This is a genomic window from Burkholderia sp. AW49-1, assembly GCF_053427845.1.
The window spans coordinates 56,342-162,986 of the sequence record NZ_JBSAXF010000014.1; the positions used below are offsets into that span (position 1 = coordinate 56,342).

The window sequence follows — 106,645 nt, forward strand, 5'->3', positions numbered from 1 at the left end:
CGCCGATTGCGACACGCTGAGCGCCTCGGCGGCCCGCGTGAAATTGCGGTGCTCGTCGATGGCCAGCAGGTAGCTGATGTTGCGAAGCAGGGGGCTGCGTTGGGTGAACTTCATCTTCCGCGGAATGAGTCGCTGGTCGCGTGGGTCGGGTATCACGCCATTATGCGCCGGTTGCCGTGCGATGGACCGGGGCGATGCGCGACGCGGCGGTACGTCGCCGCGCACGCCGCCGCTGCCGGGCGTGTCCGCGGCGGCGGCGTGCAGCGGCCCGGCCGCAGCGCCTGCGACGCGAACCGGATCACGAGCCGCCGGTCGTTCGATCGTCAGGTCGTCGGGAGCGCTCATTGCCAGCCGCCTCCTAGTGCGAGGAACGTCGCGATCTGGCCGTTGTTCACGTCCTGCTGCGCGGCGGCGACGGCCGTTTCGGCGGCCAGCCACGTGCGCTGAGCGTCGAGTGCCGCGAGCCCGCCGACCCGGCCGCTCCGCCATAGTTCGTGGGTGCGCTCCATCACGTCTCGCGCGGCGTCGCGCGACGCCTCGAGGCGTTGCAGCCGGTCGAGCGCGCTCGCGTAAGTGTCGAGCGACGTCTCGGCCTCGCGCAGCGCGGTAAGCACCGTCGAATCGAAATGCGCGAGGCTCGCGCGGCTGTCGGCCTGTGCGGCATCGATACGATCGCGGATCGTGCTGCGATGCAGATCCCACGTGACCATCGGGCCGACCGCGAAACGGTTCGTCAGCGGTGTGAAGAACGCGGCGGCGCCGCCCGTCGAACCGATGCTCGCGCCGAGCTTGATGTCCGGATACAACGCGGCCGTTTCGACGCCGATGCGTGCGGTGGACGCGGCGAGTCGGCGCTCGGCCGCGCGCACGTCGGGGCGGCGCTCGAGCAACGCGCGTCCGTCGCCGGACGGAATCGGTTTCGACAGTTCGAGCGGCTTGCTGCACGACAGCAGCGCGCGATCGTAGTTTTCCGGCGGCCGCCCGGTCAGCGTTGCGAGACGGAACGCCGCATTCAATCGGCGTGACTGCAACGGCGCGAGCAGCGCGCGGCTGTTCTCGATGCCGCCCTGGTCGCGCTGCTGCTCGAAGGCCGGCGCGCGGCCGCTCGCGATCAGCTGGCGTGTCAGCGCGAGGCGCTGCTGCTGGACCGCAATCGAGCGTTGCAGCACGTCGATCTGATTGCCGGCATTGCACAGGTCCGAGTACGCGCGTGCCACTTCCGCGGCGACGTTCACGCGCACGAGGTCGCGCGCTGCGGCGACGGCCTCGTTGTCGGCCGAGGCCGCCTCGATTCCGCGCCGGATTCCGCCGAACAGGTCGAGGTCGTAGCTCATCGTGAGCCCGATGTTGTAGATCTCGTGGCGCGGCGGCTCGACATGCGACAGCACCGCCGCGGCCGACTGCTGCGTGTAGTTCGTCGATGCATCGGCGCCGACACTCGGCTCGCGCGCCGTGCGCGCCGCCGCGAGCAGTGCATTGCTGCGTTCGAGGTTCGCCTGCGCGGCGCGCAGGTCGACGTTGCTCGCCAGCGCGTTTTCGATGAGGCGGTCGAGCACCGGATCGTCGTAGAGGCGCCACCAGTGATCGGGGAGCGGATCGCTCGACGCGATCGACGCACCCGCAACGAATGCGCCGTTGGCGGCCGGCGTGTTCGCGAGCGCATCGGCCGGCACGCGATAGTCGGGGCCGACTTCGGCACAGGCGGCGAGCGCGATGCACAGCGCGGCGATGGCGGTCGTACGCAGGCTTACCATGGCAGGCTCCGGCGCACCGTGACGTCGCCCGCACGCGCATGAATCTCGACCGTCGCGGTTTGCCCCGGCACCAGGCGCACGCCGGGCGGCACCGAATCGATCACGACGCGCACCGGGATGCGTTGCGCGAGCCGCACCCATGTGAACGCCGGGTTAACGTTCGCGAGCTGCGCATCGCCACCCGCGCGCTCGCGATCCTCGACTCCGCCGGCGATGCTCTGCACGTGGCCGCGGATTTCACTTGCGACGCCCATCAGATAGATGCTCGCCGGATCGCCGACATGAATCGCCGGCAACTTGGTTTCCTCGAAGTAGCCTTCGACGCGCAGCGACATGTCGTTCACCAGCGCCATCGCACCCTTGCCGGCGTTCAGGTAAGCCCCGGGCAGCAGCCCGACGTTGGTCACCGTGCCGTCGATCGGCGCGCGCACGAGCGTGCGTTCGAGGTTCAGCGCCGCGAGGTTGCGCGCCGAGCGCGCCTGCGCGAGTGCTGCGCGCAGCTTCTCGACACGCGTCGTGCCCTGCTGCGTCGACTCTTCTGCAACCACGTCCGGCATCGCGCGATTGCGACGATCCTCGCGAATCGCCTCGTCGAGTTCGGCCTGGTCGCTCGCGACGATTGCGTCGGCCTGCTGAAGGGCGATCTGATAGCGCGACGGGTCGATCACGAGCAGCACCTGGCCCTTCTTCACTTTCTGGTTGTCGTGCACGCGAACGTCGGTGACGAGGCCGCTGACGTCGGGCGCGATCGGCACCACGTCCGCGCGCACCTTGCCGTCGCGCGTGAGTGGTTCGATCTGGTAGCGCACCCACAGCCCATAGATCGCGCCGAGGATGCCGAGTAAGACCGCGACCGTCAGCACGGTACGCAACAGGGGGATGATTCGCTTCATGTCAGGAAAGGAGGCGATACGGGAAACAAGTGTCTGCGAGGCGGGCGATGCCCCACCACAACAGGAAGAAGGTCGCGAGTTCGATCAGCGCGGGCTGCCACAGCAGAACGCGTAGCGGCAGCCGCTGCAGCACGCCGCGCAGCAGGAACGTGGCGGCCAGCGCAACGACGGCCCACGCGAGTGCGGACGGCATGTAGATGCCGAAAATGTGGATTTCTTCGATCATCGCGTCGTTCCTTCGACGAGTTGCACATGCGGGAACAGGTTGCAGCGCATGCCGACCAGCGCCAGCAGCGTCGCGTCATCGCGGCCGGTGGTATTGCGCGCGGCCGCGCCGATTGCACGGTTCAGCGCGCGCATCAGCGATGCGGTGGCCGGAATCGGATGGCGCGCGTCGGCGCGGGCGCGATACAGGTTCGACACTTCCGCGAGCGCCGCTTCGATCGCGACGCGCGTGCGCGCATCGCCCTTGTCGAGACCCTCGCGCACCTGGATGATGTTGCGGCCGATACGCAGGTCGCTCAGCCCGTCGACCGCATGCAGTCCATCGCCCTCGTTGGCGAACGCCATGCGTGCGGCAACCTGGCCGAGCCGGTCGACCGCGCGTGCGGTCCACGTCGGCGCGTCGAGCGGCCGGTGTGGATCGGCCATCTGCGCGAGGTCGGCCCAGTTCTGGCGCACGATTCGGTACGCGGTCCAGCGCGTGCTGGCCGAGCGGAAGAGTTTGGTCACGACCAGCGTCGTGACGATGCCGCCGACCTGTGCGAGCCCCGTATTGAGGAACAGCGCGAAGTCGGCCTGGAAGCGATCGAGAAAACCCATGGCGACGATGAAGCAGGAGAACATCGGAAGCGCGCGAGCAGTGCGCGCGGGATCGGCCTGGATGTAGCCCATCCAGATGAAGGCCGGTGCGAGCGTCAGGATCAGCATCCCGGCGCCGTCGACACGCGGCAGGATCACGAACAGGTACAGCGCGGCGAGCGGAAAGGTGACGAGTGTCGACACCAGATAGCGGCCGATCACGGGCGCGGGGTCGTCCTGCGCGGCGAACGAGCAGGTGACGAGCGCGGCGAATGCGGCGGTTGCGGAACCGTTCGGCCATGCAAGAAGGATCCACACCGCGCAATAGATGACGATCGCGGTGGTCGTTGCGGCGCCGGCGAGCAGCGCGAGCCCGTGGTCGCGCGCGAGCTTGAAGCGGCGCGTGCTGTCGACGGGCGGCAGGTTGCGCTCGAGTTCGGCGTCGCTTTCCGAAAAGGTGCGCACGAGTCCGCGCGCGGCGTGCAGCGTGTCGAGGAAATCGGCGGTGCGGTCGAACAGGCTCGCGGCGAGCAGCGACGTCCAGGTCGGATCGAACAGGCGTTCGGCTGCCAGTTTGCGGCAGCGCGCGGCGAGGCCGACGTCGAGCGTTTCGCCGACTTCCTGCGACGCTTTCAGGTCATCCATCACCGCCTCGACAAGCGCGGTGGTTTCCGCATCGACCGCATTCAGCGAGCGCAATTGATCGAGCCGGTTCGCTGCAGCCGACGCGATCGACAACAGCGCGGCGAGGCGGTGCTGAAGCGCCGTGACGGTGTCGCGCGTCGCAAGTGCGAAGCGCTGGTCGAACGGCAGCGTCGTCGCGATCATCCCGAGCTCGGTCACGTCGGCCGCGAGCTTGCGGCGATGCTCGTGCTCGAGCCGGGCGTGATGCGTGCCGAATGCATCGACGGTCCAACGGCAGGCATCGCCGAGGAAGGAGAGCGCGCGCTCGTGAATCACCGGCCGGTTGTTCGCGGGTTTCAGCAGCATGTGCGTGATCGTCACGCACAGGATCGCCACCGTCATCTCCTCGACGCGCGACACTGCGGTGATGAAGATATTGGTCGGATCGTCGAGGTACGGAAAGCAGATCACTGCCGAACTGAACGCGGCCATCTGGAACAGGAACGCACGCGGTGTGCGGTCCAGCACGGCGAGGTAAATGCACAAGCCGATCCACAGTGCGAGGCACAGCACCAGCAGCACGGGCGAGTTCTGGAGATTGGGTGCGACCACAACCGTCACGACCGCACCCGCGGCGATGCCCGCGAGACGGTAGATCGTCTTCGGCCGAAATGCGCCGGCCATCGGCTGCGCGGTCACGTACACCGTCAGCAGCGCCCACCACGGACGCGGGAAGCTGACGGCAAACGAGATCAGCAGCACGAGCGCGGCCGCGATAAAAGTGCTGATGGAGAAAAGGAATTTTCTCGGATCGATGGAGAATCGATCGCGCGGCCGTAGCGGCGCGACGGTGGCGTGCGACACGTCGTGTTCCTCGGGTAAGACAGGCGGAATGTGTTGCCGGGACTGCGTTATCGCGTCGGAGGCGGCGTGCTGCACGTCAGGTCGTGCAGCGCTGGTTTGCGGCATGCGCCGCGCGGCAGCGAGGTGGGGCGTGTGGCAACGGCAGAGCGTACGGAGCGGAGGGTTGTTGCAGGCATTTCGAGCACGGCTTGCGCGCCTTTTCCTTTTTATTCAAGCGCATGGCGACACACGTGGAGTAACCGCGGATGCCACGAAACTCGGTTGAGAAGGATCAGGGTTTCATTCGATTGCGATGGGCGAAATTGTGCGCTGCGGCGCGCGCGGCGTCCAAGTCGGATTTCCGACCGGGTCGATCGGTTTTACTTATCGCTCGACGCGCGGGCCGGCATGAATGCCGATCATGGAGCCCGTAACCCGAGGCGCAACAGGGATGCGAAGCGGTTGCGAATGCAACCGCATGACGCTATTGACGAGCGCGGTGCCGCGTGTCGTCAGTCGCCGAACAACTGCCCCTGCCCCGAGATCACGCGTTCGAAATCGTCGCGCAGGAACGGCAGGATCGCATCGGCAACCGGCTGCAACTGACGGCTCACGTAGAACGCGTAGTCGATCGGCGAGCGCATCGTTTCGAGCGGTTCCGGGCCGGCAGTCGTCATCACGTAGCTGATCCAGCCGCCGCGCTGGTACTGCAGCGGCCTGCCGCGCGCCTGGTTGAATTCGTCGGCGATCCGCGCGGCGCGCACGTGGGGCGGCACGTTGCGCTGGTATTCGCTCAACGGCCGGCGCACGCGCTTGCGATAGATGAGTTGCGCGTCGTATTCGCCGGCGAGCGTGCGGCGCACGTAGTCGCGAATGAAATCCTGGTACGGCTCGCGCTTGAACACGCGCCGGTACAGTTCGCGCTGGAACGCCTGCGCGAGCGGCGTCCAGTCGGTGCGCACCGTTTCGAGCCCCTTGAACACGAGGTCCTCACCGCCGTTCGCCGCGAGCGCGAGGCCCGCATAGCGCTTCTTGCTGCCTTCCTCCGCGCCGCGCACGGTCGGCATCAGGAAGCGCCGGTAATGCCGCTCGTATTGCAGTTCGAGCGCGCTTTCCAGCCCGAAGCGATCGCGCAGGTGTGCCTGCCACCAGCGGTTCACGTGGTCGACGAGCGCACGGCCCTTGACGGCGGCTGCGTCGTCGTCGTGCTCGCGCCCGAGCCAGACGAAGGTCGAATCGGTATCGCCATAGATGACGTCGTAGCCCTGCGCCTCGATCAGCTCGCGCGTGCGATGCATGATCTCGTGGCCGCGCATCGTGATCGACGACGCGAGGCGCGGATCGAAGAACCGGCAGCCGGTCGAGCCGAGCACGCCGTAGAACGAATTCATGATGATCTTGAGCGCTTGCGACAGCGGTGCGTTGCGCTGGCGTTTCGCTTCGTCGCGGCCTTCCGACACGCGCCGCACGATGTCGGGCAGGCAATGCGCGGTGCGCGAGAAGCGCGCGCCGAGAAAGCCCGGCACCGACGTGTCGTCGCCCGGATGCGCGAGCCCCTCGATCAACCCGGCCGGATCGATCAGGAACGTGCGGATGATCGACGGATAAAGGCTCTTGTAGTCGAACACGAGCACCGAGTCGTACAGGCCGGGCCGCGAATCCATCACGAAGCCGCCGGGGCTGTTCTGGCCCGTCACGTCGCCGAGGTTCGGCGCGACATAGCCGAGCCGGTGCATGCGCGGCAGGTACAGGTGCGTGAACGCGGCGACCGAGCCGCCGGTGCGATCGGCCGCGAGGCCCGTGACGGTCGCTCGTTCGAGCGCGAAGGACAGCAGGTCGGCCTTGTCGAAAATGTGCGTGACGAGTTCGCAGTCCTTCAGGTTGTAGCGCGCGAGCGCGGGCTTGTCGTGATCGAAGCGGCGCTGGATCTCGTCCATCCGCTGATACGGATTGTCGATCGACTTGCCTTCGCCGAGCAGCGACTGCGACACGTATTCGAGGCTGAACGACGGGAACGTCCACGTCGCCGATTTCAGCATGTCGATGCCGTCGAGGATCAGGCGGCCGGCCGCGCCCGCGAAGAAATGGTCGGGCTGCTGGCCGTGCGCACGCCATTCGAGCACGCTGCCGCCGCGGCCGAGCTTCAGCGGTACGCCGTATTGCTCCGAATGCGCATGCAGGATGCGCAGGTCGAACTGCACGAGATTCCAGCCGATCACCGCATCGGGATCGTGTTCATCGAACCAGTCGTTGAGGCGTGTGAGGATCTCGGCCCGGCTGTCGCAGTAGTCGAGGCGGAAGTCGACGGCCGGCGCGTCGCCGTTCGGCGGGCCGAGCATGTAGACCTGTCGCTGTCCGCAACCTTCGAGCGCGATCGAATACAGCTCGCCGTGGACGCTCGTCTCGATGTCGAGCGATACGCAGCGCAGTGTCGGCCGGTAGCCGGTCGCGGGTTTCAGTTCGGCGTCGGTCAGCGTGCCGTCGCGGCCGGCCGTGCCGCGAAACAGCACGGGCGCGGTGATGAAGCGCTCCATCGCGTAGCGGTCGGGCGGCTGCACGTCGGCTTCGTAGACGTCGACGCCCGCCGCGGCGAGGCGTTTCTGGAGTCCGGACAGGTGGCGGTAACGGCGGCAGTAGAGGCCGGCCACCGCGCGTTGGCGAAAGTCGCGCAACGCGAGCGGGCGCAGTTCGGCATCGCGTTCGCCGGCGAGCGCGCGTTCGGCGAGCGCCTGCTGCTCGGCCGGCACGAACGCGACGGCTTCCTGCGGGCGCAGCCGCACGCGGCGCGGGCCGTGTTCGGTCGCCAGCCAGAACTCGATCTCGATGCCGGATGCGGTGTCCCGCCAGTGGCGGGTGAGGATGAAACCCTGCTCGAACTCCGTCAAAACGCTTGCTCGTCGTGGATGTCCAGGCGGCGGATTTTAGCGCCTCCCGCGCGGTTCCCGCCGAAGGGCGCGTCGATGGCATCAGATGGCAGGAAGCCGCCGCGTGATCCGCCACGCAGCGCATCGACCACGTGCAGCGGACCGGACGACGCGTGTGCGTCACGTATTCGTCCACCGAGCGTTCGGCGCCGATGCGGCATTCAAGCCGGCATCGGCGCGAAATTCCGCTTCAGGTGTTCCGCTCGCCGTGGCCGCTGATACAGATAACCCTGCGCGTACTGAATCCCGACCGCATGCAGCGCGCGATGCTGCTCTTCCGTTTCCACGCCCTCGGCAATGATCTTCAGGCCGTAGTGGTGGGCGACTGACGCGATCCCTTCGATCAGTTTCGCATTGCCCGTCGTGAGCTGCGAGATGAACTGCCGGTCGATCTTCACGTAGTCGAACGGAAAGCGCGACAGCATGTCGAGGTTGCTGTGATGCGTGCCGAAGTCGTCGATCGCGAACTTCGCGCCCTTCGCGCGCAGTGTGGCGAACATCTCGGTCGTGCGCGGATTCTTCTCGAGCAGGATGCGTTCGGTCACTTCGAGCACCAGCGTGCAGCCCGGTGGAAGCCGGCCGATCGTGTCTTCGACGACGGATACGAAGCGAGCGCGTTCGAGATCCATCGGCGCGACGTTGATCGCGATGTGCAGCGGCATCGACGGCGCGAGTGCGGTCAGTTCCGATACGGCTGTCCGAAGCACGAACTCGGTCACCTTCGGCAGGACAGCACTGGACTCGACCTGCGGCACGAACACGGCCGGACTGATGGCCCCCCATTTCGGATGGTGCCAGCGCAGCAGCGCCTCGACGCCGACGGTCCTGCGCGTTTCGACGTCGACGATCGGCTGGTAGACGACATGAAATTCGTTGCGCTTCAGCGCATTGCGAACGGCCTTCAGCAACAGCCGGCGCGGCGCCATCGCGATCAGATACGCGGCCGCGACGAGGCCGTTGACCAGCAGCGCGATCGTCAGGCAGATGAGCCGGTAGTGCCGCTGCACCTGCGAAACGTAGGGTTCCGCCGAGGTGACGGAGACCGTGAACGGCCAGACGTTCGACGCGATCTTGCTGCCTGTGGCCGGCGCCGCGCCGAATGGCGACACGAACGCGCCATGCTGATCGATGCTTCCCGCGCCCTCGATCGACAGCGTGGCCGTTTCCGCCCCGAAGCGGGTCCCGTGCGCGAGCACGTCCGCCACATAGTCGCCCTCGACCAGATAAAGGACGCCGGAGTCGGGCGCGGTCGCGCGAAACGCCGCCAGCACTGGAACGTGCTGCTGAAACGGCGTTTGCCGGAGCAGCGTGATGGCCGTCATCCCCGGCGCTGGCGCGCGAATATACGCGTCGAGCGGGACGTCGATCTCTCCCAGCGCAGACGAGCATGTGACACGACCGCCATTCGCCAGCGCGACGGCCCGAAGATAGCGCAGGTGAGTGCCCACTTCGGCGAGCGTCCTGAAGATCGTCGTGCAGGGTCGCCCGACCAGCGCGTTCAACTCATTCGGGTGCCGCGAGCGAATCCCGTCGAAGATGCGATCGACCGATATCACGATGTCGTTCGCGACGTCGCTTTCGTGCCGTGCAATTGCGTCGCGCGCCAGGCGCCCTGCAACGACGAGCGCCAGCAGGAACACGAGGATGCAGACGATCAGGGCAACCGGGAAGACGACACGCGGCCACGCGCCGCTGCGCTGGAACGCGGGCTTCGGGCGCGATGCAAGCGCGGATGGTCCTCGGGTCGTACTTGTTGTTGTGCGCATGTGAATGCAGGTCGAACCGGTCGATGAATTGACGCGAGGCATTCGTCGTGCCTGGCCGGGGCACCGCGGCTCGCGCCCATATCGGGACGCAAATCGATTCTACGCTCGCGACACGCATGGAGCGGCATCGCGGCGGGGGCGCAGGATTCGAGGCGCTTCCTCGTAACATACATCGACAACGCATGTATATCGGTATCACACACGCAAAAAAAGCCCGGCTGCATCGGTGTGCAGCCGGGACAGAAGACACCGTCTCTTGGCACGAGGATGGTGCGCGGCAAGTATAAGGTGTGCCGTGCTTTATTACGAAATATTGCTATTCAAAAAATAGCGAAATATCGGGATTGATGCTTGACGGGAAACATTTGCGCAGCGCGTCACCTCCGGCGGCCGCGCTTCAGAAGTCGTTGCGCATCTTGTGGAGCAGGTCGCGGGGCGATTGATGCGTGTCCACGGCGGTAAGGACGTCGGTCAGGAACCATGGCAGGTTCAGTTGCGTATCGGAATCGCCGACGCAGATGCGGATCGGCGGCGCCTTTGATGCAGCGCGGGAGGCCGATGCCGTACCGGTGGACGTGAAGGACGGCACGCAGTTTCTGGCTTGCTGGCCGGCCGGTGCCGCGGCATTGTCCGCGGCGGTGCCGGCGACCGCCGGCAAGCTGGCTGCAGCAAGCAGGGTCAGGAGCGCGAAACGGATGGTGCGTTTCATGTCATTCTCCGGCGATGCACGTTCGACACCGTCGGCGGGCCCGAGTTCGGCAAGCCGCCGAGCCCCGCGTGGTCTCGCGCACCGGATCGATCGTTCAAACGTCAAGAATCGTTTGGATTACCCGTCAGACGCTTGCGATGCCGAATGCGCTCATTTATCGTGCCGCCACGACGGCGCCGAGACAGGGGACGTCGAGCCAGTTCGCAAGGAGCATTCGTCATTACCGCATTCAATCGTCGCACGCATATTCGTGCCTTTCTCGTCGCATCGGTCGCGTATCTCAATCTGTCGCAACCCGCGCCGGCGGCCTATACGGAATCGTGGATGACCGACCACGACGTCAAGGCGTACGCGCAGCAGGTCAAGCATCTGCACGTCGCGGCGAGCGGGGTGACGGCCGTGAAGCCGGGGCGGCAAACCGGATCTTCGCGGTCGAATGCGCCGGCCGTGGCGCATGCCGACGCGAAACCCGTGTCGAAGGCGCACGTGGCGCCCGCGAAGACCGGGAAGGTCCAGCATGCGGTCGGCATCGATCCGAAGGCGCCCGCCGTCGCGAAGCCGAAGGCCGTGCGGACGGCGCACAAAAGCGCGGCCGTCCAGCATTGACGCCGCGATAACCGACGCATTCGACTCTCACGGAGAATCTCATGTCGCTGATGGACCGCCTGCTGTCACGCGGCGTGCCGAATGGCACGTCGAGAAGGCGCGTGATCGTGCGTGTCTGGCTCGACGAGCACGGGCGTGTCCGCGATCTCAAGGTCAGGCGCAGTTGCGGCGACGCCGCGCTCGACGAGAAAGCGCTTCACGCGATTGCGGTGATGCGCTTCCCCGGCGGTCATCTCGGCTCGGGCGGGAAATCGGCGAAGCGCTGGCACGATCTCGATTACGCGGTGGACTGACGACGCGTCACGGATAGCCGTAGCAGCACTTCAATTTCCTGCAATCGTAGACGTGGCTTCGCGCGGCAATCGTCGCGCCGTCGCACGCTGCCTGGAAATCCGGCTCGCGTGCGTTGTGCAGCATCTTCACGATGAACCGCGAGCCGTTCCGATGCGCGTATGCAGGTGCTCAGGTCAGTGCAGGTCTGATGATGCGATCGAGCGCATCGTGTCGGTGATGCTCACGCAACGCGACAGGCCGAACGTCTCGGCTTCGCGGCGTTCCGGTTCGCTGCTCGCGACGGCCACTGCGCGCTCGGGCGGCACGCCCAGCGCCTGCAGTGCGACGTCGAACGGATGCTGATTTGCTACGGAGTCCTGCTGATGAGCGTCGGTCACGACGACCGAGAAGCGGTCGAGGTTCGCGCGGCCGAACTGGCCTTCGAACATGTCGCTGAGTCGGGCGGCAGGCAGCGTCGTGACGAGACCGAGTCGATATCCTTGCTCCGACGCGCTGTCGAGCCACTGGATGATCGCATCGCGCTGGTTGCGCGATTCGTGGGAATCCGGTGTCGCTTCGATCTGAGCGAATGCGGCGTCGAGACGGGTGACGATGGCTTCGATGACCACGGTGATTCCTCTCCTGAGACGTGACGATCCGTTCGCGGACGGGAATGCCGCACACCTTAGCGTCGATCCGGAATATGTGACCAATTAATATTTATATCCGACTCATACGATTCGACTAATGAATGGGGCGGTGAGCCAGCGCTGGCGCGGGATGCATGTGAGGCCGTGTTTTCCGGATGATCTGCATCGTATCGACGCGCTTCGACGTGATGCACCAAAGGCGCGCACGAAATGAATGCACCCGATGTGTGCAGATGAAGAAACGGCGCATCGGGCGAGATGCGTCCGATGCGCCGTCCTGCGATGCCGCGTGGCGGCCGTCGATCAATGCAGCTTGATCGACGGCTGGTTGCGGCTTTGCAGCCAGTGGCTCAGCGACTGGAACAGCGCGCGCTTCAGTCCGTACACGCTGAACAGATGCTTGCGGTACAGGAACTTGTACAGCCCGATCGCGGCGAGCCCGTCGACGATCAGCGAGCGCGAACGCACACCGAGGTCGGCCTGATACGCGGCGCCCGCTTGGCCGAGCGACACGACGGTGCCCGCGTCGCGGAACGTGAAGCCCGACACCGGCTTGCCGGCGAGGCGCCGTGCGAGCGCATCGCCGAGATACACGGCCTGCTGGTGCGCGACCTGCGCGCGCGGCGGCAGGAAACCGCTCGCGTCGGCAGACGGGCATGCAGCGCAGTCGCCGAACGCATACACGTGCGGATCGTCGGGCGTCTGCAGCGTGTCGGTCACGATCACCTGGTTCGACCGGTTGAGCGCGATGTCGCCGAGTTCCCGCAGGATCGCGGGGCCCGCGACGCCGGCCGCCCAGATCGTGATGTCGCTCGCAAGCAGCTCGCCGGTCGCGGTCATGACTGCGTCCGCGCCCACTTCCGCGACGCGTGTCTCCGTCAGCACGTCGACGTTCAGCGTGCGCAATTGCGCGTGCATCCTGGCCGACAGCCTTGCGTCGAGCGCCGGCAGGATGCGCGGGCCGCCTTCGATCAGCCGGATGTGCACGTCGCGCGCGGACACCAGCGCCTTGAAGCGATACGTCGTCAGCTGCTGGATCGCGTGGCGCAGCGCCGCGGCCAGTTCGACACCCGTCGCGCCCGCGCCGATCACGTTGATGCAGATCGGTGCCGCGCGGTGCGCCGGCTGCTGCTCGGCCAGGTGGTTCGCCTTCGTGCAGGCGGCCAGGAACTTGCGGCGGAAATCCTCGGCCTGGTCGAGATTTTCGAGCGGTAGCGCGTGCCGCGCGGCGCCCGGCACGTTGAAGAAGTTCGTCACGCTGCCGACGGCCAGCACCAGATCGTCGTAGCCGAGCTCGCGTTGCGGCAGGATCTCCGTGCCGTCCGCGTCGTGCACCGGCGCGATCGTCGCCGTGCGTGCCGCGCGGTCGACCTGCTGCAGCGCGCCCTGCACGAAGCGGAAGCCGTGGCGCTTCGCCTGCGCCGCGTATTCGATCGTGTGCGAGGCCGGATCGCGATGGCCGGATGCGGCTTCGTGCAGCAGCGGCTTCCAGAAGTGCATCGGGTAGCGGTCGACGAGCACGACGTCGGCTTGCCCGCGGCGGCCGACCGTGTCGCCGAGGCGCGTGGCGAGTTGCAGGCCGCCGGCGCCGCCGCCGACGATCACGATGCGCGGCACGCGCGGTGCGCGATCCGTTGCAAGGGTAGGCGTGATGTGGTCCATGTTGTGGCTCCCGCTGATGACGATTCGGATGACATTGCTCAAGAACCGACGATATAGTTTTGAACCTGCGCAAACAATTTAATGTTTATAAGCGACCCATATGTATTCACTTATAGGAAAGACCGCGACGTTCCGGCAGCTCAAGGCGCTGGACATGATCGCGCGACTCGGCAGCGTGTCGCGCGCGGCCGAGGAGCTGAACCTGACGCAGCCGGCCGTGTCGCTGCAGGTTCGCCTGCTCGAGGAGGCGGTGGGTGCCGCGCTGCTGCAGCGGGTGGGGCGCGGCGTACAGTTGACCGCCGCCGGTGAAATCGTGGCGCGTTATGCACGCGAGATCCTGCATCTATGGAGCGAGGCCGGCGACGAAGTGGCCGCGCTGACGGGCGACCTCGGCGGTACGCTGCGGATCGGCGCGATCACGACGGCCGAGTATCTGATTCCGCCGCTGCTGGTGAAATTCACCGCGACGCGACCGCACGTGAAGACCTATTTCAAGGTCGGCAATCGCGACGACATCATCCGCATGCTCGCGACGCATGAAATCGATCTCGCGGTGATGGGCAGCGCTCCGAAGGAGCTGCGCACGCACGCAGTCGAGTTCGCGAAGCATCCGATGGTGTTCGTCGCGGCGCCCGGCCATCCGCTGATGCAGCGCAAGCGCGTCGCGCTGAAGGATCTCGAATCCGCGCACCTGCTCGTGCGCGAACGCGGCGCGGGTACGCGCTCGACCGTCGAGAGCCTGTTCAAGACGGCCGGTTACCGTTTCCATGTGGGCTCCGAACTGTCGAGCAACGAGGCGATCAAGCAGATGGCCGAAGCGGGGCTCGGCGTCGCGTTCCTGTCGTTGCACGCGTGTGCACTCGAGTTGCGCACGGGGCTGCTCGGGCAACTGCCGTTTCCGGGCAACCCGATCGAGCGCGAATGGTATGTGGTCACGCTCGCCGACCGGCGGATCTCCCAGGTGACGGGGCTGTTTCGCGACTTCCTGATCAAGGAGGGCGCGCCGGTGATCGACGGCGCGACGGTCGCGCCGCACGAGCGGCGGCGCAAGTAGGCGTACGCCGGGGCGCGGGCGGCGTGTGCGAGCCGTGCTCGCCGTCGGTCACACGATCCCGAAGTCGTCGTTGCTGTCGGGAATCGACGCGAGCAGCCGTTCGAGGCGGTACCAGCCGATCAGGCGCAGGCATCGCGCGGCGAAGGCGATCCGGTCGTTGCGGGGAGCGGGGCCGTCAGGACGGCGGGCTGTCCGGGACGGCGGAGAGGGAATGAACGCCGCGCGCAGTGGGCACGAATGGGGCATCACGGCCTCCGTAGGTGTCGGATGAGTCCCATCGTAAGCGCCCCGGCGCCCGTCGGCGCGCAGGCAAGGATGCGGCGGAGCAGGAACGGATGATCTTTTTCCGCTCGGCGCGGGAATGGCCGTTCGCGCCCGGCAAGCGGCCGGAAAAAGCGTCACAATGCGCGTTCGACCCACGATCTGGTGGAGAAGAACCATGAGCGATCCGATTCTCGCCGCGCCGACCGACAACGGCGTGCCGGTCAGCCTGCGCTCCAGCCGCGGGCTCGGCTGGCGCGGCTTCGGCGCGTCGCTGCTGGAGATTCGCGCGGGTACGTACCGGATTCCAGCAACCGATCATCACCGCATCGGCGTGCATATCGGCTCGCCCGTGCGCGCGGATTGCGTGTGCGACGGCGAACGCGTGTCGCGCATCCAGGCGCACGGCGACATCGACGTGATTCCCGCCGGCCTGCCGGGCCAATGGACCGACAGCGCCGATTGCCGGATTCTGCACGTCACGCTCAGCGACACGTTCGTGCGACGCACGTTCGAGCAACTCGAGCTGAAGCCGTCGCAGGCGCAGATCCGCCGGCGACTGCAGGTGCGCGATCCGCGCCTGCAACACATCGCGTGGGCGATGGCCGCCGAACTCGAGGCGGAAGACGCGTCCGACCCGCTCTATGCGGAGAGCCTGTGCACGGCGCTCGTCGCGCGACTGGTCGATGGCCAGCCCGTGTTCCGCGAGCGCCGGCGGACGCTCGCGCCGAAAACGGCGGCGCGCGTAATCGACTATGTCGAGGCCAACCTCGAACGCCGCATGACGCTTGCCGAGCTTGCGGCGCTCGTGTCGATCAGCGTGCCGCATTTCAAGGTGCTGTTTCGCGAGACGCTCGGGATGCCGGTGCATCAGTACGTGGTGCGGCGCCGGGTCGAGCGTGCGAAGGCGTTGCTGCTCGAAGGCCGGCTCAGCATCAGCCAGATCGCGCTCGAAGCCGGGTTCGCCCATCAGAGCCATATGGCGAACTGGATGAATCGCGTGCTGGGCGCGACGCCGACGGAGGTCGCGCGGTCCGGGGCGCGGGGCGGGCTCCGGCTGGCTTATGACGGCGAGAACGATGCGTCGGCGTCGGATCGATAGCCGCTGACGAACCGGTGGGACGGGCGATCCGTGCGCGGCCCCGCATCCGGTCATCCTTTCCTGTTCACATCATCCGCACCCGCGCGCCTTCCCGTTCGCGCACGCCGACAATTACTGCACCTTCATCCTTCAGGAGCGGATCGTGTTCGTGATCTTCGGAGCATCAGGCGACGTCGGCTCGTCGACCGTGACGACCCTGCGCCACGCAGGCCATCCCGTGCGCGCCGTGCTGCGCGACGCACGCCATCGCGAACGTTTCGCGCAACTCGGCTGCGAAGTGGCGATCGCCGACCTGACGGATGCAGGTGCGATCGCCACGGCGATCGACGGCGCGCAAGCCGTGCAGATGCTGTGTCCGGTGCCCGTCGCCGACAGCGACCCGGCCGCGACGATGGCGCGCACGCTCGACGTCGTGACCGGCGCACTCGCCGCGAATCCGCCGCCGGCACTGCTTGCGCTGTCGGACTATGGCGCGGAACTTGACGGCGACACGGGCATCACGCGGTTGTTTCATCTGTTGGAAGAGAAGTTGAAGACGGTCCCGACCCGGCTGACGCTGTTGCGCTCGGCAGAACATCTGCAGAACTGGACTCGCGTGTTGCCGGTCGCGCTTGCAACCGGCGTGCTGCCGAGTTTTCACCATCCGGTCGACAAGGTGTTCCCGACGGTGTGGGCGCCCGACGTGGGCGTCGCGGCGGCGCGGCTGCTGCTCGATGCCGCAGAAACCGGCGACGGGCCGCGCATCGTCAGCATCGAGGGCCCGCGGCGCGTGAGCGTGCGGGACATCGCGGAGACGCTCGGCGAAGCCGCGGACCGCGAGATCGTCGCGCGCGAACTGCCGCGCGACGCATGGACCGCGACGCTGCTGCGCGCGGGCCTCAGTGAGCGACATGCGCAGCTGATCGTCGATCTGTACGACGTGCACAACGCGGCGCAGATCGACGTCGAGGCGGGTGTGTCGGAGCGCGTGTATGGCACGACGGCACCGGAGGAGGCGCTCGCTGCGCTGGTGCGCGTGCACGCAGCGCCGGCGTGACGCAGGTGGCCGGCACCTCCGACGCTATTCCAAGCTATCCATCTGGTCCCATTGTGCAAGAAGATCACCCGGAATCGCGTTGACCACCTCGACGTATCGTTTGCCAACGAACTGCTCGGCCCGCTTCAGCAATACCGGGATCGGGCTGCTTGGTTCGTTCGTTTCGAACCACCGGCGCGCCGTATTGATCAAAGTCAGCGCCTCGTGGCGGGTCATTGGCACCGGTTCGGTGCAGGGAGCCGCATGCGGTGCGTTTGCACCCGAGTTCAATTCGCTATCCGGAGGAATTGACGTGAATTCTCCGTCGGGCTGCACACCGTCTCGATTCTGGCCGTCAATGTCATCAACGAAAACATGTGCGACGTCCGAAGTTGCCTCGACGTGCGTGCCCGCGACATTCAACAGTTGAAGCAATCGAATCAATGGCGAAAGGTCGGGCAGATACGTGTCGAGATGAGTCGCTCCCCAGATGTTGATCGCGGCAAGATTCGAGATCGTTTCATCGAACGCGTTCATCATGTCCGGCTGTTGCGCCCGCAGATCCCGCAACTGCTGGATGACTGAATCCGGTGCGAGCGCATCCGCCGAACGTGGATGGGCGAACGCGCGTTCGACATCCCGCATCTGCAGGCGCGTGGCGGTCGACTTTATCAGTACGATCTCCCGGACGTCGGCAAGCAGTCCGTCGGGATCCGTCATCGCCTGCAGGGCATTCATTCGCATTTCCAGCGCGGCGCCGCGATCATCATCCGTGCTTGCCTGGGGGTGAACGCTGTCGGGAAATGCCTGCAGCCATGCAGCCAGCAGCCCCGTTCCCTCCGCCAATCCCGACGGACCGCCGAGGCGCGTGCGACAACGGGCGTAGAGCACCGCGACACGTATATCCTTCGTGCGCAGCATCAGCCGGCGGCAGTTGCGCTCGAGTTCGCTCCAGTTGAGCGGTTCAGGTGATCCGACAAACGCGCCGTACTGCACGTCCGGCCTGGATGCCGCGTCAGCGAAAAGCACCACGAAATCGTGGTCATACTCGAGATCCGAGCCGCACGGTGCGTCGTCGCTTACCGGTAACAGCCAGTCGAAGTGCGTGGCGTCGATCACGGAGGGGCGGCTCGGCTTCGCTGTGGTGGGCGATTGCTTCTTGCTCATGGTCGGTCGGTTCCAAGGCTTGTCGGGCGGCGATCGAAATGACGCGCGTAACGTTCGGGTTCGAACCGCATGCCGGTAATGGGTTTGCGCTGGTCCGGGCGGCCGAGCCATCCGGACCAGCCCATGCGTTGTTGGCCACCCATCACCGCTGGCGGCGCACTCTCCGGCTTGATACGCAACTCGAGTTCCCATTCCAGTTCGTAGCCGACGAACGCCCGCACCCATTCGACGAGCTGTGGCAGATCCTCGCCTTGAGGCGTGAAGCGCAGATAGGCGTCCAGATCGAGCGGGCCGATGATGATTCGAAAGCGGTGCTGACGGTCTGGCGCGACACGTCCGAGCATGGCGCCTTGTCCCATCGTCGCGGCAGCACCCGGGCGGCCCATTCGGCCGCAGTCGGCCGGGTCGATTTCGATCCAGTGGAACACGTTCTCTTCAAGCGCGACCGGCACGCCGAAGTAGTGTTCGAGCGTCGCGCGCAGGCCGTCCGGATTGCGCGATTCGCGTACGAGATGCGCCGCGGCGGCGAGGCGCGCGTGCGAGGGCAACGGGCGCCTGGAAATCTCGCCGATGTCCAGTCCCGCGAGGCACGCGATGTAGAACGAAAATCGCTCGTTTTGCGTTCGATCGAGTCCGGCGGCTGATTGAGCCGACGCCCACGCGCGATAGAACAGCGTGAAGTAGCGATGATGGAAGATGTCGAAAAAATCGACGGTCGTCGTGTCGCGCCGGCTCTCTTGGCGATCCTTCGCGATTTCGGTGAAGTGGATCGGGAGCGGACCATTGGGACCGAGCATCCCGAGACTGAAAAGTCGCACATTCAACCGCCCCGCGGATTGTTCCGCGCTTGCGATTTCTCGCGGGGCAAAGGCGAGGCTCGGCTGCTGGCCAAGCCGTAATGGTTCCGAGCCTGGCCGGCGTGCCGTGCCGATCGGATCGATGGCGGGGTTCGCGCCGATGCGGCGCAAGAGCGACAGAAACCCGAACCGCCAGGGCTCGGCCTGCAAGCGTTCGAGCTGCTCTGGCGACAGCATGCTGTGGCGAAGCTGCGCGGGCAGCGTAGTGCGCTTCATCACAGCACTCCGCGTGTGCCTGTGCGCACCGGCCAGCGTGCGATGCGACCTCGCTGCATCGAATGCAGTTCGGTTTGCGTAAAGCTGTTGATCGATACGTGCCGCGCGAGCCAATGTTCGAGGACCACACCGAACAGGTAAGGGCTCACGCCCGAGAAGTCCGTCTCGTCGACGGTCAGTGTGCACTCGATACCGCGCCCGAATGTCATCGGACCGATTCCCGGCAGCTTGCGGGTCACGGGGCGCGTCCTCACGCCGACGAGGCTTTCGACTTGCCGGCCTTTTCCGGAATCGCCGTCCGCGACGTACAGGCGCAGCAGATCGCGCAGCCCTTGCCCCCCTTCACGGTGATCGAAATCATCGAGCGGCAGGTAGTTGAAATTGAGCTGGCGGATCAGGCGCCATGCCATTTCCCTCTCCGCGTGGGGCGGTAGCGGAGGGCTGGGCGCGCGGATGAGGCCAATACTCGCGACCGGCGCGGATTCGGCCGTATCCAGGTCGTCGATGCCGTTGCGTGGCACAAGCGTAGCCAGATCGCGATTTGTCAGCAGTGCATCGACCGACAGGTAGCGGATGTTTTCGTTATAGGGGGCCTCGTGTTGATCGACGAGGGAGAGAAACACTTCCGTGCCGATGTAAGGCGTGCGTGTACCGTAACGACGAGCCGAATCCGACACGAGGCGTCGCTCGCGCCGCGCGGAGAAGTAGCGACCGTGATTGCCTTCGTCGTTGTTCAGCGTTTGGTAGAGCGGGCGGAAAGTGAGTTCGGCGGACGTCGAGGCCACGCGGCCGTACACGGCCTCCACCGAAAACACCTCGTAGTCGAGCGGTGCGAGCCGTGCCGGCACCAGGTGAAATTCGGTTTCTCGCGGCGTAATCTCGATCCGGTCGGTATGCTTGCTGAACAAGTTGATGACGGGTGTGCAGAACAGCGCGAAGCGTGAAGCGTCCACGAGGTTTGCCAGTTGAGCCGGCGAGCGGTCGAGCAACACGACGATCTCGACTTCGCGGCCGTGCACCGCCGAAAAGCCTTCGGCGAGCCCGTTCAGCGCAAAGAACCAGAATCGGGCCGGGCACGCGAAATACTCGTGCAACAGGTTATGCCCGTGGAACTTCGTCCAGGTGAGCGGCAGCAGGTTCTGGTCGGTGCGCAGCCCTTCATGCTCGACCGCGTTACGTGTCACCGCTGCGAGCGGACGCCCCGGGATGCCGAACTCGCCGGGCGCGCCGATCACGGACGCGACGGCACCGGCATGCAGCAATTCGAACAGGTGGGATGCAACCTGCTCGTCACCGGCAAGGTAGACGGGAAGTCGATCGAGCCCCTTCAGGTCGGAAATTCGCACGTCACCGGTCGTCGCCAGGCGTAGCCGCAATGCGCCGCGCACCTGCGTATCGGGCGGCACGTAGCGCTCGAGGCCGGCAATGTCCGGCGGAACACCCGTCAAGCGGGCCTCGGTGATCGTCAGCGGCCAGAGCGTCACGTCCTGCCCGCTCGTGAATCGGCAGGCCGTTCTTTCGCCGTCGGGAACGCGGGCCGTAAAGGCGGTACCGCGCGCAATCCGATATCCGTTGGCAAGGCTGCCCTCCGTGCCCCCGGGATGGAGGCGTGCAACGGCTATCGACGGCGTGGGTGCGACGTAATTCGGGTAAACGACTTCAAGCAACCGTTCGGTAAAGCGCGGGAATTCCGCATCGAGCTTGAGCTGCATGCGAGCGGCCATGAAGCTGAACGACTCGATCAGGCGCTCGACGTAGGGATCCGCCACTTCACCGGCCTGCATACCGAGACGGCGGGCGATCTTCGGATGTGCATGCGCGAATTCGGTCGCGAGTTCGCGCATGTAGATGAGTTCCTGGTTGTAGTAGTCGAGCAGTCGCGGGTCCATCGGAACGGTCTCGTAGTCGTTGTGGCGTGGGGTGCTTAACCCGTGCGCATGCCGGTAATGCGGATCTCGCTGGTCTCGAGATCCAGCGAACTCTGCACCATGAATTCGAGTGGGTACGGATCCATGTGGATCAGCCCGCGAACCTCGAACGCGAGGACGTTGTGATGCTCGCTGGCGTCGCCGCTGCCGGTGCGGGGAGATACCACAAGGGAATCCGGAATCAGCCGCGGTTCGAAATCGGTGATGGCCCGCCGGATCGTCTGCTCGACGTCGTTCCAATGACGTGACGCGATGAAGGCGCCCGCAAGGGGCGGCACGCCGAAGTTCAAGGTCGACGCAGCGACGTGCGGATGACGGCTCCGATCGATCTGATCCTCGATGCTCGTTGTGTTCAGCAGGTACGCGAGATCGCGCTGAACGATGTCGCGCATCTGTTTGCGGGTGACCGTGTATTCCTCCGGCGCTTCGGTGCTTCGGTGCGGTGCATCGTCACGCAGGCGGTCGAGCAAGGTCGGCATCAAATGCGTATTGGCGCGCCGTGGCGTGCGGACGGCGAGCGAGTCGGTGGCCCGAGGCACTTTCCGGTGCTCACTCATTGATCGGCTCTCCGACCGTTGCGCTGCTTTCGATACCTGTGCCGAACTCCGCGGTTGCCAGTTCGAACAGTCCGAAGTCACCTCGATCCGTTGACCAGGTCTTTTGGCCAAGCGCCGTGACACCGGTTCGGCCGTGCTCCCGCCAGGTCGTTTCGCGTCCGATGCGAACGGCGTCGCTGCCGATCTCCGAACCGTGATATCGAGCCGGCATGAAGCCGTGAGCGATGGCGCCATCGCCAAGCGTGAACGTACACGGCGCCCAAACCAGATCGACGACCTTCGTCGGCGGCGACACATGCCACGACGCCAGATCGGCGAACGGAATCCAGCGATAGTGCCCGGCCACGATGATTTCGCACACGGGGCCGAAACGGGAATCGCTATCGACGATCCAGGCTACCGAGCCCTGCGGGATGCGCGCAGCGACGGTCGGAGCGGCATCGAAGGCCGCTTCGCGCGCGTCGTCGGCTGCGGCGATCCGTCCCAAGGCGGCCAGGTGCAGTGCGTTCAACAATCCGTCGATCCACGCCGGCTGCTCGAATACGAAGCCTGGCTGCGCGAGCCCCTCGATCACCTGCTTGCGCCGGCATTCGGCACGGATCAGGTCGCGATAGACCTGCGCGGTTGCAGTGTGTATCGGTTCGAGCATGGCCCATGTCTGCAACTGCTGGATTGCCCGGGGCCATTCGCCCATGACGCACAACAACTGAAACAGTGCCCACCGATGAGACGCGATGGTCGGCTGCGCGCGCAGGCGCGCGGACACTTGTTCGATCTGCTCGCCGAGTGGGATCTCATCCAGACGAGCGAGTGGGGGCGGGCAGGAAGCGGTAAGCCGGGTCAATCTTCATCCTTGCGCAAGGGCGCGGACAGCGGGCTGTCCATAGTCAACACGTGGTGTTCGCGCCGTGTGAGCGCGGGGGGATGCTGCACGACCTCCGCTCGAAAATCGGAAGGCGCAAACAGATGCAGGATCTCGGGAACGGGTTCGTCTTCTGGCAAGGAGGCGCTGTGCTCATCCAGTCGCTCGAATACGTCCTCGAGCGTGCGATCGCCAAGCAGCATCGCTTCGATCGAATCATGATCGCGACGGGGATCCAGACAGCCCTGCGAATCGGGCGCGGACGTGCGCGTGGTCGGCTCCGCCTCTCCTGCAGTTGACGCCCATTCCACGGTAACCGACGCGTGGGGATCGGCCAGCGCGCGCCAATACTGCGCGTGCAACGTATCGATCAGCACGTCGGTGCTGTCGGGCGCGCCAATGGAAGTGTGAGACGAAGGATCCGAACGTCGTGCGCCGCACTCCAGGCCGCCGATCCCGAGCTGGCCGAGCAGGTCGTCGGCATACGGTGACGCGAGCGAATCGTCTGCTGGCACGGTGGGGGCAGCAGCAACAGCGTGGCCGGGTCGCGCATGACTGTTGCCGCGCGGCAGCCCGGTGTGCGAGACATCCGATTGGCGACGCCACGGCAGACGAAAGGAACGCATCTGGAAGTCCAATGACGAGAAGTCCGCAATTTAACCACGAGTTTCGGCCGGTTGTTTATTGAGATAAAAATATGCGTGATGACGGGCTTTGCGGGGATGTTTTTGAGATGAAATTTCAAATGTAAAACAAAGTCACAAATGAATTTAATGCCTTTGCAATCAAAAAATTATCGATTTCTTGATAAGTGCTAATTCGCTATAAAATGAATTTATCTCAAAATAACAAGGGCTTGTGTGCGTGTGTTTGGGCGTGATTGGTTGGGTCGGCAGTCGAGCGTCGCACTGAAGTTGTGTGTGGGGTGATGGAGATTTGCAAAAAGTGAATTTGGGGATGTTCCTGGGAAATATTACTGATTTGTCGCATTGACGGAAGTTGCAATTCGTGCCGATAATGCGGCTTCGATTTGATTGGTCGATTGAATTGAATAGAGAGGGTGCGTGTCAGTGTTTCCGGAGGTCGTCCGGAAGATAGTCTGTATAGCAGTCCTGAGAGATGCTGCATGGTGCTTGGAACCATTGCGGCCAACAACAAAGATCATCATGACCATTTCTCGCCAAGCGCTATTCGGTAAGCTCGGGGTCCAGCTTTACCGAGGTATCGAGTCAGCGACAAATTTCTGCAAGCTGCGCGGGAATCCGTTCGTCGAACTCGCTCACTGGCTGCACCAGTTGTTGCAACAACCGGACGGCGATCTTCAACGGATCGTGCGTCACGCCGCGATCGATCGCGATGGGCTCGAGCGCGATCTCGTTCGGGCACTGGCCGCGTTGCCGGCCGGCGCGAGCTCGATCAGCGACTTTTCGTGGCATATCGAATCGGCGATCGAGCGTGCCTGGGTGCTCGCGACGCTCGAATACGGCGATCGCCGCGTGCGCGGCGCGTGGCTGATCGCGGCACTCGTGTCCACACCCGAACTGCGGCGCGTCATGCTCTTGATCTCTCCGGCGTTCGGCAAAATTCCGGTCGGTGATGTCGACGACGTTCTGTCAGCCTGGATAGCCGGCTCGCCGGAAGCGGACGACGGCCCGTATGACCATGGCGAATATCTGCCTGCCACGCCGGGCGAAGCGTCCGGTGCGATGCCGGCCACGCCGAAGGGCGGCACACTCGTTCAGTACTGCGCGGATCTGACGGCGCGTGCGCGTGCCGGCGAGATCGACCCGGTCATCGGGCGCGAACTCGAGATTCGCACGATGATCGACGTGTTGCTGCGCCGTAGACAAAACAATCCGTTGGTGACCGGTGAAGCCGGAGTCGGCAAGACTGCCGTGGTGGAGGGTCTCGCGCGTGCGATCGCGTCGGGCAACGTGCCGCCGAAGCTTGCGGATGTGCGTCTGCTGAGCCTTGATGTCGGCGCGTTGCTGGCGGGCGCCAGCATGAAGGGGGAATTCGAGGCGCGACTGAAGGCGTTACTCGAAGCGGCCGTGAAGTCGCCGGTGCCGGTCATCCTGTTCATCGACGAAATCCACACGCTGATCGGCGCAGGCGGCCAGGCCGGCACGGGCGACGCCGCCAACCTCCTGAAGCCAGCGCTGGCGCGCGGCACGCTGCGCACGATTGGCGCGACGACCTGGGCCGAGTACAAGCGGCATATCGAGAAAGATCCCGCATTGACGCGACGCTTTCAGGTGCTCCAGGTCGCGGAGCCGTTCGAGGCCGCTGCCGTCGACATGGTGCGGGGGCTCGTGCAAACGTTTTCGGCGCATCACGGCGTAGTGGTGCGTGACGAGGCGATTCGTGGTGCAGTGATGTTGTCTCACCGTTATATCCCGTCGCGCCAATTGCCGGACAAGGCGATCAGCTTGCTCGACACCGCATGCGCACGCGTGGCGCTGTCTCAGCATGCCACGCCGCGAGAGCTCGACGATGTACGTCAACGGCTTGCTGCCGTCCGCACGGAAGAGGCGCTACTCGCGCAGGAAGCTCGTATCGGGCTGGGCGTAGGCAAGGCGCTGGAAAGCGTGCGCGAACGCATCGCCGCGCTCGCAGCGGACGAGGCCGCGGTCGAGGTCCGCTGGCGTGAACAGACGGCGGCCGCGCAGGCGTTGCTTGCCGCACGTGAAACCGTGCGTGGCGATATGGCGCACGAGCCGGTATCGGGTGATCAGCTCCGCGAACTCGAACAGGCGTTGCTGACGGTGCAGGGCGATGCGCCGCTCGTGTTTCCGGAAGTCGATGCGGCAATCGTCGCGGAGATTGTTTCCGACTGGACGGGTATCCCTGCCGGCCGCATGGTCACGGACGAACTCGACGCGGTGCGTCGGTTGTCGGAAACGCTGGAGGCGCGCGTGGTCGGTCAGACCGACGCGCTGCGCCTGATCGCCGAACGCGTGCAGACCGCACGAGCCGGCCTGACCGATCCGAAAAAGCCGCTGGGCGTGTTCCTGCTCGCAGGCCCGTCGGGCGTCGGCAAGACTGAAACCGCGCTGGCGCTGGCCGAGGCCCTGTACGGTGGCGAGCAAAACCTGATCACGGTCAACATGAGCGAGTATCAGGAAGCGCACACCGTTTCGGGGCTGAAGGGGGCGCCGCCGGGCTACGTCGGATATGGCGAGGGTGGCATGCTGACCGAAGCAGTGCGCCGCCGTCCGTATTCGGTCGTCCTGCTCGACGAGGTCGAAAAGGCCCATGGCGACGTGCACGAGATGTTCTTCCAGGTGTTCGACAAGGGCTATATGGAAGACGGCGACGGCCGCCATATCGATTTCCGCAACACGACGATCCTGCTGACGAGCAATGTCGGCGCGGACTTGAGCGCGAGCCTGTGTGCCGATCCCGCGCTCGCACCGGATCAGGACGGCTTGAGGCAGGCGCTTGCTCCCGAGTTGCTGAAAACTTTCCCGGCGGCCTTCGTCGGCCGTGTGACGGTGGTGCCATACCGGCCGTTGGCCGACGACGCGCTCGCTCGCATCGTGCGCTTGCACCTGGGGCGCGTCGTGAAACGGATGTCCGACGCTCACGATATCGCGCTCACGTTCGACGATGCGGTGGTCGGCTACATCGTCGGTCGCTGTCTCGTTCAGGAAACCGGTGCACGCGTCCTTATCGGTTTCATCGAGCAACACATCCTGCCGCGCCTGTCGGCGCTCTGGCTCGATGCCTTCGCGTCGAAAGGTGAGCTCGCGCGCATTGCGGTCGGTGTTGCCGACCCGGCCGCCGACCCCGCGCAGGCGCTGACCTTCGATGCAACGCCTTCTCGCTTGGACGAGCCGCTTGGCTAAGCGCCGTCCATTTCCCACTGTTCAGGAGAACCTGTCCATGTCCGCTTCCAGCAGTTCGCAGAAATTCATTGCGCGCAATCGTGCGCCGCGCGTGCAGATCGAGTACGACGTTGAGGTTTACGGCTCGGAGAAGAAAGTCGAGCTGCCTTTCGTCATGGGTGTGCTGGCCGACTTGTCGGGCAAGCATCCGGTCGAGCCGCTTCCGGCGGTATCCGACCGGCGATTCCTCGAAATCGACATCGACAACTTCGATGAACGGATGAAGGCCATTCGGCCGCGCGTCGCGTTTGCCGTGCCGAATACGCTCACGGGCGAAGGCCAGATGATGGTCGACATGACCTTCGAGAGCATGGAGGACTTTTCCCCGGCCGCCATCGCACGCAAGGTCGAACCGCTCCGCCAGTTGCTGGAGGCTCGTACGCAATTGGCGAACCTTCAAACCTACATGGACGGCAAGTCGGGCGCCGAAGCGCTCGTGACGCAGCTGCTGCAGGATCCGGCGCTCCTGAAGTCGCTGGCTGCTGCGCCGAAGCCCGAGCATCACGAAGCGGGTGCCGTCGACCAGAACGAAGCCAATTGACCGGCGAACCGATCGAGGATGACCACCATGGCGAAGCAACACGCACAGGCCGCGCAAACGCAGACGGCCACTCAATCCGACTTCACGCAATTGCTGGAAAAGGAATTCCGTCCGAAGACCGACCACGCCCGCGAGGCGGTTGAATCCGCGGTCCAGACACTCGCCGAGCAGGCGCTTGCGCAGACCGCGACCATCAGCGACGACGCCTACAAGAGCATCGCGGCGATCATTGCGCAAATCGACCACAAGCTTTCCGAACAGATCAACCTGATCCTGCACCACGACGATTACCAGGTGCTGGAATCGGCTTGGCGCGGCTTGAACCACCTCGTGTCGAATACGGAAACCGACGAGCATCTCAAGATTCGCGTCATGGACGTCTCGAAGACCGAGCTGCACCGAACGATGCGTCGGTACAAGGGGTTGGCGTGGGATCAAAGCCCGCTCTTCAAGCAGATCTATGAACAGGAATACGGCCAGCTCGGCGGCGAGCCGTACGGCTGCATCGTCGCCGACTACTATTTCGACCATACGCCGCCCGACGTCGATCTGCTCGGATCAATCGCAAAGGTCGCCGCAGCATCTCACACGCCGTTCATCACGGGGGCCGGCCCGTCGGTGCTGCAGATGGAGTCGTGGCAGGAACTGGCGAACCCGCGCGATCTGACGAAGATTTTCACGCAGAACCTCGAATATGCGGCGTGGAATTCGCTGCGCAATACCGAAGACGCTCGTTATGTCGGGCTGACGATGCCGCGCTTCCTCGCACGGCTGCCATATGGCGCCAAGACCAATCCGGTCGACGAATTCGATTTCGAAGAAGACACCAACGGCTCGGATCACAGCCGTTACGGCTGGGCGAACGCGGCATACGCAATGGGCGTCAACATCAACCGTTCGTTCAAGCAGTACGGCTGGTGCTCGCTGATTCGCGGCGTCGAGTCGGGCGGTACGGTTGAGAGCCTGCCGTGTCATACGTTCCCGACCGAAGACGGCGGCGTCGACATGAAATGTCCGACCGAGATCGCGATCTCGGATCGCCGCGAGGCCGAACTGTCGAAGAACGGCTTCATTCCGCTCGTGCATCGCAAGAACACCGATCACGCGACCTTCATCGGCGCGCAGTCGTTGCAGAAGCCGGCCGAGTATCACGATCCGGACGCGACCGCCAATGCGAACCTGTCGGCCCGCCTGCCATATCTGTTTGCCTGCTCGCGCTTCGCGCACTACCTGAAGTGCATCGTGCGCGACAAGATCGGCGCGTTCAAGGAGCGTGAGGACATGCAGCGCTGGCTGAACGAATGGGTCATGCACTATGTCGACGCGGATCCCGCCAACTCGTCGCAGGACACCAAGGCGCGCCGGCCGCTTGCCGCGGCGGAAGTCCTCGTCGAAGACGTCGAGGGCAACCCGGGCTATTACCAGGCGAAATTCTTCCTGCGTCCGCACTTTCAGCTCGAAGGGCTGACGGTCTCGCTGCGGCTCGTGACGAAGCTTCCGTCGATCAAGGAAGCGGCGTAAGCGGAAGATAACCCATCCCATCGGGCCGGGCATTCAAGCGCTTCATTTTGTGGTGAACGGCCTTTTTCTACTCACGTAAGTAAAGGAGTACTACGTATGGCGCAGGACATTTTTCTGAAGATCGACGGCATCAACGGTGAATCGCTCGACGACAAGCACAAGGACGAGATCGAAGTCCTCAACTGGGATTGGGAAATCACCCAGGAATCGACGATGCATGCCGGAAGCGGTGGCGGCGCGGGCAAGGCGACGGTCAAGGACTTGACGTTCGAACACAACATCGATCGCGCGAGCCCGAACCTGATGAAGTACGCGCTGACCGGCAAGCATATCGATCAGGCGACGCTCGTGATGCGCAAGGCCGGTGGCAACCCGCTCGAGTACCTGAAGATCACGATGAGCGACGTGATCGTCACGCGCGTGAAGCCGTCCGGCAGCAAAAGCGACGCAGAGAAGAGTCGTGAGACAGTCGCGTTGTCGTTCGCGAAAGTGAAGCAGGAATACGTCGTGCAGAACGCGCAAGGCGGCAGCGGCGGCGCGGTGACGGCCGGCTTCGACATCAAGGGCAACAAGGAAGCGTAAGTCGGCGAGGTGTTGCGTGTGCGCAAGGGTGTCTCGGCGTGCGCGCAGCGCCTTTTTGCTGCATTCAAGGTGAAATCTGCATGCGTTCGATCCTGACTGCCGCCGCGCTTGCCGGTGTCGTGATTCTTGCGGCCTGTGCGAGCGGCGAACCGAAGCCCAAGGAGCCGGTTCGGTTTGACCTGACGGTCAACGCGCGACCGGACGTCAACCCTGACGATCGCGGTCGGGCCGCGCCGATCGTCGTTCGCATCTATGAACTGAAGAACGACATCGCGTTCGGCACAGCCGACTTTTTCACGCTGCAGACGCAGGAAAAGACGGTATTGGGCGATGACCTCGTGAAGCGTGACGAACTGCAGCTGCGTCCGGGCGAGCACAAGAAGATCGTTCGGTATTCCGGTGCGAATACGACGGCCATCGGCGTGATCGCGGCCTATCGGGATCTTCCCAATTCGGTCTGGCGAGTCGTTTACACGATACCGACTGGTCCCGACAAGGCGTGGTATCGCTTTTTCACACCAAAACTGAAGTTGGACATTGCTCTCGACGCCAAGGCAGTCAGCGTGCGAGAGACGGGGAAGAAGTAAAAGCATGAGCAATCTCAATTTGAAATCGGAACTGACAGTCACCGACATCATCGGACACGCTGTTATCTGGATCCTTCTTTCGATTGTCACGTTCGGTCTCGCGTTGTTCGTCTATCCGTACTACCTGTATCGATTCGTGATCAGTCGAACGGTCGCCGTCAATTCAGACGGCAAGGTAGTGGGAAGGCTCGAGTGCACGATGGATCTGGCGACGATGATCGGAAAGATCGTGATCTGGACGCTGATCTCGATCGTCACGCTGGGCATCGGTTACTTCGTCTTTTTGTACAAGATCCTCGCGCACTGCATGAACCACACGCGAATGGTCAGCAACTGATCGATCTCATGGCGCGTATTTGAGTGGATTGCATAAAAATGCGCGCGCTTCGCGCAGCCAGGTCTGAGTTGGACCTGACTGCCAGACATGATGGGTATGGTCCATCTTTCGCACGGACAATCGGACAACACGTATGAGTTGGTATGCCAAGGTTGCCTGGCAGGAGGGGCTGTTTTTCCGTCCACAACTGTTCCAGCAACAGGATCGCTATTTCGAGAAATACGCGCATATGCGTGCGACCCCGTTGTCGCCGTTCTTTTTCGGCTTCGCGCGCTATGCGCTCGACCTGGAGTCGCTGGCGCTCGGGAAGGTGATCGTCAAAACGGCCGCCGGCGTGTTCGCCGACGGCACGCCGTTCGATGCGCCGGGCAATACACCTCCGCCGCCTCCGTTGACGATTCGGCCCGAACATCTCGATCAGGTGATCTATCTCGCGGTGCCGGTCCGGCTGCCGAACTGTGAAGAAACGACGTTCGAGAACAGCGCGGATTCCCTGGCGCGCTACCTGGTGTTCGATACGGAATTGCGCGATACGAATTCGATCGGTCTTGCCCCCGAGGCCGTGCAACTGTCGAATCTGCGCCTGCGCCTGATGCCGGAAAAGGAACTGGGCGATGCGTGGATCGGCCTCGCACTCACGCGTGTCAAGACGATCCGCGCGGACGGCAGTATCGAGCTCGACGACACGCTTGTACCGCCTGTATCCGGTTACGGCGCGAGCGATCTCCTCGCAAGCTGGGTGACGAAAATCCACGATCTCGCGCATCTGCGTGCGAATGCGCTCGCGGAACGGCTCGCCGGCACGGACGAGACGACAGCGAGCGCGGCGACGGTTACGGACTACCTGCTGCTGCAGATCCTGAACCGCTACGAGCCGTTGCTGCAGCACTTGCTGCGGGTGCCGGCCGTATCGCCGGCCGATGTTTATGCGCTGCTGATCAGCATGGCGGGCGAACTGTCGACGCATCTGCGCACGGATACGCGTCGGCCGCTCGACACACATCCGCCATATCAGCACACGACGCCGCATCTGTGTCTGAAGCCGGTTGTCGACGATACGCACCGGCTGCTGAACGCCGTGCTGGTGCGCAGCGCGCAGAGCATTGCATTCGAAGATCGCGGGCACGGGATGCGCAACGCGGTGGTCGATCCGGTCGACATGCAGGGCTTTACCGCGCTGGTGCTGGCCGTTCATGCGGCGATGCCGCCTGACGTGCTGAAGCAGCAATTCCTGGCGCAGGCGAAGGCCGGGCCGTCGGAAAAGTTGCCGAGCCTTGTCCGCAGTCACTTGCCGGGTATCGGTTTGCAGGCGCTGCCGGTGCCCCCGCGGCAGATCCCGTTCAACGCGGGCTACATCTATTACGAATTGACGCAAGGCGGGCCGCTTTGGGAGGAAGTCGTGCGTCACGGTGGTATCGCGTTGCACGTGGCGGGTGAGTTCCCGTCGTTGAGATTGGAGTTGTGGGGCGTGCGCGCATAAGCGTGACGGATTCGAAGCGGCTGGATTGCCATCGACTGTCGATGGCACGATCGATTCAATGGAGATGTCGGGATGGCCTTGTTTGACTCACCACGGACGCTGTCGGTTTCCGGCGCGGCCATGCCGATGTACGGTGATCGTCCGATCCTCACGCCGGTGAAGCTTACCGGCGGCGAAGCCGTTGGCGAGTTGTTCGAGTACACACTCGAGCTAAAAACCCCGGACGAACTCGCGTTCTCGCAAACCATCGCCGCGAATATCGATCTCGACAAGCTGATCGGCACCGAGCTGACCGTCACGATTCAACTCGAGGGTGTCGGGCATTTCATTCGCGGCCTTGCAGGCAACGCTGGAATGGCGAACATCGGCGCGGGCACGCGCGAGATCACCGGAATCGTCTCCCGCGCATCCATCCTGCGAGAAGACGGCCGATCGATCGTGTACGCGGTCACGCTTCGACCGTGGCTCTGGTTGGCGACGAAGAACTGCGATTGCCGAATCTTCCAGGACATGTCCGTGATCGAGATCACCGACGTGGTGCTCTCGACGTACCTGTTTCCGGTCGAAAAGCGGCTGACGCCGCCGCGTCCGAACAACGTTTGGCCCAAGCGTGACATCCAGCGCCAGCACCACGAAAGCGACTGGACGTTCCTGCAGCGGTTGTGGGAGGAGTGGGGCATCTTCTACTTCTTCGAGCATGCCGACAGCAAGCATCGTCTGGTCTTGTGCGATGCGATCGCCGCGCTAAAGCCGCACGGCGAAGCCTACGCGACGATCCGCTATGAAGCCCCCAACAGCCGGCGTGTCGACGAGGAGCATATTCACGCGTTGTCGATCTCGAATGCGTTGACGACCGGCGCGGTCACGAGTGTCGATTACGACTACACGCGACCGCGCGCCGATCTGACGGTTGGGCGAGAGGATCCACGCGATACGGGGCTCGCTCATCAGGAGCATTACACGTGGGGCGACTATGCGCAGCCGCAGGCGGGTATGGGAGGTTTGTCGGGCGCGTCCAATGAGCCGCGAACGGAAGCGGAATACCTGACGCTCGTGCAGATGCAGGCGTATCGCTGCCAGGGGCTCAGGGCTTCCGGGCAGGGCAATCTGCGCGGACTCGTCGTCGGCCAGACCTTTGTGCTGTCGCACTATCCGCAGAATGCAGCCAACCGGGAGTATGCGGTCATCGGCTGCAAGCTGACGATCGAAGAGGTTGGCGAGGCATCGGGTTCCGGTCAGCGTTACCACTGCGAAGCAGACTTCGTGCTGCAGCCGACCCATGAGCCATTCCGGTTGCCGCGCACGATCGCGAAACCGCGCATTACCGGCGTCGAATATGCCGTTGTGACATGTCCGGAGAACCAGGAAATCTGGACGGACGCGTACGGTCGGGTGAAGTTGCAATTCCTGTGGGATCGGCTCGGCGATAACGATGAACGTTCAAGCTGCTGGGTGCGCGTTGCCGGTGCATGGCATGGCGATCAGTTCGGCGGCATCTTCCTGCCGCGCCGCGGCCATGAGGTCGAGGTTGCATTCGCGAATGGTGATCCGGACTTGCCGATCATCGTCGGTAGTGCTGTGAATGCGTTCAACATGCCGCCGTTTGCTTTACCGGAGAACCAGACGCTTGCCGGCTATCGAAGCAAGGAGGTCGGCGCTCGGCGCGCGAATACGCTGGCTTTCGACGATACGAACGGAAAAATCCAGGCGCACCTGTCGAGTGACGAAGGCGCGTCGCAGTTGAATTTGGGGTACATCACGCGTATTGCGGGGAATGCGGGGCGGCAAGAGGAACGTGGTCGCGGCTTTGAGCTCGCGACCGGTTTGTGGGGGGTGGTCCGTTCGGCGTTGGGAATGTTGGTCACCACCGAGGCACGGTCAGACAGGGAGGGCCATGTCAAAGGGATGGGCGAAACCGTCCAGCGGCTTGTAGAAGCGCGTGACACGCACGAACGACTCGCACAACTGGCTCAGCAGAACCACGCGCAGGAGGTGAATAGTGATCAGAGTGAGGTCACAACCGCGTTGAATGCACAGAATGATGCAATCCGGGGCGGAGCAAAATCGAGCAATGACCCGTTTCCAGAGTTTGCTGAGCCACACCTTACGCTTGCCAGTCCAGCTGGTATTCAAGCTACAACAGCGGGTAGCACGCATATCGCAAGTGGCGAGCATCTCGCGCTGACGACGGGTGAGCATCTCGGCATTGCCACCGGACGCTCACTGTTTGCAACCATCAAGGAAAAATTGCGGATTTTCGTCTACGACGCCGGAATCAAGTTGATTGCCGGCGCAGGTTCAATTGACATTGAATCGCTCAAGGACACCATTAACCTGATGGCAAAAATCCGGATCAGGCAGACCGCGACCAAGATCGAAATCTGGGCTGAAGAGGAACTATCGCTGCGCGGCGGGAAGAGTTTCATCACGCTCAATAACTCGGGCATTACCAACGGCACGCCCGGGCAGTGGCAATCCTACGCGGCAATTCACGAGATGCCGGGGCCGAGAAGCGCGTCTGAGGGTATACCGGCCGCTGAACTCAAGGTTTGCGAAATGAGTATGGTCAAGGCGGCAGTCAAGCACGCGGCGATCGTGCCGCTCTCCTGAGGGGCACATGCAAAGCCGCACACTTAACGATGCGATGTCGGCCAGCACTCATCTGCTGGCTGATCGCCTCCTCGTCCGGGACTGGAGGGGTGATTTGCCTTGGCACGACATCGTGCCCGACTGGCTTGAAAATGAACGCCATTTGCTCCCGGTAGTGCTTCGTCTCGATCAACTTGACGATAGTCAGCGTGAAGAGATTACGCAGTCTCTGGCGGTCATCCCCCCTGAGATTGCATCAGCGATGTTGATTTGCAGCGATTTGAGCGCCGAGGCGCAAGCACGTCAGTTGGCGGGGAAAGTCGCTGTGACGCTCGACGATGATTCGCGTGTTCTGCTGCGCTTTGCAGACCCCGCCGTATTTCTCCATCTGTTGTGGGTATTGCCGCTTCCGCATCTTGCCGCTCTCTGTGACGGGATAAGCCGCTGGTGGGTGCCTTTCCACGGCCTATGGCATGAGCTCGAGTTCACTAGCCGACCGGAGGTCGAATGGAGCAAGCTCGACGAGGCTCAGTCGATTGCGTTGACCAACGTCGGACTGGTCAACGGCACACTCGCGACAATGCCCGAGATCACCGAGATGAAGCAGCTGTGGCGCTTTAGTCAGGAGATCAATCAATGGTTATGTACCGCGCAGAATGAGTTTGGCCTTATGGACGCATCGGATTGCATGGCCTTTGCGCGACACGGCTGCCTCCTGGGTCGGAACTTCACCAGCCATCCGAAATTGGCGCCGCACCTTCGAGTTGCTGCGGCGACACCGGGAGCCTATGCCCAGGCGACTGAGTTGTTTTCGGAAAATGAGTGGAGCAATGTAATCGCGGACATTGAACGGATTGATCGAGAACGGGAGGTATCGTGACCAACGCAAATTCTTCTTTAACTGCACTGGCCAGGGCGAAGGCGGCTGCGCTCGACGATTGCGAGTTTTGTGAGAAAAAGGGATTAGCGATCCTCCCGGTTCGAGCGGCAATCATGCCCCCGGATTCAGGTGGACCAATGCTGCCGGCCGATCTGCTACCTGCTGACGGCGATGGGGGGAAGAAGATTCCACTGAGAGGGGCAGCCGCCTATACGGGTCGAACATTACGCAACGGTTTTCTGTACGTGTACGACGAACGAGGAATGTGGGAGAAGTACTGGATCACGCCGCTCGGATATCTGATGAAGGTTCCGGTTGGTGTGCCATTGAACGGTGCTTACGTGGAGGGCCGAGAACCATGTAACAAGACGGGGCACCGTGAAATTGCAGCGTGCATTACCGTAAAAGAACCAAAAAGCGCTGGAAGGATATGGGTCGGCTATTCCGTTGCCGAATGGACGCCACGGGTGCTTCAACTCAATCAGGAGGAGGCGTATCGAAGCCGCCATATGCGCGTATTCGATGTGAAGAAGTGGATGGAAAGTCGCAAGGCGCCGCACGCGCGAAGTCTGGATAACGTGGCGTCGATCGTGGCGGAGTATTCGACGAAGTCAAAGGTTGAAACCTTCGCGTTTTCGCCTTATAGGTTCAACTCGCGGGCATCGACAACAGATGGGCTGTTACACGCCGCCACGTCATTGGGGCCGAAACCCGGGGCCGTGCTGATTCTCGACGATCCCGCCGGGATCGCGGCGGAAATCGGCGCCAGAGCCGTCGAGCTTCACGGCGGATTCATGGCCGTTGCCGATCGTTCCCGAAAATTGAGCGTCTCCACCGCAATTCTGAGTCTCCAGGCCGCTGTCACTGATCGTGCGGAAATGAATGAGATCGCCGCAGGTGACGAACTGGAGCAAGACGGGCATTACGTACCGGATGGGGTCGGGCGCATGATCTACGTGGCAAATGCCGCGAAGCTTCCCGATGCCACACCGGCGGACTTGAGTCGTGTTTCGTCGAAATCTTGGAAGAAGTATGAGGTCGATTACGACGAACCTGCTCGAGCGCAGTGGCAAAACGAATTCAATCAGGAATATGGCCGGTTCAGCGAACGGACATTGCATCCGTTGGCGGTGTCTCACGTTCAGTGGATGACAAGTAGCCAGATGCGGAACCATCTGGATTGCACACACGATAGCGCTTCCGCGGAAGTCGGGCTCGTCTATGCTCGCGTTCTCACCGCATGTATCCAGGGCACGGAACAATTCAAGCCTTGCGCACGGTTATACGAGCGCTGGTTGAACGGCGTGATCTCCGATGACAAGAATCTGGTGCTTCGCGGCGTTGTCCTGAATCTTGAGAGCAACAAGAAAATATTTTCGGAAAGCCTCAAGCCAGATGTCATGTGGAAAACGGTCGGCTGGGACAGTCTGATACTGGCGTTCAACAACTCCATTGACGGCGTGGCCAAGCATGCCCCCGAAGTGATTGGGAAGTTACTGGCATCGCTTGGCGGGTCGATCACCCAGGCATTGCAAAGCGCAGTAGATGGGCCGGTCCGACATGCCCTCGTCGCGTGCGGTGTTGTCAGCGGCCGGCCGGTTGTGCCCGTCGAGTTGACCGGCTCGTATAAGGCATATCGAGCGTCGCTTATTCGCCAACTCCTGAAATCTTCCGGTATCAAGAAGGCCAGCGAAAACGCCATCCAGCGAGAAGTGTCGCTCGCATTGCGTCGCCTTCAGATTCGAGGAGAGCCGATGAGCACGGTTGTCAGGTCGAAATTTCTTGTGATGATCGATGAAGAGGCGATCAAAGGCATGCCGAAAGGGCTGAGCAAGAGTGAGCAGGCCAAATGGCTTGCGAATTCGCTTCATTCCGCAGAGGAGATCGAACGGTTGAATCTGTCCGCATGGCGGGAACGGATCAATGTGCCGCAAAGGGTGGCAACGGCAGGCAAGGCAATACCGTTTATCGGCAATATGCTGGCGGGACTTTTCCAGTGGGCTGCCTATCAGAAGGTATCGATAGATCTGGCCGGTTCGATGAAGGGCGACAAGCTAGAGAGTCAGTTCAGATTAGGTAGTGCTGTGATCGCGTTGGGCTCCACTGTGGCGGACACTATAGCCAGAGCTGCTGGCAATTTGGTCGAGACGACTTTGTTGAAGGGGAGGGCGGCGGTGTTGGGAGTGGCCGAAACCCTGCTGAGAGGCGCATCGAAGGTGCTTGGGATCGTTGCGGCTGGAATCAATGCATATTGGGATGGAAAGAATGCCGTCGAAGCCATCCAGCAACGAAACTATCCGTTGGGCGTGGCACTGGGTGTATCGGCTCTTTCGGGTGTTGTTGCTGCAGCCCTATTGGTTGCTGGTTCGGTCATTGGAACGATTGTAGCCACTCTTATTTTTATCAGTTCTAGTGTGATTGCTACATTTTTGCAGGATGACAAGGTCGATAAATGGCTAAAACGTTGCTATTGGGGCGCACTGGATAGGAAGGATCGATATAAAAATTTGGAGGAGGAGCTAGGCGAACTGAAGATGGTAGCCGGAGCTTGATATGGACTATACGGGACTCTATGCAAAGAAATACAGCATAAATCGAAAGTTGACTAATGAGGAGAGAGCGAATCAATTTCATCAGAAGAAGCGACTCGATATTTCGCCGTTCTATAACATTTCAGTTGTCGAAATGAACTCGACGTATCTGGAGTGCGTTGATCGTTGGTTTATTTATCGGGGAACGATGGCTGCGTTTTGCTTGATTGGTGTGGCAATCCCAGTTTTCGCTTTTTTTGTCCCCCTGTTCACTAGGGTTGGTCTGGAATTGATTTCGCTATCTATTTTTCTTGGGGTGTGGATTCCATACTGGATATTTATGGCGTGGATGTTGTCAAGGGAGACGTTTTCTTGGACATACTTTCCATTGAGATTTAATTATAAAAAAAGAATGGTGTATGTGTTCAGGCGAAATGGAACTGTATTGAAGGAAAGGTGGGATGATATATTTTTCACCCTCGGGCGTTGCGAACGTATGGTGGGCCGACAAAACTGGGATATCCGTGGTCATGTGCTAGACAAGGACGGAGAAACCGTCCTGGAAACATTTGCTTTACCTGGCGACACGGTGCTCGTGGAGCAGTTGGAGCATTGTTGGGAGTTCATTCGCCGATATATGGAGGAGGGACCTGCGTCAGTCTATCGCGACGTTTACTGGTGCCACGATATTGCCGAGCGACGGGAGAAATACACGGCCGGCCTCAGATACATGTTCTTTGCGTTGAATGGTCAGCCGATCGGCCAAATATTGCTTTCGCCTGTCTTTTTCGTGGCATCGCTGGGTCGATGGTTTGCCATGCGCACGAGCAAGATTCCGAAGTGGCCGGCAGAAATCGAGGCTGAATGCGCCGTAGATGCATTCGATCCGTACCTGCGTGATGCATCGCGCAATCCCGAGAAAATTCCAATGGAGCCGATGTGATCGGTGCAGGGCAAAATCTTTGCGAAGAGCAAATGGAATGGCGTCGTGACTTGAGAATCGAAGGCGGGAGTTGATGTGGATTATACGGGGCTTCTTGCAAAAAAATATCGCGTCAATCGAAAGTTGACTGATGAAGAGCGATCAAATCAGTTGGTTAAAAATAAAAGGTATAAAACAGAGCCATTTTACAACATTTCCGTAATAAAGGAAAATTCTACATATCTCGAGTGTGTGGATCGATGGTTTATTTACCGTGGGTCGATGGCTGCAGTCTGTTTAATTGGTTTGACGGTACCGGTATATTCATTTTTTATTCCACTTATTCTGGTGGTTGGATTTGATCGCATTGCTCTCTGTATTTTTTTTGGGATATCGGTTCCGTACTGGATATTGATGGTGTGGTTGCTGTCAAAAGAGGCGTTTTCGTGGACGCATTTTCCGATCAGATTTAATTGCAAAAATAGGATGGTGTATGTATTTCGGAGAAATGGGACGGTCTTGATTGCGAAATGGGATGATATATTTTTCACCCTCGGGCGTTGCGAGCGTATGGTGGGCCGACAGAACTGGGATATCCGTGGTCATGTGCTAGACAAGGACGGAGAAACCGTCCTGGAAACATTTGCTTTACCTGGCGACACGGTGCTCGTGGAGCAGTTGAAGCATTGTTGGGAGTTCATTCGCCGATACATGGAAGAGGGGCCTGCATCAGTCTATCGAGACGTTTACTGGTGCCACGACATTGCCGAGCGACGGGAGAAATACACGGCCGGCCTCAGATACATGTTCTTTGCGTTGAATGGTCAGCGGATCGGCCAAATATTGCTTTCGCCAGTCTTTTTCGTGGCATCGGTGGGTCGATGGTTTGCCATGCGCACGAGCAAGATTCCGAAGTGGCCGGCAGAAATCGAAGCTGAATGCGCCGTAGATGCATTCGATCCGTACCTGCGTGATGCATCGCGCAATCCCGAGAAAATTCCAATGGAGCCGATGTGACAGTTCAAGCTCTTCTCGATACCGAACTTTGCGCTTCGATATACGGTTCATCAAGGATCATCTAATGTCTCTTCCCATCGCAGTATTAGGAGACGGCACCGATCATGGTGGCCGGATCATTACTGGCTCTGCCACTCACAGTATCGGCGGCAAGCCGGTCGCACGGCTTCACGATCTAGTTGATTGCCCTCAACGCTATCCGGATGGTCGACCACATGGCGTGAACCGGATTGTTCAAGCTCACCCGACACTGACGATCGGCGGAAGCCGTGTGGCCTTGCACGGACATCGCACGGAGTGCGGATGTGCTCTCGTCAGCAATACGGTTGCGAGGGTTGGGTGATGGATCGTGCGAAATTCCTGGGTGGCCAAAGGCACGATGCACAGACCGCCGTCGATACACCGACGTTTGCCGATACCGTCGATCCGGATCGGAACAGGACCACATTTGTAATTCCGCCGGGCGAAGCGGAGATGCAGAGGCTGAATGCGGTCAAAGTCGCGAACAATCCGTTGCTTGAAGCCGCGCGTCCGTTGTTGAGGGCGCAAGCAGATATGCCGGACGCACTGGGCGACTCTGCTGGGGAATTGCTGCGTCGGATGCTCGAGCATGAGATGCGTGTCTTTCAAAAACTATGTGAGCAGGCCAATATCCGCCGCGACCATATGATCGGTGCGCGATACTGCTTGTGTACGGCGCTGGATGAAGCAGCGATGCGGACCGAATGGGGCCGTGACGGCACGTCGGGATTTGAATGGGAGAGCCACAGTCTCGCGACCACTTTCCACGAAGACCGTGACGGTGGCGACAAAGTCTATCTCCTGATTGCTCGCCTGCTGGAGGACCCTCATGAGCACCGCGACTTGCTCGAGGTCATCTACCGCATTCTCAGTCTCGGTTTCGAGGGCCGTTATCGGGAGGGTACCGGTAACAAACGCAAGCACGACGCGATCCGCCAACGCCTCTACAACGTCATCACGTCGCAACGCGAACCCGTGCCGATGGCGTTATCGCCCCACTGGCAATCGACGGCAAAAGGCAAGCGCCTGTCGTTCCACGATTTCCCGGTGTGGATCACTGTAACCGTCGCGTCCGTGATCCTGCTCGGCCTGTTTGCCTGGTTCAAATACGCGCTGATGAACCGTGCCGCCGGCGTTCAAAAGCAGATTGCCGCGATAGCCTCGATGACACCGCCACCCGCACCGCCGCAAATGCACCTCAAGCAGTTGCTCAAAGACGAAATCGCTGCCGGCACCGTCAGCGTTGATGAAGCTGCACACCGCAGCGCCGTGACATTCCGCGGGGATGCGATGTTCCAGCCTGGCGCCGCGTCGGTCCAGCCATCGATGAATCCGCTGATTTCCAAGATCGCCGGCGAGATATCCAAGGTACCAGGCAAGGTCGCCGTGCTGGGTTATACGGACAGCGTACCGATTCGCAGCCGTCATTTCGCATCGAATCAGGCGCTGTCTGAGGAGCGGGCCATTCAGGTCATGCAGATGTTGCAAGCCGCGGGCGTGCCGGCGAATCGTCTCGAAGCCGCTGGCAAGGGCGATGCCGACCCCGTCGGTGACAACCGCACCGCACAGGGGCGCGCGCAAAACCGTCGCGTCGAGATCATCGTCGCGCGATAAGCCAGATCCGTTTCCGGAATAACACATGAAGAAGTTCCAGTTTCTGTCGTTTCTGGCCTCGCGCCAGTTTCTCGCGTTCCTCGCACTGATTGTCGTCGCCTTGGTGATCTGGTTCGTCGGACCGTTCTTTGCGTTCGGCGGACTGAAGCCGCTCGCCGGGGCCGGCATGCGCGTGTTGCTGATCGCGTTGCTGTTCGCCGGGGTGCTGCTCTGGCTCATGGGCCAGTCGACGACGATCGTGTTCGTCGCCCTGCTTTGCCTGCTGATCTGGTATGCAGGCCCGCTGCTTTCGTTTGGTCATGCCGCTCCGTTCGAGCCGGCGTCGACCCGACTCACCGCAATCGCGGTGGTGGTGGCCGTTCTCGTCATCTTCGGGATGTATCGCATCTGGCAGAAGATGCGTGCCGACGATGCGTTCCTGAAGAAAATGTTGCGCATCGGCGACAAGAAGGACGAGTCGCCTGCCGCATCGCGGCTTCGGATAGTCGAGCCGATCGTGACCAGCGCGCTCGCACGCCTCAAATCGATGCGCACGGGTGCGCGCGGTCTTGGTCGGCTGTTCCAGGGCAAGCGCTATTTGTACGAGTTACCCTGGTACATCACGCTCGGCTCACGAGGATCGGGCAAGACCAGCGTGCTGATGAACGGCGGACTGGCGTTTCCCGTTGCCGAGCAGATGCAGCGTGCCGCGGGGAAACCTGTCGACGCCACCGCCTCGGTGGACTGGTGGTTGACCAATGATGCGGTGTTCATCGATACGACGGGCTACTACACGTGTCATGGCACCTCGCCGACCGCGGACGTTGATGAACCGAAGCCGGCGGCCGATACCGTCGACGCGAATGCGAACGACTCAACGCCGGACGAGAAGCGCGCCGAAGACGGTGCGAAACAAGATGCGCCGTCGCAATCGAAGGCGGCCACGTCATCGAAATCGGGTGTCGATTCCGCGCCAGGCCTTTCGGGCTCGCGCCATAGTCGTCAGGAGATCGATCGCGCGGAATGGCTCGGCTTTCTCGGCATGCTGCGTCGCAACCGGCCGCGTGCGCCGATCAATGGCGCGTTGCTGACGATCGATCTTGCGACGCTGGCCAGCGCCGACGCGCAAGCACGTGTCGCCAAGGCTGCAGCATTGCGCGCGCGGCTGGCTGAACTGAGGCAGGAACTGGGCATCCGCTTCCCCGTTTACGTGATGGTCACGAAGATGGACGGCCTGACGGGCTTCCCGGAGTATTTCGGCGCGCTCACGTCGGAAGGGCGAGCACAGACATGGGGCTTCACGCTTCCGTACGGCAAGGAAACGGTTGCGAAGGAGGGGCTGCGTGCGCGTTGCCACCACGAGCTTACCCGGCTGTCCGAACGTTTGAGCGACTCGATCGATACCCATCTGCAGGACGAGTACGATTTGCCGAAGCGGCGAAAGCTTGCCGCGCTCCCGGCGGAGTTTTCCGCACTGCTCGGACCGCTGACGGACTTGATCGACCAGGTCTTTCTCGATTCACGCTACGACGATACCCAGCTCCATTCGACGTTGCGCGGCGTATATTTCACGAGTGCCCGGCAACGGGGAGGCGAGGTCGTTGCAGAGCGCCATACCGTCGTACAACGCCTTCTGGCGGCGCAGGACCACGCCCGCGTATCGCCGCCGCGTGCCGAGGGCAACCAGAGCTTCTTTCTGCACGATCTCCTGACGCGAGTCGTGTTCCCGGAAGCACGTCTCGTCAGCCCCAACCTGCGCTGGGAATTCCGCTACCGGCTGTTGCGCTTGACCGGGCACACTTTGACCCTGCTGTTGTTCGTCTGGTTGGCGATTGGCTTGCGCGTGAGCTTCGGCCAGAACAGCGACTATCTCGACGCGATGGGGCGCAAGGCGCAGGCGTTGACAGCTCGCGTGACGCAACTCTACAAGACGCCGAAGCCCGAATCCGTGCCGGACACACTGACCGAAGCGAGCTATCTGCCGACTTTTCCTAATCTGGACCTTTCCGATCCCGGCAGCGAGTGGCGCTATGGGCTGTACGTGCCGCCGGGCATCGCGACGGAGAGCGGTCGCACTTACGATGCCCTCGAGGACAATCTGTTGTTGCCGCAAATCGTGCGTCGGATGGAGGACGTGATGTCCGGCGCAATTGCCGCAAACGATTCGAAGGTCGCTTACGATGCGCTGCGCGTCTACCTGATGCTCTACGACGCAGCGAAGTTCAATGCCGATGACGTCAAGACTTGGGTACTCGACGACTGGGCAAAAAATGACAGCGCAGCGATCTTCGGCGGCCGTGCGTCGATGATCGACCATGTCCAGCAGCTCTTTTCCGGTGAGCGCGTGGTGAAGTCTCCGCTCATTCGCAATGACGCACTGATCCAGCGTGCCCGGGCATTTCTCGACGGCAGCAACGCGACCGGTCGTCTGTACGAACGCGCGAAGGCGGCGATGCAGAAGGAGGCGCCGGACGAGTTCACGCTGCTGCGCGCGGTGGGCCCGCAGGCCGGCACGGTGTTTACGCGGGCGAGCGACGCGCCGTTGTCGCGCGGCGTGTCAGGGCTCTTCACGTTCGACGGCTACCGGAATCTGTTCGACAAACGGCTGCCTGAGTTCGTGCAGATTGCTCGCGATGACGATGCATGGGTAATGGGGCGCTCGTACCTGGCGGGCGTGTCGGATTCGGCTCAAAAAAAAACGGCTGAAATCGTGAGCAATTCGACGGGGACGGACGACGCGCTGACGGATGCGGTCCGCCGCGAATATCTGACGGAGTACGCGCGGCAATGGGATGCGTTTCTCAACGACATCCGGACGGTCAGCGGTACGAGCCTCGCGTTCAATCTTCAGGTCCTGCGCCGCTTCGCGGCTCCCGACTCGCCACTCGTGCGGCTGGCTCGTGCGGCGGTGCATGAAACAACGCTGACGGCACCGGTGAGCGGATCGGGCGGTACGCTTCTCCAGAAAGCAGCCGACCAGATCAACCAGAAGGCCGACAAGGCGCTCGGCATTCGCGCGTCGGAACGCGTCGAGCGCGACCTCGTCGACGCCCATTTCGCCGCGCTGCGCGAAGTCGTGACCGGCAACGCCGATTCGGAGGGCGCTTCCAAGGCGGCGGCTCAGGCTGGCGCGACGGGTCTCGACGGTGTAACGAACCTGTTGAACGATTACTACACGGCGCTCACGGTCTCGGACAACGCGTTGTCGAACAACAGCATGCCACCGGCCAGCGACACGGCGGCGAAACTCAAGATGGCCGCCAATACGATGCCCGCGCCTTTCCGGGCGGTGCTGCTGCAGCTTGCCGCGGATGGCTCGCGCGAAGTCAATCAGGGTATCGGGCAACTATTGTCGCGCCAGATGCAGGCAGCCGTTGGCGACACGTGCCGGCTGACGATCGAGGGCAACTACCCGTTCTCGCCCGACAGCAAGCGCGATATCGGCATCGATGATTTCACCCGCATATTTGCGCAAGGAGGCGTAATCGACGATTTCTTCGCGAAAACGCTGGCGCCCTTCGTCGACACGTCAGCGAAGCCGTGGCGGTACCGAACGCTTCCCGGCGCGACGGAACCCGTACGGGGGCCGGATCTCGAACCGTTCGAACACGCGAAAGCGATTCGCGACACCTTCTTCAGCGATCCCGGCCACAAGCAACTCACGTGGAAGGTCGATATCCGCATTCCCGAGCTGGACCCCGCGATCCTGGGCCTGTCGCTCGACGTCGATGGCCAGACGTCGCTCTATCAGCATGGTCCCGTGGCGCCGTTCACGGTGTCGTGGCCGGGGCCGCGCGGTGGCGTTCATGCGGAGATCACCGCCAGTCCGCGCATTCGTCCCGACACGTCGACGATCGCTGCCGACGGACCCTGGGCACTCATGCGACTGCTCCAGCGGGGACGGGTCGTCGAAACGGCGACGCCCGGCCGCACCCGCGTCGCGTTCGAATTCGACGGTCGCAAGGCGGCGCTCGACATCGCGAGCACCGGGAGTGTGGCGAATCCGCTGACGAGCGATGTACTGAGAACATTTCGTTGCCCCAGCTCGATGCCGCTGTTCGACCTGTCGGATAGTGGCCCGCCCCCCGGGTTGCCGCGCGGCACGGTGCCGGCGGGCACGATCAATACTGCCCGATGAATGGCGAGGAGGGAACACGATGACGATTTCGACGGCCGATCCGAGAAGTCCCGCCGGAGCGCCGGCATCCCCGCCGCTTGCAACGCGTCTCAGGGATGCGGAACAGGCGGTCAACCCGCTGCTGGAGTCGGCGCGCAGCCTGCTGCGTGCGCTGGCGGATACGCCCACCGTGCTGGAACCTGACGCCGTCGCGCATCGACGCTGGTGGCTGGAGCAGGAGCTCAGGTTGTTCGCGCGTGTCTGCAACGAGTTGCAACTGCGATCCGACCATGTCGTTCGCGCGAGCTATGGCCTGTGTGCCGCGCTTGACGAAGCGGCGATGCAGACACGTTGGGGCAAGGGCGGGGCGACGGGAGCCGACTGGCAGTCGAACAGCCTGGCAGCGGCGCTGGGTCATGACCGGCAAGGAAGCGATCGCGTGTTTCGACTGATCGACGAGGCGCTCGGGAGTCCTCGCGAGCATCTCGATTTGCTCGAGCTGTATCAGAACATCCTCGATCTGGGTTTCAAGGGGCGATATCGCTTTGGAAACGATGGCTCGGCCCGTCTTCAGGGTGTTCGCGAAGCCGTGCACCAGGTTGTGGTGACTGGCGGATTCGGCAGCATGCGCGACAGTGAGCCGATCCGGCGGCCACGGCAATCGATCGTCGATCCGTGGGTGCGACCCGTACGGGCGCGTCGTACACGTTGGTGGATTGGCGCGGGCCTTTTCGTTGCGTTGATGCTCGGCGCGGCGGGTTATGCGGTGGTGAGCCACTGGATTCACGGCAAGCCGGCTGCGACGACGTCCTCGCTGGACGTCCTGTCGGCGCAGCTTGGCACGAGTCTGCGTGATGAGATGGCTGCCGGCAACGTCGAACTGAACCGGGATACGGCGACGAATGCACTGACGCTCCGGTTCAACGGCATGTACGCGTCGGGTGACGTGGCGGTCGCGCCGTGGTGGGCATCCATCATGGCTACGGTCGGTCGGACCATTGTCGCGTCGGTACCCGCCGCACACGTGCGGGTCGTTGGTTACACCGACAACGTGCCGGCTGGCGTGACATCCCGGGACAACAATCAGGCGCTGTCCGAAGCCCGCGCCCGGCAGGTCGCGCAGATTCTCGCGGCGGCGGGTGTGCCGATGCAAAACATCTCCGCGGCCGGACAGAGCGACGCCGATCCGCTAGCCGACAACGGCACGGCACAGGGAAGATCGAGGAATCGCCGTGTCGAAGTGACCGTATCGAACTGAACGGCGAGTCGATGTGTGTTGCGATGCACCGACACAGGAGACGTGCCGTTCGCCGGAGATATTCCGAGCTTGCTCAGGTGCCCTGGTGCCGTCGCACCCTGCTCAACACCGCATAAGAAAGCGACCCGATCACGATCCCCCAGAACGCGGACCCGAGCCCGAGCCAAGTCATCCCCGACGCTGTCGCGAGGAACGTGATCACCGACGCTTCGCGATGCTCCTCATCCTCGAAGATCCCGTGTACGTTCGCGCCGATCGCACCGATCAACGCGAGCCCGGCGAGAATCGCGACGAAAGCCTTCGGCAGTGCAAAGAACAGCGTGACGATCGTCCCCGCGAAGAGCCCGCCGATCAGATAGATCGCGCCGTTCGCGATGCCCGCGATATAACGCCGGTCCGGATCCTCGTGCGAATCCTTGCCGGTGCACAGCGCCGCGGTGATCGCCGCGACGACGATCGTGATCCCGCCGAAGCACGCGACGACAAGCGACATCACGCTGGTTGCGGTGATGATCGGCCGCGCCGGCGTGTGATAGCCCGAGACGCGCAGGATCGTCATGCCGGGCAGGAACTGGCCGGTGAGACTCACGACGACGAGCGGCAGCGCGAGGCTGAGCGTGGTGCCGAGGGTCCATTCGGGGGCGATGAAGATCGGCCGCGCGATGCTCGCCGACACGTTGCCGAGATGCGCCATCCCGAGCAGCGTCGCGAGCGCGGCGCCCGTCAGCAGCACGAGCACGATGCTGTAGCGCGGCAGCAGGCGCTTGAAGATCACGTACGCCGCGATCATCCCGAACCCGAGCACCGGCTGCGCAGTCGCGGCGGAGAACGCATGCATGCCGAACGGCAGCAGGATGCCGGCCATCATCCCGCACGCGATGCCGCGCGGAATGTGGCGCACGAGCCGGTCGAAATAGCCGGTGATGCCGATCGCGAGGATGATCAGCGCCGCCGTGATGTATGCGCCGACGGCCTGGTTCAGCGTCAGTTGCGGAAAGAGGCCGACGAGCAGCGCGGTGCCGGGCGCCGACCATGCGGTCACGATCGGCACCTTCAGTTTCCAGCTCGCGAAGAGGCCCGACACGCCCGCGCCGATCGAGATCGCCCAGACCCACGACGCCACCATGTCATTGGATACATGCGCAGCCTGCGACGCCTGGAAGAAGATCGCGAGCGGGCCCGCGTAGGAAATCAGCACCGCGAGAAAGCCCGCGGTGACCGCGGAGACGGAGCAGTCGTTGCCGATCGAGCGGATCGCGCCGGGCGAGGTGTTCGGTTGCATCGTCGTAGGGGGTGCGGCGCGCGGCCGGGAGGCTGAGCCGGGGCGAATGATTGTTGGAGGCCCCGGGCGATCCGTCATTCTGGGCATTGCCGCCGAAATTGGCAATTTGCCGATGAGGATCGGTGTTGTCGGCTTTTCGTAAGAAAATGCGCGTCGCGGCAGCCATGCGGCCTTGCGCGGGCGTCGCCGCATCGGGCGCCTTCCTGGCGCAGCGCCACCCGCTCAAGCGTTACGTACTGATCTGAAGATACCCGTCGACCGCGGCGACCTTCGCACCGCTGCCCGTCGACAGCGACGCCGTGCCGTGGTCGAACGGATGCACGGGCCCGTGGGTCGGCGTCCATGCGTGGCGCGCCAGCAGTTCGCGATAGCCACCGCGGATCACGAAGCCGCCGCATTTCTCCATATACGCGTCGCGCCGCATCCGGTACGCGCGCGGCAGGTCGTACCACGGCAGCCTCGGCAGGTCGTGATGCACGAGGTGATAGTTGTTGTTCAGGTACAGCAGCCGCATCGCGAAGCCGGCCTCGTTGATCGCGATGCGCGCCTTCGGATGCCGCGCGGCGCGGTGCTCGAACAACGAACGGATCATCGCGAGCGACAGCGCGGGCCACGTGATGGCAAGCAGGTAGTACCACCACGGCACACCGATCGCGCGCTGCAGCCATGCAAGCAGCACGCCCACGCAAACGGCGTGCGTCGCCCACATCCGCAGATAGCGGAAGTCACTGCGCCGGAGCGCGGCGAATACGTTGGCGAACATCGCGGCGACGCTCGTCGGCGGCCCGAACACGAGACGTCCGACGAAGGTGGTGTGCGCAACGGTCAGCGCGCGGCGCCAGCGCGGCAACCGCGCCCATTGCTCGTGCGACACGTAGTTCGTTTCCGGGTCGACGCCCGGCACGGTCAGGCCCTCGTCGCGGTGATGGTCGAGGTGCGTGTCGCGATAAAGCGTGTACGGATACCAGATCGTCAACGGTGGATAGCCGAGCAGCCGGTTCACGAACGCGGAGCGCGTCGGGTGGCCGTGCAGCAGCTCGTGCTGCAGCGACATGTGCCATGCGCCGAGCAGGATCAGCGGCGGTGTCGCGGCCGCGAGCGACAGGCGCTCGGCGCGTACGAGCAGCAGCACGGCGAGCCAGCCGCCGTAGATCGCGACGACCAGCAGCCACGTCGGCCACTCGGTGCGGGCAGTGAAGCGGGCGGCGAGGGCGGTGATCGCGCGCGCGTGGTCGACGTCGAAGTATTCGGCCATGGTGCTGGGGCGGGATGTAGCGGGTGATACGGGGGCTGCACGGGTAACGGGTAGCGGACGATCGCGCCGTTGCGGGCCGCGATGCAGGTGGCCGACTTGCGACGGCGTCGCGGCACTGGAACGCTAACCGGCTCGCGTAGTCAGGCCAACCAAGCAATTCGCATTTGCTTATCGCTGCTCGATCGATAAGCATTGGCCGCCCCAGGCGCGTGCCGGACCTGTGCGAAACCCGAGCGAACTTGCTTTCTCCAACGCACCGCCGATGCGTAGAATGCGCACATGAGCTCATGGATCGCCGGACTGCCGATGTACAACGTGACGCCGCGCCACGCCGCACTGTGGCGCGCGTTGCTGCGTGACGCACTCGACGCGTTCGCGCGTCACGGCGGGCCGGCCGGCGTCGCGCTGCTCGACGAGCCGTTCGGGGATCTGCACGCGCTGTGGCACCACAACGACCTGTTGTTGTCGCAGACATGTGGTTATCCGTACCGGATGCTCGGATTGCGCGATGCCGTTCACCTGATCGCGACACCGGCATTCGATGCGCCCGGCTGCGACGGCGCGCGTTACAGCAGTGTGCTGGTGGCGTCTGCGCGCGTGCATGCGGGCGGTGCGACGACGCTGGCCGCCTGTCGCGGATTGCGGGCCGCATTCAACGGCGCGGATTCACACAGCGGGATGAACGCGTTCCGGCACGCGGTCGCGCCGCATGCGCACGACGGGCGTTTCTTCGGTTCGGTCGTGTCGTTTGGCTCGCACCTGAACGTGCTGCGCGCCTTGGCGGCAGGCGCTGCCGATTGCGCGGCGATCGACTGCGTGACGTTCGCGTACGTGCGTGACGCACTGCCCGAATTGTTGAACGACATCCGGATCGTCGGCATGACGGCGTCGGCGCCGGGCTTGCCGCTGATTGCATCGAAGGCGCTGGAGGGGAGCCTCGTGGAGGGGTTGCAGGATGCGCTCGATCACGCGGTCGCGGTCGATGCGGATCGGGCGACCGCACTGCGCCTGAAGGGGTTCGAGCGCCTGCCGCCGGCCGCATACGACACGATTGCCGATCTCGCGCGGGACGCGGCCGCGCACGGGTATCCCGAGTTGGCGTGAGCGCGTCGTCCGCGCGGCGGTGGCTAGAACGGCAAGGTGCCGGGCGGCGCGTTGCGTACCACGGCGAGCGTCGTGCCGATGTGGTCTTCGAGCGCGAGGGCGGCGCGTGCATCGGCGCGTCGCATCGCGGCCTCGAACAGGCACGTGTGCTCCGCATGCACGTCGCGCTTCGAATCGCCGAGCCCGATGCACACGCGCCGATAGCGCTCGCTTTGCTGCGACAGCATGCGCAGGATCAGGTACGTCCAGGGCGTCGCGGCCGCCGAGATCAGCGCTTCATGAAAGCGCCGGTTGCACGCTTCCCATGCGGCGCGGTTTTCGATGGACACCGGCTGCTCCCACGCCGACAGCATGTCGAAACTCTGCCGCACGCGCTGCGCCCATGCGTCGTCGCCGCGCCGCACGGAGTCGCGCAGCGCATCGACCTCGATATGAATGCGCAGCCGCGTGATCGCTTCGAGATCGTCGACCGACATCGGCGTCACGCGAAACCCGCGCTGCCCTTCGGCGACGACCAGCGCATCGCTGACGAGCCGCGTGAGCGCCTCGCGCAGCGTGCCCGCGCCGACGCCGTACACGTCCTTCAGATGCTCGACGCGCAGCTTCGTGCCGGGCGGGTAATGCCCCTCGATGATGTGTTGCCGGAGCTGGTGATACGCGTGCTCGCTGAGCGTGCGGGCATGCGGCTCGGCGGCGTCGGCGGCGGCCGGCTCGAGCGCCGGCGGCGGGTCGTCGAACGGATGGGCGGGCAGGATGGTGTTCATGTCACGCGTCCTCCTGATCCTGTTTGCGGTTGAGCCGATAGCTGAGCTGTGCGCGCGTCAGGCCGAGCAGGCGCGCGGCGGCCGACAGGTTGCCGTTCGCGCGGTCGACGGCCTCGTGCAGCAGCGCGCGCTCGAGGCCGTCGAGCCCGCCGCCGCCCTGCAACTGGTCGAGGATCGAGCCGCAGTCGATCGACATCGCGGCCGCCGGCCGGATCTGCCCGGCCCGATCGACCGTCGCGCCGCCGGGCGCGCCGACGCCGGGGAACAGGTCCTTCGCGTCGACCGGACGGTTCGGGCGCGACAGGATGACCGCGCGCTCGATCAGGTTCTCGAGCTCGCGCACGTTGCCGGGCCAGCGGTAGCCGCGCAGCGTCTCGTAGGCGTAATCGGTCAGCGTCGGCGTGGGCTTGCCATGCACTGCCGCGAAGCGTTCGAGCATCGCGTCCGCGAGCGGCGCGATGTCGTCCTGCCGGTCGCGCAGCGGCGGAATCAGCACCGGGTAGACGTTGATCCGGTAATAGAGATCGGCGCGAAAGGTGCCGTCGCGCACGGCCTGCTCGAGATCGCGGTTGGTCGCTGCGACGACGCGGACGTCCACCTTCCGGCCGTCGGTCGCGCCGAGCCGCTCGACCTCGCCCTCCTGAAGCACGCGGAGCAGCTTCGCCTGTACGTCGAGCGGCAACTCGCCGATCTCGTCGAGAAACAGCGTGCCGCCGTCCGCGCGCTCGAAGCGTCCGGCGCGCGCCGCTTGCGAGCCCGTGAACGCGCCTTTCTCCGCACCGAACAGTTCGGACTCGATCAGCGCATGCGGAATGGCCGCGCAGTTGATCGCGACGAACGGCTTCTGCGCGCGCGCGCTTAGGCCGTGCAGCGCACGCGCGAAGCGCTCCTTGCCGACGCCCGTTTCGCCGGTGAGCAGCACGGCGACCTTGGTCGGCGCGGCCGTCTCCAGCAGCGCATAGGCCGCGCGGAACGCGTCGGAACGTCCGACGAGCCGGGTCCGGCCGTCGTCGGGCGTGATTTCGAGGCGCAGCGATTCGACTTCGGTCTGCAGGTCGCGGATCGTGTTGATCAGCGAGTCGGCCTTGAACCACGACGAGATCTCTTCGGCATCGGGCCATTCCTCGGCCGGCTTGCCGACGATCGTGCAGTGCGGGTCGTGCATGCCGACGCAGGTCGTTTCCTTGAACAGGATCGTCCGGCCGATGAACGCGCTGGTGTAGCCGGTCGCATAGCCGATCAGCATCCAGCACACGGGTTCGGGCTGCGGCCCGAACGTGCGGCGGTGCACGTCGGCTTCCCATGAATGTTCCCAGCGGTATTCGCAATAGAACGCGCCCGTCGCGGGATCGGCCTCGAACCGCAACGGCGTGACCTGCACGGCGCCTTCGAGCATGTGCAGTTGCGGGCCGACATGGAACATGTCGAACAACGAGGCGCCGCTGCGAATCTCGCGGGCGAGCGCGGCGTCCCGTTCGCCGGCGGCGAAGCCGACCCGCGTGAAGAAGCGTCGCGTCTGTGCCGGTCCGACGCTTTCCATCAGTTCCTGGCGCAGCGTCGCCAGCGCGCCGGCATGCAGCAGCACCATCCGCTGACCGGCCAGCCAGATGCGACCGTCGCTCGCCGAAAAATGGATCAGCTTGCGCAGGTCGGTGTCCGGCGGCAAGGGGGGCAGGCTGGGCCGCGTCATGTCTTCTCCGTCGAGATTTCTCGTGATTTTCAGGGTTTTCGCCAGCGGCGCCGCGGCAGGCGAATCGATTTGATCATTTCGTCAAATGCACTCGACCGGGTTGCTGAAATGATGAAAAACGCCACCGGATATGGCTTCTGGCGTGGCCGCCGGCGAGCGGTTTCCGTTCTGGTTAACCGCCATTGTGGGCCGCGAATTCGAACTTCGCGTCAGGGCTTTCCCTGAATTATCGAGATTTTTTGGGCGCCTGCCCGGACGTGGCACGGATGGTGCATTGAAGTCCGGCATGGAGGCGACACCGATCATGAATCAGCACCCGACCGATCTTTCCCCGCTCGACCCAGGCCGCAAGTGCGCGCGCGTGACCGGCACGAACACGCGCGGCTTCGTCGAATTCGAGTTTTCGCTCGGCGGCGCGCCGGATCTGTTCGTCGAGCTGACGTTGTCTCCTGCCGCCTTCGACGCGTTCTGCCGCGAACAGCAGGTGACGCGGCTCGACGTCGAAGCGAACCCATGACCTTGAGGAGCAAGAAGTGACCATCGAGCTGAAGACAGTCGACATCAAGCCGCTCCGGCACACCTTCGCGCACGTCGCGCAGAACATCGGCGGCGACAAGACGGCGACGCGCTACCAGGAAGGCATGATGGGCGCGCAGCCCCAGGCGAACTTCCATTACCGGCCGACCTGGGACCCGGACCACGAGATCTTCGATCCGTCGCGCTCGGCGATCAGGATGGCGAACTGGTATGCGTTGAAGGATCCGCGCCAGTTCTACTACGCGTCGTGGGCAACGACGCGGGCGCGCCAGCAGGACGCGATGGAGTCGAACTTCGAGTTCGTCGAATCGCGCCGGATGATCGGCTTGATGCGCGACGACGTGGCCGCGCAGGCGCTCGACGTGCTGGTGCCGCTGCGCCATGCCGCGTGGGGCGCGAACATGAACAACGCGCAGATCTGCGCCCTCGGCTACGGCACCGCGTTCACCGCGCCCGCGATGTTCCATGCGATGGACAACCTCGGCGTCGCGCAGTACCTGACGCGCCTCGCGCTCGCGATGGCCGAGCCCGACGTGCTCGATACGGCCAAGGCGAGCTGGACGACCGACACCGCATGGCAGCCGCTGCGCCGTTACGTCGAGGACACGCTGGTCGTGGCCGACCCGGCCGAGCTGTTCGTCGCGCAGAACCTCGCGCTCGACGGCCTGCTGTATCCGCTCGTCTACGATCGCTTCGTCGACGAACGGATCGCGCTCGCGGGCGGCTCGGCGGTCGCGATGCTCACCGCGTTCATGCCGGAATGGCACGCGGAATCGAACCGCTGGATCGACGCGGTGGTGAAGACCATGGCCGCCGAATCCGACGAAAACCGCGCGCTGCTCGCCCGCTGGACCCGCGAATGGTCCGCACGGGCCGATGCGGCGCTCGCACCGGTCGCGGCGCGCGCGCTTCAGGATGCCGGCCGAGCGGCGCTCGACGAAGTGCGCGAGCAGTTTCAGGCACGCGTCGCCAAGCTCGGCCTCGCGCTCTGACGCCGCGCATACCCCCTCAATTCAAGGAAAGCCAGCATGTCGAACGTATTCATCGCCTTTCAGACCAATGAGGATTCCAGACCGATCGTCGATGCGATCGTCGCCGACAACCCGCGAGCGGTGGTGGTCGAGTCGCCCGGGATGGTCAAGATCGACGCGCCGGACCGGCTGACGATCCGCCGCGAAACGATCGAGGAACTGACCGGCACGCGCTTCGACCTGCAGCAGCTGCAGGTGAACCTGATCACGCTGTCCGGCCACATCGACGAAGACGACGACCAGTTCACGCTGAGCTGGTCGCACTGAACGCCGCGCAACACGCACCGACAACACCGGAGACACGAATGGACACGCCAACGCTCAAGAAAAAGCTCGGCCTGAAGGACCGCTACGCGGCGATGACGCGCGGCCTCGGCTGGGAGACGACCTACCAGCCGATGGACAAGGTCTTCCCGTACGACCGTTACGAAGGCATCAAGATCCACGACTGGGACAAGTGGGTCGACCCGTTCCGCCTGACGATGGATGCGTACTGGAAATACCAGGGCGAGAAGGAGAAGAAGCTGTACGCAGTGCTCGACGCGTTCACGCAGAACAACGCATTCCTCGGCGTGACCGACGCGCGCTACATCAATGCGCTGAAGCTGTTCATCCAGGGCGTGACGCCGCTCGAATATCTCGCGCATCGCGGTTTCGCGCATGTCGGCCGGCACTTCACCGGCGAGGGCGCGCGGATCGCGTGCCAGATGCAGTCGATCGACGAGCTGCGGCACTACCAGACCGAAACGCACGCGATGTCGACGTACAACAAGTTCTTCAACGGCTTCCATCACTCGAACCACTGGTTCGACCGCGTCTGGTACCTGTCGGTGCCGAAGTCGTTCTTCGAGGACGCGTATTCGTCGGGGCCGTTCGAGTTCCTGACGGCGGTCAGCTTCTCGTTCGAATACGTGCTGACGAACCTGCTGTTCGTGCCGTTCATGTCGGGTGCCGCGTACAACGGCGACATGTCGACGGTCACGTTCGGCTTCTCCGCGCAGTCGGACGAGTCACGCCACATGACGCTCGGCATCGAGTGCATCAAGTTCCTGCTCGAGCAGGACCCGGGCAACGTGCCGATCGTGCAGCGCTGGATCGACAAGTGGTTCTGGCGCGGCTACCGGCTGCTCACGCTGGTCGCGATGATGATGGACTACATGCAGCCGAAGCGCGTGATGAGCTGGCGCGAATCGTGGGAGATGTATGCGGAGCAGAACGGCGGCGCGCTGTTCAAGGATCTCGCGCGCTACGGCATTCGCGAGCCGAAGGGCTGGCAGGACGCATGCGAAGGCAAGGACCACATCAGCCACCAGGCATGGTCGACGTTCTACGGCTTCAACGCGGCCTCGGCGTTCCATACCTGGGTGCCGACCGAAGACGAGATGGCGTGGCTCGCCGCGAAGTATCCCGATTCGTTCGACCGCTATTACCGCCCGCGCTTCGACTACTGGGGCGAGCAGGCGAAGGCCGGCAACCGTTTCTACATGAAGACGCTGCCGATGCTGTGCCAGACCTGCCAGATCCCGATGCTGTTCACCGAGCCCGGCAACCCGACGAAGATCGGCGCGCGCGAGTCGAACTACCTCGGCAACAAGTTCCATTTCTGCAGCGATCACTGCAGGGAAATCTTCGACCACGAGCCGCAGAAGTACGTGCAGGCGTGGCTGCCCGTGCACCAGATCTATCAGGGCAACTGCTTCCCGCCCGACGCGGACCCGAGCGCGGAAGGCTTCGATCCGCTCGCCGCCGTGCTCGACTACTACGAAGTGCAGATGGGCCGCGACAACCTCGATTTCGACGGCTCGGAAGACCAGAAGAACTTCGCGGCCTGGCGCGGCCAGGCCACGAGCAACTGACCTGCAACCGACAAGCAACCTTGAAGAAGGCCCGCGCGCGCTGCCGCGCGAATGCGGGCCGACAGGAGACACACATGGCCGTCATCGCACTCAAACCCTACGACTTCCCGGTGAAGGATGCGGTCGGGAGGTTTCCGGCGCCGCTGCTTTACGTGTGCTGGGAAAACCACCTCATGTTTCCCGCGCCGTTCTGCCTGCCGCTGCCGCCCGACCTGCCGTTCGGCGCGCTTGCCGACAAGGTGCTGCCGCCGGTCTACGGCTATCACCCCGACTTCGCGAAGATCGACTGGGACCGCGTCGAGTGGTTTCGCTCCGGCGAGCCGTGGACGCCGGACGCAGCGAAGAGCCTGGCCGACAACGGTCTCGGGCACAAGGATTTGATCAGCTTCCGCACGCCGGGCCTCGATGGCCTGGGCGGCGCGAGCTTCTGACCGCCATGCGGACGAGCGAACCATCATGAGCCACCAACTTACCATCGAGCCGCTGGGCGTCACGATCGAGGTCGAGGAAGGACAGACGATGCTCGATGCCGCGCTGCGCCAGGGCATCTACATTCCGCATGCGTGCTGTCACGGCCTGTGCGGCACCTGCAAGGTCGCGGTGCTCGACGGCGAGACCGATCTCGGCGATGCGAACCCGTTCGCGCTGATGGATTTCGAGCGCGAGGAAGGCAAGGCGCTCGCGTGCTGCGCGACGCTGCAGGCCGACACCGTGATCGAGGCCGACGTCGACGAGGAACCGGACGCGGAGATCATTCCGGTCAAGGATTTCGCGGCCGACGTCACGCGCATCGAGCAGCTCACGCCGACCATCAAGTCGATCCGACTGAAGCTGGCGCAGCCGATCCACTTCCAGGCAGGCCAGTACGTGCAGTTGGAGATTCCCGGCCTCGGGCAGAGTCGCGCGTTCTCGATCGCGAACGCGCCGGCCGACGTCGCGGCCACCGGCGAGATCGAGCTGAACGTGCGGCAGGTGCCGGGCGGGCTCGGTACCGGCTATTTGCACGAGCAACTGGCGACCGGCGACCGCATGCGCCTGTCGGGCCCGTACGGCCGCTTCTTCGTGCGCCGCTCGGCCGCGCGGCCGATGATCTTCGTGGCCGGCGGGTCGGGGCTGTCGAGCCCGCGCTCGATGATCGCGGACCTGCTCGCCGGCGGCGTCACCGCGCCGATCACGCTGGTCTACGGCCAGCGCAACGCGAAGGAGCTGTACTACCACGACGAATTCCGCGCGCTGGCCGAACGTTACCAGAACTTCACGTACGTGCCGGCGCTGTCCGAAGGCGCGCCGGATGCGGGCGGCGAAGTCGCGCAAGGGCTCGTGCACGACGTCGCGAAGGCGCATTTCGACGGCGACTTCTCGGGGCATCAGGCGTACCTGTGCGGACCGCCCGCGATGATCGACGCATGCATCACGACGCTGATGCAGGGCCGCCTGTTCGAGCGCGACATCTATCACGAGAAGTTCATCTCGGCGGCCGACGCGCAGCAGACGCGCAGCCCGCTGTTCCGGCGGGTGTGACATGGACGCGGGCCGCGTATGCGGGACGGTCAGGATCGCGCAGACCGACGAGCGCTATGCGTGCGTGTCCGGCGAGTCGTTGCTGGCCGGCATGGCGAAGCTCGGCCGGCGCGGCATTCCGGTCGGCTGCCTGAACGGCGGGTGCGGCGTGTGCAAGGTGCGCGTGCTGCGCGGCGCGGTGCGCAAGCTCGGGCCGGTCAGCCGCGCGCACGTCAGCGCGGAAGAAGAGAACGACGGCTATGCGCTCGCGTGCCGTGTGGTGCCGGACGGCGACGTCGAACTCGAAGTGGCCGGCCGGCTGAAAAAGCCGTTCTTCTGCGGCGCGGCCGGGGCCGGCGCGCCGACGATCGACAAGTAACCAGGAAACCAGGAGGAGACACATCATGGGTGTGATGCGTATTGGTCATGTCAGTCTGAAGGTGATGGACATGGAAGCGGCGCTGCGTCATTACGTGCGCGTGCTCGGCATGCAGGAGACGATGCGCGACGCGGCGGGCAACGTCTATCTGAAATGCTGGGACGAATGGGACAAGTATTCGCTGATCCTGTCGCCGTCCGATCAGGCGGGGCTCAAGCACGCCGCGTACAAGGTCGAGCACGACGCCGACCTGGACGCGCTGCAGCAACGTATCGAGGCATACGGGATCGCGACCGAGATGCTGCCCGAAGGTGCGCTGCCGGCGATCGGCCGTCAACTGCGGTTCCTGCTGCCGAGCGGGCATGAACTGCGGCTGTTCGCGAAGAAGGAACTGGTGGGCACCGCGGTCGGCTCGCTGAACCCCGATCCGTGGCCCGACGACGTTCCGGGCTCGGCCGTGCACTGGCTCGATCACTGCTTGCTGATGTGCGAACTGAACCCCGAAACCGGCGTGAACCGTGTCGAGGAGAACACGCGCTTCATGGCCGAGTGTCTCGACTTCCATCTGGCGGAACAGGTGATGGTCGGTCCCGGCAACACGATCCAGGCCGCGACGTGGATGTTCCGCAGCACGACGCCGCACGACATCGCGTTCGTCGGCGGCCCGAGCAACGGCCTGCATCACATCGCGTTCTTCCTCGACGACTGGGCCGACGTGCTGAAGTCGGCCGACGTGATGGCGAAGAACAAGGTGAAGATCGACGTCGCACCGACGCGGCACGGCATCACGCGCGGCACCACCATCTATTTCTTCGATCCGAGCGGCAACCGCAACGAGACGTTCGCGGGGCTCGGCTATCTCGCGCAACCCGACCGCCCGGTCACGACGTGGACCGAGGAGGAACTCGGACGCGGGATCTTCTTCCACTCCGGCGAGCTGAACGAAGCGTTCACGACCGTCTACACCTGAGCCGCAAGGAGCCCAGCGTCATGGATCGAAACGATACGAACCGGAGCATCGACACGCGCACGATCGACTGGCCCATCGCGGCACGCGCGGCCCAGGCGGCGGCCGAGGCCGCTGAGCGGCTCGGCGTGCGCGTCAACGTCGCGGTCGTCGATGCGGCCGGGCTGCTCGCGGCATTCGTGCGCATGCCCTGCGCGCCGCTGCATTCGATCGATATCGCGATCGACAAGGCGTACACGGCCGCGAGCTTCGGGCTGCCCACCGGCGCGTGGCACGCCGCATTGGCGTCGCACTCCGACGCGGTGCGGCAGGGCCTCGTGCTACGGCCGCGTTTCGTCGCGTTCGGCGGCGGGCTGCCGATCGTCGATGACGGCGCGTTGATCGGCGGCATCGGCGTATCGGGCGGCAGCGAGGCGCAGGACGTGCAATGCGCGCGCGCGGGGCTCGACGCGGCCGGCTTTGGCGGGCCATGACGCCAGGCACGCGAACGCGCTTCACGAACCCACGGATTCACGACCATCGACACACACATCATGTACGACACCGAACCCATCGCCGCGACACGCGGCCCCGCCGGCGGGCAGCCGGACCCGCGGCTCGTCCGCAACTTCATCGGCGGCGAGTATCGCGCGGGCGAACGCTGGTTCGACAAGCGCTCGCCGCTCGACAATGCGGTGATCGCGCGCGTCGCCGAAGCGAGCCGCGCGGATGTCGACGCGGCGGTACAGGCCGCACGCGCGGCGCTGGCCGGCCCGTGGGGCGCCCTGACGGTCGCGCAGCGCGTCGAACTCCTGTATGCGGTGGCCGACGGCATCACGCGCCGCTTCGACGATTTTCTCGAAGCGGAAGTCGCCGACACCGGCAAGCCGGTGAGCCTCGCGAGCCATATCGACATCCCGCGCGGCGCCGCGAACTTCAAGGTGTTCGCCGACGTGGTGAAGAACGTGCCCGGCGAAACCTTCGAGATGGCGACGCCGGACGGCGCGGGCGCGCTCAACTACGCGATCCGTCGGCCGGTCGGCGTGGTGGGCGTGATCTGCCCGTGGAACCTGCCGCTGCTGCTGATGACGTGGAAGGTCGGGCCCGCGCTCGCCTGCGGCAACACGGTGGTCGTGAAGCCGTCGGAGGAAACGCCGCAGACGGCCGCGCTGCTCGGCGAAGTGATGAACGCGGCGGGCGTGCCGCGCGGCGTCTACAACGTCGTGCACGGCTTCGGGCCGGGTTCGGCCGGCGAATTCCTGACGACGCATCCGGGCGTGAACGCGATCACGTTCACCGGCGAGACGCGCACCGGCGCGGCGATCATGAAAGCGGCGGCCGACGGTGCGCGGCCCGTCAGCCTCGAGATGGGCGGCAAGAACGCGGCGATCGTGTTCGCCGATTGCGATTTCGACGCGGCCGTCGAGGGCACGTTGCGCTCGTGCTTCGCGAACGCGGGGCAGGTTTGCCTCGGCACCGAGCGCGTGTATGTCGAGCGTCCGCTGTTCGAGCGTTTCGTCGCCGCGCTGAAGGCCGGTGCCGAACGGCTGCGGCCCGGCCGTCCGGAAGCGGAGTCGACCGGCCTCGGCCCGCTGATCAGCCAGGAGCATCGCGACAAGGTGCTGTCGTACTACCGCAAGGCGGCCGAACTCGGCGCGACGGTCGTGACGGGCGGCGGCGTGCCCGACATGCCGGAGGATCTGCGCGGCGGCGCGTGGGTGCAGCCGACGATCTGGACCGGCCTCGGCGACGATTCGCCGATCGCGCGCGAAGAGATCTTCGGGCCATGCACGCTGGTGATGCCGTTCGATTCCGAAGCCGAGGCGATCGGCCGCGCGAATGCGAATGCGTACGGGCTGTCTACCGCGATCTGGACGACCAACCTGTCGCGCGCGCACCGCGTCGCGGCGTCGATCGACGTCGGCATCGCGTGGGTCAATTCATGGTTCCTGCGCGACCTGCGTACGGCGTTCGGCGGCGCGAAGCAATCGGGCATCGGCCGCGAAGGCGGCGTTCATTCACTCGAGTTCTACACGGAGCTCCGCAACGTCTGCATCAAGCTCTGACCCAACCGTTCATGACCGGAAAATTATTATGGACTCCACGTTGATTACCACGCTGGGCGACCGGCTGTACGACGCGATGACGTCGCGCGAGCCCATCGCGCCGCTGACGTCGCAGCACGAGGACCTGTCGGTCGACGACGCGTACCGGATCCAGCAGCGCTTCGTGCAGCGCCGCCTGGAGGCAGGCGAGACCGTCATCGGCAAGAAGATCGGCGTCACGTCGAAGGCGGTGATGGACATGCTCGGCGTCTACCGGCCCGACTTCGGCTACCTGCTGTCGGGCATGGTGTACGGCGAGGGCGAATGCATCGCGCTCGACACGCTGATCCAACCGAAAGCCGAAGGCGAGATCGCGTTCGTGCTGAAGCGCGACCTGCTAGGCCCGGGCGTGACGAACGCGATGGTGCTCGCCGCGACCGAATGCGTGATGCCGTGCTTCGAGATCGTCGACTCGCGCATCCGCGACTGGAAGATCCGCATCGGCGACACGGTCGCCGATAACGCGTCGTGCGGCGTGTTCGTGCTCGGCGACCGGGCGGTGAGCACGCGCAGCGTCGATCTGTCGACCTGCGGAATGGTGCTCGAGAAGAACGGCGACGTGATCGGCACCGGCGCCGGCGCGGCCGCGCTCGGCTCGCCGGTGAACGCGGTCGCGTGGCTCGCCAACACGCTCGGCCGCCTCGGCATTCCGCTGAAGGCCGGCGAAGTGATTCTGTCCGGCGCGCTCGCCGCGATGGCGCCGGTCGGGCGCGGCGACAACTTCCGCGTGTCGATCGGCGGGATCGGCGCGTGTTCGGTGCGGTTCGCGTGAGCGCCGCCCGTTCCCCTTTCCACGCAAACGAGGAATTTCCCATGACCCGAAAGATCCGTTGCGCACTGATCGGTCCCGGCAACATCGGCACCGACCTGCTCGCCAAACTGATGCGCAGCCCCGTGCTCGAACCCGTGTGGATGGTCGGCATCGATCCCGATTCCGATGGCCTGAAGCGCGCTCGCGAACTCGGCCTCAAGACCACCGCGGACGGCGTCGACGGCCTGCTGCCGCATGTGCAGGCGGACGGCGTGCAGATCGCATTCGACGCGACGAGCGCATACGTCCACGCGGAGAACAGCCGCAAGCTGAACGCGCTCGGCGTGCTGATGATCGACCTGACGCCGGCCGCGATCGGCCCGTACTGCGTGCCGCCCGTCAACCTGAAGGATCACATCGGCTCCGGCGAGATGAACGTGAACATGGTCACGTGCGGCGGCCAGGCGACGATTCCGATGGTGCGCGCGATCTCCCGCGTGCAGCCGGTCACGTACGGCGAGATCGTCGCGACCGTATCGTCGCGTTCGGTCGGCCCCGGCACCCGCAAGAACATCGACGAATTCACGCGTACGACGGCCGCGGCCGTCGCGCAGGTCGGCGGCGCGAAACAAGGCAAGGCGATCATCGTGATCAACCCGGCCGACCCGCCGCTCATCATGCGCGACACCGTGCATTGCCTGACGGAAAGCGCACCCGATGAAGCGCGCATCGTCGAATCGGTCCACGCGATGATCGCCGACGTGCAGCGCTACGTGCCCGGCTACCGGCTCGTCAACGGGCCGGTGTTCGACGGCAACCGCGTGTCGGTCTATCTCGAGGTCGAAGGCCTCGGCGACTACCTGCCGAAATACGCGGGCAATCTCGACATCATGACGGCCGCCGCCGCGCGCACCGCCGAGATGTTCGCCGAGGAACTGCTGGCCGGGCGCCTCACGCTGGCATCGGCTGCCGAGGCGGCCTGACGCGCGCCAACGCGACTTCCACGACCGGACGACAAGGAACGGAAATGAATCTCAAAGGCAAACGAATCACCGTCCACGACATGACGCTGCGTGACGGCATGCACCCGAAGCGTCACCAGATGACGCTCGACCAGATGCGCTCGATCGCGAGCGGGCTCGACGCGGCCGGCGTGCCGCTGATCGAAGTCACGCACGGCGACGGCCTCGGCGGCTCGTCGGTCAACTACGGCTTTCCCGCGCATACCGACGCGGAATACCTCGGCGCGGTGATCCCGCTGCTGAAGCGCGCGAAGGTGTCGGCGCTGCTGCTGCCTGGCATCGGCACGGTCGATCACCTGAAGGAAGCGCACGCGCTCGGCGTGAATACGATCCGCGTCGCGACGCACTGCACCGAGGCGGACGTCTCCGAACAGCACATCGCGATGGCGCGCAAGCTCGACATGGATACCGTCGGATTCCTGATGATGAGTCACATGAACAGCCCCGACGGGCTGGTGAAGCAGGCGAAGCTGATGGAGTCGTACGGCGCGAACTGCATCTACATCACCGATTCGGCCGGCTACATGCTGCCCGCCGACGTGAAGGCGCGCCTCGCCGCGGTGCGCGACGCGCTGAAGCCTGAAACGGAACTGGGCTTCCACGGTCACCACAACCTCGCGATGGGCGTCGCGAACTCGATCGCCGCGATCGAGGCCGGAGCGAACCGGATCGACGGCGCGGCGGCCGGGCTCGGCGCCGGCGCAGGCAACACGCCGCTCGAAGTGTTCGTCGCCGTCTGCGAGCGGATGGGCATCGAGACCGGCGTCGACGTGTGGAAGATCCAGGACGTCGCCGAGGATCTCGTCGTGCCAATGATGGATTTCCCGATCCGGATCGATCGCGACGCGCTGACGCTCGGCTATGCGGGCGTGTACGGCTCGTTCCTGCTGTTCGCGAAGCGCGCGGGCGAGAAGTACGGCATTCCGGCGCGCGACATTCTCGTCGAACTGGGCCGGCGCGGGATGGTCGGCGGGCAGGAGGACATGATCGAGGACACCGCGCTGACACTCGCGAAGGCGCGCGCGGCACAACCGAAGCGGGAGGCCGCATGAATCTGACGACCGACACGATCGAGTCGCTGGCCGCGCATCTCGACGACTGCATGCGCGAGGCGCGCGACACGCCGAAGATCACCGACCGTCATCCGGAGATGGACTGGGACGACGCATACGCGGTGCAGGATGCGATCCGCCGCCGGCAGCTTGCGCGCGGCGCGCGGATCGTCGGCTACAAGGCCGGCCTGACGTCGCGCGCGAAGATGCGGCAGATGGGCGTGGACACGCCCGTGTTCGGATTCCTGACCGACGTCTACGACCTGCCCGACGGCGGCGAGTGCGATACGTCCACGCTGATTCATCCGAAGGTGGAGCCGGAGATCGCATTCGTGACGAAGGCGGAGCTGAAGGGGCCCGGCTGTCATGTCGGCGCAGTGCTCGCCGCGACGGACTTCGTCGTCGGCGGGATCGAGGTGATCGACAGCCGCTATCGCGACTTCAAGTTCGACCTGAAGAGTGTGGTGGCCGACAACACGTCGGCCGCGCGCTTCGTCGCGGGCGGCCGACCGCTGGCCGTGGACGGCGTCGATCTGCGCACGCTCGGCATCGTGCTCGAGAAGAACGGGTTGCCGGTCGCGTTCGGCGCCGGCGCGGCTGTGCTCGGGCACCCGGCCGCCGCGATCGCGATGCTCGCGAACCACCTCGGCGCGCGCGGCGAATCGATCCCGGCGGGCAGCCTGATCCTGTCGGGCGGCATCACGGAGGCGGTGGCCGTCGCGGCCGGCGACAACGTGACGCTGCGCGTGCAGGGCATCGGGTCGGTCGGCCTGCGATTCATCTGAACGTTTCGAACGCGAAGGGAGGCCATCGTGCCGGTAGCGCATCTCTACATCCTGGAAGGCCGCGACGACGACAAGAAGGAACGCCTGATCGCCGAAGTCACCGAAGCCATCCATCGCTCGCTCGACGCACCGCTCGAATCGGTGCGCGTGATCATCACCGAGATGCCGAAGGCGCACTTCGGCATCGGCGGGCAGAGCGCGAAAAAGCGCGGCCGCTGACGCGCCGCGCACCATCGAAATCGACTGAAGGAGCGTCATGTCAACCAATCCCGAACTGGGCCGCCGGATCGTCGCGGGCGGTCTCGACACCAACTATCACGACCTCGGCGACGGGCCGCCCGTGCTGCTGATCCACGGCTCGGGGCCGGGCGTCACGGCCTACGCAAACTGGCGCCTCACGATGCCCGCGCTCGCCGAGCAGTTTCGCGTGATCGCGCCGGACATGGCCGGATTCGGCGAAACCGAGCGGCCGCGCGATTACGTGTATTCAATGGACCACTGGGTCGACCACGCGCTCGGCCTGCTCGATGCGCTTGGCGTCGAGCGCGCGCACGTGATCGGCAATTCGTTCGGCGGCGCGCTCGCGCTTGCGCTGGCGATCCGAGCGCCCGACCGGGTCGGCCGCCTCGTGCTGATGGGCGCGGCGGGCACGCGCTTCACGCTGACCGAGGGGCTCGATGCCGTGTGGGGTTATACGCCGTCGATCGCGAACATGCGCGGCCTGCTGGACATCTTCGCGTTCGATCGCACGCTGGTGAACGACGAACTCGCGAAGCTGCGCTACGACGCGAGCGTGCGGCCCGGCTACCAGGAGGCGTTCGCGAACATGTTTCCGGCGCCGCGCCAGCGCTGGGTCGATGCGCTCGCGAGCGACGAGGCGAAACTGCGTGCGCTGCCGCACGACACGCTGATCGTCCATGGCCGCGAGGATCGCGTGATTCCGCTCGACAGTTCGATGAGGCTGCTGGAACTGCTGCCGAACGCGCAACTGCACGTGTTCGGGCGCTGCGGACACTGGACGCAGATCGAGCATGCAGCACGCTTCAACCGGCTCGTGATCGAGCACTTTGGCGAGTAGCAGGACGGGTTGACTCGCGCCGGCGGCGAGGTGCCGCTCGGCAGATCTTGGACGAGATTCATGTCTCAGAACGGCTTGCATGCATTGATGGCCGGGTTGCCGAACGGAGGCCGGTGACATCCCGGTAATCGCAAGCTGGCGCAAATACGAACGATAAATTGCAGATTAATAACAATTAGCACCATTAAATGATGAATGGGTAAGGAGACGTCCGTGAAAGGCAAATATGTTCGTTTGATAGTTGTGGCATGCGCTGCGGTCTGGAGCGCGAATGCGAGTGCGACCGACGTGTTCAATCTCGAAGGCTATGGTCCGATCTCGCGGGCGATGGGCGGGACCGGCGTGGCCTACGACGTGGGCGGAGCGGCGATGATGCTGAACCCGGCCACGCTCGGCCTGATGGCCGAGGGGCGCTATGTGGACCTCGGACTCGACGTTGTGACGACGGACATCCACGTGAAGAACGCGTCGACGGGCGAGAGCGCCACGTCGGGAAATCATGGCAACAACAACGGGCCGTATTTCGCGCCGCAGATGGCCGTTGTCTATCGCCGCGCGAACTATGCGTTCGGCATGGGCGCGTTCGCCGAAGGCGGCCTCGGCACGCAATTTGGCGGCAACAGTTTCCTGTCCCGGACGGCCACCAACAATATCGATACCGGACTGGATCAGTTTTCGCGGCTGCTGGTGCTGCGCGTCCCGCTGTCCGCCGCATACAACGTGACCGACAGGCTGACCGTAGGCGCTTCGCTGGATGTCGTGTGGACCTCGCTCAACCTGGGTTCGCTACTCGATGTGTCGCAGATCGGCACCCTGGCGGCGCAGCGCCGCGTTTCCGGGTCGCTGGTGCCGACGCTGTTGAGCGTACCCGGGCTGTCGGGCGGCTACGTCGGCTTTTCGCATAGCGGTATCGTCGGCGGCGGAGCGGACGGATGGGGCATCGGGGGCAAGTTGGGCCTCACGTATCTGCTGACACCGGATACGCGAATCGGCATGGCATACAACTTCAAGACTGCCGTGAGCGATCTGCACGCCGGGCACGCGAATCTGACCGCCGTTAGTTCGGTGGCGGGCAACATTCCGTTGAGCGGCGACATCGTCGTGAAGGATTTCCAGATGCCTGCGCAGTTGACGGTCGGCATCAGCCACCGCTTCAATGACCACTGGTCGGTGTCGGCCGATTATCAGCACGTGTTCTGGGCAAGCGTCATGAAGAACCTGAACATGAGCTTCACGCAGGCCGGAACCGGCGCCAACCTGAACCTGTCGGTCCCACAGAACTATCACGACATCAACGTGTTCGCGGTTGGCGCGCAATTTCGCTACAACTCGAAGCTGACGTTCCGGGCGGGCTTTCAGTACGCGCAGGAGGCTGCACCGAACGACATGCTGCTGGCCGTCGTGCCGGCGATTCCGACGACGCATTTGAGCGCCGGTGCGTCCTACGCGTTCGACAAGGACGACGTTGTCGATTTCGCGTTGTCGGTCGGCCTGCAAAAGACACTGTCGAACAGCAGCCAGCCGAACACGGCAGTGCCGATCGTCGCGACGCACTCGCAGATCAACGCAGTCCTCGGGTATCAAAAGCGCTTCTGACCGGATCCCGCGCGAGGCGGCATCGGTGCCGCCTCGCCGGCCGGCTGGCGCGTCATTCCAGATCGATGCCGTACTTGCGCAACCGGTAGGCAAGCGTGGGCCGGGTGATGCCGAGCACGCGCGCCGCCAGCGAGAGATTGCCATTGGCTTCCGCGATCGCCGCGCGCAGCATCGCTATCTCGGTCTCGGCGAGTCCGGGGCGGGCACCGGAGCCAGGCGCAGCCGGGCCCGAGGCCGCCTCGACCGGTTCATCCAACAGCGCGATGTTGCCGCTGCGCTTCAGGATGAACGACGACACGTCGATTTCCTCGCCAGTCGTGAACAGATGACAGAGATCGAGCGCGCCGCCGTCCTCGGCAAGAATCACCGCGCGCTCGATCATGTTCTCGAGTTCGCGCACGTTGCCAGGCCAGTCGTAATTGAACATCGCGTCGACTGCGCGCTCGCGAAAGCCGGTGATGCGCTTGTCGTGCTTCTTGGCAAGCCGCTGGAGGAACCAGTTCATCATCAGCGGAATGTCGTCGCGCCGTTCGCGTAACGGCGGCACCTGAATCGGAAATACGTTGAGGCGGAAAAAGAGATCCTCGCGGAATTGCCCCGCCTTGACGGCTTCCCGCAGGTTGACGTTCGTCGCCGCGATGACGCGCACATCGACCTTGCGCGTGCGAGTGTCGCCGACTCGCTCCAGTTCGCCCTGCTGGAGCGCGCGCAACAGCTTGCCTTGGGCGGTGAAGCTGAGCGTGCCGACTTCATCAAGAAAGAGCGTACCGCCGTCGGCCCGCTCGAACCGGCCGGGCCGCGACGAGGTTGCGCCGGTGTAACCGCCCCGTTCGACGCCGAAAAGCTCGGACTCCATCAGGTGTTCCGGAATCGACGCGCAATTGACGGCGACGAACGGCTTGTCCGCCCGCTTGCTGAGCCGATGCAGATTGTTCGCGAATACCTCCTTGCCGACGCCGCTCTCACCGAGAAACAGCACGGTGGCTTCCGTGGGGGCGACTTTGTTGACCATGTGGCACACGGTGTTGAAGCCTGCCGAGATGCCGACGACGCCGAAGCTGTTCTCGGGGGCGCGCGCAATCCGCTCGGCAATCCGGCTAGTTGCCGGCAGTATCGTCTGCGGTTCGTGCGACCATTTGACGAAATCGCCGATCTGCAGGAAGCGCAGATCGTCCTGCGGATCGTCCCAATCCTCGACCGGCTTGCCGACGACCCGGCATTTTGCGTGCCCCATCCCACGGCATTCGATTTCGCGCCAGAGGATCGGCCTCCCCATGAACGCGCTGGTGTAGCCGCACGCGTAGCCGATCAGCATCCAGCAGACCGCATCGTTGCCGATGCCGTAACTTGAGATGTGTGCCTCCGCCTCCGACGAATCGATCAGATAGAAGTCGCCGAAATAGTGGCCGCGCCCGACATCGATGTCGAGCGCAATCGGTTCGCAGTGGACGATCCCTTCGAGCGAGACGAGCTGCGGGCCGGCGAGAAAGTCGTCGTAGGTATTGAATCCGGCCCGTACCTTGCGCGCCATGGCCGCGTCGTGCGTGCCGGCCTGATAGCCGATTCGAGTAATGAGGCCGCGCGCGGTTTCCTTGCCAAGACTCTCGATGAGCTCCTGGCGCAGCGCGCCGAGCGAGCTGATGTGCATCAGCATCATGCGCTGGTCGTCGAGCCAGATCCTGCCTTGCTGCGGTGCGAACCTCAGACGCTTCGCAAGGTCGTGGATGGCGGGAACGCGAATCTCGGGATGTCCGGCCTCGCGCGAGGGCTGCCTCGCTCGTGACCGCGGCGAAGATTCCGGTTTGCCGTTGCGCATTTCGCTCCTTGACATGCTTGCCTCGTTCGCGGCCGATCTGGCCGACTCTCTGTCGCTCCGGCGAGGCATGTAGCGCACGCGAACATGCTCGCTGCACGCGTCGCGACTGAATATTGCGACCGAGCCAGTGCGACATCGCGACCGACTCGCCGGATTCAGCTTAGCGTGCGTCCGTCCTCGTGGCGATTGGTGAAAGTACGCGAGGGAAATCGGCAGAGGAATGCACGCGGCCCGTCTGAACGGGCCGCCGCACCGGGGCTCAGACGAATCGATCGAAGTGCAACTGCGCGAAGGGGACCTTGTGGCGGAGCATCAGCAAGTCCTGCACGGCCTCGATCATGGGCGGGGGGCCCGCGAAGTAGAAACGGTATTGGTCGAGCGGTCGGGCAAGCACGCGCTCCGCCTCGTCGTGCACGAAACCCGTCGCGCCGTTCCATTGCTGTGATGGGTCCGCAGCGGACAGCACGATCGATATCGAGAGCCGTTCGTGTGCAAGCGCTTCGAGTTCCGTCGCGGCACCGAGATCCGCCTGCGAGCGCGCACCGTAGAAGAAATGGACGTGCGCGGCTCCGGGTTGTGCCAGTGCGCCGCGCGCAATCGACAGCATCGGTGCGAGGCCGGAGCCCCCTGCGATGCAGACAATGTCGCGCGCATCATCGTCGCGCAGGTAAGCGTGGCCGTAAGGCCCGTCGAGGAGAATCCGGTCGCCGATGCCGATACGGTCGAACAGGGCGTTGCTGCCCGCGCCACCGGGGACGCGCCGGATGACGAACTGCCATAATCCGTCGCCGTTCGGCAGATTCGACATCGAGTAGGCGCGCGCGCCTTTTGCCGAGTGCGGATATAGCAGCGCATACTGGCCGGCGCGGAACGTTGCCGCGGCCGGAGCGCGAAACGTGAATTCGCTCATGTCCGGCGTTACACTGCGCCGTGCGACCAGTTCGGCCTCTCGACGCGACGGGGCAACGACGGGCAGGTAGCTGTCGTCACAGCGAACGCGAATCGTGCAGTCGCCAGTCGGGCGCGATTGGCACGCGAGCCGTTTGCCGCGCGTTCGATCGCGCTCGGAGAGCCCCGGTGCGTCTGGCCACAATGTCGCCATCGAGCCGGACACGAGCTCGAAGCGACAGGCGCCACAACCGCCCACGCTGCATTCGTGCGGCAGTCCCACGCCAGCACGTAATGCGCCGCGCAGCAGCGCGTCCTCCGACGCGTCGACGGCGAACGTCGCGCCGCCTTCAATCGTGATCTGATGTTCCATCTTCAAGTTTCGCCTTGCGGGGGCCGGCATGCGCCGGCCCCGGGTTCACCCAGCGGTCACAGGCCGATACCGCGCCGGAATTCGCTCACCGCCGCCCGCGCACGCGCTGCCGCATCCGGAGCGTCGGGCAGCGAGTCGCAATAAGCGTCGATGGCGGCATCCCCGAGCGGTGCCCACTTGTCGACCCACGCGGCGAGGACGGCGTGGTTGCCGTCTTGTTCCAGCGCCATGCGCACAAGTTCGCTCGCCCAGCGGCGATGCCGTTGCGCGTCGGCCAGTTGGGCATCGGTCAACAGGCCGAGCAGCGTGTCGCCGTTCTGGCGGGCCGTCTGGCCGAGCGTGCGCAGCACCGTCTCTTCGACGGCGGGTCGTGCAACCAGGTTCAGCGCGACGAAGCTTTCAGCCCAGTCCCATGCGACGAGCGCTTCTTCGACGAGCCGCCGCCAGCCCTGCCATGCGGGGTCCTGTTCCCAGATGCGGCGCTCCTCGTTCGCGAAGCCGAGATCGGGGAAGGCCAGCGACAGCTCCTTTGTTCGATACGCGGTATGCGTGAGCCAGCGAAGAGAGTCGGCCGTCTGATAGGCGGCGCAGTTGGAGATCGTCGACGCGGGCGCGAGCTGTGTCAGATAGGCGGAGCCCATCTGCAGCGCGTGGAACAGGTAGCGCGCCGGCGTATACAGGCGTGCGAGGTGTTCCGCCCAGTCGCGCTCGAGCATCGCGTCGTGGCCGCGCGAGGAAAACTGGTCGAGCAGACCGAAGACATATGTCTCCTGGCCGTCCTGCATCATGTTGTAGGTGCGGTAGACCAACTCGTCGGGATCGCGGAATGCGTTCCAGTCGGCATGGCGCAGCGGCGACGCGTTGCGGTTTCGCTTGAACCATAGGGCCATCTCGAAGTTGGGATCGAGTTCGAACGGCGCGTCGGGGTTGTCGGTCGTGTAATGCAGATTGGTCGAGACGATTTCGTATTCGCTCGGTTTGCGCCGCCGTGCGGCCAGATGGCTCCACGTCTTGAGCGGCTTCAGGATTTCGGGTTGCGTCATGGTGGTCTCCTGTCAGAGCGTTTTTTCGTAATAGAAGCGGACGTAATCGTCCGTCGTCTCGATACGGCCTGCGAAGGAACTGAGGTTGATTTCCAGTTCCGACATCTTGAACGGCCGCCCGAGCGCCGTCTCGAGCGTCGCGCGGCGCAGGATCAATTCGCCTTCCGTATCGATGCGTACGTAGGCGAGCTTGTCGTCGATGCGAATCTCCTTGTCCGGGTTGTCTTCCTGGGCGGCCTCGATGACGCCGGCAGTGATGCTGCTCGCGCGCAGGATGGGACCGACTCGGTTGTTGCGGTAGGCGTCCGCTGTGTTGTCGTGGCTCATGATGTGTTCCTACGTCGGATCAGGAATGGGCGAAGAGCGGCTCGACGCCGTCCACTGCAACGAGGATGTCGTCGCCGTCGAGTTTCACGGCATATTCCGCGAGACGGCAGTCGCCGGGATTGATCCCCTTGCCCGTGTTCGCGTCGAAGGTCCATTGATGTGCGCGGCACATCAGGACTCGGCCGTCGAACTTGCCTTCCGCGAGCGGAATGTCCTGGTGCGGGCAGATGCCCTGGAAGGCGCGGGGCTCGCCGCCTTCGGGGCGGACCAGCACGATCACGTGGCCTTCAATCTCGACTTCGGTCATGTCGCCTTCCCACAGCTCGTCGAGCGTGGCTGCTTTGTGAAATGTCATGTCAGCCTCACGCGTCACAGAAAATGAACTCGAGCGATTCCATCGGCTTGATGTCGGTCTCGCAAAGCCGGGTATCGCGCGGGAAGAACGCGTCGCTGCCCTGACGCCGAACCCTCACGATCTTGTCTGGCTGCGGCGCGACGCGCCGGCCGACCGAGTGATGCGCCGCCGCGGCAGCGACCTCGTCCATGGTGTTTTCGGTATCGACCGCAACGAGTTGCAGCACGAAGTCATACTGAAAATTGGAAATCACGGGAAAAAGTGCCATGTCGTCCTCCATTGGTCGGCTGTCTCACGCAGCCTTCTGCTGATTGCATCGATTGCGATAGGCCTCGACCCACGCGTATTGATGGGCGTCGTCTCCGCTCTCGCCGGGGGCGAGGCTCATGTACTTGAGCGCACCCATCAGATCGGGGGGCTGGATATGCCCGGCGAGGAAGCGGTCGACGAGCGTCAGGTGATCTCGATAGCGCAATGGGTCTTGCTGGAATACCCAGCGGTCGATCTCGGAATTGAAGTGATAGGTGCGACCGTGGTAATCGAGCGGATAGTCCTTCACGTTCCAGCCGTTGCCGGGAATAGCGCAGATCGGCAACTGGCTCATGTTGCAGACGATCGGCAGCGTCTCCGGCACCGTCAGATGCGTCTTGCCCGCGATCAGGTTCTCGATGATGACGTCCCAGGCCTTTCCGAATGTGTCGTTCCAGCCGGGATACTTGTCCTCGAGCCAGTCTCGGCAATCCGGCGTCATGCCGGCGGCGGGGTTCCACCAGACGGTCGGCCGCCAGAACCAGATTCCCATCTGGTATGCGTGGTGCTGGTAGTCGAACTCGTTGATCATCTGGTCCCAGTACCACGGCAAGTCGAGGCCGAGGTCGATCAGCGTGCGCTCGAACTGGCCGACGATCCACTCGCGCATGAACTCCTTGAACGATTGCTTGCGGTGATGCAGCGGTGTCGCGTAGTCCATCGCCGTTCCGGTCAGCAGGCAGAAGAGGCGCCACGCGCGGGCGATCGCAATATCGACGAGCTTCTGTGCCTCTTCCTTGCGACCGTTCGCGATCAGGATCTGCAGCGCGGGGCCGCCAATCTGCGCGTGGCGCGATTCATCCGTCTGGATGCTCGAGATGAGGCTCGCAAAAGTGAAGTCGCCGGCCTCGGCGGCGTCCGCGGCGAGGCCGAGGAACTGCATGTTGGTGAAGCCGGTCTCGAACGCGAACGTGAGCATCACGGCGATTTCGAGCGCACTGCGTGCCATGAACAGGTCGTCGAACGTGCTGCGTGCGGCGATCGCGCCCCACTCGTTCGTGTGGTATGCCTTGTGAGCCCAGTCGAACTGACGGTCCTTGTGGCAATAGTCGTGGGGAAAATACAGCTGCAATTGCCCGTGGCGGTTTTCGTCCAGCATGCCGAACGTTGCCATGTTGCGCATGCCGGGCGCCCGGCCGAACCGGGCCATGCGCGCTTCCCCGCTCATGGCGGCATATTCGCCGAGTGCGATGGCGCCGTAATGCGATTTCAGGATCGAAAGCCAGCCCGGGTCGGCGTCCTCGAACATGCGGCTGCGCTCCAGCGCAGCCTTCACGGAATAGGCGCCGGCATCCTTTTCCCGCTGAATGCGGACGTATTCGGAGTAGGAAGTCTTGTACGGTTCGTCGTAGCCTTCCCATGTCTCCATCGGAATGCCCTGCGCGCCAGTCATGATATCGGGGAAAAGATCGGATTCCGTAACATATTTCGGAGTCCAGTTCGTCGAGCGGGCGATGTCATACCACGCCGATCGTTCCAGTAACGCCATGTCATGTCTCCTTGGTTGGGATCGTTCGAGCCGGTTGCTTGCGCTCAGCGGGCGTTGTGCACGTGCCGGCGACCATGAATGAGCAAGGGGAGTGCCAGGAAGCGGAAGCGGACGGAATGTTTGCAGTGCAAAATCCCGACATTCGTGGCTTGAGAAGCAGGAGGGAGCGTCGTAGGTGATGTTTGCTGCGATGCGGAAATGGCGGAAATTCAGCCTGATTTGATTATTTGGTCAAGCCGCTCTGGTTCGCATGCGGCGAACCACACTGATCTTTTGATAAAAATCTCGATATTTGCGTGCCGCGGTTTCGCCGTTTGCGTCCCAGGATGTGAAGATCCAGGCCGAACCCGCATCGGGAGGGCTATCGTTGGCGCCGCACGTGCTCGACACGCGAAAACAGCGCAAGCCCGTTGTCGTGGTTGATCGATGCGTGACCGGCGGAGTCGAGCGCGGCGTAGGCATCCTGCTCAACCGCAAACGACATGCTGACGGAGGCCGGCGCATACGGGAAGTCGCTACCGTAGAGGATGTGACCGGGCCTCGCGAACGCAGTGAGGCTCGGCAGCGCGGACGGCGACGACAGCGCGGTGTCGAAGTAGAACGTGCGCAGCAGGTCGAGCAGTCCGTCGCGATCCGGCACGTCGTCGCGCACGCCCGGCGCGAGTTCGGCAAAGCGGTATGCCGTGTACGGCAGGAAGCCGCCTGCGTGCGACAGGATGATGCGCACGTTCGGGTAGCGCGCGACCACGCCGTTGAGCACGAGCTGCAGCGCGGTGCGCGTCGTATCGAACGGGTAGTCGAGCAGCGGGCCGGGCATGCCGGCCAGGACGTCGATCGCGGGCTTGGCCGGATGAATGAACACCACCGCGTGACGGCGATCGAGTGCGGCCCAGACGGCTTCGAATGCCGCATCGCCGAGATAGACGCCGCCGTAGTTGCTGAGCAGCACGACGCCGTCGGCGTTCAGCGTGTCGAATGCATGGTCGATTTCGGCGAACGCGCCGTCGACGTCGGGCAGCGGCAGCGTCGCGAAGTTGCCGAAGCGGGTTGGCCAGTTCGCGACGAGGCCGGCGACGTATTCGTTGACCTGACGCGCCATGTCGCGTTTCGCCTGGCCGTTCCAGCCCTGGACGCCGGGCGCCGTCAGCGACAGCACGCCTGTGCGGATCTCCAGCGAATCCATGAACGCGAGCGCGGCTTCGGGGCTCCACGTGGGGCTGCCCCAACCGGACGGGTCGCCGCCGTGGGCGGGCAGGGCGTCGGCCCAGAACGGCGGGACGACATGCTGGTGAACATCGATGCGGTTGCGGTCGGACATGGTCGGGCTCCCTGGACGTGCGCTGCGATGCAGCGGATGTCGATCAGGATGCGCGCGGTTGATTTTTCATTCCAATAGATTAAATTTCGAGATTAATCGTTATGAATGATCAATCGACGCCATGGACCTTCGTCATTTGCGCTACTTTCTCGCGGTTGCCGAGGAAGGACATTTCGGCCGGGCGGCGGAACGGCTGCACATCGTGCAGCCCGCGTTGAGCGCGCAGATCCGCGCACTCGAGGAGGAACTGGGCGCCACGCTGTTCGAGCGCACCACCCGCAAGGTGCTGCTGACAGATGCGGGCCGGTTGCTCGTCACCGAAGCGCGGCACACGCTCGAGCAGGCCGAGCGCGCGAAGATGGTGGTGCAGCGGGCGGCACGCGGCGAGACGGGCGTGGTGCGGATCGGCTTCGTCGGCAATGCGGTGGCGACGGGGCGGCTGTCCGACGATCTGATCGCGTTTCACGCGGCATGGCCGGAGGTGACGCTCGACCTGCACGAAATGGCGCCGGCCGCGCAGCAGGACGCGATCCTGGCGGGCCGGCTCGACATCGGCTATTGCCCGGCCTTCGGCGGGGCGTTCGATCCGAAACTGGCCGTGCGGACAGTCGGCAGCTGGGCGTGGGACGTGATGATGAGCGACCGGCACGCGCTCGCGAAGCGGCGCTCGGTGAGCATCGCGGCGCTGGCGGACGAGCCGTTCATTTTCTATGCGGCCGACGGCGACGACGAAGGGCAGCTGGCGATCCTGCGGCGGGTGCTCGGCCGTGCGCCGCGTATTGCGCACAAGGTGAGCAGCACGCTGTCCGTGCTGGCGTTGACGGGGGCCGGCCTCGGCGTGGCGCTGGTGCCGGCGCCGCTCAGCCGGATCGCGGCGCCGAACATCGTGTACCGGAAACTCGCGGGCGACGTGCCGGGCTCCGAACTCGTCGCGCTGAGCCGGATCGGCGGGGAATGGGGAGCGGTACAGCAGTATCTGGCGATGCTGGGCGGGCGCGCCGCGTAAGCGTCGCGGCCCGCACCGGCATCACCGCGTCATTCCTCGTCCATCAACCGGACCTTGACCCGCTTGCCCTTGATCTTCCCCGCATTGAGCTTGCGCAGCGCGTCGCGCGCGACGCCGCGCTCGATCGCGACGTAGGTCGAGAACTCGGTCACGTTGATCTTGCCGATCTGTTTACCGTCGAACCCCGCGTCGCCGGTCAGCGCGCCGAGCACGTCGCCCGGGCGGATCTTGTCCTTGCGGCCGCCGAGGATCTGCAGCGTTTCCATCGGCGGCAGCAGCGTGTCGTTGCCGGCCGGTTTCAGTTCCGCGAGCGGATGCCATTCGACGTCGCGCTTCTGCGCCTGCTCGATCGCGCCGACGCGCCCCATCTCGTCCATGCTGGCGAGGCTCAGCGCCCAGCCTTCCTGGTCCGCGCGGCCGGTGCGGCCGATGCGGTGCACGTGCACTTCGGGGTCGGGCGTCACGTCGACGTTGATCACCGCCTCCAGCTGTGCAATGTCGAGCCCGCGCGCGGCGACGTCGGTCGCGACCAGCACCGAGCAGCTGCGGTTCGCGAACTGGATCAGCACCTGGTCGCGTTCGCGCTGTTCGAGCTCGCCGTGCAGCGCGAGCGCGTGGAAGCCCTGCGCGTGCAGCACGTCGAGCAGGTCGCGGCATTGCTGCTTGGTGTTGCAGAACGCGATCGTGCTCACCGGCCGGTAGTGGTTCAGCAACTGGCCGACCGCGTGCAGCCGCTCGGTTTCCGTCACTTCGTAGAAGCGCTGGCGGATCTTGCTGTCGTCGTGGCGCTCTTCCAGCTTCACTTCCTTCGGATTACGCAGGAACTGCTGGCTCAGCTTCGCGATGCCGTCCGGATAGGTCGCCGAGAACAGCAGCGTCTGGCGCGTCGTCGGGCACATCCGCGCGACCTTCGCGATGTCGTCGAAGAAGCCCATGTCGAGCATCCGGTCGGCTTCGTCGAGCACGAGCGTGTTCAGCGCGTCGAGCTTCAGGTTGCCGCGGTCGAGGTGATCCATGATGCGGCCCGGCGTGCCCACGACGATATGCGCGCCGTGCTCGAGGCTCTGCGCCTGCGGCCGCATCGGCGTGCCGCCGCACAGTGTCAGCACCTTCACGTTTTCCTCGGCGCGCGCGAGGCGGCGCACTTCCTGCGCGACCTGGTCGGCGAGCTCGCGGGTCGGGCACAGGATCATCGCCTGCACGTCGAAGCGGCGCGCGTCGAGGCGTGCCAGCAGCGCGAGCGAAAACGCGGCGGTCTTGCCGCTACCCGTCTTCGCCTGCGCGATCAGGTCCTGGCCGGCCAGCGCGATCGGCAGGCTTGCGGCCTGGATCGGCGTCATGTCGACATAGCCGAGCTGCGTGAGGTTCGCGAGCGTGGCGGGCGTCAGCGGCAGTGCGCTGAACGGCGTGGCGGTCGATTGGGTCATGTCAGGAGAGGTCTCCGAGGTAAGGGCGGCCTTCCATCTGTTCGTAGAGGACATTGCCTTCATCGTCCTCGAAGCGTTCGAGATAGTTGCGCGCGCCGCACAGCGGGCAGCGGAACAGCAGCCCCTGGCCTTCGTCCTTGATGACGACGTCGGACGTCTCCCACTGCGTGCCGCAGCTCTGGTTTCGGCAGGTAAACACGGTCTTTCTCCAGCTGAATTCGGTTGATGGCGCGCCCGGCGGGCGCGGCAACGGCGTGCGGCGCTCGCGCAGCTCGGGCGCGGGCCGCACCGGCGGTCGCGTGGACCGCGTCGATGCGGATGGTGGATCGGATGGCGACGGCGTCGCGCGTGCCCGCAATTCTAGCGGATGCGGGGGGCCGGCAGTGGGCGACACGATGCGCGGACCGGCAGCGGACGAGCGTCGAGGCGCGGCCGGTGAGGGCGCCGCGGACGGATGCGAGCGGTGCCGCCCGCATCCGCCATGAAAAACGGCCGCCCCGAAGGGCGGCCGTGCGATGCGGCGAAACGGGCCTGACGCGTTACAGCGCCATGTCGGCCGATGCCTTCGCGGGGCGCGCCGGGGCGGTGCCCGTCGCCTTCGACGGCGCCGTCAGGTCGATCTTCGGCGGCGGCGAGAGCTGCAGCACGTCGCTCGTGTAGGTCCATTCCTCGACGACCTTCGCCGGGCTGTCGTTCAGCTTCGTGCCGTAGCTCGGCACGATCTGGCGGATCTTCTGCTGCCATTCGGGCGTCGCGACCTTGTCCTTGAACACCTTCTGCATCAGGTTCAGCATGATCGGCGCGGCCGTGGACGCACCCGGCGATGCGCCGAGCAGGCCCGCGATGCTGCCGTCCTGCGAGCTGACGATCTCGGTGCCGAGCTTCAGCACGCCGCCCTTCTTCGGGTCGCGCTTGATGATCTGCACGCGCTGGCCGGCCTGCCACAGGCGCCAGTCTTCCTTCTTCGCGTCCGGGAAATATTCCTTCAGCGCGTTGAAGCGGTCGTCGTCGGACAGCATCAGCTGGCCGGCGAGGTACTGGACGAGAGGGAATTCGTCGACGCCCACGCGCATCATCGGCGCGACGTTGTGCAGGTTGGTGCTTTTCGCGAGGTCGAAGTACGAGCCGTTCTTCAGGAACTTGGTCGAGAAGGTCGCGAACGGCCCGAACAGGATGATCTTCTTGCCGTCGATGATGCGCGTGTCGAGGTGCGGCACCGACATCGGCGGCGAGCCGACCGACGCCTTGCCGTACGCTTTCGCGAGGTGGCGCTTCACGACCTCGGGGTTGTCGGTCACGAGGAACGAGCCGCCGACCGGGAACGCGCCGTAGTCCTTCGCCTCGGGGATGCCCGACGCCTGCAGCAGGTGCAGCGCACCGCCGCCCGCGCCGATGAACACGAATTTCGCGTCGACGGCCTGCGGCGGTTCATCCGAATGCAGCTTCACCCACGACACGTGCCACGTCCCGTCCGCGTTGCGCGAGATCTCGCGCACTTCGCTCGACAGCGACAGCGTGAAGTTCGGCTGCGTCTTCAGGTAGCCGACGAACTGGCGCGTGATCTCGCCGAAGTTCACGTCGGTGCCGATCGGCGTCCACGTCGCCGCGACCTTCTGGTTGCGGTCGCGGCCTTCCATCATCAGCGGCACCCACTGCTTGATCTGGTCGTGGTCTTCCGAATACTGCATCCCGCGGAACAGCGGGCTCGCCTGCAGCGCGTCGTAGCGCTTCTTCAGAAAGCGGACGTTGTCGTCGCCCCACACGAAGCTCATGTGCGGCGTCGAGTTAATGAACGAGCGCGGGTTCTTCAGCACGCCCTGCCGCACCTGCCAGGCCCAGAACTGGCGCGAGATCTGGAACGACTCGTTGATCTCGATCGCCTTCGAGATGTCGATCCTGCCGTCCGCCTTCTCCGGCGTGTAGTTCAGTTCCGCGAGCGCCGAGTGGCCGGTGCCCGCGTTGTTCCAGCCGTTCGAGCTTTCCAGCGCGACGCCGTCGAGGCGTTCGACCATCGTCATCGACCAGTCAGGCTGAAGCTCGTGCAGCCACACGCCGAGCGTCGAGCTCATGATGCCGCCGCCCACCAGCAGGACGTCGACCTTCTTCGTATCGGCGGCATGCGCGGACGACGCCGCGACGCACAGCGCGAGCGCCGACAGTATTACCCGTAACGTTTTGATCACAGCAGATCCCTTTTTCAACTTGGATGCATCGGTTTGCCATGCCGCCCGGCCGATGCGGGTTCGCGTTCGGCCCGCGCATCCGGAGATCCGGACCGCGAATCCGGAATTCCGGACCGGCCGCGTTCGCCGTTGCATTTGCGCACGCGAAGCCGTTGCGAAGGACACCTTCGGATCGACTTCATGAAGTCACGCAATCGCATGATTCACGGTGGTGCCGGGCGCGCGCGGGCCCGTGCCGCAGGCCTCGCCGGACGGCGCTTCAGGCCGCGTCGAAAGAGGTCGCGCGCAATGCGTTTCGCGGGGCGGGATGGCAAGGGGCGCGTAATATAACCGAACTCGATTGCCGTGTCGCACGCGCGGAATATCCCTGTTTTCGTGGGGTTTTTTGCGTGTCCGGGTTTCCGGAACGACGGTGCGCGGAACGGGAAAAACGGCGGGGACGGAAGGGGCCACGACGCGCGCGATATCGATACTTCAACTGGAACGCGGCGTTGCACCGCGATCCGGTTCCGATCACTTCATCACTTCGATGAACCGTTTCGGCAGAACTGCTCGTAACCCTGCGCCGAATTCGCAAAGCCGTGAGCCTTCGCGAGTTCCCACGGACGCTCGCATAGCTGCGTGCGTTCGCACCATGCGTAACCGGCCGAGCCGATGCAGCCGTGCGCATCGCGATCGCCGCCGACGACCGGCGGCGCGGCCTGAGCTGTTTGCGCGGTCTGCGAGGCCCGTGTGTCCGGCCCGGCGACATCGGGCGGGAGAGGCGAAGCCGGCGGAGTCGCGCACGCGCCCAATGCAAGCGCGCAGGCGATCATGGCGGCAAGCGACGCGGACGAAATCAAATGCTTCATACGGTAGCGCTCCATGGGATGAGGTTCGACGGCGGATGCCCGCGAACGGGCGCTTCAACGATCCGATCACGCATCCGGCACCGGCACGCGCGACGAGAACTTGACCTCGCGCAGCGCGAGGCTCGACTGGATCGACGACACGCCGGCCTGCTTCCTCAGCACGCGTTCGACGAATTCCGCATACGCGTCCAGATCGGTTGCGACGACCTGCAGGATGTAGTCGGCCGCGCCGGTGATCTTGTGGCACGAGGTCACTTCGTCGTGACGCCGCATCACGTCCTCGAAGTGGTCCGAATCCTGGTCCGAATGCATGTTGAACGTGACCTGCACGAACGCGAACACGTTCATCCCGAGCGCGCGGCGGTCCAGGTTCGCCTGGTAGCCGGTGATCACGCCTTCGTCCTCGAGCCGCTTGCGCCGCCGCCAGCACGGCGTGACGCTCAGCGACAGCCGTTCGCCTAGCGTCGCGTTGGACAGCGCGCCGTCTTCCTGCAGCAGGCGGAGCATCGCGCGGTCGACGCCGTCCAGTTCCACCGAAGCGCGATTTTTGCTCATTCCATGGTCTCCGTAGGCAGTTTTCTCAAAATTGTAGGAAACGGAGAGGTGAAAAGCAAAGTTATTGCCGCCCGGTGTCAATAGACTGTTGCCACCCCCTTGAAGCGTTCACTGCAACGGTCAACCATGCTCACGGTCTACAGCAGCGATCACCATCTGCATCGCGGCGTCGAACTGAAGGACGGCGCGATCACCGATTCGTTCGAGAACCCCCTTCGCGCCGAGACGGTGCTCGCGCGCGTCCGCGCGGCCGGCCTCGGCGACGTGATCGCGCCGCGCGCGTTCGACCGCGCGTGCTATGCCGGCGCGCACAGCGCGCGCTATGTCGACTTCCTCGCCGGCGCCTGGGACGAATGGACCGCGACCGGCCGCACCTGCCAGGCGTTGCCGCTCGTGTGGCCGGTGCGCGCGATGCCGTCGGCCGCAACGCTGCCCGACTTCATCGACGGCAAGCTCGGCTTCTTCGCGATGGATGCCGGCGCGCCGATCAACGCCGGTACGTGGGACGCGGTGAGCGCGAGCGCGAATTCGGCGCTCACCGGCGCCGACCTGCTGTCGAACGGCGGCGCGCGCGCGGCGTTCGCGCTGTGCCGCCCGCCCGGCCACCATGCGGGCCGCGAGTACATGGGCGGCTACTGCTACCTGAACAACGCGGCGATCGCCGCGCAGCATGGCATCGCGAGCGGTGCGGCGCGCGTCGCGGTGCTCGACGTCGACTTCCACCACGGCAACGGCACGCAGGACATCTTCTACGAGCGGTCGGACGTGCTGTTCGCGTCGCTGCACGGCGAGCCGGCAGTGTCGTACCCGTACTTCTCCGGCTACGCGGACGAGCGCGGCGCGGGTGCGGGCGAAGGCTTCAACCTGAACCTGCCGCTGCCGAAGGGCACGCGGTGGGACACCTACGCGGCGGCGCTCGGCCAGGCCGCCGCCGCGATCGCGAGGCACGCGCCGGACCTGCTCGTCGTGTCGCTCGGCGTCGACACGTTCGAGCACGATCCAATCAGCCATTTCAAGCTGCGCTCGCCGGACTACCTGCGGATCGGCGAGGCGCTCGCGCGCCTGAACGTGCCGACGCTGTTCGTGATGGAGGGCGGCTACATGGTCGAGGAAATCGGTATCAACGCGGTGAACGTGCTGCTCGGCTTCGAAGGGCGCGCGTGACCGCATCGCTTCGCCTGCAATCAACGACGGTCCCGATCACGAACCAATAGCGACAAGGAAGGAGACGAACATGAATCGACATCGGAAGAACACGGCATGCGCGACCGCGGCCGCGCTGGCGTGCGCATTGCCTGCGTGGTCCGCGCACGCGGACGGCATCGTGCGCATCGGGCACGTCGCGCCGCTGACCGGCGCGATCGCGCACCTCGGCAAGGACAGCGAGAACGGCGCGCGGCTCGCGGTCGAGGAGATCAACGCGAAGGGGCTCGTGATCGGCGGCAGGAAAGTCACGCTGCAGCTCGACGCGCAGGACGACGCGGGCGACCCGCGCACCGCGACGCAGGTCGCGCAGCGGCTCGTCGACGACAAGGTGATCGGCGTCGTCGGCCATCACAACTCGGGCACGTCGATTCCGGCGTCGCGCGTCTATCGCGATGGCGGCGTCGTGCAGATCTCGCAGGCCGCGACCAACCCGACGTACACGCAGCAGGGCTTCAGGACGACCTATCGCGTGGTCGCGACCGATGCCCAGCAAGGACCCGCGCTGGCGATGTATGCCGCGAAGAACATGGGCATCGGGACGGTGGCCGTGGTCGACGATTCGACCGCGTACGGGCAGGGCCTGGCGACCGAGTTCGAGAAGGCGGCGAAGTCGGCCGGGATGAAGATCATTTCGCGCGACGCGACCAACGACAAGGCGATCGACTTCCGCGCGATCCTCACGAAGATCAAGGGCGAGAACCCCGACGCGATCATGTACGGCGGGATGGACGCGACCGGCGGCCCGCTCGCGAAGCAGGCGCGCCAGCTCGGCATACGCGCGAAGATTCTCGCCGGCGACGGCGTGTGCTCGACCGACCTGCCGAAGCTCGCGGGCCCGGCATCGGACAACGTCGTGTGCTCGGAAGCCGGCATCGCGCTCGAGAAGATGCCGGGCGGCGCGGCGTTCGTGAAGCGTTACGACGCGCGCTATCACCAGCCGATGCAGGTGTATGCGCCGTTCTCGTACGACGCGGTGTACATCATCGTCGACGCGATGAAGCGCGCGAACTCGACGGATCCGGCGAAGGTGCTCGCCGCGATGCCGGCGACCGACTATCGCGGCGTGATCGGCGAAACGAGCTTCACGCCGCAAGGCGATCTGAAGCACGGCGCGATCTCGGTGTTCACGTACAAGAGCGGCAGGAAGGCGCTGCTCGATATCGTGAGGATGTGACGAAGGCGGGGCGCACGGCGCTGCGCGGCATGCGCGCCCGGTTGCGTCGCGATGCGCGTTACGACGCCCGCACGCGGCGCGGGTCGGCCGGGCGCTGCTGTTCGGCGTCGTGCACGATGTGCAGCTCGCGCGTGCGGATCGGCAGTGCGCAGTCCGCCTCGGCAAGCGTCTTGCGCACCTGGCGCGCGAGGCGCCAGCGCATCGCCCAGAACGTGTCGGGGTGCGTCCATACGCGGATGTTCGCGATTGCCGTGCTGTCGTCGAAACGCATCACCATCACGTCCGGTGCGGGATCCTGCAGAACGTCGGGATCGGCTTCCGCCAGCGCGCGCAGCGCGTCGAGTGCACGATCGATGTCGTCGTGCACGGACACTTCCACTTCGAGATCGAGACGCCGCGTCGGATTGCGCGTGTAGTTGCGGATCGCGCTGCCCCACAGCGCGCTGTTCGGCACGTATTCGCAGATGCCGTCCGGCTTCGTCAGCCGCGTCATGAAGAGCCCGACCTCTTCCACCGTCCCGGCGACGCTCGAGCCGCCGTCGATGAAGTCGCCCACCTTGAATGGACGCAGCAGCAACAGCATGATGCCGGCCGCGATGTTCTGCATCGTGCCCTGCAGCGCGAGCCCGATCGCGAGGCCGGCCGCGCCGAGCACCGCGACGACGCTCGCGGTTTCGATGCCGAGCTGCGACAGCGCGCCGACGATCGCGACGATGCGGATGCCCCACACGGCGACGTCGCAGAGGATCGGCCGCAGCGTGTCGTCGACGCGCTCCTTGTTCGCGAGCAGCCGGTTCAGCCAGTTGCCGATGCGTTTCGACAACCACCAGCCCGCGACGAGCAGCGCGAGGGCGGCGCAGAGCCTGAGCGAGAGCGTGGACAACGCGTTCCACAGGAACGTCCAGCGTTCCGGATGAAGATGATCGAGAAACATGACGGGATTCCGGGTTGAGGGCGGAAGGCGCGCGGCGGGCACCGGCGTTCGTCATTGTCGGACAGGCATGCGCTCGCGCGTCGGCAGCCCTCGACTGTACACGCCATGCGGGTTTTCGCGCGAACGCATGGGTGACGGCACGCGATTTCCGGTTTCGCGGCCAGCGCGTTGCGGCGGTGTGGTTTTCCGCGGAAACGGCCTCGTCGGATGCCCGTGCTGCGACTTCGGCCGCACGTGGCGCATGCGGCCGTGCCACCCCGCGCCGTCGGGCAGCGTCGATGCGCGTCGCCACGCCGGACGGCGTGGCGAACATCAACAGGATCGAGCTACTTAGCCCAGCGGCCAGTTCAGGATCGCGATGCCGTCGTTGTAGTCGCCGTCCGTGCCGTCTTCCGAGCCGACGAGCCCGAAGTAGGTCTTCTTGAAGATGTCGACCTGGCGCGAGCCGATCTTCGACGGCTTGCCGTTCGCCGTCACGACCACGCGCACCTTCCCCTTGCCCGAGTTCACGATCTGCGTGTTCAGGTTCGCGTCCTGCGTGCCGGCGCCCTGGAACGTCGCGGCCGGTTTCGGGTTGTCGTCGACATAGACTTCGATCGTCTGCTGCGCGGCCGAATTGACCAGCGCCGTCACGCCGAACGCGATGTTCGGCGGCAGGTTGAAGATGCCGTCGCGCTCGCCGCCGCCAGTGGTCGTCGGTTCCGGCTGCGCGGGTTGCGGCGTCGCCTTCGAGAAGTAATTGACCACCGCGCCGACACCGAACTTCGCCGCCGCGCCGGGCAGGACGCCGGGCGCGCCGGCCCACGTCACCGTGCACGCGATCACCTGGCCCGCCGCATCGGCCTTCACCTTGTTCTGCCAGCTGCCGACGTCGAAGCTGTACGGGATGGTCGCGATGTCGACGAACACGTCGTATTGCGGCAGTTTTTCCACGAGTTGCGCGGTCATGAACTGACGCATCCGGTCGAGCACCGCTTGATCGCCGTTCGCCTGTACGGCGGTTGCGTCGTTGCCGGCGAGCTGCAGAAGCGCATACAGGTCGTCGTGGGTAAAGGGTTGTGTCATGTCGTCCTCGTCTTGATGGATTAGTCTTGCGTGACGCGGCCGGCGAGCGGATCTCGCCGTGTCGTGCGTGACGCGGCGCGCGGGACAGTCGATGGTGGCCCGCACGGATCGCAATGCGCGGTTGGCTCCGTCGTCGTTGCGATCGGGAACGCGGCGCGCCGGAGATACCGCGCCGCGAATTCTCGTCAGCGTTCGGCCGTCAGCCGATCGGCCATTGCAGCACGACGATGCCGTCGTTGTAGTCGCTGTCGTGACCGTCTTCCGACACGACGATTCCGAAGTTGACCGTGAACGGCGAGCCGTCCGATTTCTTGCCGGTGATCGGCGCGAGGCGGGCATCGGTGGCCGATGTCTTGCCGTTGACCGTCACTTCGAAGCGGAGCTTGCCGTTGCCCGAATTCAGCGTGGCTTCACGCGGGCCGTCGCGCGTGGTCAGCTTGTGATAAGCGGCGGGCTCCTTGCTGTCGCCGATGAACAGCTTGATGTGCTGTTGCTCGGCGGCATTCGCGAAGAAAATCGCGCGGAAGTCGGTGTTCGGCGGAATCGAAAACTCGCCGGCGCGATTCGAGGACGTTTGAGAGTCAGCCATGCTTGCCTCCTGAAGGTCTGTGGATAATGCCTTTTGTGCGTCGCGCAAACGTTTGCTGTTTCAAACGCGACCCAGCCAGCATGGCGAAAAATAAATAAAAAAATATTCGATCGGGAATGGAAATTGTTCAGAAAATCGGAGATCGAAACAGTTCGATTTAAAGATGTGTATTTAATCGAATATGGTTCTAAATATCCGCGAAATGATTTCGCCGCGCGTCACGCTTTTTTGAATAATGAATGGTGCGGGTGGGAATGGCGGGAGGGTCGGGCTTCGGTGCCCGTCGGAACGGGCCGATTTATTCCTTCGATGTTGCGATGCGCTCGCCTGATACACCTGACAGGCGATTAATTTCGAGATTAGGGGTATCGTGCACGGAGCGCGGGCGCTCCATATTCGGCGGCTTTTATTCAATCGGCCCCTTGCCGGGCCCTCACGAGGACAGTGCGATGACGAAACCCGATAGTCTGAAAGGCGAGATCAAGGGGCAGGCGCAGGACGCAGACCGCCACAACCTGGCGCGGCCCGCGGTGAATGGCGCGTTGTGGGCGCGCGGCCTGACGACGCAACGCGTGGCCGACCTGTTCAGAACCCTGCCGGGCCTCCCGGGGCACTGGATGCAGCTGCAAAACGAAGTCAACGCAGGGAATCGCTATTTCTACGGCGTCCAGAACGGCCACCAGACGACCGACGAAGGGAAGGAATTGATCCGCTGGATCGCCGACGCGGTGGTCAGCGCCGCGCAGCGGGCGGGATTCGATTTTCCGTTGCAGCAGCTTCGGTTCACGGCCGACACGGGGTGGTTGAAGCTTCAGCGCGTGTCGGGGCGCGTGATGGTGTTGTCGAGGCCGTAAGCGTGGCGGGTGGTTGTCGATGTGCCGGCATGTCGTGGGGCACGTCAGCCGCGGCAGCGGGAACGCGCGCTGCCACCGACGGGATCACTGACCGAAGCGCTGCGCCACGGCGTCTTTCAACCGCGCGGCGGTGATCTCGCCCATGTGCGATTCGACGAGTTCGCCCTTCGCATCGAAGAACAGCGTCGTGGGCAGTCCGCGCGACCCGTACGCATGCATCGCACGCAACGGCGGATCGAGCAGCACGTTGTCGAAGCGCAGCCCCTGCTGTCCGAGGAATGCGCGCACCGCCTGCGCGTTTTCACCCTGGTTGAGCATCAGCACCGTGATGCCGGGATGCTCGCGCTGCGCCTCTTCGAGGATCGGCATTTCGCGCCGGCAAGGCGCGCACCACGTTGCCCACAAGTTCACGACGACCGGCTTGCCGGCAAAGCGTTGCGGCAGCACGGGTGTCGAATCGAGCGCTTCGAGCTGCATCGCGGCGAACGGCGGCGCGGTGCGTTGCAGTGTCGCCAGCGTGCCTTGCGCGATGCCCCATGCGGCAAGGCCCGCGACGATGCCGGCTGCCACCGGACGGCGCAGCGCGGGCAGGCGGCGCAGCCGCCACCCGGCGAACACCAGCGCGGCGGCGACGCCAATGCGCCAGTCGAAGCCGCCGTCGCCCAGCGCGATGATGGACCGTGGCGCCGCTGCATATTCGCGCCACCATTGCGCGACATAGCCGATGCGCGCGGCGACCAGCCCGAGCAGCAGCACGTCGAGGATCAGGCTCGACGCGGTCTTGTGCTGGCCGTCGGGCGGGCGGCGCTGGATGAAGCGGGCGACGAGCCACGCCAGCAGCGCGGCGGCGGCTACCGCGACGACGCGGATCGAGAAGGGACCGATGCTCAACATGGGAAGAAAAAGGTGCGGGGGTCGTGGATCGACCGGTGAAGGCGATACCGTACCGGTCATGTGGCGTTTCGACCCTGCGCGACGTATGCGGGTTCCCGTTGCGAGCTCGCGACATGCGTCGCCCTGCGCGCGGATCGCACGCCGAGTACGAGAATTCAGGACGACGTTGCTTTCGTCGAAGCGCCTCGAAGCATCAGGTCGACTGACGATCGCGCAGCACCGGTAATTACTGCCTGTTTCCGACGGAACCGGGCGATGCGCCGCCGAGCCGGTACGCGGTGAAGAACTCGTACCACGGCGAACCCTGACCGACCGGCACGCCAAGTGCCGACGTCCGCTGCTTCAATGCCGCGAACACATCGTCGATACGCGCGGCCTGCGCGGCATCGCTGAACGGACGCGGCTTCGCCCTGCCGGCCGCGAACGCGCCGTACGCGATCGCGAGCAGGCGCGCGCTGTCGTCGATCGAGAGGATCGACTCGCTGATCGCTTCGACGAAGCGTGGTCGATCCGCTTCGCGGGACGCGGCGATGCACTGGAACACGATCGCCGACACTTCATGCAGGTCGTTCGCGCGCAGCAATGCCGGCAGGCGTGCGGCGATCCGGTCGGCCGGTTCCTCATGCAGCGCGGCGCCGAAGTCGAGCACGGCGGCCATCGGGTTGCCGTCCTGCTTGACGCGATCGAGCGCAGATGCGGACGCGGCGGCCGCTGCTTGCGCGTCGTCGCCGGACGCGGCGCGCAGCACGTCCGCCACCTGCTGCCGCCACTCCGGAAAGATCATCCGCACGTTGCCGAACTGCTCGCCGCCTTTCGCGGCCGGATTCCAGCGGTAGACGATCGTGCCGCCGTGAATGAACGGCGAATACAGATGCTCGGGCGTTTGCGGCAGCGGCCGCCGGTTGATGGGCAGCCACGCGAGCGTCAGCCAGTCGTAGCGGCCGGTGGCGGGTACCGACGGGCTCGAACTCGCGACGACCTGCCAGGTGCCGCGGTTCGCATAACGCCGGCGCGCGTCGGGCACCGCGACGGTTTGCTGTTTCGCGGTATCGAAGTAGGTCGTGCCGGTCACGTTTTCGCCGCTGTCCGGGGCCGGCGTGAGGGTGGCGATGACCCACGCTGCACCGTCGGCCGAACGATAGTCCGACGGCCGCAGCGTGGCGACGTCGTGCACCATGCGCGTTTCGGCGGCGACGGGGCTCGGCGGAAGATGGGCGGGACCGGCGACGATACTCGGCATGGACATTCCTCGGAATCGGGTGCGTATCGACGGACGCGAACCGAACGTGAAAGTGGGTGGCGCCGCATGTCGTCTCTCGTAACTGTAGAACGCCGCCGCCGGAAACGGAAACCGGCCGCGGCAGCCCCAACTCGCGCAACGCGCTCACGCGCACCGACGCTTCGGCTTACCATGCGCATCCAGGGCCAGCACGACGCACACCGATCGGGAGCGCACATGACCGACACGAAAGCCATTACCGAACACTGGACGCACGTCGCCGACCAATGGATCGCCTGGGCCGGCAGGCCGGGTCACGATGCGTTCTGGAAGTATCGCGAGGGGTTGGCGGCTTACCTCGGACGCGGCAGCGGCCATGCACTGGAAATCGGCAGTGGCGAGGGTCGCGTGAGCCGCGAGCTGAAGGCGCTCGGCTACGACGTGACCGCGAGCGACGCGGTGCCCGCGATGCTCGACGCCGCCCGTCGCGCGGATTCCGCGCACCGCTACGTACTCGCCGATGCGGCATCGCTGCCATTCGACCCGGCAAGCTTCGATGTCGTGATGGCGTACAACGTGCTGATGGACCTCGACGACATGGCTGCCGCGTTGCGCGAGGCGCGCCGCGTGCTGAAGCCGGGCGGGCTGCTGTTCGTGTCGCTCGTGCATCCGTTCCGCGATCGCGGCCGTTTCGCGGGGCCGCAGCCCGACGCGCCGTTCGTGCTCGAAGGCACGTATTTCGGCAGCGAGCATTTCGAAGGCGTGGAAACGCGCGACGGGTTGTCGATGCATTTCGCGGGCTGGTCGCTGCCGCTGCAGGCCTACATGGATGCGCTGGAGGCAGCCGGCTTCGCGATCGTGTCGCTGCGCGAGCCGCCGCCCGACCGCGCCGACACGGACACGCTGAAGCAGTGGTCGCGCGTGCCGCTGTTCCTGTGGATCAAGGCGCGGCCGCTGGCATGAACCCGCCGCCGCGCCCCCGCTTGCGGCCCCCTCAGCGCGGCAAAACCTTCCGGTAGATCACGAATCCGGTTTTTCCCGCGACGGTGTCGTAGAGCCGCATCGCCGTGTGATTCGTCTCGTGCGTCTGCCAGTACACGCGTTCGGCGCGTTGCGCCTGCGCGGCGTCGTACACGGCTTCGATCAACGCGCGGCCCACGCCCTTGCCGCGTTCGCTCTCGAGCGTGAAAAGATCCTGCAGATAGCAGGTCGGCCCGATCAGCGTCGTGCTCCGGTGATACAGGAAATGCACGAGCCCGACGAGCCGGCCGTCGCGTTCCGCGACGCGCGCATGCACGGGCTCGTAGCCATCGAAGAAGCGCGACCATGTGAGCTGCGTGATCTCGTGCGGCAGCGCGGTGTCGCCGAAGCGGCCGTAGAAGCGGTTGTAGCCCTCCCACAGCGGTAGCCAGTTGTCGAAATCGTCTTCCTGCACGGGGCGTACGGTCAGGCCGGTGTCGGTAGCGTTCATGGTCGCGAACCTTTCGAGGATGGATGAAACGAAGCGTTGCCGGCGCGGCCGGAAACGAGAACGGACATCCACGATAAAAAGTTCGTGGCACCATGTGTAGACCCATGACATTCCCACATTCTGGAGCCACGATGGATTACGCGGTGCTGCTGTCGACCTTCGAGCGCGAGGCGGGGCCGCACGCGGTCACGCGGATGTCGCGGCAGCAGCGGCTGTACGCGTGTCTGCGCGATGCGATCCTGAGCGGCCGCATCGCCGAAGGCGCGCGGCTTGCCGCCTCGCGCACGCTGGCCGACGAACTCGGCATCGCGCGCAACTCGGTGCTGTACGCGTACGAGCGGCTCGCGTCGGAAGGGTTCGTGACCGGCACGCGGCAGGGCACGGTGGTCGCCCGGATGGGTTTGCGCGGGTCGCGGATCGCCGCCGCGGCGCCCGCCGGCGATGCGGCGATGCTGTCGCGGCGCGTCGCGCAGGCGGAGCGCGCGACGAGCGGCCTCGACGAATCGCTGCCGTTCATGCCGGGCGTGCCGGCCGTCGACGAATTTCCGCTCGCGCAGTGGCGGCGCTGCGTCGAACGCGCATGGCGCGCGGCGGGGCCGGCGCAGCTCGGCTATCAATCGGCGGAAGGCGACGCGGTGCTGCGCGACGCGATCGCCGGTTATCTGCGTGCATCGCGCGGCGTGCGTTGCGACGCCGCGCAGGTGATCGTCACCGACGGCACGCAGGGCGCGCTCGACCTGTGCGCCCGCGCGCTGGCGGACGCGGGCGACGTCGCATGGATCGAGAACCCGGGCTACCACGGTGCGCGCAATGCGTTTCTCGCGGCCGACCTGCGCGTCGAGCCGATCGGCGTCGATGCGCAGGGGCTGGCGCCGCATCCGGACGACTGGCGCGATCGTCCGCCGAAGCTCGTCTACATCACGCCGTCGCACCAGTATCCGCTCGGCGCGGTGATGAGCCTCGAACGGCGGCTCGCGCTCGTCGCGCAGGCGCGCGCGGCCGGCGCATGGATCGTCGAGGACGACTACGACAGCGAGTTTCGCCACCACGGCACGCCGCACGCGGCCGTGCAGGGGCTCGCGGACGACGCGCCGGTGATCTACCTCGGCACGTTCAGCAAGGTGATGTTTCCGGCGTTGCGGCTCGGCTTCATGGTGGTGCCGCCCACGCTCGCGCAGCCGCTGCGCGACGCGGCGGGCGCGCTGATGTTGCAGGGTCGCGCGGTCGAGCAGCGCGCGCTCGCGGATTTCATCGAGGCCGGGCATTTCACGCGCCACCTGCGGCGCATGCGCCGCGTGTACGCCGAGCGGCGCGATGCGCTGCACGACGCGCTGGTGCGGCGATTGAGCACGCGGCTGACGGTGTCGGGCGGCGCGGGCGGCATGCATCTTTCCGCGCGGCTCGACGTGCCGGTGGCGGACACGGAGCTGAGCCGCGTCGCGCAGGCGCACGGGCTGATCTTGCGGCCGCTGTCGTCGTTCTGCCTGCCGGGCACCGCGCACGGCTACAACGGGCTCGTGCTCGGCTACGGCGGCGTGCCGGCCGAGCGGATGGACGCGCTCGCGCGGCGGATCGGCGAGATGATCGACCGCGCGCTGGCCGGGCGGTGACGCCGGATGCGGCGCGGTAGCAGATGACCCGGCTTCCAGCACGATAGCGAACGCGGAGAATCCCGGAAGTGGTTGCCCACGTTTCGTCATTTAGCTAATATTCGAAACGTCAAACGAGGCCGAACCATGGACGACGTCACCCGCATCAGCGCACTGGCCAACGAAAGCCGTCTGGCCGTGATGCGCTGGCTCAAGCAGCCGCGCAAGCATTTCCCGCCGCAGCCGCATGGCGACTTCGACGAACTCGGCGTGTGCTGCACGTACATCACCGAGAAGCTCGGCATCGCACCGGCCACGACCACGCGCCACATGCGCATCCTCGCGGATGCCGGGCTCGTGCAGGCGACGCGCGTCGGCAAGTTCACGTACTACAAGCGGATCGACGATGCGCTGCATCGGTTGGGCCGCGATCTCCTGCAACTCTGATCTTCACAGAGGCAAACGACATGGATGAACTCGCCCTGCTGGCCGACGCCGACCGGCGCGCGCACGCGTATCTCGCAGCAGCCGGCGAACGGCGCGCGTATCCCGATGCGGCCGCGCTCGCCGGTCTTGCGGCCTTCGACGAACCGCTGCCCGATACGGGCCGCCCGGCCGACGACGTGTTGCGCCTGCTCGACGAGCGCGGCACGCCCGCGACCGTCGCATCGAACGGCCCGAACTACTTCGGCTTCGTGATCGGCGCGACGCTGCCGGCCGCGGCGGCGGCCGAGCGGCTGATGCTTGCGTGGGACCAGTGCGCGTCGTCGTTTGCGAATTCGCCGGTGGCCGCGACGATCGAGCGGCAGGCCGCGCGCTGGGTCGTCGACGTGCTCGGGCTGCCGGAGGGCAGCGCGGTCGGCTTCGGCACGAGCGCGACGGCCTGCACGCTGGTCGCGCTGGTCGCCGCGCGGCGTGCGCTGCTTGCGCGCAAGGGCTGGGATGTCGACGAAGCAGGCCTGATCGGCGCGCCCGAGGTGAAGGTCGTGCTCTCCGAGCTCGCGCACATCACGGTGAAGAAGGCGCTGCGCGTGCTCGGCTTCGGGATGAAGCGCCTGATCGTCGCGCCGGTCGACCCGCACGGCCGCATCGATCCCGCGCAATTGCCGCCGCTCGACGACATGACGATCCTCTGCGTGCAGGCCGGCGAAGTGAACACCGGCGAATTCGATCCGTTCGCGGCGCTGGTTCCGCGCGCGAAGGCCGCCGGCGCGTGGGTGCACGTGGACGGCGCGTTCGGGCTGTGGGCGCGCGCGTCGTCGAAGCGCGCGCTGACCGACGGCATCGACGGCGCGGACAGCTGGACCACCGACGGCCACAAGTGGCTCAACACGCCGTACGACGGCGCGATGGTGATCTGCCGCGACGCGGCCGCGCTCGCGACCGCGATGAACAGCGATGCCGTCTACCTGAGCGGCGCGCAGGACGCGCAGAAGAACCTCAACCTTGAATTCTCGCGGCGGGCGCGCGGCATTCCGGTGTGGGCCGCGCTGCGCGTGCTCGGCCGCGCCGGTGTGGCGACGCTGGTCGAGCGGCATTGCGCGCAGGCCCAGCGCGTCGCCGACGGCCTGCGCGCGGCCGGCTACGACGTGCTGAACCGCGTCGTGCTGAACCAGGTGCTCGTGCGCGCCGGCACCGACGACGAGACGATCGCGATCCTTCAGGCCGCGCAGGATTCGGGCGACGTCTGGTTCGGGCAGACCGTATGGCAGGGGCGGCCGGCGTTCCGGATCAGCGTGTCGTCGTGGCGCACGGAGGACGAACACATCGATCGCCTCGTCGCCTTGCTGACAAAGCTGCGCGGCGTGCACGTGAGCTGAGCGACGTCACGCGGTAGCGGTGGACGAGGATCGTGCCGGCGATCTCGTCCGCATGAAAATGTCGGACAATAGCGCGGCATGCACGCCGCGCCCGCCCGGGCGGCGCGTTCAACCGCTGCATTGACGCCGACGAGATCCCCATGTCCACGACACCTCCCCGGGAACTGCTGAAAGCCGCCGACATCGCGAAAATGGAACCGACCCGCGCGGTGCATTCGCTCAATCCCAACGCCGTTCGCCTCAAACGACAGCTCGGCGATCTGACCGGCCTCACGCAGATCGGCGCGCATCTGCTGACGCTGATGCCCGGCCACGAATCGGCCGAGTATCACCGCCACCTGTACGAGGAGGAATGCGTGTACGTGCTGTCCGGCACCGGCGCGGTCACGATCGGCGAACGCACGTGCGAAATCGGGCCGGGCGACTTTCTCGGCTTCCCGCGCGGCGGCGATGCGCACACATTGCAGAACACCGGCGACGTGCCGCTGGAACTGTTCGTCCTCGGCCAGCGCCTCGAACACGACGTCTGCGAATACCCGAGAATCGGCAAGCGGCTTTACATCGCGGGCGAGCTCGAGGATTTCGTCGACTTGCCGAAACGGCCGTAGACGGCACGCATCCGCATCGGCCGCCGTCATGCTTATGATGCGGGAACGCCACTGACAGGATTCCACGCCATGGACGCGCCGCATCCGCCGATGAATGCCCCGGTCTCCGAAACGGAACCTGAAACCGAAACCGTCACCGAGCCGCGCGCGTCGCGCGTGCAGCGGCCCGTCGCGCTCGTCACCGGATCGACGTCGGGAATCGGCGCGGCCATCGCGCGACGGCTGGCGGCGGACGGTTACGCCGTGATCCTGCATTCGCGCAGTTCCGCCGAAACCGGTCGCGCGATGGCGCGCGAACTCGGCGCGGCCTACGTGCAGGCCGATCTCGCCGACGATGCGCAGCGCGTGCGACTGATCCGCGACGCGGTGGCGGTGCACGGCCGCCTCGACGTGCTGGTGAACAACGCGGGCGTCAGCCGTGTGATTCCGCATGACGATCTCGCCGCCGCGACGCCCGACGTGTGGCGCGAGATGCACGAGATCAACGTGATCGCGCCGTTCCGGCTCGTCGCCGAAGCGCAGCCGGCGCTGCTCGAAGCGGCGTCGAGCGGGCGCGCCGGGTGCGTGATCAACGTCAGCTCGCATGCGGGCGTGCGGCCGAAGGGCGCGTCGATTCCGTATGCGGCGGCGAAGGCCGCGCTCAATCACACGACGCGCTTGCTGGCGCGCACGCTCGCGCCGGCGATTCGCGTCAATGCGGTGGCGCCGGGGCTCGTCGATACGCCGCTGACCGCCGACTGGACCGACGCGCAGCAGCTCTGGCGCGAGCGCGCGCCGATGCGCCGCGCGGCGACGCCGGACGACGTCGCGCAGACGGTCGCGATGCTCGTCGCGTCCGATTACGTGACGGGCGAGATCGTGATGCTCGACGGGGGATTGAACCTGACGTGACCGCGGACGGGCGATGCGGGCGGCGCGGCGGGGAGGCGCGGCGGCGTTGTGCCGGGGCGATGCGCGCCGACAGCGAAGCCGCCGGCCGGTATCACCTCCGAGGTCAGCCGAGGTTCGACCGCAGCCGCGCGAGCGCGTGGTCGTGCGTGCGTTCGAACTTCAGCGGCGTGACCGCGATGTAGCCTTCGCCGAGCGCGAGCGTTTCCGAATCCGCATCGTCGTCGCGCGGTGCGCGCGCCAGTTTCAGCCAGTGGTATTCGATGTCGCGCGGATCGCGCCCCGACACGATTTCGACGCCCTGAAGCGTGCCGGCGCCCTGGTTCGTCACCTTCAGGCCGCGCACGTCGTCGGCCGGGCGCGCCGGGAAATTCACGTTGAGGCATGCGTCGCTGTCCCAGCCGGCAGCGACCAGCCGGCGAATCACGTCCGGCGCATGCGTGAGCGCCGTGGTCCACGGCACCGCGTTGCGGTCGCTGAACGCCTGGCTCAGCGCGATCGCCGGCACGCCGACCAGCATGCTCGTCATCGCGGCGCCGACGGTGCCCGAGAACACCGTTTCGGTGCCGAGGTTCGCGCCGCGATTCACGCCGGACAGCACGACGTCGGGCCGTGATTCCTTCATCAGGTGGCTGACCGCGATCGCGACGCAATCGCCCGGCGTGCCGCGCACGGCGAAGCGGCGTTCGCCCTTGCGATGCACGCGCAGCGGTTCGTGCAGGCTCAGCGAATGCGACGTGCCGCTCTGGTCTTCCGCCGGGGCGACGATCCAGACTTCGCGTGCCAGTTGCGTGGCGACCTGTTCGAGCACTTCAAGGCCGGGTGCGTCGAATCCATCGTCGTTGGTGAGCAGGACGCGGTCGAACAGCGGGCGGGTTTCTTGCATCGGGACGTTCCTCGCAGGCAGGCAATGAGGGGAAGGCATCGCGGGTATAGCCGCAAGGCTAACACCCCGTCGCGACGCGTGCCGCGTGCCGCGTCACGCAGAGCCGAAGCCGCGGCCGGCGCGCGGATGCGAAAACGGACGCATGGCGCGCCCGTCGTCCGTTTCGATGTGTCGCCCGCGCGGCGCTCGGAACCGCGTTACCCGATTACCCGAGCAAATACCGCAGCAGGCCGGCCGACACGACGCCGACGATGACGGTTGGCAGGATCGACAGGCGGGTCGCCGCGATCAGCGTGACGGCGAGCGCGAGCAGATCGGCCGGGCGCGTCGACACGAAGGCCGGCGCGATCACCGAGATCAGCACGCAACCGGGCACGTTCTCCATCACCGACGCCATCCGCGGGCTCAGCGTGCGGTTGCGCAGCAGCACGTAGCCGAGCACGCGCGACAGGTAGGTCGTCGACGCCATCAGCACGATGGTCGCGACCGTCGCGAAGTCAGGCAGCATCGCGCGGTTCCCACAGCAGCGCGGCAATCAGCCCCGCGCACGCGCCGGCCGGGACGTACCACGCGCCGGGCACGGCCAGGTGCGTGGCGGCCGCGACGACGAGGCTCACGAACCACGGACGGCTCGCGCGCATGCCCTTCCACATCCCGCGCAGCAGCACCAGAAACACGGCCGTGAACGCCATGTCGAAGCCGTACTGCTCGACGTCGCCGATCGTCGGGCCGACCGCCGCGCCGAGCGTCGTCATCGAAATCCATGTCAGGTACAGGCCGGCGCACACGCCCGCGTAATACGGGACGCTGATGTGCGTGGCCGAGCGTGAGCGTGCGTCGGCAAGCGACATCGCCCAGCTTTCGTCGCACATGAAGAACAGCGCGGCGAACGCGCGGCGGCGCGGCAGGCGCCGGATGTACGGCGCGAACGCCGCGCCCATCAGGATATGACGCGAATTCACGAGGAACGACATCGCGACGATCAGCGCGATGTGCGGCGGCGACGTCCACAGATGGATCGCCGCGAATTCCGAGCCGCCGCCGAAATTCAGGCCCGTCATCATCGGGACCTCGAACAGGCTCAGCCCTTTTTGCGCGGCCTGCGCGCCGAGCACCAGCGCGAACGGCACGAAACCCAGCATGACGGGCAGCGCCGCGCGCAATCCGCGGCCCATCTCGGCGACATAGGCGGGCCTGTCGCGAAGCCCGGACGACGTTGAAACGCTACTGCTCATTACTCCTCCTTCGGGGGAGGAGGATTGTCTGCTTTTTTGACTCGAATCGGATTGCGTTGCGGATCGATATTCACGAGAATTTGGCATTGAGTGAGCGATTCGCGAATTTTTTGGAATTTGATGCCAATGAAGCTTGACGCTATCGATCGGCGGATCCTGAGCGCGCTGCAACGCGACGGCCGCATGCAGAACGTGGAACTCGCGCACGAGGTCGGGCTGTCGCCGTCGCCGTGCCTGCGGCGCGTGCGGCTGCTCGAGGAAGCGGGCGTGATCGAGAAATACGTGGCCGTGCTGAACCCGGCGAAGGTCGGCAAGGGGCTGACGATCTTCACGCGCGTGTGGCTGAAGGGGCAGGACGCCGAATCCGTGAACCGATTCGCCGAGGCCGTCCAGCAGATGCCGGAAGTGGTCGAATGCCACCTGATGGCCGGCGACTGCGATTTCCTGCTGCGCGTGGTGGCCGCCGACATCGACGACTACCGGCGCTTCCAGATGGAATACCTGACGCGCATCCCGGGCGTGCTGAGCGTGAAGACCGACATTCCGATGCAGAAGGTCAAGCTCACGTCGGCGCTGCCGACGTAACGCGGCACGGGCGCGTGACGACGATTCGGCGAATCGTCGCCGGCCAGTGACATTTGGCCGATACACTGGGAGGACGAGCCGCTTCGCCGCGCACCGCCCGCATCACGGTGCGACTTCGATGCACAAGCAACTAACGGTCAACCGCAAAGGAATCGACGAACACGCGCGCTGCGCGCCATGCGATCCGCCGGGCGGTGCGTCCTTCTTGTCGAGCCATTCATGCAGCCATTCAACAATCCGTGGAATTCGCTGGAAATCGTCAAGCTCGTGCTCGGCGTGCTGACGCCGTTGTCGGTTGCGTGTCTCGGCTGGCTCGTCGCGCGCCGATTGAAGCGGCTCGAGCTCGTGCAGTGGACCAACCAGCGGCTGATCGAGAAGCGCCTCACGCTGTACGACACGGTCGCGCCGCAGCTCAATGCGCTGCTGTGCTTCTACACGTGGATCGGCTACTGGAAGGACATCTCGCCGGACGACGTGATCCGCGCGAAGCGAGAACTCGACCGCACGTTTCACATCTACCGCTACCTGTTCGACGACGACGTGTACGACGCGTATCACACGTTCATCCACGCGTTGTTCGAGATGCATACTGGGCCGGGGCGCGACGCGCGGATTCGTTCGCTGATCCAGGCGCCGGACGGCGACCGCCGCGTGCACGGCACGTACGAGTGGAAGGCCGCGTGGTCCGAGCGGTTCTCGACCGCGAACGTGACGGACAAGGCCGATGTGGTGCGGCACTACACGCGGCTGATGGAGCGGCTGCGCGTGGCGCTCGGCGCGAATCGCTGACGATTGCGCGCGTGCGCCGCGCGCCGGTACCGGAATTTGCTACCGGGCGGGGCCGATTGATCCCTTCATGCATGCGGCCATGTCCACTCGCGTGAGGTTCGCATGTTGATCGACACGGGTTTTCAGCCGCTCATGGTGCGCCGGCCGGGGATACGCCGGCGCCGTCTTCCAGACATCGCATCGAGTGACGCGAATTTCTCGCGCGTCAGTCGATCGTATTCGGTACGGACTTCGGAGTCGGCCGGTTCACGATTCAATTCCGTCCCGCCACCGCGAGCCGGGCGGCCAATCCCACGAACACCGTTCCGAGCAGATACCGCGGCAGCTTCGACGGTCGGCGTCGCGCGCCGATGCGCTGACCCAACCGGCTCGCGGACAGAATCACCGCGCCGTTGACGACGAGCCCGATCGCATTGAGCACCGTGGCGAGAACGAGGATCTGCACGGCGATCGAGCCATGTTCGGGACGCACGAATTGCGGGAACAGCGCGAGGACGAACAGCGCCATCTTCGGATTCAGCAGGTTCGTCATCACGCCCTGGCGGAAGATCGCGGCGGTCGAATGGCGGCGAGGCGACGCGGCCGGCGACGGCGCGGTCGCATCCGAACGGAATGTCTTCCATGCGAGGTAAAGCAGATACGCGGCGCCGGCGAATCGCACGGCGTCGTACGCGACTGGCACCGCGACGAAGAGCTGAGACAGCCCGAGCGCGGCTGCGAGCGCATGACAGTAGGTGCCGACCTGAATGCCCGCGAGCGTGGCGAACCCCGCGCGGCGGCCCTGGCTCACGCTGCGCGACGCAATCAGCAGCATGTCGGGGCCGGGTGTGGCGGTCAGCGCGAGACACGCGCCGGAGAACAGCGCGAGCGTGGAGAGGTCGATCATGGAAGTCCCTTTGTGCCAGAGATGCCTGAAAGGGAGGTCAGTTTAGGAGCGCACGTGGAACGGGTCAATCGACCGGACGGCCGATCGTCAACGTATTTGTTCCGTCTTCCGCGCGACGACAAACGCATGCCATGCGAGCAAGCGCGAGGAATCACGCGCACTCGCCGTCGCGCCGCAGCGCGCCGATCACTGTTTCCGGCAGGCCACCTGATAATCGATCACGGTATTCGCCGACGGCATGTCCGGCTCGCCGCCGGCCGTCGTCACACCGAGCACGCCGGCCGCGCTCCGATACCGCAGCGCGCAATACCCCATGCCGGTGCCCGAGCACGCTTCGGCTTCGATGATCCCGTGCTTCGCGAGCGTGGCCGCGCCGTCCGCCGGGTCCGGCTTCTCGCGCGGACGCAGCGGCTGCCAGCCACGCGAGATCAGGATCTTGCGCGCCGTATCGAGCGGCTTGCCGTACACGTTGGGCACGACTGCACGGCCGTGGCAGTACGTGCGTTCGGCGGCGACCGCCGTCAGCCGCAAGCCGCCATGCTCTTCGCGGAGCTCGCCGACGGGCGCCGACGGGCCGTCGCCGCCCCAGACCAGCAGCGCGCCGCTTTCCAGCGACTCGACCGAGCCGAGCTGCCAGCCGGCCGAGCGCGCCGTATAGCCGAGCGCGACGAGCGTCGTGCCGTCGAAGACGCCTACGTTTGCGTTGCGCGCGTAGCAGATCGCGCTCGTCCCCGGCTTGAAACCGCTCGCGAACGTGACGACCGTGTAGCGGCCGAGCGGCGCTTCCGACGTCACGATCCAGCCGAGCTTCGCGACGTCGCGGCTGGCCGCGGTTGCGGTCTTCGCGCGATATCGCGCACAGAATGCGTCGAGCGTGCCGTTCTCCGGCGAGCGCGGCAGCGCGCCGAGCGGAACCAGGGACGCGCCGGCGATATCGGAAGCCGTGTGCAGCGTCTCGGCGGACGCCGCGCCGCCGAGCGCGACGCACGCGAGGGCGACGAACGATGCGACACGGCGGGTGAACGGCCGGACAGTCATGCGACGCATGTGGAGGGTCTCCGGGAAAGGACGGGCATCGACCGTTTGCGTGCGTGCCCGTCGCCGGGCATTCAGGCCTTCGCGACCACGTCGATCCGCAGCGCGTCGCCGCCGTCGACGATCGCCAGCAGACGATCGACGTTCGGGTGTGCGCCCGGGCGGTTACGTGCGTCGACGGTGTGCTCCGCGAACACGGCGAGGCCGTGCTCGGCGGCCTTTGCGTCGAGCGTGCCGAATGCCTGCTTCAAGTAGTTGTACACCGCGAGCGAGCCCTGCTTGCCCGGCTGGTTATCGATGCTGGCGACCACGTCGCCGTTCGCGCCGACGAGATCGATGCGCGCGACACCGTCGATGGCCGGCAGTTGCGCGAGGTTGTCCTTGAATACTTGGGTCGGTTGAATCACTGAAACACTCCGTCGGTTCGGTCATGGGTCGATCGGCCCGTATCTTATCCGATCGACATGCCCGCTTCGCGCGCGCGGTCGATGTCGGGGCTGCGATAGGCGCGCTCCGGAATCTCGGCGAGCCGTGACGCATGCACCTGATGCGGCGCGAGGCCATAGAACTTCTGAAAACTCATGATCAGCGGCGACCATTTGTCCGGATCGATGCGGTCCGGATGACCGTCCATCAGCAGGTCGGGATGTACGTGAACGCGCTGGATGCGCACCTCGAACACGCGAATGCGGCCGCGCAGGTCGGGTGCTTCTTCGCCGATGCCGTGCGTGGCGGCAACCACCGCTTCCAGATGCACCGGGCATTCGAGCGCGCGTGGCGGGGCGACGGTCTGCGAGGGCGTCTCGGTGAGCCCGGCGGTGCCGAACTTGTCCGGTTCGTACACGTAGCCGCGTGCCTGCTTCGACTCGGGCACCGGATGCGTGCCCGTCGTGCGCGCGATGCGGTCGACCGCTTGCGCCTGCGCCGCCGACGGCAGGTTCAGCACGCATTCGCCGGTGCGCATCAGGTTATGCGTGGTCTGCGAGCTGGCGGCGAGCCCGAGCATGCCGCGCCAGCCGAGCCAGAACGCGGACGACATCGGCGCAAGATTGGCCGTGCCGTCCGGATTCAGCGTGCTGATCAGCACGACGGGCGTGCCGAAATAGAGGATGTTGGGTTCGGTGACGCAATGCGAGGCGTTCATGGTCGCTCCTTCGTTGACGGGATCAGTTCGCATGCTGATCGCGTCGCCGCCGCGCGGCGCTCCGATTCTTGTCGTGTCATTCGCGCGGCGCGGCGCGGCGCAGCCGCCGTCGGCATCGTGCGTGCTTTTCCGCTACAGTAAGCAATCGAAGGTCGCATGTGCCGCCCACGCCGGCACGCGGCGGCCACGTTCCGCAATTGCACACGAGGGACTGATGGACATCGAGCAACGCTACACCGCCAACGCGCCGACGCGCGCGGAAGTCGACGCACTGGCCGGTGCGACCGTCATCGAATTCGGCACGAACTGGTGCGGAATCTGCGCGGGCGCGCAGCCTGCGATCGTCGCGTCGTTTTCCGCGCATCCGGCCGTCCGGCACCTGAAGATCGAGGATGGCCCAGGCCGGCCGCTCGGCCGCTCGTTCGGCGTGAAGCTGTGGCCGACGCTGGTATTCCTGCGCGACGGGGTCGAAGTCGCGCGCGTCGTGCGCCCGGCCGATGCCGGACAGATCGAGGCCGACGGCTTCGCCGCGCTCGCCTGAGGCCGTCGTCGTGCAACAGGCCATCACGCACATCGGCGTCGACGCGCGCGGCAGCGGCCTCGTCGAGTTCACGCCGCAAGTGCGCGCATTCGTCGACCAGCAGGCGATCCGCACCGGGCTGCTGACCGTGTTCTGCCGCCATACGTCCGCGTCGCTGCTGATCCAGGAGAACGCGGATCCGTCCGTGCAGCGCGACCTCGAACGCTACTTCGCGACGCTCGCGCCCGAGGACGACACGCGCTACGAGCACGACACCGAAGGCCCCGACGACATGCCCGCGCATCTGCGCACGGCGCTCACGCAAGTGCAGCTGTCGATCCCGATCGAGCACGGACGCATGGTGCTCGGCACGTGGCAGGGCATCTATCTGTTCGAACATCGTCGCGCCGCGCATCGGCGCGACATCGTGCTGCATTTGATCGGCGAGTAAGCGGGAAACGCGCAACGGGCGGCCGGAACGCCTGCCCGTCATGCATCGCGTCCGCGCTCAGCCGAGCAGCTTCTCGACGAGCGCGCCGAGTTCGCGCAGGTGAACGGGTTTCGGCAGGAATTCGTCGAACACCCGCTGGTTCTCGCGCAGCGCGGCCGATTCGTACGCGCTGACACCGAGGATCGACGGAAACTTTCCGTCGTCGTCCGGTTGCGCGACCATCCGGATGCGGTGCGCGACTTCGAAGCCGCTCAGGTCCGGGAGTTCGAGATCGAGCACGACGAGGTCGTAATGCGTGTCGCCGAAACGGGCGATGCCTTCCTGCCCGGTGCCGCACAGATCGGCGTCGAGGCCGAGCGCCGACAGCATTGCGCCGAGCGTTTCGCGCGCGTTGTCGTTGTCGTCGACCACGAGCGCGCGGCGGTTGCGATGCGCGGCGACGGCCGGCCACGCGGGCGCGTCGCCGGTCGTTTCGCCGGCATCCGGCACCTCGGCCGGCAGCGTCACGACGAACTCGCTGCCTTCGCCGACGACGCTGCGCACGTCGACGTGGCCGCGCAGCGTCGTCACGATCTCGCGCACGACCGCGAGCCCCATGCCGATTCCGTCCACATGCAGGCCGACCGCGTCGTTCGCGCGGTAGAACGGCTCGAAGATCTTCGGCAGATGCTGCTTCGCGATACCGGCGCCCGTGTCCCGCACCGCGAGTTTCAGTTGGCGGCCGGCCGGCGCGTCGACGAGCATGATCGATACGTCGATCGATCCGTCGACGGTGTATTTCACCGAATTCTCGATCAGGTTCGACAGCACCTGACGCAACAGCTTGCGATCGGAGCGGATCGCGAGATCGTGAGGCTCGACGCGCTGCGCGACGGCGATTCGCTTGGCCAGGATCTTCTCGCGCAGCGGATCGAGCACCTCGGCGAGCAGCGACGCCATGCCGACCGTTTCGGTTTCGGCGAGGCGCTTGGTCGAGCGCAGCTTGATGTAATCGGTCAGGTCCTTCACCAGCGCTTCGAGCGACGACGCTGAATTCTGCAGCCGCCGGATCGTCTTCAGGTTTGCGTCGGACTGCGGCCGCGCGAGCAGGATCTCGATCGAACCGCAGATCGCCTGCAGCGGCGTGCGCAGTTCATGGCTGACCATCCCGAGAAACGCGTTCTTCGCCTCGATCATCTCGAACGCGCGATCGGACGCCTTGCGCTCCGCATCGAGCGCCGCGTCCTGTCGTTCGAGCAGGTCGTCGCGCGTGCGCATCGTATAGAACAGCAGCAGGAACAGCGCGCACAGGATCACGCCGAGGATGATGCCGAGCGACAGGATCGCCCGCTGCTTTTCCTTCAGCTGATGAAACGTGAAGTCGCGCTGCGCCATCTCGATCGCGCGGAAGTAGTTTGCAAGGCCGTTGACCTTCGGCCAGTACGCGTTGACGTCGTCGATCACGCGCGGCGCATCCTTTGGCGCGTCGCGCAGCAGCGGCACGTCGTGCTTCAGGCGCGCCATGAATGTGCCGAGCACCGCGATTTCGGCGCGCGCGCGCGGGATGCGCAGCCAGTATTCGGACACTTCGGACGGCCTCTGCAGGAATCCGAACGATACCGACAGGCTGTCGAGTTGCATCTGCACGTGGTCGAAGTCGTCGTCGACGTGCGTCGTGTAGAGGATCAGCTGGCGGTCGAAGCGCGTGTAGGCGTTCCGGTATTGCGCGGCTGTCCAGAACACGCCTTCACGCGGCCCTTCGAGCACGCCTTCGTTCACCGAAGTCGCGAGCAGATCCCACAGGAGGAATGCCCATGCGGCGAATCCCAGGATCCACAACGATCCCAGGATGAGGATGATCTTTCTGTTCTTCCACCGCCCGCGCATCATGTCGCGCGCTTACTTCACGGTCAGGCCGATGATCTGCCATGCGAACTTGGCTTCGCCGAGCGGCGTCTTCAGCTCGTCGGGATACTGGTCGCGCGGATACATGATCCACAGCGGGCCGTAGTTGTCGTTGCCGAGCACCTTGCCGTTCATCGTGCGCGCGAGGATCACGCCGTACTTGTCGGCATCCGAAACCGGGATCGTGAACGTGTATTCGTCGATGCAGCGGAACTCGATCTGCGTGCCGTGCGCGTCGACGGTCTTCAGCACGTCGGACAGGCGCGGGCCGGTGAAGGTCGACTTGGGCGTCCAGCTCGTCGACGTGACGATCGTATGCTGCGGCAGCGCCATCAGCGCCTGCTCGGTAAAGACGAATGCCGTCCTGCCGGGCTGGTTGCTGCGGCCGATCTTGCCGTCGACGGTGAACGTGAACGACGCAGCCCAGCTCGCGGCGGCCATGCCGAGCAGGACGGCCGTGGCCAGGCTCTTGATCCAGATGGTCGAAATTCGCATGAGTTTCCCCTTGATCGTGTTCGTGTGGTGGTGTTCTTGTCGTGGTCTCAGTTCGCGGCGGCGGCCGCGGCGGCCGGCAATGTGATCTTCAGTTCGCGCGCGACTTCGGCGAACAGGATCGGCAGGCGCACCGGCTTTTCCTCGCAGCGCGCGTTGTAGTGCGACACGATGTGCGCGATTTCGTCCTCGCTCGCTTCGCCGGTGGAGATCTTGCCCGTCAGCAGGAAGATCGGCGCGCCGCCGTTCTCGCTCGAGCGGATGCCGCGCACGAGCTCGGCGGCCGTCTGGTCGCCGAGCATCCAGTCGAGGATGTAGCCGTCGAAATCCTCGACTTCCAGTGCCTTGCGGAACGACGCGCCGTCATGGTACGGAATCGCGTTCACGCCTTTTTCGATGAAGTATTCGCATACGGTTTCGGCGACGTCCCGCGAATCGTCGACCACCGCGATCCGCGCCGCATACACGGTGGGCTGGCTCGAGCGCAGTTCGATCACGTCGACCGGATGGAGGCGGCCTTCGCGCGCGTGCTGCCGTTCGGTGACGATCCATTCGCCCTGCCACTGCAGCGCGACGAAGTCCGTTTCGGTCTGGCTGTTGGCCTTCGCCGAGATCGCCGCGCGGCAGCGGAAACGACGCGACTCGATCACAAGCGTCGCGTCGATCATCTCGACGGCGGCCGGCTGCGTGCCCTTGTCGTCGAGCAGGAGCGCGGGCGGCACGCCGAAGTGCGTCGCGATGTCCTGCAACTGCGACAGGTTCCACGGGATCAGGCCTTTCATCTTGCGCGTGACGACCGAGAAACTGAGGCCCAGCACGTTCGCGATCGTCGTGTTGTGACTGCGCGGCGGGATGCCGTTGCGCGTCAGCAGATCGCGCACCTTGGTTGCGGTAATGAGATCGACATTGGCCTGCTCGCTATTGGACATCTCGACGGGGTCTCCTTGGTTTGAGCGACGAAGAGCATATTCAAAAGTGACGCAATGCGCAAACTTTGAAATCGCGAATCACCTTGACATGCCATTTTTCTCCATTATTATTGCTCACCACGTCACTATTGTTCGCTGCGTCAGGTTTGGAGGCCGGTGTCGACCGCGGTCGGCCCAGCGAAAAGCGGCGACCAGCGCGTGACTGAACGATTCGAAGAGAGAGCCTGAGAGAGCCTTGGACTGCGTGTCGGCGTGGGTGAATTGTATTCGCCCCGCCGCGCGCAAGCCGGGTGCGCGCTCGCGGGGGTGAGATAGCGCGAAGCAGTGCGGCGCAAATAAAACGTGGGGAAAGTAAAAATGGTTCGCCGTTTACTGGCACCGGGGTTGCTGTTGCTGTTGGCCGCGTGCGCGCAGGATCCGTCCGTCACCGGGAACACG

The 106,645-nt window shown here is 64.9% G+C and carries 103 protein-coding genes and 1 pseudogene (1 of these 104 only partly in view); 54 read left to right on the forward strand and 50 right to left on the reverse strand.

Annotated features, from left to right (window positions below):
- From cynR to ACV22W_RS21235, 8 genes are all read right to left on the reverse strand, one after another.
- Window positions 1–114, reverse strand: partial view of a transcriptional regulator CynR gene (cynR, locus tag ACV22W_RS21200; protein WP_448021501.1) — the 5' end (the start) only. Its footprint begins 834 nt before the window's first position; 114 of the gene's 948 nt are visible here — the first part of the coding sequence; its start codon is at window positions 112–114; its stop codon lies off the left edge, out of view.
- A 227-nt stretch (window positions 115–341) separates the two neighbouring features.
- Window positions 342–1,754, reverse strand: a complete 1,413-nt coding sequence (locus tag ACV22W_RS21205; RefSeq protein WP_448021503.1) for an efflux transporter outer membrane subunit — start codon at window positions 1,752–1,754, stop codon at window positions 342–344.
- Window positions 1,748–2,647, reverse strand: a complete 900-nt coding sequence (locus ACV22W_RS21210) for an efflux RND transporter periplasmic adaptor subunit (RefSeq protein WP_448021504.1) — start codon at window positions 2,645–2,647, stop codon at window positions 1,748–1,750. The genes ACV22W_RS21205 and ACV22W_RS21210 overlap by 7 nt, the downstream gene beginning before the upstream one ends.
- Window position 2,648: 1 nt before the next feature.
- Complete coding sequence (locus ACV22W_RS21215; RefSeq protein WP_448021505.1) at window positions 2,649–2,873, reverse strand: DUF1656 domain-containing protein; 225 nt, start codon at window positions 2,871–2,873, stop codon at window positions 2,649–2,651.
- The gene (locus ACV22W_RS21220) at window positions 2,870–4,936 is read right to left on the reverse strand and encodes an FUSC family protein (RefSeq protein WP_448021506.1); all 2,067 of its coding nucleotides are present in this window, start codon (window positions 4,934–4,936) and stop codon (window positions 2,870–2,872) included. The genes ACV22W_RS21215 and ACV22W_RS21220 overlap by 4 nt, the downstream gene beginning before the upstream one ends.
- Before the next feature lie 491 nt (window positions 4,937–5,427).
- Window positions 5,428–7,800: a DNA polymerase II gene (locus tag ACV22W_RS21225; protein ID WP_448021507.1), complete on the reverse strand. Its 2,373-nt coding sequence runs from the start codon at window positions 7,798–7,800 to the stop codon at window positions 5,428–5,430.
- A 200-nt stretch (window positions 7,801–8,000) separates the two neighbouring features.
- On the reverse strand, window positions 8,001–9,647 hold the full coding sequence (locus ACV22W_RS21230; RefSeq protein ID WP_448021508.1) for an EAL domain-containing protein: 1,647 nt from the start codon (window positions 9,645–9,647) through the stop codon (window positions 8,001–8,003).
- A 355-nt stretch (window positions 9,648–10,002) separates the two neighbouring features.
- Window positions 10,003–10,314, reverse strand: a complete 312-nt coding sequence (locus ACV22W_RS21235; protein ID WP_448021509.1) for a hypothetical protein — start codon at window positions 10,312–10,314, stop codon at window positions 10,003–10,005.
- Between the two features lie 324 nt (window positions 10,315–10,638).
- On the opposite strand from ACV22W_RS21235, the gene ACV22W_RS21240 reads away from it, so the two are divergent.
- Window positions 10,639–10,920 carry a transcriptional regulator gene (locus ACV22W_RS21240; protein WP_448021510.1) on the forward strand — a complete coding sequence of 94 codons (282 nt, stop codon included), beginning with the start codon at window positions 10,639–10,641 and terminating at the stop codon, window positions 10,918–10,920.
- Window positions 10,921–10,961: 41 nt separating this feature from the next.
- Entirely contained in the window at window positions 10,962–11,213 is a 252-nt protein-coding gene (locus ACV22W_RS21245) for an energy transducer TonB family protein (protein WP_448021512.1), read from the forward strand.
- Between the two features lie 174 nt (window positions 11,214–11,387).
- Here ACV22W_RS21245 and ACV22W_RS21250 read toward each other — a convergent pair whose 3' ends face one another.
- Complete coding sequence (locus tag ACV22W_RS21250; protein ID WP_448021513.1) at window positions 11,388–11,822, reverse strand: phosphatase; 435 nt, start codon at window positions 11,820–11,822, stop codon at window positions 11,388–11,390.
- Between the two features lie 324 nt (window positions 11,823–12,146).
- The gene (locus tag ACV22W_RS21255) at window positions 12,147–13,505 is read right to left on the reverse strand and encodes an NAD(P)/FAD-dependent oxidoreductase (protein ID WP_448021514.1); all 1,359 of its coding nucleotides are present in this window, start codon (window positions 13,503–13,505) and stop codon (window positions 12,147–12,149) included.
- Window positions 13,506–13,605: 100 nt separating this feature from the next.
- Between ACV22W_RS21255 and ACV22W_RS21260 the strand changes: the two genes are divergently transcribed.
- Window positions 13,606–14,559: a LysR family transcriptional regulator gene (locus tag ACV22W_RS21260; protein ID WP_448021515.1), complete on the forward strand. Its 954-nt coding sequence runs from the start codon at window positions 13,606–13,608 to the stop codon at window positions 14,557–14,559.
- Window positions 14,560–14,607: 48 nt separating this feature from the next.
- On the opposite strand, the gene ACV22W_RS21265 is transcribed toward ACV22W_RS21260, so the two are convergent.
- Entirely contained in the window at window positions 14,608–14,805 is a 198-nt protein-coding gene (locus ACV22W_RS21265) for a hypothetical protein (RefSeq protein ID WP_448021516.1), read from the reverse strand.
- Between the two features lie 193 nt (window positions 14,806–14,998).
- Between ACV22W_RS21265 and ACV22W_RS21270 the strand changes: the two genes are divergently transcribed.
- Both ACV22W_RS21270 and ACV22W_RS21275 read left to right on the forward strand, forming a co-directional pair.
- Window positions 14,999–15,922 (forward strand): helix-turn-helix domain-containing protein, encoded by a 924-nt coding sequence (locus tag ACV22W_RS21270; RefSeq protein ID WP_448021517.1) that lies wholly within the window; start codon window positions 14,999–15,001, stop codon window positions 15,920–15,922.
- Between the two features lie 142 nt (window positions 15,923–16,064).
- A complete protein-coding gene (locus ACV22W_RS21275; protein WP_448021518.1) occupies window positions 16,065–16,958 on the forward strand; it encodes an NmrA family NAD(P)-binding protein in 894 nt (297 codons plus the stop codon).
- Window positions 16,959–16,982: 24 nt separating this feature from the next.
- Here ACV22W_RS21275 and ACV22W_RS21280 read toward each other — a convergent pair whose 3' ends face one another.
- The 6 genes from ACV22W_RS21280 to ACV22W_RS21305 are packed head-to-tail and all read right to left on the reverse strand — an operon-like array spanning window position 16,983 to window position 23,162.
- Entirely contained in the window at window positions 16,983–18,104 is a 1,122-nt protein-coding gene (locus tag ACV22W_RS21280) for a type VI secretion system protein TssA (protein ID WP_448021520.1), read from the reverse strand.
- Entirely contained in the window at window positions 18,101–19,177 is a 1,077-nt protein-coding gene (tssG, locus tag ACV22W_RS21285; RefSeq protein WP_448021646.1) for a type VI secretion system baseplate subunit TssG, read from the reverse strand. Before tssG ends, ACV22W_RS21280 begins: the two co-directional genes overlap by 4 nt.
- Window positions 19,177–21,066: a type VI secretion system baseplate subunit TssF gene (tssF, locus tag ACV22W_RS21290; RefSeq protein WP_448021521.1), complete on the reverse strand. Its 1,890-nt coding sequence runs from the start codon at window positions 21,064–21,066 to the stop codon at window positions 19,177–19,179. The genes tssG and tssF overlap by 1 nt, the downstream gene beginning before the upstream one ends.
- Window positions 21,067–21,101: 35 nt before the next feature.
- A complete protein-coding gene (gene tssE / locus ACV22W_RS21295) occupies window positions 21,102–21,662 on the reverse strand; it encodes a type VI secretion system baseplate subunit TssE (protein ID WP_448021523.1) in 561 nt (186 codons plus the stop codon).
- On the reverse strand, window positions 21,655–22,506 hold the full coding sequence (locus ACV22W_RS21300; protein WP_448021524.1) for a type VI secretion system accessory protein TagJ: 852 nt from the start codon (window positions 22,504–22,506) through the stop codon (window positions 21,655–21,657). The genes tssE and ACV22W_RS21300 overlap by 8 nt, the downstream gene beginning before the upstream one ends.
- On the reverse strand, window positions 22,503–23,162 hold the full coding sequence (locus ACV22W_RS21305) for a TagK domain-containing protein (RefSeq protein WP_448021525.1): 660 nt from the start codon (window positions 23,160–23,162) through the stop codon (window positions 22,503–22,505). The genes ACV22W_RS21300 and ACV22W_RS21305 overlap by 4 nt, the downstream gene beginning before the upstream one ends.
- Before the next feature lie 528 nt (window positions 23,163–23,690).
- On the opposite strand from ACV22W_RS21305, the gene tssH reads away from it, so the two are divergent.
- The 16 genes from tssH (at window position 23,691) to icmH (ending at window position 46,387) form a co-directional block, all read left to right on the forward strand.
- Window positions 23,691–26,372: a type VI secretion system ATPase TssH gene (gene tssH / locus ACV22W_RS21310; protein ID WP_448021648.1), complete on the forward strand. Its 2,682-nt coding sequence runs from the start codon at window positions 23,691–23,693 to the stop codon at window positions 26,370–26,372.
- 37 nt (window positions 26,373–26,409) lie between these two features.
- Window positions 26,410–26,952 (forward strand): type VI secretion system contractile sheath small subunit, encoded by a 543-nt coding sequence (tssB, locus tag ACV22W_RS21315; RefSeq protein WP_059447500.1) that lies wholly within the window; start codon window positions 26,410–26,412, stop codon window positions 26,950–26,952.
- A 27-nt stretch (window positions 26,953–26,979) separates the two neighbouring features.
- Window positions 26,980–28,473: a type VI secretion system contractile sheath large subunit gene (gene tssC / locus ACV22W_RS21320; RefSeq protein ID WP_448021527.1), complete on the forward strand. Its 1,494-nt coding sequence runs from the start codon at window positions 26,980–26,982 to the stop codon at window positions 28,471–28,473.
- 96 nt (window positions 28,474–28,569) lie between these two features.
- A complete protein-coding gene (locus ACV22W_RS21325; protein WP_059447502.1) occupies window positions 28,570–29,055 on the forward strand; it encodes an Hcp family type VI secretion system effector in 486 nt (161 codons plus the stop codon).
- 80 nt (window positions 29,056–29,135) lie between these two features.
- A complete protein-coding gene (gene tssJ / locus ACV22W_RS21330; RefSeq protein WP_448021529.1) occupies window positions 29,136–29,642 on the forward strand; it encodes a type VI secretion system lipoprotein TssJ in 507 nt (168 codons plus the stop codon).
- Between the two features lie 4 nt (window positions 29,643–29,646).
- Window positions 29,647–29,979, forward strand: coding sequence for a DUF6693 family protein (locus tag ACV22W_RS21335; protein WP_059692579.1), 333 nt, complete (start codon window positions 29,647–29,649; stop codon window positions 29,977–29,979).
- Between the two features lie 133 nt (window positions 29,980–30,112).
- Window positions 30,113–31,459, forward strand: a complete 1,347-nt coding sequence (tssK, locus tag ACV22W_RS21340) for a type VI secretion system baseplate subunit TssK (protein WP_448021530.1) — start codon at window positions 30,113–30,115, stop codon at window positions 31,457–31,459.
- 72 nt (window positions 31,460–31,531) lie between these two features.
- On the forward strand, window positions 31,532–34,069 hold the full coding sequence (locus tag ACV22W_RS21345; RefSeq protein ID WP_448021532.1) for a type VI secretion system Vgr family protein: 2,538 nt from the start codon (window positions 31,532–31,534) through the stop codon (window positions 34,067–34,069).
- 7 nt (window positions 34,070–34,076) lie between these two features.
- Window positions 34,077–34,928 carry a DUF4123 domain-containing protein gene (locus tag ACV22W_RS21350; protein WP_448021534.1) on the forward strand — a complete coding sequence of 284 codons (852 nt, stop codon included), beginning with the start codon at window positions 34,077–34,079 and terminating at the stop codon, window positions 34,926–34,928.
- A complete protein-coding gene (locus ACV22W_RS21355) occupies window positions 34,925–37,480 on the forward strand; it encodes a T6SS effector BTH_I2691 family protein (RefSeq protein WP_448021536.1) in 2,556 nt (851 codons plus the stop codon). Before ACV22W_RS21350 ends, ACV22W_RS21355 begins: the two co-directional genes overlap by 4 nt.
- A gap of 1 nt (window position 37,481) precedes the next feature.
- Window positions 37,482–38,402, forward strand: a complete 921-nt coding sequence (locus tag ACV22W_RS21360; protein WP_448021538.1) for a DUF6708 domain-containing protein — start codon at window positions 37,482–37,484, stop codon at window positions 38,400–38,402.
- A gap of 75 nt (window positions 38,403–38,477) precedes the next feature.
- Window positions 38,478–39,398 (forward strand): DUF6708 domain-containing protein, encoded by a 921-nt coding sequence (locus ACV22W_RS21365; RefSeq protein WP_448021539.1) that lies wholly within the window; start codon window positions 38,478–38,480, stop codon window positions 39,396–39,398.
- 64 nt (window positions 39,399–39,462) lie between these two features.
- On the forward strand, window positions 39,463–39,741 hold the full coding sequence (locus ACV22W_RS21370) for a PAAR domain-containing protein (protein WP_175909775.1): 279 nt from the start codon (window positions 39,463–39,465) through the stop codon (window positions 39,739–39,741).
- Window positions 39,741–41,033 (forward strand): type VI secretion system protein TssL, long form, encoded by a 1,293-nt coding sequence (gene tssL / locus ACV22W_RS21375; RefSeq protein WP_448021540.1) that lies wholly within the window; start codon window positions 39,741–39,743, stop codon window positions 41,031–41,033. Before ACV22W_RS21370 ends, tssL begins: the two co-directional genes overlap by 1 nt.
- A 25-nt stretch (window positions 41,034–41,058) precedes the next feature.
- Window positions 41,059–45,150 (forward strand): type VI secretion system membrane subunit TssM, encoded by a 4,092-nt coding sequence (gene tssM, locus ACV22W_RS21380; protein WP_448021542.1) that lies wholly within the window; start codon window positions 41,059–41,061, stop codon window positions 45,148–45,150.
- Between the two features lie 19 nt (window positions 45,151–45,169).
- Window positions 45,170–46,387: a type IVB secretion system protein IcmH/DotU gene (gene icmH / locus ACV22W_RS21385; protein ID WP_448021544.1), complete on the forward strand. Its 1,218-nt coding sequence runs from the start codon at window positions 45,170–45,172 to the stop codon at window positions 46,385–46,387.
- A gap of 73 nt (window positions 46,388–46,460) precedes the next feature.
- Here the strand turns inward: icmH and ACV22W_RS21390 are convergent, their stop codons facing one another.
- Window positions 46,461–47,669, reverse strand: coding sequence for a benzoate/H(+) symporter BenE family transporter (locus ACV22W_RS21390; RefSeq protein ID WP_448021546.1), 1,209 nt, complete (start codon window positions 47,667–47,669; stop codon window positions 46,461–46,463).
- Between the two features lie 229 nt (window positions 47,670–47,898).
- Window positions 47,899–48,924 (reverse strand): fatty acid desaturase, encoded by a 1,026-nt coding sequence (locus tag ACV22W_RS21395; RefSeq protein ID WP_448021548.1) that lies wholly within the window; start codon window positions 48,922–48,924, stop codon window positions 47,899–47,901.
- Between the two features lie 279 nt (window positions 48,925–49,203).
- Between ACV22W_RS21395 and ACV22W_RS21400 the strand changes: the two genes are divergently transcribed.
- Complete coding sequence (locus tag ACV22W_RS21400; RefSeq protein ID WP_448021550.1) at window positions 49,204–50,028, forward strand: phosphate/phosphite/phosphonate ABC transporter substrate-binding protein; 825 nt, start codon at window positions 49,204–49,206, stop codon at window positions 50,026–50,028.
- Between the two features lie 23 nt (window positions 50,029–50,051).
- Here the strand turns inward: ACV22W_RS21400 and ACV22W_RS21405 are convergent, their stop codons facing one another.
- A complete protein-coding gene (locus ACV22W_RS21405; protein WP_448021551.1) occupies window positions 50,052–50,792 on the reverse strand; it encodes a GntR family transcriptional regulator in 741 nt (246 codons plus the stop codon).
- A gap of 1 nt (window position 50,793) precedes the next feature.
- Entirely contained in the window at window positions 50,794–52,482 is a 1,689-nt protein-coding gene (locus tag ACV22W_RS21410; protein WP_448021553.1) for a sigma 54-interacting transcriptional regulator, read from the reverse strand.
- A 130-nt stretch (window positions 52,483–52,612) separates the two neighbouring features.
- Between ACV22W_RS21410 and ACV22W_RS21415 the strand changes: the two genes are divergently transcribed.
- The 17 genes from ACV22W_RS21415 to ACV22W_RS21495 all read left to right on the forward strand — a co-directional run bounded on the left by ACV22W_RS21415 (window position 52,613) and on the right by ACV22W_RS21495 (window position 67,120).
- Window positions 52,613–52,999, forward strand: a complete 387-nt coding sequence (locus ACV22W_RS21415; protein WP_448021555.1) for a phenol hydroxylase subunit — start codon at window positions 52,613–52,615, stop codon at window positions 52,997–52,999.
- A 16-nt stretch (window positions 53,000–53,015) separates the two neighbouring features.
- Window positions 53,016–54,011 carry a phenol hydroxylase gene (locus tag ACV22W_RS21420; protein ID WP_448021556.1) on the forward strand — a complete coding sequence of 332 codons (996 nt, stop codon included), beginning with the start codon at window positions 53,016–53,018 and terminating at the stop codon, window positions 54,009–54,011.
- A 36-nt stretch (window positions 54,012–54,047) separates the two neighbouring features.
- A complete protein-coding gene (locus ACV22W_RS21425) occupies window positions 54,048–54,317 on the forward strand; it encodes an MmoB/DmpM family protein (protein ID WP_448021558.1) in 270 nt (89 codons plus the stop codon).
- Window positions 54,318–54,355: 38 nt separating this feature from the next.
- The gene (locus tag ACV22W_RS21430; protein WP_448021560.1) at window positions 54,356–55,906 is read left to right on the forward strand and encodes an aromatic/alkene/methane monooxygenase hydroxylase/oxygenase subunit alpha; all 1,551 of its coding nucleotides are present in this window, start codon (window positions 54,356–54,358) and stop codon (window positions 55,904–55,906) included.
- Window positions 55,907–55,980: 74 nt separating this feature from the next.
- Entirely contained in the window at window positions 55,981–56,337 is a 357-nt protein-coding gene (locus ACV22W_RS21435; RefSeq protein ID WP_448021562.1) for a phenol hydroxylase subunit P4, read from the forward strand.
- Window positions 56,338–56,362: 25 nt separating this feature from the next.
- Window positions 56,363–57,427 (forward strand): 2Fe-2S iron-sulfur cluster-binding protein, encoded by a 1,065-nt coding sequence (locus ACV22W_RS21440; protein ID WP_448021564.1) that lies wholly within the window; start codon window positions 56,363–56,365, stop codon window positions 57,425–57,427.
- 1 nt (window position 57,428) lies between these two features.
- A complete protein-coding gene (locus ACV22W_RS21445) occupies window positions 57,429–57,785 on the forward strand; it encodes a 2Fe-2S iron-sulfur cluster-binding protein (protein WP_059692558.1) in 357 nt (118 codons plus the stop codon).
- Window positions 57,786–57,810: 25 nt separating this feature from the next.
- Window positions 57,811–58,755, forward strand: a complete 945-nt coding sequence (locus tag ACV22W_RS21450; protein WP_448021566.1) for a catechol 2,3-dioxygenase — start codon at window positions 57,811–57,813, stop codon at window positions 58,753–58,755.
- Between the two features lie 20 nt (window positions 58,756–58,775).
- Window positions 58,776–59,225: a GlcG/HbpS family heme-binding protein gene (locus tag ACV22W_RS21455; RefSeq protein WP_448021568.1), complete on the forward strand. Its 450-nt coding sequence runs from the start codon at window positions 58,776–58,778 to the stop codon at window positions 59,223–59,225.
- A 60-nt stretch (window positions 59,226–59,285) separates the two neighbouring features.
- Window positions 59,286–60,797 (forward strand): 2-hydroxymuconic semialdehyde dehydrogenase, encoded by a 1,512-nt coding sequence (locus tag ACV22W_RS21460; RefSeq protein WP_448021570.1) that lies wholly within the window; start codon window positions 59,286–59,288, stop codon window positions 60,795–60,797.
- Between the two features lie 28 nt (window positions 60,798–60,825).
- Complete coding sequence (gene dmpE, locus ACV22W_RS21465) at window positions 60,826–61,608, forward strand: 2-oxopent-4-enoate hydratase (RefSeq protein WP_448021572.1); 783 nt, start codon at window positions 60,826–60,828, stop codon at window positions 61,606–61,608.
- A 41-nt stretch (window positions 61,609–61,649) separates the two neighbouring features.
- Window positions 61,650–62,570, forward strand: coding sequence for an acetaldehyde dehydrogenase (acetylating) (locus ACV22W_RS21470; protein WP_448021574.1), 921 nt, complete (start codon window positions 61,650–61,652; stop codon window positions 62,568–62,570).
- Between the two features lie 44 nt (window positions 62,571–62,614).
- Entirely contained in the window at window positions 62,615–63,661 is a 1,047-nt protein-coding gene (gene dmpG / locus ACV22W_RS21475) for a 4-hydroxy-2-oxovalerate aldolase (protein ID WP_448021576.1), read from the forward strand.
- Window positions 63,658–64,446, forward strand: a complete 789-nt coding sequence (gene dmpH / locus ACV22W_RS21480) for a 2-oxo-3-hexenedioate decarboxylase (RefSeq protein WP_448021577.1) — start codon at window positions 63,658–63,660, stop codon at window positions 64,444–64,446. Before dmpG ends, dmpH begins: the two co-directional genes overlap by 4 nt.
- A 27-nt stretch (window positions 64,447–64,473) precedes the next feature.
- Window positions 64,474–64,665 (forward strand): 2-hydroxymuconate tautomerase, encoded by a 192-nt coding sequence (locus ACV22W_RS21485; protein WP_044845485.1) that lies wholly within the window; start codon window positions 64,474–64,476, stop codon window positions 64,663–64,665.
- A gap of 37 nt (window positions 64,666–64,702) precedes the next feature.
- Entirely contained in the window at window positions 64,703–65,524 is an 822-nt protein-coding gene (locus tag ACV22W_RS21490; RefSeq protein WP_448021580.1) for an alpha/beta fold hydrolase, read from the forward strand.
- Window positions 65,525–65,737: 213 nt separating this feature from the next.
- A complete protein-coding gene (locus ACV22W_RS21495) occupies window positions 65,738–67,120 on the forward strand; it encodes an OmpP1/FadL family transporter (protein WP_448021581.1) in 1,383 nt (460 codons plus the stop codon).
- Between the two features lie 52 nt (window positions 67,121–67,172).
- Here the strand turns inward: ACV22W_RS21495 and ACV22W_RS21500 are convergent, their stop codons facing one another.
- The 8 genes from ACV22W_RS21500 to hndA form a co-directional block, all read right to left on the reverse strand.
- Window positions 67,173–68,951 carry a sigma 54-interacting transcriptional regulator gene (locus tag ACV22W_RS21500; protein ID WP_448021583.1) on the reverse strand — a complete coding sequence of 593 codons (1,779 nt, stop codon included), beginning with the start codon at window positions 68,949–68,951 and terminating at the stop codon, window positions 67,173–67,175.
- 244 nt (window positions 68,952–69,195) lie between these two features.
- Window positions 69,196–70,197: a 2Fe-2S iron-sulfur cluster-binding protein gene (locus tag ACV22W_RS21505; protein ID WP_448021584.1), complete on the reverse strand. Its 1,002-nt coding sequence runs from the start codon at window positions 70,195–70,197 to the stop codon at window positions 69,196–69,198.
- A gap of 56 nt (window positions 70,198–70,253) precedes the next feature.
- Window positions 70,254–71,240 (reverse strand): aromatic/alkene monooxygenase hydroxylase subunit beta, encoded by a 987-nt coding sequence (locus tag ACV22W_RS21510; RefSeq protein WP_448021586.1) that lies wholly within the window; start codon window positions 71,238–71,240, stop codon window positions 70,254–70,256.
- A 12-nt stretch (window positions 71,241–71,252) separates the two neighbouring features.
- On the reverse strand, window positions 71,253–71,567 hold the full coding sequence (locus tag ACV22W_RS21515) for an MmoB/DmpM family protein (RefSeq protein ID WP_059536197.1): 315 nt from the start codon (window positions 71,565–71,567) through the stop codon (window positions 71,253–71,255).
- A gap of 19 nt (window positions 71,568–71,586) precedes the next feature.
- On the reverse strand, window positions 71,587–71,922 hold the full coding sequence (locus ACV22W_RS21520; RefSeq protein ID WP_059536194.1) for a Rieske 2Fe-2S domain-containing protein: 336 nt from the start codon (window positions 71,920–71,922) through the stop codon (window positions 71,587–71,589).
- Window positions 71,923–71,929: 7 nt separating this feature from the next.
- A complete protein-coding gene (locus ACV22W_RS21525) occupies window positions 71,930–72,190 on the reverse strand; it encodes a toluene-4-monooxygenase system B family protein (RefSeq protein ID WP_448021588.1) in 261 nt (86 codons plus the stop codon).
- A 24-nt stretch (window positions 72,191–72,214) separates the two neighbouring features.
- Window positions 72,215–73,720: a toluene monooxygenase gene (locus ACV22W_RS21530; RefSeq protein ID WP_448021589.1), complete on the reverse strand. Its 1,506-nt coding sequence runs from the start codon at window positions 73,718–73,720 to the stop codon at window positions 72,215–72,217.
- A gap of 361 nt (window positions 73,721–74,081) precedes the next feature.
- Window positions 74,082–75,038, reverse strand: a complete 957-nt coding sequence (gene hndA, locus ACV22W_RS21535; protein ID WP_448021591.1) for a 2-hydroxy-1-naphthoic acid nonoxidative decarboxylase — start codon at window positions 75,036–75,038, stop codon at window positions 74,082–74,084.
- 121 nt (window positions 75,039–75,159) lie between these two features.
- On the opposite strand from hndA, the gene ACV22W_RS21540 reads away from it, so the two are divergent.
- Window positions 75,160–76,044 carry a LysR substrate-binding domain-containing protein gene (locus ACV22W_RS21540; protein ID WP_448021593.1) on the forward strand — a complete coding sequence of 295 codons (885 nt, stop codon included), beginning with the start codon at window positions 75,160–75,162 and terminating at the stop codon, window positions 76,042–76,044.
- A gap of 29 nt (window positions 76,045–76,073) precedes the next feature.
- Here the strand turns inward: ACV22W_RS21540 and dbpA are convergent, their stop codons facing one another.
- From dbpA to ACV22W_RS21565, 5 genes are all read right to left on the reverse strand, one after another.
- Window positions 76,074–77,471 (reverse strand): ATP-dependent RNA helicase DbpA, encoded by a 1,398-nt coding sequence (dbpA, locus tag ACV22W_RS21545; RefSeq protein WP_059533646.1) that lies wholly within the window; start codon window positions 77,469–77,471, stop codon window positions 76,074–76,076.
- A gap of 1 nt (window position 77,472) precedes the next feature.
- Window positions 77,473–77,670, reverse strand: coding sequence for a hypothetical protein (locus ACV22W_RS21550; RefSeq protein ID WP_059447636.1), 198 nt, complete (start codon window positions 77,668–77,670; stop codon window positions 77,473–77,475).
- 340 nt (window positions 77,671–78,010) lie between these two features.
- Window positions 78,011–79,672: a malate dehydrogenase (quinone) gene (gene mqo, locus ACV22W_RS21555; RefSeq protein ID WP_448021595.1), complete on the reverse strand. Its 1,662-nt coding sequence runs from the start codon at window positions 79,670–79,672 to the stop codon at window positions 78,011–78,013.
- Window positions 79,673–80,175: 503 nt separating this feature from the next.
- The gene (locus ACV22W_RS21560) at window positions 80,176–80,505 is read right to left on the reverse strand and encodes a hypothetical protein (protein WP_448021597.1); all 330 of its coding nucleotides are present in this window, start codon (window positions 80,503–80,505) and stop codon (window positions 80,176–80,178) included.
- A gap of 66 nt (window positions 80,506–80,571) precedes the next feature.
- On the reverse strand, window positions 80,572–81,060 hold the full coding sequence (locus ACV22W_RS21565; RefSeq protein ID WP_057926304.1) for an Lrp/AsnC family transcriptional regulator: 489 nt from the start codon (window positions 81,058–81,060) through the stop codon (window positions 80,572–80,574).
- A 126-nt stretch (window positions 81,061–81,186) separates the two neighbouring features.
- On the opposite strand from ACV22W_RS21565, the gene ACV22W_RS21570 reads away from it, so the two are divergent.
- The gene (locus ACV22W_RS21570) at window positions 81,187–82,224 is read left to right on the forward strand and encodes a histone deacetylase family protein (RefSeq protein WP_448021599.1); all 1,038 of its coding nucleotides are present in this window, start codon (window positions 81,187–81,189) and stop codon (window positions 82,222–82,224) included.
- A 70-nt stretch (window positions 82,225–82,294) separates the two neighbouring features.
- Window positions 82,295–83,440: a branched-chain amino acid ABC transporter substrate-binding protein gene (locus tag ACV22W_RS21575; RefSeq protein ID WP_448021604.1), complete on the forward strand. Its 1,146-nt coding sequence runs from the start codon at window positions 82,295–82,297 to the stop codon at window positions 83,438–83,440.
- 58 nt (window positions 83,441–83,498) lie between these two features.
- On the opposite strand, the gene ACV22W_RS21580 is transcribed toward ACV22W_RS21575, so the two are convergent.
- The 3 genes from ACV22W_RS21580 to ACV22W_RS21590 all read right to left on the reverse strand — a co-directional run bounded on the left by ACV22W_RS21580 (window position 83,499) and on the right by ACV22W_RS21590 (window position 86,028).
- Window positions 83,499–84,374, reverse strand: coding sequence for a mechanosensitive ion channel family protein (locus tag ACV22W_RS21580; protein ID WP_448021606.1), 876 nt, complete (start codon window positions 84,372–84,374; stop codon window positions 83,499–83,501).
- Between the two features lie 330 nt (window positions 84,375–84,704).
- Window positions 84,705–85,439 (reverse strand): fucose-binding lectin II, encoded by a 735-nt coding sequence (locus ACV22W_RS21585; RefSeq protein WP_124903207.1) that lies wholly within the window; start codon window positions 85,437–85,439, stop codon window positions 84,705–84,707.
- Between the two features lie 199 nt (window positions 85,440–85,638).
- Window positions 85,639–86,028 carry a fucose-binding lectin II gene (locus ACV22W_RS21590; protein ID WP_059533655.1) on the reverse strand — a complete coding sequence of 130 codons (390 nt, stop codon included), beginning with the start codon at window positions 86,026–86,028 and terminating at the stop codon, window positions 85,639–85,641.
- A 449-nt stretch (window positions 86,029–86,477) separates the two neighbouring features.
- On the opposite strand from ACV22W_RS21590, the gene ACV22W_RS21595 reads away from it, so the two are divergent.
- A complete protein-coding gene (locus ACV22W_RS21595; RefSeq protein WP_448021608.1) occupies window positions 86,478–86,882 on the forward strand; it encodes a peptide ABC transporter ATPase in 405 nt (134 codons plus the stop codon).
- Between the two features lie 84 nt (window positions 86,883–86,966).
- On the opposite strand, the gene ACV22W_RS21600 is transcribed toward ACV22W_RS21595, so the two are convergent.
- Window positions 86,967–87,776: a TlpA family protein disulfide reductase gene (locus tag ACV22W_RS21600; RefSeq protein ID WP_448021610.1), complete on the reverse strand. Its 810-nt coding sequence runs from the start codon at window positions 87,774–87,776 to the stop codon at window positions 86,967–86,969.
- Window positions 87,777–88,002: 226 nt separating this feature from the next.
- The gene (locus tag ACV22W_RS21605; protein WP_448021612.1) at window positions 88,003–89,016 is read right to left on the reverse strand and encodes a hypothetical protein; all 1,014 of its coding nucleotides are present in this window, start codon (window positions 89,014–89,016) and stop codon (window positions 88,003–88,005) included.
- 216 nt (window positions 89,017–89,232) lie between these two features.
- Between ACV22W_RS21605 and ACV22W_RS21610 the strand changes: the two genes are divergently transcribed.
- On the forward strand, window positions 89,233–89,958 hold the full coding sequence (locus ACV22W_RS21610; protein ID WP_448021613.1) for a methyltransferase domain-containing protein: 726 nt from the start codon (window positions 89,233–89,235) through the stop codon (window positions 89,956–89,958).
- Window positions 89,959–89,989: 31 nt separating this feature from the next.
- Here the strand turns inward: ACV22W_RS21610 and ACV22W_RS21615 are convergent, their stop codons facing one another.
- Window positions 89,990–90,466, reverse strand: coding sequence for an N-acetyltransferase family protein (locus ACV22W_RS21615; protein WP_448021614.1), 477 nt, complete (start codon window positions 90,464–90,466; stop codon window positions 89,990–89,992).
- 131 nt (window positions 90,467–90,597) lie between these two features.
- On the opposite strand from ACV22W_RS21615, the gene pdxR reads away from it, so the two are divergent.
- The 5 genes from pdxR (at window position 90,598) to ACV22W_RS21640 (ending at window position 95,374) form a co-directional block, all read left to right on the forward strand.
- A complete protein-coding gene (pdxR, locus tag ACV22W_RS21620; protein ID WP_448021616.1) occupies window positions 90,598–92,076 on the forward strand; it encodes a MocR-like pyridoxine biosynthesis transcription factor PdxR in 1,479 nt (492 codons plus the stop codon).
- Window positions 92,077–92,202: 126 nt separating this feature from the next.
- Window positions 92,203–92,502: an ArsR/SmtB family transcription factor gene (locus ACV22W_RS21625; RefSeq protein WP_059533672.1), complete on the forward strand. Its 300-nt coding sequence runs from the start codon at window positions 92,203–92,205 to the stop codon at window positions 92,500–92,502.
- 20 nt (window positions 92,503–92,522) lie between these two features.
- Complete coding sequence (locus ACV22W_RS21630; protein WP_448021618.1) at window positions 92,523–93,875, forward strand: pyridoxal phosphate-dependent decarboxylase family protein; 1,353 nt, start codon at window positions 92,523–92,525, stop codon at window positions 93,873–93,875.
- A 140-nt stretch (window positions 93,876–94,015) separates the two neighbouring features.
- Window positions 94,016–94,483: a cupin domain-containing protein gene (locus ACV22W_RS21635; RefSeq protein WP_448021621.1), complete on the forward strand. Its 468-nt coding sequence runs from the start codon at window positions 94,016–94,018 to the stop codon at window positions 94,481–94,483.
- Between the two features lie 69 nt (window positions 94,484–94,552).
- The gene (locus ACV22W_RS21640; RefSeq protein ID WP_322040610.1) at window positions 94,553–95,374 is read left to right on the forward strand and encodes an SDR family NAD(P)-dependent oxidoreductase; all 822 of its coding nucleotides are present in this window, start codon (window positions 94,553–94,555) and stop codon (window positions 95,372–95,374) included.
- A 103-nt stretch (window positions 95,375–95,477) separates the two neighbouring features.
- Here ACV22W_RS21640 and surE read toward each other — a convergent pair whose 3' ends face one another.
- The 3 genes from surE to ACV22W_RS21655 all read right to left on the reverse strand — a co-directional run bounded on the left by surE (window position 95,478) and on the right by ACV22W_RS21655 (window position 97,492).
- Window positions 95,478–96,257, reverse strand: coding sequence for a 5'/3'-nucleotidase SurE (gene surE, locus ACV22W_RS21645; RefSeq protein ID WP_448021623.1), 780 nt, complete (start codon window positions 96,255–96,257; stop codon window positions 95,478–95,480).
- 205 nt (window positions 96,258–96,462) lie between these two features.
- Window positions 96,463–96,765, reverse strand: coding sequence for an AzlD family protein (locus ACV22W_RS21650; protein WP_082721853.1), 303 nt, complete (start codon window positions 96,763–96,765; stop codon window positions 96,463–96,465).
- A complete protein-coding gene (locus ACV22W_RS21655) occupies window positions 96,755–97,492 on the reverse strand; it encodes an AzlC family ABC transporter permease (protein WP_448021625.1) in 738 nt (245 codons plus the stop codon). The genes ACV22W_RS21650 and ACV22W_RS21655 overlap by 11 nt, the downstream gene beginning before the upstream one ends.
- 126 nt (window positions 97,493–97,618) lie before the next feature.
- Here ACV22W_RS21655 and ACV22W_RS21660 point away from each other — a divergent pair, with 126 nt between their 5' ends.
- Window positions 97,619–98,077 carry an Lrp/AsnC family transcriptional regulator gene (locus ACV22W_RS21660; protein ID WP_006486309.1) on the forward strand — a complete coding sequence of 153 codons (459 nt, stop codon included), beginning with the start codon at window positions 97,619–97,621 and terminating at the stop codon, window positions 98,075–98,077.
- Window positions 98,078–98,296: 219 nt separating this feature from the next.
- Entirely contained in the window at window positions 98,297–98,866 is a 570-nt protein-coding gene (locus ACV22W_RS21665; protein WP_448021626.1) for a hypothetical protein, read from the forward strand.
- 253 nt (window positions 98,867–99,119) lie between these two features.
- Here the strand turns inward: ACV22W_RS21665 and ACV22W_RS21670 are convergent, their stop codons facing one another.
- From ACV22W_RS21670 to ACV22W_RS21685, 4 genes are all read right to left on the reverse strand, one after another.
- Window positions 99,120–99,752, reverse strand: coding sequence for a LysE family translocator (locus ACV22W_RS21670; RefSeq protein ID WP_448021627.1), 633 nt, complete (start codon window positions 99,750–99,752; stop codon window positions 99,120–99,122).
- A 186-nt stretch (window positions 99,753–99,938) separates the two neighbouring features.
- Complete coding sequence (locus ACV22W_RS21675) at window positions 99,939–100,799, reverse strand: hypothetical protein (RefSeq protein WP_448021629.1); 861 nt, start codon at window positions 100,797–100,799, stop codon at window positions 99,939–99,941.
- A gap of 62 nt (window positions 100,800–100,861) precedes the next feature.
- Window positions 100,862–101,194, reverse strand: coding sequence for a DUF2322 family protein (locus ACV22W_RS21680; protein ID WP_448021630.1), 333 nt, complete (start codon window positions 101,192–101,194; stop codon window positions 100,862–100,864).
- A gap of 44 nt (window positions 101,195–101,238) precedes the next feature.
- On the reverse strand, window positions 101,239–101,931 hold the full coding sequence (locus tag ACV22W_RS21685; RefSeq protein ID WP_448021632.1) for a flavin reductase family protein: 693 nt from the start codon (window positions 101,929–101,931) through the stop codon (window positions 101,239–101,241).
- A gap of 214 nt (window positions 101,932–102,145) precedes the next feature.
- Here ACV22W_RS21685 and ACV22W_RS21690 point away from each other — a divergent pair, with 214 nt between their 5' ends.
- Both ACV22W_RS21690 and ACV22W_RS21695 read left to right on the forward strand, forming a co-directional pair.
- Window positions 102,146–102,472, forward strand: a complete 327-nt coding sequence (locus tag ACV22W_RS21690; RefSeq protein WP_059533691.1) for a thioredoxin family protein — start codon at window positions 102,146–102,148, stop codon at window positions 102,470–102,472.
- Window positions 102,473–102,482: 10 nt separating this feature from the next.
- Entirely contained in the window at window positions 102,483–102,902 is a 420-nt protein-coding gene (locus tag ACV22W_RS21695) for a secondary thiamine-phosphate synthase enzyme YjbQ (protein WP_059464957.1), read from the forward strand.
- 57 nt (window positions 102,903–102,959) lie between these two features.
- Here ACV22W_RS21695 and atsR read toward each other — a convergent pair whose 3' ends face one another.
- Genes atsR through ACV22W_RS21710 form a run of 3 tightly spaced genes read right to left on the reverse strand, consistent with a single transcriptional unit; the run spans window position 102,960 to window position 106,207 of the window.
- The gene (atsR, locus tag ACV22W_RS21700) at window positions 102,960–104,771 is read right to left on the reverse strand and encodes a hybrid sensor histidine kinase/response regulator AtsR (RefSeq protein ID WP_448021634.1); all 1,812 of its coding nucleotides are present in this window, start codon (window positions 104,769–104,771) and stop codon (window positions 102,960–102,962) included.
- A gap of 9 nt (window positions 104,772–104,780) precedes the next feature.
- Complete coding sequence (locus ACV22W_RS21705) at window positions 104,781–105,281, reverse strand: molybdopterin-dependent oxidoreductase (protein WP_448021636.1); 501 nt, start codon at window positions 105,279–105,281, stop codon at window positions 104,781–104,783.
- A 47-nt stretch (window positions 105,282–105,328) separates the two neighbouring features.
- Window positions 105,329–106,207 carry a response regulator gene (locus ACV22W_RS21710; RefSeq protein ID WP_448021638.1) on the reverse strand — a complete coding sequence of 293 codons (879 nt, stop codon included), beginning with the start codon at window positions 106,205–106,207 and terminating at the stop codon, window positions 105,329–105,331.
- A gap of 357 nt (window positions 106,208–106,564) precedes the next feature.
- Between ACV22W_RS21710 and ACV22W_RS21715 the strand changes: the two are divergent.
- Window positions 106,565–106,645: pseudogene (locus ACV22W_RS21715) on the forward strand (sel1 repeat family protein); the annotation flags it as partial.

What these genes read in the sequence shown, in the direction of transcription:
- ACV22W_RS21205 (WP_448021503.1), bottom strand. Translation starts at nt 1,754, where the DNA reads ATGGTAAGCCTGCGTACGACCGCCATCGCCGCGCTGTGCATCGCGCTC.
- ACV22W_RS21210 (WP_448021504.1), bottom strand. Translation starts at nt 2,647, where the DNA reads ATGAAGCGAATCATCCCCCTGTTGCGTACCGTGCTGACGGTCGCGGTC.
- ACV22W_RS21215 (WP_448021505.1), bottom strand. Translation starts at nt 2,873, where the DNA reads ATGATCGAAGAAATCCACATTTTCGGCATCTACATGCCGTCCGCACTC.
- ACV22W_RS21230 (WP_448021508.1), bottom strand. Translation starts at nt 9,647, where the DNA reads ATGCCTCGCGTCAATTCATCGACCGGTTCGACCTGCATTCACATGCGC.
- ACV22W_RS21235 (WP_448021509.1), bottom strand. Translation starts at nt 10,314, where the DNA reads ATGAAACGCACCATCCGTTTCGCGCTCCTGACCCTGCTTGCTGCAGCC.
- ACV22W_RS21240 (WP_448021510.1), top strand. Translation starts at nt 10,639, where the DNA reads ATGACCGACCACGACGTCAAGGCGTACGCGCAGCAGGTCAAGCATCTG.
- ACV22W_RS21245 (WP_448021512.1), top strand. Translation starts at nt 10,962, where the DNA reads ATGTCGCTGATGGACCGCCTGCTGTCACGCGGCGTGCCGAATGGCACG.
- ACV22W_RS21255 (WP_448021514.1), bottom strand. Translation starts at nt 13,505, where the DNA reads ATGGACCACATCACGCCTACCCTTGCAACGGATCGCGCACCGCGCGTG.
- ACV22W_RS21260 (WP_448021515.1), top strand. Translation starts at nt 13,606, where the DNA reads ATGTATTCACTTATAGGAAAGACCGCGACGTTCCGGCAGCTCAAGGCG.
- ACV22W_RS21265 (WP_448021516.1), bottom strand. Translation starts at nt 14,805, where the DNA reads ATGCCCCATTCGTGCCCACTGCGCGCGGCGTTCATTCCCTCTCCGCCG.
- ACV22W_RS21270 (WP_448021517.1), top strand. Translation starts at nt 14,999, where the DNA reads ATGAGCGATCCGATTCTCGCCGCGCCGACCGACAACGGCGTGCCGGTC.
- ACV22W_RS21280 (WP_448021520.1), bottom strand. Translation starts at nt 18,104, where the DNA reads ATGAGCAAGAAGCAATCGCCCACCACAGCGAAGCCGAGCCGCCCCTCC.
- tssG (WP_448021646.1), bottom strand. Translation starts at nt 19,177, where the DNA reads ATGAAGCGCACTACGCTGCCCGCGCAGCTTCGCCACAGCATGCTGTCG.
- tssF (WP_448021521.1), bottom strand. Translation starts at nt 21,066, where the DNA reads ATGGACCCGCGACTGCTCGACTACTACAACCAGGAACTCATCTACATG.
- tssE (WP_448021523.1), bottom strand. Translation starts at nt 21,662, where the DNA reads ATGAGTGAGCACCGGAAAGTGCCTCGGGCCACCGACTCGCTCGCCGTC.
- tssH (WP_448021648.1), top strand. Translation starts at nt 23,691, where the DNA reads ATGACCATTTCTCGCCAAGCGCTATTCGGTAAGCTCGGGGTCCAGCTT.
- tssB (WP_059447500.1), top strand. Translation starts at nt 26,410, where the DNA reads ATGTCCGCTTCCAGCAGTTCGCAGAAATTCATTGCGCGCAATCGTGCG.
- tssC (WP_448021527.1), top strand. Translation starts at nt 26,980, where the DNA reads ATGGCGAAGCAACACGCACAGGCCGCGCAAACGCAGACGGCCACTCAA.
- ACV22W_RS21325 (WP_059447502.1), top strand. Translation starts at nt 28,570, where the DNA reads ATGGCGCAGGACATTTTTCTGAAGATCGACGGCATCAACGGTGAATCG.
- tssJ (WP_448021529.1), top strand. Translation starts at nt 29,136, where the DNA reads ATGCGTTCGATCCTGACTGCCGCCGCGCTTGCCGGTGTCGTGATTCTT.
- ACV22W_RS21335 (WP_059692579.1), top strand. Translation starts at nt 29,647, where the DNA reads ATGAGCAATCTCAATTTGAAATCGGAACTGACAGTCACCGACATCATC.
- tssK (WP_448021530.1), top strand. Translation starts at nt 30,113, where the DNA reads ATGAGTTGGTATGCCAAGGTTGCCTGGCAGGAGGGGCTGTTTTTCCGT.
- ACV22W_RS21345 (WP_448021532.1), top strand. Translation starts at nt 31,532, where the DNA reads ATGGCCTTGTTTGACTCACCACGGACGCTGTCGGTTTCCGGCGCGGCC.
- ACV22W_RS21350 (WP_448021534.1), top strand. Translation starts at nt 34,077, where the DNA reads ATGCAAAGCCGCACACTTAACGATGCGATGTCGGCCAGCACTCATCTG.
- ACV22W_RS21360 (WP_448021538.1), top strand. Translation starts at nt 37,482, where the DNA reads ATGGACTATACGGGACTCTATGCAAAGAAATACAGCATAAATCGAAAG.
- ACV22W_RS21370 (WP_175909775.1), top strand. Translation starts at nt 39,463, where the DNA reads ATGTCTCTTCCCATCGCAGTATTAGGAGACGGCACCGATCATGGTGGC.
- tssL (WP_448021540.1), top strand. Translation starts at nt 39,741, where the DNA reads ATGGATCGTGCGAAATTCCTGGGTGGCCAAAGGCACGATGCACAGACC.
- tssM (WP_448021542.1), top strand. Translation starts at nt 41,059, where the DNA reads ATGAAGAAGTTCCAGTTTCTGTCGTTTCTGGCCTCGCGCCAGTTTCTC.
- icmH (WP_448021544.1), top strand. Translation starts at nt 45,170, where the DNA reads ATGACGATTTCGACGGCCGATCCGAGAAGTCCCGCCGGAGCGCCGGCA.
- ACV22W_RS21390 (WP_448021546.1), bottom strand. Translation starts at nt 47,669, where the DNA reads ATGCAACCGAACACCTCGCCCGGCGCGATCCGCTCGATCGGCAACGAC.
- ACV22W_RS21395 (WP_448021548.1), bottom strand. Translation starts at nt 48,924, where the DNA reads ATGGCCGAATACTTCGACGTCGACCACGCGCGCGCGATCACCGCCCTC.
- ACV22W_RS21400 (WP_448021550.1), top strand. Translation starts at nt 49,204, where the DNA reads ATGAGCTCATGGATCGCCGGACTGCCGATGTACAACGTGACGCCGCGC.
- ACV22W_RS21405 (WP_448021551.1), bottom strand. Translation starts at nt 50,792, where the DNA reads ATGAACACCATCCTGCCCGCCCATCCGTTCGACGACCCGCCGCCGGCG.
- ACV22W_RS21410 (WP_448021553.1), bottom strand. Translation starts at nt 52,482, where the DNA reads ATGACGCGGCCCAGCCTGCCCCCCTTGCCGCCGGACACCGACCTGCGC.
- ACV22W_RS21415 (WP_448021555.1), top strand. Translation starts at nt 52,613, where the DNA reads ATGGCTTCTGGCGTGGCCGCCGGCGAGCGGTTTCCGTTCTGGTTAACC.
- ACV22W_RS21425 (WP_448021558.1), top strand. Translation starts at nt 54,048, where the DNA reads ATGTCGAACGTATTCATCGCCTTTCAGACCAATGAGGATTCCAGACCG.
- ACV22W_RS21430 (WP_448021560.1), top strand. Translation starts at nt 54,356, where the DNA reads ATGGACACGCCAACGCTCAAGAAAAAGCTCGGCCTGAAGGACCGCTAC.
- ACV22W_RS21435 (WP_448021562.1), top strand. Translation starts at nt 55,981, where the DNA reads ATGGCCGTCATCGCACTCAAACCCTACGACTTCCCGGTGAAGGATGCG.
- ACV22W_RS21440 (WP_448021564.1), top strand. Translation starts at nt 56,363, where the DNA reads ATGAGCCACCAACTTACCATCGAGCCGCTGGGCGTCACGATCGAGGTC.
- ACV22W_RS21445 (WP_059692558.1), top strand. Translation starts at nt 57,429, where the DNA reads ATGGACGCGGGCCGCGTATGCGGGACGGTCAGGATCGCGCAGACCGAC.
- ACV22W_RS21450 (WP_448021566.1), top strand. Translation starts at nt 57,811, where the DNA reads ATGGGTGTGATGCGTATTGGTCATGTCAGTCTGAAGGTGATGGACATG.
- ACV22W_RS21455 (WP_448021568.1), top strand. Translation starts at nt 58,776, where the DNA reads ATGGATCGAAACGATACGAACCGGAGCATCGACACGCGCACGATCGAC.
- ACV22W_RS21460 (WP_448021570.1), top strand. Translation starts at nt 59,286, where the DNA reads ATGTACGACACCGAACCCATCGCCGCGACACGCGGCCCCGCCGGCGGG.
- dmpE (WP_448021572.1), top strand. Translation starts at nt 60,826, where the DNA reads ATGGACTCCACGTTGATTACCACGCTGGGCGACCGGCTGTACGACGCG.
- ACV22W_RS21470 (WP_448021574.1), top strand. Translation starts at nt 61,650, where the DNA reads ATGACCCGAAAGATCCGTTGCGCACTGATCGGTCCCGGCAACATCGGC.
- dmpG (WP_448021576.1), top strand. Translation starts at nt 62,615, where the DNA reads ATGAATCTCAAAGGCAAACGAATCACCGTCCACGACATGACGCTGCGT.
- dmpH (WP_448021577.1), top strand. Translation starts at nt 63,658, where the DNA reads ATGAATCTGACGACCGACACGATCGAGTCGCTGGCCGCGCATCTCGAC.
- ACV22W_RS21490 (WP_448021580.1), top strand. Translation starts at nt 64,703, where the DNA reads ATGTCAACCAATCCCGAACTGGGCCGCCGGATCGTCGCGGGCGGTCTC.
- ACV22W_RS21500 (WP_448021583.1), bottom strand. Translation starts at nt 68,951, where the DNA reads ATGTCAAGGAGCGAAATGCGCAACGGCAAACCGGAATCTTCGCCGCGG.
- ACV22W_RS21505 (WP_448021584.1), bottom strand. Translation starts at nt 70,197, where the DNA reads ATGGAACATCAGATCACGATTGAAGGCGGCGCGACGTTCGCCGTCGAC.
- ACV22W_RS21510 (WP_448021586.1), bottom strand. Translation starts at nt 71,240, where the DNA reads ATGACGCAACCCGAAATCCTGAAGCCGCTCAAGACGTGGAGCCATCTG.
- ACV22W_RS21515 (WP_059536197.1), bottom strand. Translation starts at nt 71,567, where the DNA reads ATGAGCCACGACAACACAGCGGACGCCTACCGCAACAACCGAGTCGGT.
- ACV22W_RS21520 (WP_059536194.1), bottom strand. Translation starts at nt 71,922, where the DNA reads ATGACATTTCACAAAGCAGCCACGCTCGACGAGCTGTGGGAAGGCGAC.
- ACV22W_RS21525 (WP_448021588.1), bottom strand. Translation starts at nt 72,190, where the DNA reads ATGGCACTTTTTCCCGTGATTTCCAATTTTCAGTATGACTTCGTGCTG.
- ACV22W_RS21530 (WP_448021589.1), bottom strand. Translation starts at nt 73,720, where the DNA reads ATGGCGTTACTGGAACGATCGGCGTGGTATGACATCGCCCGCTCGACG.
- hndA (WP_448021591.1), bottom strand. Translation starts at nt 75,038, where the DNA reads ATGTCCGACCGCAACCGCATCGATGTTCACCAGCATGTCGTCCCGCCG.
- ACV22W_RS21540 (WP_448021593.1), top strand. Translation starts at nt 75,160, where the DNA reads ATGGACCTTCGTCATTTGCGCTACTTTCTCGCGGTTGCCGAGGAAGGA.
- dbpA (WP_059533646.1), bottom strand. Translation starts at nt 77,471, where the DNA reads ATGACCCAATCGACCGCCACGCCGTTCAGCGCACTGCCGCTGACGCCC.
- ACV22W_RS21560 (WP_448021597.1), bottom strand. Translation starts at nt 80,505, where the DNA reads ATGAAGCATTTGATTTCGTCCGCGTCGCTTGCCGCCATGATCGCCTGC.
- ACV22W_RS21565 (WP_057926304.1), bottom strand. Translation starts at nt 81,060, where the DNA reads ATGAGCAAAAATCGCGCTTCGGTGGAACTGGACGGCGTCGACCGCGCG.
- ACV22W_RS21570 (WP_448021599.1), top strand. Translation starts at nt 81,187, where the DNA reads ATGCTCACGGTCTACAGCAGCGATCACCATCTGCATCGCGGCGTCGAA.
- ACV22W_RS21575 (WP_448021604.1), top strand. Translation starts at nt 82,295, where the DNA reads ATGAATCGACATCGGAAGAACACGGCATGCGCGACCGCGGCCGCGCTG.
- ACV22W_RS21580 (WP_448021606.1), bottom strand. Translation starts at nt 84,374, where the DNA reads ATGTTTCTCGATCATCTTCATCCGGAACGCTGGACGTTCCTGTGGAAC.
- ACV22W_RS21585 (WP_124903207.1), bottom strand. Translation starts at nt 85,439, where the DNA reads ATGACACAACCCTTTACCCACGACGACCTGTATGCGCTTCTGCAGCTC.
- ACV22W_RS21590 (WP_059533655.1), bottom strand. Translation starts at nt 86,028, where the DNA reads ATGGCTGACTCTCAAACGTCCTCGAATCGCGCCGGCGAGTTTTCGATT.
- ACV22W_RS21595 (WP_448021608.1), top strand. Translation starts at nt 86,478, where the DNA reads ATGACGAAACCCGATAGTCTGAAAGGCGAGATCAAGGGGCAGGCGCAG.
- ACV22W_RS21600 (WP_448021610.1), bottom strand. Translation starts at nt 87,776, where the DNA reads ATGTTGAGCATCGGTCCCTTCTCGATCCGCGTCGTCGCGGTAGCCGCC.
- ACV22W_RS21605 (WP_448021612.1), bottom strand. Translation starts at nt 89,016, where the DNA reads ATGCCGAGTATCGTCGCCGGTCCCGCCCATCTTCCGCCGAGCCCCGTC.
- ACV22W_RS21610 (WP_448021613.1), top strand. Translation starts at nt 89,233, where the DNA reads ATGACCGACACGAAAGCCATTACCGAACACTGGACGCACGTCGCCGAC.
- ACV22W_RS21615 (WP_448021614.1), bottom strand. Translation starts at nt 90,466, where the DNA reads ATGAACGCTACCGACACCGGCCTGACCGTACGCCCCGTGCAGGAAGAC.
- pdxR (WP_448021616.1), top strand. Translation starts at nt 90,598, where the DNA reads ATGGATTACGCGGTGCTGCTGTCGACCTTCGAGCGCGAGGCGGGGCCG.
- ACV22W_RS21625 (WP_059533672.1), top strand. Translation starts at nt 92,203, where the DNA reads ATGGACGACGTCACCCGCATCAGCGCACTGGCCAACGAAAGCCGTCTG.
- ACV22W_RS21630 (WP_448021618.1), top strand. Translation starts at nt 92,523, where the DNA reads ATGGATGAACTCGCCCTGCTGGCCGACGCCGACCGGCGCGCGCACGCG.
- ACV22W_RS21635 (WP_448021621.1), top strand. Translation starts at nt 94,016, where the DNA reads ATGTCCACGACACCTCCCCGGGAACTGCTGAAAGCCGCCGACATCGCG.
- ACV22W_RS21640 (WP_322040610.1), top strand. Translation starts at nt 94,553, where the DNA reads ATGGACGCGCCGCATCCGCCGATGAATGCCCCGGTCTCCGAAACGGAA.
- surE (WP_448021623.1), bottom strand. Translation starts at nt 96,257, where the DNA reads ATGCAAGAAACCCGCCCGCTGTTCGACCGCGTCCTGCTCACCAACGAC.
- ACV22W_RS21650 (WP_082721853.1), bottom strand. Translation starts at nt 96,765, where the DNA reads ATGCTGCCTGACTTCGCGACGGTCGCGACCATCGTGCTGATGGCGTCG.
- ACV22W_RS21655 (WP_448021625.1), bottom strand. Translation starts at nt 97,492, where the DNA reads ATGAGCAGTAGCGTTTCAACGTCGTCCGGGCTTCGCGACAGGCCCGCC.
- ACV22W_RS21660 (WP_006486309.1), top strand. Translation starts at nt 97,619, where the DNA reads ATGAAGCTTGACGCTATCGATCGGCGGATCCTGAGCGCGCTGCAACGC.
- ACV22W_RS21665 (WP_448021626.1), top strand. Translation starts at nt 98,297, where the DNA reads ATGCAGCCATTCAACAATCCGTGGAATTCGCTGGAAATCGTCAAGCTC.
- ACV22W_RS21670 (WP_448021627.1), bottom strand. Translation starts at nt 99,752, where the DNA reads ATGATCGACCTCTCCACGCTCGCGCTGTTCTCCGGCGCGTGTCTCGCG.
- ACV22W_RS21675 (WP_448021629.1), bottom strand. Translation starts at nt 100,799, where the DNA reads ATGCGTCGCATGACTGTCCGGCCGTTCACCCGCCGTGTCGCATCGTTC.
- ACV22W_RS21685 (WP_448021632.1), bottom strand. Translation starts at nt 101,931, where the DNA reads ATGAACGCCTCGCATTGCGTCACCGAACCCAACATCCTCTATTTCGGC.
- ACV22W_RS21690 (WP_059533691.1), top strand. Translation starts at nt 102,146, where the DNA reads ATGGACATCGAGCAACGCTACACCGCCAACGCGCCGACGCGCGCGGAA.
- atsR (WP_448021634.1), bottom strand. Translation starts at nt 104,771, where the DNA reads ATGATGCGCGGGCGGTGGAAGAACAGAAAGATCATCCTCATCCTGGGA.
- ACV22W_RS21705 (WP_448021636.1), bottom strand. Translation starts at nt 105,281, where the DNA reads ATGCGAATTTCGACCATCTGGATCAAGAGCCTGGCCACGGCCGTCCTG.
- ACV22W_RS21710 (WP_448021638.1), bottom strand. Translation starts at nt 106,207, where the DNA reads ATGTCCAATAGCGAGCAGGCCAATGTCGATCTCATTACCGCAACCAAG.